The organism is Streptomyces sp. NBC_00057, from assembly GCF_045041165.1.
Taxonomy (GTDB): Bacteria; Actinomycetota; Actinomycetes; order Streptomycetales; family Streptomycetaceae; genus Streptomyces.
Genome location: NZ_CP108256.1, coordinates 4,695,218 through 4,807,254, shown reverse-complemented (window position 1 = coordinate 4,807,254; position 112,037 = coordinate 4,695,218). Strand labels below are relative to the sequence as shown.

The 112,037-nt window shown below is 69.9% G+C and carries 108 protein-coding genes and 5 pseudogenes (2 of these 113 running past the window's edge); 56 read left to right on the top strand and 57 right to left on the bottom strand.

All coding sequences use genetic code 11. The annotated features are described in order from the left end of the window. The 3 genes and pseudogenes from OG953_RS22625 to OG953_RS22615 form a co-directional block, all read left to right on the top strand. Window positions 1–362, top strand: partial view of a hypothetical protein gene (locus OG953_RS22625; protein WP_405691992.1) — the 3' portion only. It extends 100 nt beyond the left edge of the window; only the last 362 of its 462 coding nucleotides appear in the window; the start codon falls outside the window, past its left edge; the stop codon is at window positions 360–362. Window positions 363–368: 6 nt separating this feature from the next. Beyond that, window positions 369–710, top strand: a pseudogene (locus tag OG953_RS22620) (toxin); the annotation flags it as partial. Between the two features lie 11 nt (window positions 711–721). After that, on the top strand, window positions 722–1,327 hold the full coding sequence (locus OG953_RS22615) for a hypothetical protein (protein WP_405686475.1): 606 nt from the start codon (window positions 722–724) through the stop codon (window positions 1,325–1,327). A 51-nt stretch (window positions 1,328–1,378) separates the two neighbouring features. Here the strand turns inward: OG953_RS22615 and OG953_RS22610 are convergent, their stop codons facing one another. Further along, the gene (locus OG953_RS22610) at window positions 1,379–1,915 is read right to left on the bottom strand and encodes a hypothetical protein (protein ID WP_405686474.1); all 537 of its coding nucleotides are present in this window, start codon (window positions 1,913–1,915) and stop codon (window positions 1,379–1,381) included. Next, window positions 1,882–3,201: a molybdopterin-dependent oxidoreductase gene (locus tag OG953_RS22605; RefSeq protein ID WP_405686473.1), complete on the bottom strand. Its 1,320-nt coding sequence runs from the start codon at window positions 3,199–3,201 to the stop codon at window positions 1,882–1,884. The genes OG953_RS22610 and OG953_RS22605 overlap by 34 nt, the downstream gene beginning before the upstream one ends. A gap of 152 nt (window positions 3,202–3,353) precedes the next feature. On the opposite strand from OG953_RS22605, the gene OG953_RS22600 reads away from it, so the two are divergent. Together OG953_RS22600 and OG953_RS22595 are read left to right on the top strand one after the other, a co-directional pair. Further along, window positions 3,354–4,760 (top strand): hypothetical protein, encoded by a 1,407-nt coding sequence (locus OG953_RS22600; RefSeq protein WP_405686472.1) that lies wholly within the window; start codon window positions 3,354–3,356, stop codon window positions 4,758–4,760. A 47-nt stretch (window positions 4,761–4,807) separates the two neighbouring features. Then, window positions 4,808–5,656 carry a GNAT family N-acetyltransferase gene (locus OG953_RS22595; protein ID WP_405686470.1) on the top strand — a complete coding sequence of 283 codons (849 nt, stop codon included), beginning with the start codon at window positions 4,808–4,810 and terminating at the stop codon, window positions 5,654–5,656. A 29-nt stretch (window positions 5,657–5,685) separates the two neighbouring features. Here OG953_RS22595 and OG953_RS22590 read toward each other — a convergent pair whose 3' ends face one another. Together OG953_RS22590 and OG953_RS22585 are read right to left on the bottom strand one after the other, a co-directional pair. Next, window positions 5,686–7,392: a SpoIIE family protein phosphatase gene (locus OG953_RS22590; RefSeq protein WP_405686469.1), complete on the bottom strand. Its 1,707-nt coding sequence runs from the start codon at window positions 7,390–7,392 to the stop codon at window positions 5,686–5,688. Window positions 7,393–7,523: 131 nt separating this feature from the next. After that, window positions 7,524–7,679 (bottom strand): annotated as a pseudogene (locus OG953_RS22585) (MFS transporter); the annotation flags it as partial. A 235-nt stretch (window positions 7,680–7,914) separates the two neighbouring features. Here OG953_RS22585 and OG953_RS22580 point away from each other — a divergent pair. Further along, window positions 7,915–8,148 (top strand): TetR/AcrR family transcriptional regulator C-terminal domain-containing protein, encoded by a 234-nt coding sequence (locus tag OG953_RS22580; RefSeq protein WP_405686468.1) that lies wholly within the window; start codon window positions 7,915–7,917, stop codon window positions 8,146–8,148. Here the strand turns inward: OG953_RS22580 and OG953_RS22575 are convergent. Further along, entirely contained in the window at window positions 8,141–8,413 is a 273-nt protein-coding gene (locus OG953_RS22575; protein ID WP_405686466.1) for a DUF1876 domain-containing protein, read from the bottom strand. The two genes, OG953_RS22580 and OG953_RS22575, sit on opposite strands and share 8 nt — an antisense overlap. Window positions 8,414–8,500: 87 nt before the next feature. On the opposite strand from OG953_RS22575, the gene OG953_RS22570 reads away from it, so the two are divergent. Beyond that, window positions 8,501–8,962 carry a GNAT family N-acetyltransferase gene (locus OG953_RS22570; protein ID WP_405686465.1) on the top strand — a complete coding sequence of 154 codons (462 nt, stop codon included), beginning with the start codon at window positions 8,501–8,503 and terminating at the stop codon, window positions 8,960–8,962. Here the strand turns inward: OG953_RS22570 and OG953_RS22565 are convergent. Next, on the bottom strand, window positions 8,914–9,681 hold the full coding sequence (locus OG953_RS22565) for an alpha/beta fold hydrolase (protein WP_405686464.1): 768 nt from the start codon (window positions 9,679–9,681) through the stop codon (window positions 8,914–8,916). The two genes, OG953_RS22570 and OG953_RS22565, sit on opposite strands and share 49 nt — an antisense overlap. A gap of 97 nt (window positions 9,682–9,778) precedes the next feature. Here OG953_RS22565 and OG953_RS22560 point away from each other — a divergent pair, with 97 nt between their 5' ends. From OG953_RS22560 to OG953_RS22550, 3 genes are all read left to right on the top strand, one after another. Beyond that, window positions 9,779–10,264: a peroxiredoxin gene (locus OG953_RS22560; protein WP_405686463.1), complete on the top strand. Its 486-nt coding sequence runs from the start codon at window positions 9,779–9,781 to the stop codon at window positions 10,262–10,264. A 124-nt stretch (window positions 10,265–10,388) separates the two neighbouring features. Then, the gene (locus OG953_RS22555) at window positions 10,389–10,898 is read left to right on the top strand and encodes a hypothetical protein (RefSeq protein ID WP_405686462.1); all 510 of its coding nucleotides are present in this window, start codon (window positions 10,389–10,391) and stop codon (window positions 10,896–10,898) included. A 71-nt stretch (window positions 10,899–10,969) separates the two neighbouring features. Continuing rightward, on the top strand, window positions 10,970–12,427 hold the full coding sequence (locus OG953_RS22550) for a flotillin family protein (RefSeq protein WP_405686461.1): 1,458 nt from the start codon (window positions 10,970–10,972) through the stop codon (window positions 12,425–12,427). A 78-nt stretch (window positions 12,428–12,505) separates the two neighbouring features. On the opposite strand, the gene OG953_RS22545 is transcribed toward OG953_RS22550, so the two are convergent. Then, on the bottom strand, window positions 12,506–12,901 hold the full coding sequence (locus OG953_RS22545; RefSeq protein WP_405686459.1) for a nitroreductase/quinone reductase family protein: 396 nt from the start codon (window positions 12,899–12,901) through the stop codon (window positions 12,506–12,508). Window positions 12,902–13,122: 221 nt separating this feature from the next. Between OG953_RS22545 and OG953_RS22540 the strand changes: the two genes are divergently transcribed. Both OG953_RS22540 and OG953_RS22535 read left to right on the top strand, forming a co-directional pair. After that, window positions 13,123–13,593: a cation:proton antiporter regulatory subunit gene (locus tag OG953_RS22540; protein WP_405686458.1), complete on the top strand. Its 471-nt coding sequence runs from the start codon at window positions 13,123–13,125 to the stop codon at window positions 13,591–13,593. Between the two features lie 2 nt (window positions 13,594–13,595). Further along, entirely contained in the window at window positions 13,596–14,843 is a 1,248-nt protein-coding gene (locus tag OG953_RS22535) for a cation:proton antiporter (protein WP_405686456.1), read from the top strand. Between the two features lie 2 nt (window positions 14,844–14,845). Here OG953_RS22535 and OG953_RS22530 read toward each other — a convergent pair whose 3' ends face one another. The 3 genes from OG953_RS22530 to OG953_RS22520 form a co-directional block, all read right to left on the bottom strand. After that, complete coding sequence (locus OG953_RS22530; RefSeq protein ID WP_405686454.1) at window positions 14,846–15,400, bottom strand: MarR family winged helix-turn-helix transcriptional regulator; 555 nt, start codon at window positions 15,398–15,400, stop codon at window positions 14,846–14,848. Between the two features lie 105 nt (window positions 15,401–15,505). Further along, complete coding sequence (locus tag OG953_RS22525; RefSeq protein ID WP_405686452.1) at window positions 15,506–15,775, bottom strand: hypothetical protein; 270 nt, start codon at window positions 15,773–15,775, stop codon at window positions 15,506–15,508. 106 nt (window positions 15,776–15,881) lie between these two features. Further along, on the bottom strand, window positions 15,882–16,388 hold the full coding sequence (locus OG953_RS22520; RefSeq protein WP_405686450.1) for a BlaI/MecI/CopY family transcriptional regulator: 507 nt from the start codon (window positions 16,386–16,388) through the stop codon (window positions 15,882–15,884). A gap of 163 nt (window positions 16,389–16,551) precedes the next feature. Here OG953_RS22520 and OG953_RS22515 point away from each other — a divergent pair, with 163 nt between their 5' ends. Together OG953_RS22515 and OG953_RS22510 are read left to right on the top strand one after the other, a co-directional pair. After that, window positions 16,552–17,007: a tellurite resistance TerB family protein gene (locus OG953_RS22515; protein WP_405686449.1), complete on the top strand. Its 456-nt coding sequence runs from the start codon at window positions 16,552–16,554 to the stop codon at window positions 17,005–17,007. 298 nt (window positions 17,008–17,305) lie between these two features. Continuing rightward, window positions 17,306–17,695: an SAV_915 family protein gene (locus tag OG953_RS22510; RefSeq protein WP_405686447.1), complete on the top strand. Its 390-nt coding sequence runs from the start codon at window positions 17,306–17,308 to the stop codon at window positions 17,693–17,695. Window positions 17,696–17,770: 75 nt separating this feature from the next. On the opposite strand, the gene OG953_RS22505 is transcribed toward OG953_RS22510, so the two are convergent. After that, window positions 17,771–18,841 (bottom strand): PucR family transcriptional regulator, encoded by a 1,071-nt coding sequence (locus OG953_RS22505; RefSeq protein ID WP_405686445.1) that lies wholly within the window; start codon window positions 18,839–18,841, stop codon window positions 17,771–17,773. A gap of 260 nt (window positions 18,842–19,101) precedes the next feature. Here OG953_RS22505 and OG953_RS22500 point away from each other — a divergent pair, with 260 nt between their 5' ends. The 5 genes from OG953_RS22500 to OG953_RS22480 all read left to right on the top strand — a co-directional run bounded on the left by OG953_RS22500 (window position 19,102) and on the right by OG953_RS22480 (window position 29,931). Continuing rightward, a complete protein-coding gene (locus OG953_RS22500; RefSeq protein WP_405686443.1) occupies window positions 19,102–19,785 on the top strand; it encodes a hypothetical protein in 684 nt (227 codons plus the stop codon). A gap of 98 nt (window positions 19,786–19,883) precedes the next feature. Beyond that, complete coding sequence (locus tag OG953_RS22495; RefSeq protein WP_405686441.1) at window positions 19,884–22,040, top strand: flotillin family protein; 2,157 nt, start codon at window positions 19,884–19,886, stop codon at window positions 22,038–22,040. A gap of 167 nt (window positions 22,041–22,207) precedes the next feature. Further along, a complete protein-coding gene (locus OG953_RS22490) occupies window positions 22,208–27,181 on the top strand; it encodes a DNA repair ATPase (protein ID WP_405686440.1) in 4,974 nt (1,657 codons plus the stop codon). A gap of 30 nt (window positions 27,182–27,211) precedes the next feature. Continuing rightward, window positions 27,212–29,212, top strand: coding sequence for an NAD-binding protein (locus OG953_RS22485; RefSeq protein ID WP_405686438.1), 2,001 nt, complete (start codon window positions 27,212–27,214; stop codon window positions 29,210–29,212). Between the two features lie 110 nt (window positions 29,213–29,322). Continuing rightward, window positions 29,323–29,931 (top strand): exonuclease domain-containing protein, encoded by a 609-nt coding sequence (locus OG953_RS22480; protein ID WP_405686437.1) that lies wholly within the window; start codon window positions 29,323–29,325, stop codon window positions 29,929–29,931. Window positions 29,932–29,941: 10 nt separating this feature from the next. Here the strand turns inward: OG953_RS22480 and trpS are convergent, their stop codons facing one another. Both trpS and OG953_RS22470 read right to left on the bottom strand, forming a co-directional pair. Continuing rightward, a complete protein-coding gene (gene trpS, locus OG953_RS22475) occupies window positions 29,942–31,000 on the bottom strand; it encodes a tryptophan--tRNA ligase (RefSeq protein ID WP_405686436.1) in 1,059 nt (352 codons plus the stop codon). 189 nt (window positions 31,001–31,189) lie between these two features. Further along, complete coding sequence (locus tag OG953_RS22470; RefSeq protein WP_405686434.1) at window positions 31,190–31,618, bottom strand: ATP-binding protein; 429 nt, start codon at window positions 31,616–31,618, stop codon at window positions 31,190–31,192. Between OG953_RS22470 and OG953_RS22465 the strand changes: the two genes are divergently transcribed. Together OG953_RS22465 and OG953_RS22460 are read left to right on the top strand one after the other, a co-directional pair. Then, on the top strand, window positions 31,601–32,464 hold the full coding sequence (locus OG953_RS22465) for a helix-turn-helix domain-containing protein (protein WP_405686433.1): 864 nt from the start codon (window positions 31,601–31,603) through the stop codon (window positions 32,462–32,464). The genes OG953_RS22470 and OG953_RS22465 overlap by 18 nt on opposite strands. Window positions 32,465–32,470: 6 nt before the next feature. Beyond that, a complete protein-coding gene (locus OG953_RS22460) occupies window positions 32,471–32,689 on the top strand; it encodes a DUF397 domain-containing protein (protein ID WP_405686431.1) in 219 nt (72 codons plus the stop codon). Window positions 32,690–32,740: 51 nt separating this feature from the next. Here OG953_RS22460 and OG953_RS22455 read toward each other — a convergent pair whose 3' ends face one another. The 3 genes from OG953_RS22455 to OG953_RS22445 form a co-directional block, all read right to left on the bottom strand. Next, window positions 32,741–33,151: a VOC family protein gene (locus tag OG953_RS22455; protein ID WP_405686429.1), complete on the bottom strand. Its 411-nt coding sequence runs from the start codon at window positions 33,149–33,151 to the stop codon at window positions 32,741–32,743. Window positions 33,152–33,277: 126 nt separating this feature from the next. Next, window positions 33,278–33,796, bottom strand: coding sequence for a DUF6461 domain-containing protein (locus OG953_RS22450; protein ID WP_405686427.1), 519 nt, complete (start codon window positions 33,794–33,796; stop codon window positions 33,278–33,280). 72 nt (window positions 33,797–33,868) lie between these two features. Continuing rightward, window positions 33,869–34,054: a hypothetical protein gene (locus tag OG953_RS22445; RefSeq protein ID WP_405686425.1), complete on the bottom strand. Its 186-nt coding sequence runs from the start codon at window positions 34,052–34,054 to the stop codon at window positions 33,869–33,871. Between the two features lie 205 nt (window positions 34,055–34,259). On the opposite strand from OG953_RS22445, the gene OG953_RS22440 reads away from it, so the two are divergent. Next, complete coding sequence (locus OG953_RS22440) at window positions 34,260–35,681, top strand: FtsW/RodA/SpoVE family cell cycle protein (protein ID WP_405686423.1); 1,422 nt, start codon at window positions 34,260–34,262, stop codon at window positions 35,679–35,681. A 71-nt stretch (window positions 35,682–35,752) separates the two neighbouring features. On the opposite strand, the gene OG953_RS22435 is transcribed toward OG953_RS22440, so the two are convergent. From OG953_RS22435 to OG953_RS22425, 3 genes and pseudogenes are all read right to left on the bottom strand, one after another. Further along, on the bottom strand, window positions 35,753–36,892 hold the full coding sequence (locus OG953_RS22435; protein WP_405686421.1) for a Fic family protein: 1,140 nt from the start codon (window positions 36,890–36,892) through the stop codon (window positions 35,753–35,755). Between the two features lie 74 nt (window positions 36,893–36,966). Continuing rightward, a pseudogene (locus OG953_RS22430) lies at window positions 36,967–37,173 on the bottom strand (VOC family protein); the annotation flags it as partial. Between the two features lie 201 nt (window positions 37,174–37,374). Beyond that, window positions 37,375–37,512: a DUF6126 family protein gene (locus tag OG953_RS22425; protein WP_164495278.1), complete on the bottom strand. Its 138-nt coding sequence runs from the start codon at window positions 37,510–37,512 to the stop codon at window positions 37,375–37,377. 157 nt (window positions 37,513–37,669) lie between these two features. Here OG953_RS22425 and OG953_RS22420 point away from each other — a divergent pair, with 157 nt between their 5' ends. The 3 genes from OG953_RS22420 (at window position 37,670) to OG953_RS22410 (ending at window position 39,968) form a co-directional block, all read left to right on the top strand. Continuing rightward, window positions 37,670–38,758, top strand: coding sequence for an LLM class flavin-dependent oxidoreductase (locus OG953_RS22420; protein ID WP_405686419.1), 1,089 nt, complete (start codon window positions 37,670–37,672; stop codon window positions 38,756–38,758). Window positions 38,759–38,772: 14 nt separating this feature from the next. After that, window positions 38,773–39,426 (top strand): FMN reductase, encoded by a 654-nt coding sequence (locus tag OG953_RS22415; RefSeq protein ID WP_405691991.1) that lies wholly within the window; start codon window positions 38,773–38,775, stop codon window positions 39,424–39,426. Between the two features lie 119 nt (window positions 39,427–39,545). After that, the gene (locus OG953_RS22410) at window positions 39,546–39,968 is read left to right on the top strand and encodes a universal stress protein (RefSeq protein ID WP_405691989.1); all 423 of its coding nucleotides are present in this window, start codon (window positions 39,546–39,548) and stop codon (window positions 39,966–39,968) included. A gap of 182 nt (window positions 39,969–40,150) precedes the next feature. Here the strand turns inward: OG953_RS22410 and OG953_RS22405 are convergent, their stop codons facing one another. Next, window positions 40,151–40,561, bottom strand: coding sequence for a hypothetical protein (locus tag OG953_RS22405; protein WP_405686417.1), 411 nt, complete (start codon window positions 40,559–40,561; stop codon window positions 40,151–40,153). Window positions 40,562–40,680: 119 nt separating this feature from the next. Here OG953_RS22405 and OG953_RS22400 point away from each other — a divergent pair, with 119 nt between their 5' ends. From OG953_RS22400 to OG953_RS22390, 3 genes are all read left to right on the top strand, one after another. Then, complete coding sequence (locus OG953_RS22400) at window positions 40,681–41,577, top strand: hypothetical protein (protein ID WP_405686415.1); 897 nt, start codon at window positions 40,681–40,683, stop codon at window positions 41,575–41,577. Between the two features lie 89 nt (window positions 41,578–41,666). Next, entirely contained in the window at window positions 41,667–42,614 is a 948-nt protein-coding gene (locus tag OG953_RS22395) for an NADP-dependent oxidoreductase (protein WP_405686413.1), read from the top strand. A gap of 328 nt (window positions 42,615–42,942) precedes the next feature. Then, window positions 42,943–43,185 (top strand): hypothetical protein, encoded by a 243-nt coding sequence (locus OG953_RS22390; RefSeq protein ID WP_405686411.1) that lies wholly within the window; start codon window positions 42,943–42,945, stop codon window positions 43,183–43,185. A 35-nt stretch (window positions 43,186–43,220) separates the two neighbouring features. Here OG953_RS22390 and OG953_RS22385 read toward each other — a convergent pair whose 3' ends face one another. Next, the gene (locus tag OG953_RS22385) at window positions 43,221–43,622 is read right to left on the bottom strand and encodes an RNA-binding S4 domain-containing protein (protein ID WP_405686409.1); all 402 of its coding nucleotides are present in this window, start codon (window positions 43,620–43,622) and stop codon (window positions 43,221–43,223) included. A 531-nt stretch (window positions 43,623–44,153) separates the two neighbouring features. On the opposite strand from OG953_RS22385, the gene OG953_RS22380 reads away from it, so the two are divergent. Next, complete coding sequence (locus tag OG953_RS22380; RefSeq protein WP_405686407.1) at window positions 44,154–45,827, top strand: VWA domain-containing protein; 1,674 nt, start codon at window positions 44,154–44,156, stop codon at window positions 45,825–45,827. On the opposite strand, the gene OG953_RS22375 is transcribed toward OG953_RS22380, so the two are convergent. Both OG953_RS22375 and OG953_RS22370 read right to left on the bottom strand, forming a co-directional pair. Beyond that, window positions 45,761–46,990, bottom strand: a complete 1,230-nt coding sequence (locus OG953_RS22375) for a sensor histidine kinase (protein WP_405686405.1) — start codon at window positions 46,988–46,990, stop codon at window positions 45,761–45,763. The two genes, OG953_RS22380 and OG953_RS22375, sit on opposite strands and share 67 nt — an antisense overlap. After that, complete coding sequence (locus tag OG953_RS22370) at window positions 46,987–47,640, bottom strand: response regulator transcription factor (protein WP_405691987.1); 654 nt, start codon at window positions 47,638–47,640, stop codon at window positions 46,987–46,989. The genes OG953_RS22375 and OG953_RS22370 overlap by 4 nt, the downstream gene beginning before the upstream one ends. Window positions 47,641–47,788: 148 nt before the next feature. Between OG953_RS22370 and metG the strand changes: the two genes are divergently transcribed. Next, the gene (gene metG / locus OG953_RS22365) at window positions 47,789–49,393 is read left to right on the top strand and encodes a methionine--tRNA ligase (RefSeq protein WP_405686403.1); all 1,605 of its coding nucleotides are present in this window, start codon (window positions 47,789–47,791) and stop codon (window positions 49,391–49,393) included. Between the two features lie 84 nt (window positions 49,394–49,477). Here the strand turns inward: metG and OG953_RS22360 are convergent, their stop codons facing one another. From OG953_RS22360 to OG953_RS22340, 5 genes are all read right to left on the bottom strand, one after another. Further along, window positions 49,478–50,059 (bottom strand): Uma2 family endonuclease, encoded by a 582-nt coding sequence (locus OG953_RS22360; protein WP_405686402.1) that lies wholly within the window; start codon window positions 50,057–50,059, stop codon window positions 49,478–49,480. Between the two features lie 67 nt (window positions 50,060–50,126). Beyond that, on the bottom strand, window positions 50,127–50,951 hold the full coding sequence (locus OG953_RS22355) for a L,D-transpeptidase family protein (RefSeq protein ID WP_405686400.1): 825 nt from the start codon (window positions 50,949–50,951) through the stop codon (window positions 50,127–50,129). A 334-nt stretch (window positions 50,952–51,285) separates the two neighbouring features. Beyond that, complete coding sequence (locus tag OG953_RS22350) at window positions 51,286–51,600, bottom strand: hypothetical protein (RefSeq protein WP_405686398.1); 315 nt, start codon at window positions 51,598–51,600, stop codon at window positions 51,286–51,288. Window positions 51,601–51,772: 172 nt separating this feature from the next. After that, window positions 51,773–51,970 carry a DUF397 domain-containing protein gene (locus OG953_RS22345; protein ID WP_405686397.1) on the bottom strand — a complete coding sequence of 66 codons (198 nt, stop codon included), beginning with the start codon at window positions 51,968–51,970 and terminating at the stop codon, window positions 51,773–51,775. Between the two features lie 8 nt (window positions 51,971–51,978). After that, on the bottom strand, window positions 51,979–52,830 hold the full coding sequence (locus tag OG953_RS22340) for a helix-turn-helix domain-containing protein (RefSeq protein WP_405686396.1): 852 nt from the start codon (window positions 52,828–52,830) through the stop codon (window positions 51,979–51,981). Between the two features lie 244 nt (window positions 52,831–53,074). Between OG953_RS22340 and OG953_RS22335 the strand changes: the two genes are divergently transcribed. Both OG953_RS22335 and OG953_RS22330 read left to right on the top strand, forming a co-directional pair. Continuing rightward, window positions 53,075–53,491: an ATP-binding protein gene (locus tag OG953_RS22335; protein WP_405686394.1), complete on the top strand. Its 417-nt coding sequence runs from the start codon at window positions 53,075–53,077 to the stop codon at window positions 53,489–53,491. Window positions 53,492–53,624: 133 nt separating this feature from the next. After that, complete coding sequence (locus OG953_RS22330) at window positions 53,625–54,221, top strand: dihydrofolate reductase family protein (protein WP_405686393.1); 597 nt, start codon at window positions 53,625–53,627, stop codon at window positions 54,219–54,221. 114 nt (window positions 54,222–54,335) lie between these two features. On the opposite strand, the gene aspS is transcribed toward OG953_RS22330, so the two are convergent. Next, a complete protein-coding gene (aspS, locus tag OG953_RS22325; RefSeq protein WP_405686391.1) occupies window positions 54,336–56,120 on the bottom strand; it encodes an aspartate--tRNA ligase in 1,785 nt (594 codons plus the stop codon). A 195-nt stretch (window positions 56,121–56,315) separates the two neighbouring features. Between aspS and OG953_RS22320 the strand changes: the two genes are divergently transcribed. Continuing rightward, window positions 56,316–58,415, top strand: a complete 2,100-nt coding sequence (locus OG953_RS22320; protein WP_405686390.1) for a SpoIIE family protein phosphatase — start codon at window positions 56,316–56,318, stop codon at window positions 58,413–58,415. A gap of 91 nt (window positions 58,416–58,506) precedes the next feature. On the opposite strand, the gene OG953_RS22315 is transcribed toward OG953_RS22320, so the two are convergent. From OG953_RS22315 to OG953_RS22305, 3 genes are all read right to left on the bottom strand, one after another. Beyond that, window positions 58,507–59,586, bottom strand: a complete 1,080-nt coding sequence (locus OG953_RS22315; RefSeq protein WP_405686388.1) for an AI-2E family transporter — start codon at window positions 59,584–59,586, stop codon at window positions 58,507–58,509. Between the two features lie 50 nt (window positions 59,587–59,636). Then, complete coding sequence (locus OG953_RS22310) at window positions 59,637–60,593, bottom strand: pirin family protein (RefSeq protein ID WP_405686387.1); 957 nt, start codon at window positions 60,591–60,593, stop codon at window positions 59,637–59,639. Between the two features lie 143 nt (window positions 60,594–60,736). Continuing rightward, window positions 60,737–61,177 carry an SseB family protein gene (locus OG953_RS22305; RefSeq protein WP_072487501.1) on the bottom strand — a complete coding sequence of 147 codons (441 nt, stop codon included), beginning with the start codon at window positions 61,175–61,177 and terminating at the stop codon, window positions 60,737–60,739. A 172-nt stretch (window positions 61,178–61,349) separates the two neighbouring features. On the opposite strand from OG953_RS22305, the gene OG953_RS22300 reads away from it, so the two are divergent. The 6 genes and pseudogenes from OG953_RS22300 (at window position 61,350) to OG953_RS22275 (ending at window position 69,757) form a co-directional block, all read left to right on the top strand. Beyond that, a complete protein-coding gene (locus OG953_RS22300; RefSeq protein WP_405686386.1) occupies window positions 61,350–63,176 on the top strand; it encodes an acyl-CoA dehydrogenase in 1,827 nt (608 codons plus the stop codon). A gap of 136 nt (window positions 63,177–63,312) precedes the next feature. Next, window positions 63,313–63,936, top strand: coding sequence for a Uma2 family endonuclease (locus OG953_RS22295; RefSeq protein ID WP_405686385.1), 624 nt, complete (start codon window positions 63,313–63,315; stop codon window positions 63,934–63,936). Window positions 63,937–64,051: 115 nt separating this feature from the next. Next, window positions 64,052–65,350: a M18 family aminopeptidase gene (locus OG953_RS22290; RefSeq protein WP_405686383.1), complete on the top strand. Its 1,299-nt coding sequence runs from the start codon at window positions 64,052–64,054 to the stop codon at window positions 65,348–65,350. 104 nt (window positions 65,351–65,454) lie between these two features. Continuing rightward, window positions 65,455–65,676: pseudogene (locus OG953_RS22285) on the top strand (DUF6458 family protein). A gap of 131 nt (window positions 65,677–65,807) precedes the next feature. After that, the gene (locus OG953_RS22280; protein WP_405686382.1) at window positions 65,808–68,870 is read left to right on the top strand and encodes a BTAD domain-containing putative transcriptional regulator; all 3,063 of its coding nucleotides are present in this window, start codon (window positions 65,808–65,810) and stop codon (window positions 68,868–68,870) included. Window positions 68,871–69,040: 170 nt separating this feature from the next. Continuing rightward, window positions 69,041–69,757: a DUF4232 domain-containing protein gene (locus OG953_RS22275; protein WP_405686381.1), complete on the top strand. Its 717-nt coding sequence runs from the start codon at window positions 69,041–69,043 to the stop codon at window positions 69,755–69,757. 34 nt (window positions 69,758–69,791) lie between these two features. Here OG953_RS22275 and OG953_RS22270 read toward each other — a convergent pair whose 3' ends face one another. Beyond that, entirely contained in the window at window positions 69,792–71,651 is a 1,860-nt protein-coding gene (locus tag OG953_RS22270; RefSeq protein WP_405686379.1) for an NHL domain-containing thioredoxin family protein, read from the bottom strand. A gap of 75 nt (window positions 71,652–71,726) precedes the next feature. Between OG953_RS22270 and OG953_RS22265 the strand changes: the two genes are divergently transcribed. Further along, a complete protein-coding gene (locus OG953_RS22265) occupies window positions 71,727–72,443 on the top strand; it encodes a hypothetical protein (RefSeq protein ID WP_405686377.1) in 717 nt (238 codons plus the stop codon). A 57-nt stretch (window positions 72,444–72,500) separates the two neighbouring features. On the opposite strand, the pseudogene OG953_RS22260 reads toward OG953_RS22265, so the two are convergent. From OG953_RS22260 to OG953_RS22250, 3 genes and pseudogenes are all read right to left on the bottom strand, one after another. Beyond that, window positions 72,501–72,650: pseudogene (locus OG953_RS22260) on the bottom strand (helix-turn-helix domain-containing protein); the annotation flags it as partial. Between the two features lie 375 nt (window positions 72,651–73,025). Further along, window positions 73,026–74,576 carry a recombinase family protein gene (locus OG953_RS22255; RefSeq protein WP_405686375.1) on the bottom strand — a complete coding sequence of 517 codons (1,551 nt, stop codon included), beginning with the start codon at window positions 74,574–74,576 and terminating at the stop codon, window positions 73,026–73,028. Window positions 74,577–74,618: 42 nt separating this feature from the next. Beyond that, window positions 74,619–74,741, bottom strand: coding sequence for a hypothetical protein (locus tag OG953_RS22250; RefSeq protein ID WP_405692472.1), 123 nt, complete (start codon window positions 74,739–74,741; stop codon window positions 74,619–74,621). Window positions 74,742–74,805: 64 nt separating this feature from the next. Between OG953_RS22250 and OG953_RS22245 the strand changes: the two genes are divergently transcribed. Then, the gene (locus tag OG953_RS22245; RefSeq protein WP_405686374.1) at window positions 74,806–75,297 is read left to right on the top strand and encodes an LURP-one-related/scramblase family protein; all 492 of its coding nucleotides are present in this window, start codon (window positions 74,806–74,808) and stop codon (window positions 75,295–75,297) included. A gap of 27 nt (window positions 75,298–75,324) precedes the next feature. Here the strand turns inward: OG953_RS22245 and OG953_RS22240 are convergent, their stop codons facing one another. Continuing rightward, a complete protein-coding gene (locus tag OG953_RS22240; RefSeq protein WP_405686372.1) occupies window positions 75,325–76,125 on the bottom strand; it encodes a carbon-nitrogen family hydrolase in 801 nt (266 codons plus the stop codon). A 169-nt stretch (window positions 76,126–76,294) separates the two neighbouring features. Here OG953_RS22240 and OG953_RS22235 point away from each other — a divergent pair, with 169 nt between their 5' ends. Then, window positions 76,295–77,119 carry a maleylpyruvate isomerase family mycothiol-dependent enzyme gene (locus tag OG953_RS22235; protein ID WP_405686370.1) on the top strand — a complete coding sequence of 275 codons (825 nt, stop codon included), beginning with the start codon at window positions 76,295–76,297 and terminating at the stop codon, window positions 77,117–77,119. Between the two features lie 81 nt (window positions 77,120–77,200). Here the strand turns inward: OG953_RS22235 and OG953_RS22230 are convergent, their stop codons facing one another. Next, a complete protein-coding gene (locus tag OG953_RS22230) occupies window positions 77,201–78,511 on the bottom strand; it encodes a nitrate/nitrite transporter (protein WP_405686369.1) in 1,311 nt (436 codons plus the stop codon). After that, entirely contained in the window at window positions 78,508–79,215 is a 708-nt protein-coding gene (locus OG953_RS22225; RefSeq protein ID WP_405686367.1) for a GntR family transcriptional regulator, read from the bottom strand. The genes OG953_RS22230 and OG953_RS22225 overlap by 4 nt, the downstream gene beginning before the upstream one ends. Window positions 79,216–79,436: 221 nt before the next feature. Between OG953_RS22225 and OG953_RS22220 the strand changes: the two genes are divergently transcribed. Then, a complete protein-coding gene (locus OG953_RS22220) occupies window positions 79,437–80,336 on the top strand; it encodes a D-alanyl-D-alanine carboxypeptidase family protein (protein ID WP_405686366.1) in 900 nt (299 codons plus the stop codon). A gap of 66 nt (window positions 80,337–80,402) precedes the next feature. On the opposite strand, the gene OG953_RS22215 is transcribed toward OG953_RS22220, so the two are convergent. Continuing rightward, on the bottom strand, window positions 80,403–80,837 hold the full coding sequence (locus OG953_RS22215; protein ID WP_405686365.1) for a VOC family protein: 435 nt from the start codon (window positions 80,835–80,837) through the stop codon (window positions 80,403–80,405). Window positions 80,838–81,036: 199 nt separating this feature from the next. Next, complete coding sequence (locus OG953_RS22210; protein ID WP_405686364.1) at window positions 81,037–82,869, bottom strand: FG-GAP-like repeat-containing protein; 1,833 nt, start codon at window positions 82,867–82,869, stop codon at window positions 81,037–81,039. 95 nt (window positions 82,870–82,964) lie between these two features. On the opposite strand from OG953_RS22210, the gene OG953_RS22205 reads away from it, so the two are divergent. Both OG953_RS22205 and OG953_RS22200 read left to right on the top strand, forming a co-directional pair. Next, window positions 82,965–83,141 (top strand): hypothetical protein, encoded by a 177-nt coding sequence (locus OG953_RS22205; protein ID WP_405686363.1) that lies wholly within the window; start codon window positions 82,965–82,967, stop codon window positions 83,139–83,141. A gap of 135 nt (window positions 83,142–83,276) precedes the next feature. After that, window positions 83,277–83,441 carry a hypothetical protein gene (locus tag OG953_RS22200; RefSeq protein WP_405686362.1) on the top strand — a complete coding sequence of 55 codons (165 nt, stop codon included), beginning with the start codon at window positions 83,277–83,279 and terminating at the stop codon, window positions 83,439–83,441. Window positions 83,442–83,455: 14 nt separating this feature from the next. On the opposite strand, the gene OG953_RS22195 is transcribed toward OG953_RS22200, so the two are convergent. The 3 genes from OG953_RS22195 to OG953_RS22185 all read right to left on the bottom strand — a co-directional run bounded on the left by OG953_RS22195 (window position 83,456) and on the right by OG953_RS22185 (window position 84,797). Continuing rightward, a complete protein-coding gene (locus tag OG953_RS22195) occupies window positions 83,456–83,641 on the bottom strand; it encodes a DUF397 domain-containing protein (protein ID WP_405686361.1) in 186 nt (61 codons plus the stop codon). A gap of 80 nt (window positions 83,642–83,721) precedes the next feature. Further along, window positions 83,722–83,910 (bottom strand): DUF397 domain-containing protein, encoded by a 189-nt coding sequence (locus OG953_RS22190; protein WP_405686359.1) that lies wholly within the window; start codon window positions 83,908–83,910, stop codon window positions 83,722–83,724. Between the two features lie 5 nt (window positions 83,911–83,915). Continuing rightward, window positions 83,916–84,797 (bottom strand): helix-turn-helix domain-containing protein, encoded by an 882-nt coding sequence (locus OG953_RS22185; RefSeq protein WP_405686357.1) that lies wholly within the window; start codon window positions 84,795–84,797, stop codon window positions 83,916–83,918. A 252-nt stretch (window positions 84,798–85,049) separates the two neighbouring features. Between OG953_RS22185 and OG953_RS22180 the strand changes: the two genes are divergently transcribed. Beyond that, window positions 85,050–85,556, top strand: a complete 507-nt coding sequence (locus OG953_RS22180; RefSeq protein ID WP_405686355.1) for an ATP-binding protein — start codon at window positions 85,050–85,052, stop codon at window positions 85,554–85,556. Here the strand turns inward: OG953_RS22180 and OG953_RS22175 are convergent. Genes OG953_RS22175 through pdhA (OG953_RS22165) form a run of 3 tightly spaced genes read right to left on the bottom strand, consistent with a single transcriptional unit; the run spans window position 85,543 to window position 89,115 of the window. Beyond that, the gene (locus OG953_RS22175; protein ID WP_405686354.1) at window positions 85,543–86,949 is read right to left on the bottom strand and encodes a dihydrolipoamide acetyltransferase family protein; all 1,407 of its coding nucleotides are present in this window, start codon (window positions 86,947–86,949) and stop codon (window positions 85,543–85,545) included. The genes OG953_RS22180 and OG953_RS22175 overlap by 14 nt on opposite strands. A gap of 10 nt (window positions 86,950–86,959) precedes the next feature. Next, window positions 86,960–87,940, bottom strand: a complete 981-nt coding sequence (locus tag OG953_RS22170) for an alpha-ketoacid dehydrogenase subunit beta (RefSeq protein ID WP_383967158.1) — start codon at window positions 87,938–87,940, stop codon at window positions 86,960–86,962. Window positions 87,941–87,942: 2 nt separating this feature from the next. After that, a complete protein-coding gene (gene pdhA / locus OG953_RS22165; protein ID WP_405686352.1) occupies window positions 87,943–89,115 on the bottom strand; it encodes a pyruvate dehydrogenase (acetyl-transferring) E1 component subunit alpha in 1,173 nt (390 codons plus the stop codon). 340 nt (window positions 89,116–89,455) lie between these two features. On the opposite strand from pdhA (OG953_RS22165), the gene OG953_RS22160 reads away from it, so the two are divergent. The 3 genes from OG953_RS22160 (at window position 89,456) to OG953_RS22150 (ending at window position 91,797) form a co-directional block, all read left to right on the top strand. Then, a complete protein-coding gene (locus tag OG953_RS22160) occupies window positions 89,456–90,115 on the top strand; it encodes a response regulator (RefSeq protein ID WP_405691985.1) in 660 nt (219 codons plus the stop codon). A gap of 134 nt (window positions 90,116–90,249) precedes the next feature. Then, window positions 90,250–90,678: a pyridoxamine 5'-phosphate oxidase family protein gene (locus OG953_RS22155; RefSeq protein ID WP_405686350.1), complete on the top strand. Its 429-nt coding sequence runs from the start codon at window positions 90,250–90,252 to the stop codon at window positions 90,676–90,678. A gap of 126 nt (window positions 90,679–90,804) precedes the next feature. Continuing rightward, window positions 90,805–91,797 (top strand): phosphotransferase, encoded by a 993-nt coding sequence (locus OG953_RS22150; RefSeq protein WP_405691983.1) that lies wholly within the window; start codon window positions 90,805–90,807, stop codon window positions 91,795–91,797. Window positions 91,798–91,813: 16 nt separating this feature from the next. On the opposite strand, the gene OG953_RS22145 is transcribed toward OG953_RS22150, so the two are convergent. Continuing rightward, window positions 91,814–93,478 (bottom strand): protein kinase domain-containing protein, encoded by a 1,665-nt coding sequence (locus OG953_RS22145; RefSeq protein WP_405686348.1) that lies wholly within the window; start codon window positions 93,476–93,478, stop codon window positions 91,814–91,816. Window positions 93,479–93,773: 295 nt separating this feature from the next. On the opposite strand from OG953_RS22145, the gene OG953_RS22140 reads away from it, so the two are divergent. The 6 genes from OG953_RS22140 to OG953_RS22115 all read left to right on the top strand — a co-directional run bounded on the left by OG953_RS22140 (window position 93,774) and on the right by OG953_RS22115 (window position 101,401). After that, window positions 93,774–95,411, top strand: a complete 1,638-nt coding sequence (locus OG953_RS22140) for a protein kinase domain-containing protein (protein ID WP_405686347.1) — start codon at window positions 93,774–93,776, stop codon at window positions 95,409–95,411. Window positions 95,412–95,592: 181 nt separating this feature from the next. Beyond that, window positions 95,593–96,255 (top strand): hypothetical protein, encoded by a 663-nt coding sequence (locus tag OG953_RS22135; protein WP_405686346.1) that lies wholly within the window; start codon window positions 95,593–95,595, stop codon window positions 96,253–96,255. A gap of 83 nt (window positions 96,256–96,338) precedes the next feature. Next, entirely contained in the window at window positions 96,339–96,953 is a 615-nt protein-coding gene (locus tag OG953_RS22130; protein ID WP_405686344.1) for a PadR family transcriptional regulator, read from the top strand. A 157-nt stretch (window positions 96,954–97,110) separates the two neighbouring features. Further along, on the top strand, window positions 97,111–97,890 hold the full coding sequence (locus OG953_RS22125; protein WP_405686343.1) for an ABC transporter ATP-binding protein: 780 nt from the start codon (window positions 97,111–97,113) through the stop codon (window positions 97,888–97,890). Then, on the top strand, window positions 97,887–100,733 hold the full coding sequence (locus OG953_RS22120; RefSeq protein WP_405686341.1) for an FtsX-like permease family protein: 2,847 nt from the start codon (window positions 97,887–97,889) through the stop codon (window positions 100,731–100,733). The genes OG953_RS22125 and OG953_RS22120 overlap by 4 nt, the downstream gene beginning before the upstream one ends. A 119-nt stretch (window positions 100,734–100,852) precedes the next feature. Beyond that, entirely contained in the window at window positions 100,853–101,401 is a 549-nt protein-coding gene (locus OG953_RS22115) for a bacterial proteasome activator family protein (RefSeq protein ID WP_093894996.1), read from the top strand. A 118-nt stretch (window positions 101,402–101,519) separates the two neighbouring features. Here the strand turns inward: OG953_RS22115 and OG953_RS22110 are convergent, their stop codons facing one another. The 7 genes from OG953_RS22110 to pdhA (OG953_RS22080) all read right to left on the bottom strand — a co-directional run bounded on the left by OG953_RS22110 (window position 101,520) and on the right by pdhA (OG953_RS22080) (window position 110,280). Next, window positions 101,520–102,506, bottom strand: a complete 987-nt coding sequence (locus OG953_RS22110) for an NAD(P)H-quinone oxidoreductase (RefSeq protein WP_405686340.1) — start codon at window positions 102,504–102,506, stop codon at window positions 101,520–101,522. A 188-nt stretch (window positions 102,507–102,694) separates the two neighbouring features. Then, entirely contained in the window at window positions 102,695–103,831 is a 1,137-nt protein-coding gene (locus OG953_RS22105; protein WP_405686338.1) for a potassium channel family protein, read from the bottom strand. Next, window positions 103,789–105,690, bottom strand: a complete 1,902-nt coding sequence (locus tag OG953_RS22100; protein ID WP_405686336.1) for a molybdopterin molybdotransferase MoeA — start codon at window positions 105,688–105,690, stop codon at window positions 103,789–103,791. Before OG953_RS22100 ends, OG953_RS22105 begins: the two co-directional genes overlap by 43 nt. Continuing rightward, window positions 105,687–106,529, bottom strand: a complete 843-nt coding sequence (locus tag OG953_RS22095) for an NTP transferase domain-containing protein (RefSeq protein WP_405686335.1) — start codon at window positions 106,527–106,529, stop codon at window positions 105,687–105,689. The genes OG953_RS22100 and OG953_RS22095 overlap by 4 nt, the downstream gene beginning before the upstream one ends. Window positions 106,530–106,628: 99 nt before the next feature. After that, a complete protein-coding gene (locus OG953_RS22090) occupies window positions 106,629–108,089 on the bottom strand; it encodes a dihydrolipoamide acetyltransferase family protein (protein ID WP_405686334.1) in 1,461 nt (486 codons plus the stop codon). Further along, window positions 108,089–109,120, bottom strand: a complete 1,032-nt coding sequence (locus tag OG953_RS22085) for an alpha-ketoacid dehydrogenase subunit beta (RefSeq protein WP_405686332.1) — start codon at window positions 109,118–109,120, stop codon at window positions 108,089–108,091. The genes OG953_RS22090 and OG953_RS22085 overlap by 1 nt, the downstream gene beginning before the upstream one ends. Then, on the bottom strand, window positions 109,117–110,280 hold the full coding sequence (gene pdhA / locus OG953_RS22080; protein WP_405686331.1) for a pyruvate dehydrogenase (acetyl-transferring) E1 component subunit alpha: 1,164 nt from the start codon (window positions 110,278–110,280) through the stop codon (window positions 109,117–109,119). Before pdhA (OG953_RS22080) ends, OG953_RS22085 begins: the two co-directional genes overlap by 4 nt. 264 nt (window positions 110,281–110,544) lie before the next feature. Here pdhA (OG953_RS22080) and OG953_RS22075 point away from each other — a divergent pair, with 264 nt between their 5' ends. Continuing rightward, window positions 110,545–111,051: an Lrp/AsnC family transcriptional regulator gene (locus OG953_RS22075; protein ID WP_405691981.1), complete on the top strand. Its 507-nt coding sequence runs from the start codon at window positions 110,545–110,547 to the stop codon at window positions 111,049–111,051. A gap of 50 nt (window positions 111,052–111,101) precedes the next feature. On the opposite strand, the gene OG953_RS22070 is transcribed toward OG953_RS22075, so the two are convergent. Further along, complete coding sequence (locus OG953_RS22070; RefSeq protein WP_405686330.1) at window positions 111,102–111,902, bottom strand: alpha/beta hydrolase family protein; 801 nt, start codon at window positions 111,900–111,902, stop codon at window positions 111,102–111,104. Between the two features lie 41 nt (window positions 111,903–111,943). After that, window positions 111,944–112,037, bottom strand: partial view of a TetR/AcrR family transcriptional regulator gene (locus tag OG953_RS22065; protein WP_405686328.1) — the final stretch only. Its footprint extends 500 nt past the window's final position; only the last 94 of its 594 coding nucleotides appear in the window; its start codon lies off the right edge, out of view; its stop codon occupies window positions 111,944–111,946.

The window sequence follows — 112,037 nt, the reverse complement described above, 5'->3', positions numbered from 1 at the left end:
GTGTCTTCGCCGACCTGGTCAAGGTGCGCGGCGGATCCCTCTCGCACAGCTACTTCTCCAACATCCTTGCCGGAAAGGTCACCCAGCCGTCCGAGGACATCCTCAAGGCGCTCGGTCTGGGCTTCGGCGTGGACTGGCGGTTCTTCAAGGAGGAGTCCGAGGTCGTCGACGATGTCGTCGCCGGTCTGCAGTTCCTCGCGAAGCGGCGTACGGGGGAGATCAGCGGACTGGCCGGACGCAGCCTCGACGAGGACGGGCTCCCGCCGGAGCTGCTGCAGTTCGCGCTCTCCCTGCTGGAGGACGCCAGGGGCCGGCGGAGCACGACCGAAGGCGCCACCGCCCACAGCGAGCCGGAGCAGTAGGCCTCCATCTCCCTGCGCGAACTACGCAAGGAGTGCGAGGCCGGGCCGGCCGACCTGCCCATCCCCGCCCCCTTCTCCGTCGACGCACTGGTGGCGAACATGGAGGCGACCCGTGGCCGCACCATCGTGCTGCACGAGATGCCCGACCGGCTGGCCCGCGTCAACGCCGCCTGCGGTCTGCGGCTGAAGACCGGCGGGACCAGCTTTACGCTCTACCGGCGCCGCCCGACCGCGTACCGGACCCAGCACGTCATCCTTAACGAGCTGTGCCACGAGTGGTTCGACCACGGCACCTCCCTCGACCCGGAGCAGCTCAGGCGGCTGCTGCCGGCCTTCGACACCTCGCTGGAGGAGACCGCATGCCCCCCACGGACACCACCGACGCCCCCGCGTCGCCGAACACCGGCATCGCGCGTACCGTCACCGACGTCTTCCAGCCCCGCAACGTCCTGCTGGTCGGCATGCTCGGCATCGGCCTGGCCGCCGCCGGTCACTGGACCGGTCTGCTCTGGGGGTTCCTCGGCGCCCTGTGTGCCGGGATCGTTCCTGCCGGGTATATCGAATGGGAGCGCGGGCGCGGCACCTGGGGCGACCGTCATGTCGTCGACCGCACCAAGCGGGCCCCGATCTTCTTCGTCATCCTCGGTTCCATAGGCGCCGGTTCGGTGGTGATGGTCCTCGGCCACGCCCCCACCGGCATCCTCGTGGCGATGCTCGCCCTCTGGGCGATGACCGTGATCCTCCTGACCGTCAACACGGTCTGGAAGATCTCGGTGGACGCCGCGGTCGCCTCGGCCGTCGTCGCACTGCTCGCCCCGGTCCACTCGCCGTGGTGGCTGCTCGCGTACGCGATGACGGTCGCCGTGTGCTGGTCGCGTGTCGCGCTCGGGTACCACTCGGTGGCGCAGACCGTCGCCGGGGCGTCGCTGGGGGCCACGACGGCCGGCGCGTTCCTGTTCGTCTGACCCGCGCCGGTCCGCCGGGCAGGCCCCGTCCGGCGCTTGAGGACGAAACCCTCACCCCTGTGGGCGGCCGCCCCGAACCGCCGTCGGCTGCCCACCCCTGCCCTCCCCGCGCCGCGACCGCACGGTCCTGACCACGAGCAGGAGCGCCGAGCCCGCGCACAGCAACCCTGTGATCAGCAGCCAGTTCCCCAGGAACACGTCGAGGGACAGCCCGCTGTAGGGCTCGTACCGCACCGCATGCCGGGTGATCAGCGGCCACCACATCAGCAGGAGCAGGCCGGAGAGAAAGGCCGGTACGCGGATGTAGTTGACCAGCCCGGTACGGGGCCCGAGCGACCGCCGTACGACCAGGTCGGCCGACGCGTACAACGGCAGCAGTACCAGATCGTGCAGGAGGGCGGAGCCGATGAACCACACCGCGACTGCGAACGTGTCACCCGCCAGCAGCCGTACGCCCGCATAGCCTGCGAGGGCGAATGTCGCGGCCAGCAGAAGGAGATGCAGCGGCCCTTCCCCGTACCGACGCCGCAGGAACACCCGAGGACTCACCCTGTTCACAACTCTCCGAACGTCAGCCGGGCCACCCATTTGGTGTTAAGCACACCGGGGGCCGCCGGGACGATGATCCGCGCCGGATACCCGTGATCGAGCGACAGTTCCTCGCCGTTGACCTGCAACGCCAGCAGGGAGCGCGGGTCGCGCACCTGGTTGTCGCGGAGTGCCACCTCGCGGAACGCCCCGCGGCGCTGGACGGACTCCACCAGCACCCCCGGCAGCCGGTCCCGATACCCCGCGAGTGCCGCCAGATCCCTCAGCCGCACTCCGCGCCACCACTGGTCCGACGTCGCCCAGCCCTCCACGCACGCGATCGGCAGTGCCGCGCTGTACTGGTCCATGGCCAGCAGTTGTTCCCGGCTGAGCCGGATCTCCCCGGCGGGCCCGCTGACGGTGAGTCGCCAGCCCTTCCCCGTATCGGCCGCCGTCACTCCGACGGCCGCGGCCGTCTTGTTGATCTGGAAGCCGTTCGGCCCCGGGCCCGGTTCCGCTCCGCCGTGCGGGGTGAGGAGGGAGATCTGTCTTGGCGGCCCGTCGAAACTCCGGCCCGCCGACGTGATCAGCAGCAACAGCGACCCGCCACCCACCATGGCGAGCGCGCCGCGCCGGGAGATGGTCGGCTCGGCGGGGGCGGGCGAGGCCAGTTCATCCGCCTCGCCCGGCGCGGAGCCCTCCAGCCGGCCGCCCCGCAGCACCCGAACGGCCCGCGGCAGTTTCAGCCCGGTGTGGGCGAGGAACGCGGCGAAGAACACCCACGCCCCGTAGAAGTGCAGCGGATAGAACGACCCCGGAAACACATACTCCAGCTGGATGTTGAGCAGTCCGGTGATGAACTCGAACAGTGCCCCGCCGACGAGCAGCAGCAGCGACACCCGCTCCAGCGCATGCCCCACCGACCGGGCCGGCGGCAACGTGAAGAGCTTCGGAATCACCGACCAGAGCTTCGCCAGCAGCACGGGGACCAGGGCGATGCCCACCGTGACATGCAGCCCCTGCGTCAGCCGGTACAGCCAGTGCGGACCGGTCGGCCAGGCGAAGAGAGAGAACCCCAGCAGGCCCTTGCCCGGTGTCTTGTCGTTGACCGGCGCAAGGTCCGGGTTGTACGCGGCGTACGACAGCAGACCTGTCACGAACAGCAGGGTGAGCCCGGCGAGCAGGACCAGCCCGAGCACCGCCGTGAACCTGACGCCGCGCACCGGGCTGCGCCAGAACCCGGGCGAGGAGGGAAGCCGCTCCAGGAACGCCTGGCCGCGGCCGGAGGACGAGCCGGGGCGCCGGAAAGGGAAGGAGATGACTTTTTCCAGACGTTTGTCGCCCATGCCCCGAAGCTATGCCCAGAACACCTGGCCGCGGCGCATACGCAACCATGACGTCACACTCCGGAGCGAGCGAGTGGCGCAAGATCCGACGGTTCGATGACGCGCCCCGGTGGCAGCGCGCACAGCGGCCCTGCTGTGCATAGCGTGCCTGCGTGAAGACCGAGGACCGCACAGCGCGCCCCGTCGGGGACGACACCGGACACCGCACCGGCCGCCGCCGCGACCTGATCGCCGCCGCCGCGGGCGTTCTGCTCGTCACCGCCGCTGTGCTCGTCGGCAGGTCGATCCAGGACGCCGACAAAAGCCTCTACGTCCACTGGCCTCCCCTGCTGGCGTCCTGGTACCCGCACACCGGCCCCGGCACCCCGGCCGCCGTCGTCGTGGCAGCGGCCGTCGTCGCGTACGGGCCGCCGCTGGCCGACCGCATCCGTCGACAAGCGCTGCTGCCGGCCGCCTGGGCGGCGTCGCTCGCCTGGGTCCTCTCGCTTGCGCTGATCGACGGCTGGGGCCGGGGCATCGCCGAACGGCTCACCACCAAGCATGAATATCTGCAGGTCATCGACCGTTTCCAGGACATCGGTGCGGCCCTGCGCGGCTTCGACGACCACATCCTGATCGGCTCCCCGGGCAACTGGCCGGCCCATGTCGCCGGGCACCCGCCGGGCGCCACGCTCACCTTCGTCCTGCTCGACCGCATCGGGCTCGGCGGCGGCGCCTGGGCCGGGGTCTGGTGCATCGTGGTGGGCAGCTCCGCCGCCCCGGCCGCCCTGGTCGCACTCCGTGCCCTGGCCGACGAGCGCCTCGCGCGCCGCGCCGCCCCGTTCCTGGTCCTCGCACCGGTCGCGGTGTGGACCGGCACCTCGGCGGACGCCTACTTCGCCGCCGTCGCCGCCTGGTCCGTGGCCCTCCTCGCGCTGGCCGCGACCCGTTCGGTCCGCCTCCCCCCAGGGCCTGTCCGGGCCGCCGCATTCGCCTCCGGTCTGCTGTACGGACTGACCTGCTACCTCAGTTACGGTCTGACGCTGATCGCGGTCCTGCTCCTCACCGTCCTCGTACTCACCCGCACCGCCCGCCCCCTCCCCCTCGTGCTCCTCGGAGCACTGGTCGTCCCCACCGCCTTCACTCTGGCGGACTACAACTGGTGGGAGGGGTACCGCCTGTTGGTCGAGCGCTACTACCAGGGCGCGGGCGGCCTGCGCCCGTACTCCTACTGGGTCTGGGCGAATCTCGCCTGCACCACGATCGCCGCGGGCCTCGCCACGGTCGCCGGACTCCGCCGCGCCGCGGCCGGCGCCCCCGGTGCCGTACGCGCCCTGCGCACCGGCACCACCTGTGCGTCCCAACGGCTGATTCTGCTCACCCTGATGGCGCTCCTGGCACTCCTGGCCGCCGACCTGTCGGGGATGAGCAAGGCGGAGACCGAACGCATCTGGCAGCCCTTCATCCTCTGGCTGCTGCCCGCCGCCGCCCTTCTGCCCACCGGCACCCGGCGCGGCTGGCTGACCGCGCAGGCCGTCGTCGCCCTGCTCGTCAACCACCTTCTGTGGACCGGGTGGTGACGGAAAAGCCACCGTTGAACCGATCGCCCGCGGGGTACAGCTGCCCCGTGCCGAACTTCGAGATCAACACCGCAAGCGCCGACGACCTCACGATGCTGACCGAATGGACCCACGCGGAGGGCTGGAATCCCGGCCTGACCGACCGCCACGCCTTCTTCGCCGCCGACCCGCGCGGCTTCCTGATCGGCCGACTCGACGGCGAACCGGTCTCCAGCGTCTCCGTGGTCCGCTACGGCTCCGGCTTCGGGTTCCTCGGCTTCTACCTCACCCGTCCCAAGCTGCGCGGCCAGGGCTACGGCAGCCGGCTGTGGCGGGCCGGCATGGCACGGCTGGACGGACGCAACGTCGGGCTGGACGGCGTGGTGGCCCAGCAGCCCAACTACCGTAAATCCGGCTTCCGTTCCGTATGGACGAACATGCGTTACGAGGGCCTGCCACCCACCGCCCCGACCGCCCCGCCCGGCACCGCCCTCGTCGATGCCCGCACCCTCCCCTTCGGTCAACTGGCCTCATACGACCGCCGCTTCTTCCCCGCCGACCGCGACAGCTTCCTCGCACCGTGGATCGCCGGGCCCGCACGCACCTCGCTCGCCGCCGTCCGCGACGGGGAGCTGCGGGGCCTCGCCGTGATGCGCCCCTGCCGCACGTCGTCCCGCATCGGTCCCGTGTACGCGGAGTCGCCCGAGGTGGCGGGCGCCCTGGTCGGCGCACTCGCGGCCACCGACCCCGGCACCCCGGTGGCGATCGACGTACCCGACATCAACCCGGGCGCCGTACGCCTCGCGGAACAGCTGGGTCTCACCCCGTCGTTCGAGACCGCCCGGATGTACACGGGCCCGACACCGGACGTCGACCACACCGGACTGTTCGGCATCACCAGCCTGGAACTGGGCTGACCTGCAGTGCCTTCCGGCGGCTGCCCGGATCAGGAGGTGGCTCGGGGGCGGGTGCGCGAGGCCAGTACCGCTATGTCGTCCTCCGCACCCGGTCCGAACCGTTCGAGGACCTCGTCCAGCAGGTCCTCCAGGCTCCCGCCCGCGGGCAGGGTCAGTTCCCTGAGGCGGCCGACCGAGACGTCTATGTCCTCGCCGCGCCGCTCCACCAGACCGTCGGTGTACATGAACAGCACCGTGCCCGGCCCGATCTCCACCGGCGTCGTCCGGTACCCGCCGAAGCCGGTGCCCAGCGGCGGGCCCACCGATACCTCGTCGCACACCCTGGTTCCCGCTTCCCCCGGGTCGATGAGCACCGCCGGCAGATGGCCGGCGCTCGCCACCTCGCACGCCGTGCCGAACCGGTCGACGACGGCCAGCAGACAGGTCGCCGCCCGGTCCAGTCCGGACCGTTCGACCATCCGGTCCAGCTGTTCCAGGATGCGGTGCGGTGGCAGATCGTCGTCGGCGAACATCCGCAGCAGCGAGCGGTAGTGGCTCATGGCGACCGCCGCCTCCACCCCGTGGCCCATCACATCGCCCATCGCCTTCAGATGCCGCCCGTCCCGCAGCGGGATGACGTCGAACCAGTCGCCGCCGACCATCACGCTCCGGTCGGCCGGCAGATAGCGGGTGGCGACCTCGATGTGCGGGTGCGGCGGGCGCGGCTCGGACAGCAGGGAGCGCTGCAGCTCCAGGGCGATGGTGTGCTCGTGGGCATACCGGCGGGCGTGGTCGAGATCGACGGCGGCCCGGCCGGCGAGCTCCCGGGCGACCACCACGTCCTCGTCCGTGAAGACCGGCGAGTCCCCCGCCCGGATCAGGCCGAGGACCCCGAGCGGACGGCCGCGTAGGGCGAGGGGCACGATGACCGCCGAATGCATCCCCAGGGCACGGTAGGCGGCGACCCGTTCGGGGGCGGGGGCGGAGCGGGCGAGCTGTTCGTCGGTCGTGTGGTTCTCCACGACCGGCTGGTTGGCCGCCAGACAGCGCTGGACGGCCGCGCCCTCCTGGTAGTCGACGTACTCCCCGGTCAGTCCGAATCCCGGCAGCTCGGCGCGCAGCCCGGCCACCGCCGTCAGCGCCGCCCTGCGCAGCCGCAGCACACCGACGGGCGCGGGGCGTACCGGGGCGGCGACGTCGGACGGGAACACCTCGACCGTGGCGAGGTCCGCCAGCCCCGGCACGATGAGGTCGACGAGTTCCGCGCAGGTGGTGTCCATGTCGAGCGTGGTGCCGATCCGGGCGGCCGCGGTGTCGAGCATGGTCAGATGCCGCCGGGCCTGTTCCAGCTCGCGCCGCCCCTTGTCCGAGGCCATGACCTCCAGCACGATCCCCGCCAGGCCCACGATCCGCCCGCCGACCTCCAGCCGGTGGTACGCCCCGTGCCAGTACCGCCGGACCGAGCCCGCCGCGGCGGCGGTGACTCCGCTGGACGTGATCTCGCGGGGCTTCCCGTCGGCGAGCACGGCGCGCATCACGTCCTCGCCCGCGTCGACTCCCGGGAGGACCTCGGAGACGGTGCGTCCGAGGTGTTCGGCGGCCGGAATGCCGTTGAGCCGTTCGAGGGCCGGGTTGACGTACAGATAGCGCAGCCCCGTGTCGAGCACGCCCACACCGGCCATGGTGCCGTCGACCAGGGCCGCCAGGGTCGTGGCGTCGAACGGCACCGCGCTGTCGGCGTACGCATCGGCCTGCACGTCAACCTCCTGGGACGGACACGGACGTCCCGCTGCCCGGCAATCAATCGTCGACCGCCCGCCCCCGCCGCGCATCCGCAGCCGGGCCCCGTCACGTCCTCATTCGCCGGACGGGCCCGGGCTTCCCCCTCCAGCGAGGCGGCGGTGAAGACGACCAGCCCGGCAAGCAGGGTGCGCGGGGCCCCCAGCACGTCCGCGAGCCGCCCGCCGAGCAGCATCAGTCCGGCGAAGCACAGCGTGTACGCGGTGACGACCCAGGTCAGCTCGGTACGACCGAGACCGCCGTCATCACGGGCGCACTCGACGAGCCCCTCGGCGGCCCTTCCACCAAGGCGCTCGCCGATCTCCCCGACGCCGCCGATCTCCGCACGGCCTTCCTCGACACGGCCCGCGCCTGGGTGTCCGCCGTACGCGGCAACGCCGACGTCATCGCCCTGCGCAACCTCGTGGCCGCCGAGCTCCACCGTTTCCCGGAACTCGCCGGGGCATGGCAATGACGGCCCCGCGGGTCACCACCCGGCCGTGGCCGACGCCCTGCGCGGCCTCGCGGAACGGGGCCGGCTGGACATCCCCGACCTCGAAACGGCGATCATTCAGCTGTACGCGCTACTGGTCTTCCCTCACATGGTCTTCAGCTCGTACGGAACAGCCATCGACGACGCCACCACGGACCGTCTGATCACGAGCGGCGTCGACATGTTCCTGGGCCACTACGCCCCCGGGGGGCGGCGGCTCGCAGGCGGGGACCTCAGGTGAGCGGGTACGATGTCCGGCCGGACGCCTCGTCGATCTCGTCGTGCGCCTTCGTCAGCATCTTCATCGCCAGCTCATTGAGTGCTCTGGCTCCCGCGATCTCCTCGCCGACCCTCGGCTGATCCTTGTCGGAGGGGTGACGGCTCGCATATCCATGGGCCCGCACCTCGTTCCCGTCCGGAAGCCGCACCAGGGCGGCCGCACGAGTGCGGTGGGTGTCCTCCTCGAATTCCAGGTCCACATGCCACCCGACAGTTGTGTGCGCCATGACGATCACCTCCCTACCAGGGTGCGCCCGTTCCCCCGACCCTGCACCACGACCCCCTCCCCCACCGCCCGCTATAGGCTCCGCGCCATGAGCGTCGATGTAGAGATCGTCCACGAAGCGACGGGGGAGATCGTGGCTGCCTTCGCCCGGCTGTTGCCCCAACTGTCCTCGACCGCCCGGCCACTGGATCACGAGGCGGTCGACCGGCTGGTGCGGTGCGAGACGAACACGGTGCTCGTCGCTCGTGCCGGGGGCAGCATCGTCGGAACGCTGACGCTGCTTCTGCTTCCCGTGCCGACCGGGCTGCGGGCCCGTATCGAAGACGTCGTGGTCGACACCGAAGCGCGTGGACAGGGGATCGCGGCCCTGCTGACGCAGGAGGCGCTGACGCTGGCCCGGGAGGCGGGTGCGCGGACCGTCGACCTCACCTCCCGGCCGGACCGCGCCGCCGCGAACCGGCTGTACGAGCGTCTGGGCTTCCGGGCAAGGGAGTCGACGGTCTACCGATTCCCGATGGACGGCCCGGAGCTGCGCCCGGTCCAGGCGTAGTCCGGCCGGTCGAGATCCAGCCGGTCGAGATCGAGGGTTCCGTGCCTCGCCGGAGCGTCCGACGGGAGCCGGAATGCGGTCGCGACCGCCTCGGGGAGCGGGGCCAGGCCCAGCAGGCCGGTGGCGATCCGGGTCGTCAGCGCGTGCCAGGTCCGGGCGCGCCGGAGCATCGCGTGGTCGCTGCGCCGGATCGCGACCAGACAGGCGTGGGCACCGGCGCGGCGGGCGCGGCCGGTGAAGGACTGGGATGCCCGGGGGCTCGTGATGCGGTCGCGGGTGCTGTGCAGCAGGACGACATCGCGGTCGCCGAGTTGGGTGACCGGATCGCCGGCCGGACACCACGGGGCGAGGCCGACCACCCCGCGTACCAGCGGATGACCGGCGGCGCGGAGGGCGGCGCGGGCGCCCATCGAGTGGCCGACCAGGACCACCGGGATCTCTCCGGCCTCGCGGCGCAGGGCGTCGAGGGCGCGTACGGCGTCATGGAAGGGGTCCTCGCGGGGGCCGTTCCAGCCGCGGTGGGTGTAGCGGGCGGTGCGTACGAGAACGTCCGTCGCACCGTCGCCCGTCGCCGCGGCGATGGCCCGCGCGAATGGGCGCATCCGCACGGCGGGCAGGTTCAGCGGGCCGGACGGGGGCGGGCCCAGGCCCGTTTCCGCGCCGCCGTGCAACAGGAGCACGGCCGCGGACGGGCGGACGGCGGACGGCGGTTCTGTCATACGTGCCTCCTGGTGCGGGAGCCGGACCCGTAACGAGCATGCTGTACGGAACACGGACGGGAAGACTTCCGCAGCACCGGACCACGGAGGATACGACATGGGCTCGTCACCACAACTGGGCAGTACCGTCCCGGACTTCACGCTCCCGGGCGGTGCGCTCACCGGCGAGACGTATCAGCGCCGCGACTACACCCTCTCCGCGGCACGCGGCCGTGCCGTGGTCCTCGCGTTCTACCCGGGCGACAACACGGCCGTGTGCACCAAGCAGCTCTGCTCGTATTCCTCGGGCATGGAGACCTTCGGCGAGTTCGACGCGGAGGTCTGGGGAATCGGTCCACAGGGTGTGGACAGCCATGAGTCGTTCGCCCGCGCCCACGGGCTGCGGATGCCGCTGCTCGCGGACGCCGGACGGGAGATCGCCCGGGCGTACGGCGTCGCGGCGCCCGGGATCGGGGTGCGCCGAGCGGTCTTCCTCATCGGGCCGGACGGCGTACTGCGCTGGAAGCATGTCGCCCTGCTCGGAGCCACGTTCCAGTCACTGGACACACTGACCGAACGCCTGTCCGGCATCAAAGACGAGTAAAAGATTGCCGGAACCCGGCAATATCCGTTGCCGGGCATGTATGGGATCATCCAGCCAGTTCGACGGAAATGTTCGGGGGGGGGGACATGTTCGGGGGATTTCGTGGACCGGGGAGGGTGATCACGTGACCTTGTTTCTCGGTCTCGGCATTGCGGGAATCGTTCTGCTCGCCTTGTCCCTGATCTTCGACGGCATCCTCGAAGGTCTCTTCGGAGGCGTACTGGACGGCCTCTTCGACGGCCTCCTGTCCCTCCCCGTCATCGCCGGATTCCTCTCGATGCTCGGCTTCGGCGGCGCGATCGTGCTCGGCACCACCGGCGCCGGCACGGTCGTCGCAACCGCCGCCGGAGTGCTGGCCGGGGTCGTCGCGGCCTGGCTGACCTGGAAGTTCAGCCGGGCCCTGATGCGGGACCAGACCAGCGTCACACCGCGCGGCGACGATCTCGTCGGCACGTCCGGGTCGGTCGTCACGGCCATCCCGGCCGATGGTTACGGCGAGGTCCTGCTGCAACTCGCGGGTCAGACAGTGAAGTTGGCGGCGAAGAGCCCGGTGCCGGTCGAACGCGGCACCGAGATCTGGGTGGAGGCCGCACTGTCGACCACCTCGGTCGCGGTCCGCCCCGTCGAGCGCTGACCGCCGCCCGAGCCGATACACCGCCCGAAATCAAGCTGCCGTCCCCGCAGGGAGGCAGGGGGGACACCCTTATGAGCCCAGTCGTGACCGCAGTCATAGGAGTCGTCGTACTCCTGGTACTGCTCGCCCTCGTCGTCATCACCCGCTACAAGGTCGCCGGGCCCAGCGAGGCGTTCATCATCACGGGACGCCGCGGCAAGAAGTCGACCGACCCGGTGACCGGCCGCACCAGCATCGACAACAGCGGCCAGAAGGTCGTCGTCGGCGGCGGAGTCTTCGTCGTCCCGTTCGTCCAGCAGAAGTTCACCCTGGACCTGTCCAGTCGGCACATCCCGGTGGCCGTGCGCGGAGCCGTCACCCTGCGCGGTGTGAAGTCCCACCTCGAAGGCGTCGCGATCGTCAAGGTCGGCGGCAGCGAGGAAGCGATCCGGGCCGCGGCGCAGCGATTCCTGCAGCAGCAGGACGGCATCGTCGGCTTCACCCAGGAGGTGCTCTCCGGCGCACTGCGCGCCATCGTGGGCCGGATGTCGGTCGAGGACATCATCCGCGACCGTGCCGCGTTCGCCGGCCAGGTCGCGGAGGAGGCCGAGGCCAGCCTCTCCGGGCAGGGCCTGATCCTGGACGCCTTCCAGATCCAGGACATCACCACCGAGGGCTCCTACCTCGAAGACCTCGGCCGCCCCGAGGCCGCCCGCGCCAAGCAGGAGGCGGACATTGCGGAGGCGATCGCCAGGCGCGCCTCCGAGCAGGCCCGGCTCAAGGCCGCCGAGGAGATCGCGATCGCCGAGCGGACCTTCTGCCTCAAGCAGGCCGAGATCAAGGCCGAGACGGAAGCCGCCGCGGCCAAGGCCAACGCCGCGGGCCCGCTCGCCGAGGCGGCCCGCCAGCAGGAAGTCCTCGCGGAGCAGGAGAAGGTCGCCCAGCGCCAGGCCGCACTGACCGACCGCGAACTCGACACCAAGGTCCGCAAGCCCGCCGACGCCGCCCGCTACCAGGCCGAGCAGGAGGCCGAGGCCCGCCGGATCGCCCAGGTCAAGGAGGCCGAGGCGGATGCCGAGCGGTCCCGGCTGACCGGTCAGGGCGAGAAGCTGCACCGCTCGGCCCTCGCCGACGCCGTGCGCATCGAGGGCGAGGCGGAAGCCGCGGCCATCGCGGCAAAGGGCGCGGCCGAGGCCGAGGCCATGCAGAAGAAGGCGGACGCCTTCGCCCGGTACGGCGACGCGGCCGTGCTCCAGATGCTGGTCGAGGTGCTGCCGCACGTCGTCGCCAAGGCGTCCGAGCCACTGAGCGCCATCGACAAGATGACCGTGATCTCGACGGACGGCGCGAGCCAACTGTCGCGTACGGTCGCGGACAACGTCGCCCAGGGCATGGAACTCCTCGCCTCCACCACGGGAGTCGACCTGGCGGCCCTGCTGAAGAACCTCAAGGGCGGTGCGGCTGCTGCGACTTCGGCCGATCTGCCCGACCGGGCACCGGATGCGGCCCCCGCCGCATCCGCCAACGGGAAGATCGAGATCACCGACTGATCCGGCCGCACCCCGCCCGTGCCCGGCCGGCACCGCACCGGCCGGGCACGCGCACGTCCAAACCGGTGGAGCCCGGCGTCAGTCCGCCAGATCCACCCGCACCGTCAGCAGGTTCGTGCCCAGGGCCCGCACCACGGCGCTGTTGTAGCGCGGCAGCCTCTTGAGCCGGGCGCGGGCGTCGTCCTCGGGAAGGGGGCGGGCGGTGCCGGTGTGCCACTGGCCCTTGATGCGGACCCGGACCCGGGGGTCGGCCTGGATGTTGCGTACGTACTGCGACTTCTCTCCGTACTCCGAGACCAGCCAGAACTCCTGGCCGACGCGGCTGCCGCCGACCGGGGTGCGGCGCGGGAGGCCGGAGGTGCGGCCCGTCGTCTCCAGGAGGGTCTGCGACCGCGACCGTCTGGCGAGCGGGTTGACGACATGCCGTTGGAACGACGTGACCGCCCGGAACTTGAGCTCTCGGCTGCGCGACATTCTCGGCCCTTCCGCCGGTTGCTGCGGTCGCCCGGAGGCAGCCTCGGCCACACACCGGCCCGGGTGAGTTCAGACCGCCCCCCCCTGCCGGTCGGTCTTGGTCGTGGGCCCCGCCACTCGCCCGTACGCCGGAGGCGGCGGGAGCCTCCGGATAAGGTAATGCGCAGCTAAAGAGATTACCAAGTATGTCAATGCGCCGCCGTACCTCTCGGGAGGAAGCCATGGGAACCCACCGCACCACGCTGCCCGGAGTCGGTGTGCAGTACGACTACACGACCGAGTCGGGACAGCACATTTCCGTCGTCGTCCACCACGACGGACGGCGGTTCATCGGCTTCTACGACCAGGACGATCCTGATTCGTGCCGGCTCTCGGTACCCCTGACACCGCAGGAGGCCACCGGACTTGCGCACCTCATCGACGCCACGCCGATCGACGCGGTACGGACCGAGGGCATCGATCTCGTCACCGAGCACATACCGCTCGGGACGCGCTCTCCGTACGGCGGGCGGCTGCTCGGGGACACCCGGGCGCGGACGCGGACGGGGGCCTCGATCGTGGCCGTGCTGCGGACACACAGTGCGCATCCGTCGCCCGGGCCGGATTTCCGGCTGGCCATCGGGGACACGCTCGTTGTCGTGGGCACGCGTGAGGGCGTCGACGCGCTCTCCGAGATCATTGCGGAGGGCTGACCGTGCACGACACGACCGCGCTGCTGGTGGAGCTCGGCTCCGTCATCCTGGGCCTCGGAATCATCGGGCGGCTCGCCGGGCGAATGGGGCTCTCGCCGATCCCGCTCTATCTGCTGGCGGGGCTCGCCTTCGGGGAGGGCGGGCTGCTGCCACTCGGAGCCAGTGAGGAATTCACCGCCGTCGGCGCCGAGATCGGCGTCATTCTGCTGCTGCTCCTGCTCGGTCTCGAGTACAGCGCCTCGGAGCTGGTGACGAGCCTCAAGACGCAATACCCGTCCGGCGCCGTGGACTTCGCACTCAACGCGACCCCGGGGGCGGTGGCGGCCCTGCTGCTCGGGTGGGGGCCCGAGGGGGCCGTCGCACTGGCCGGGGTCACCTGGGTCTCGTCGTCCGGAGTGATCGCGAAGGTGCTCACCGATCTGGGGCGGCTGGGGAACCGGGAGACGCCCGTCATCCTCGGCGTTCTGGTCATCGAGGACCTGTCGATGGCCGTCTATCTGCCGCTGCTCACCGCGATGCTGGCGGGCGTGGGCTTCGCCGGAGGCAGCATCGCGCTGCTCATCGCGCTCGGCACGGTCGGGTTCGTGCTCTATCTGGCGCTGCGGCACGGGCGGCTGATCAGCCGGGCCGTGTCCTCCGACAATCCGGAGATGCTCCTCCTGGTCGTGCTCGGGCTGACCGTCCTGGTGGCCGGCGTGGCACAGGAGCTGCAGGTCTCCGCGGCCGTCGGGGCGTTCCTGGTCGGTATCGCGCTCTCGGGCGAGGTCGCCGAGGGGGCGCGCAAGCTGCTGACGCCGCTGCGGGATCTGTTCGCCGCCGTCTTCTTCGTGTTCTTCGGACTCTCCACCGATCCGGCCGAGATTCCGCCGGTACTGCTTCCGGCGGCGCTGCTGGCCGTCGTCACCGTCCTCACCAAGATCGGCACCGGGTGGTACGCGGCCCGGCGGGCCGGGATCGGTTCGCCCGGGCGGTGGCGGGCCGGCGGAACGCTCGTCGCACGCGGCGAGTTCTCCATCGTCATCGCAGGCCTGGCCGTGGCGACCGAGCCCCGTATCGGGCCCATCGCCACCGCGTACGTCCTCATCCTCGTCATCGTCGGACCGCTCACCGCCCGCTGGACCCAGCCGGCCGTGGCCCGGATCCAGGCGTGGCGGGACCGGAACGGCAAGGACGGGACAGGGGCCGGTGAAGTTCCCGCGGCCCGTCCGGCGCCCGCCGCGCAGGAGGAACTCGTCTCCTCCGCCGACTGAGGTCAGACGTCGTGGTGGGCGGGAAGGTCGGACGTCCAGCCCAGCGGGTACCCGTCCGAGCCGTCCCCCGGCACGGGCGGTTCGCCGCCCGCCACGGCGAACGCGGTCAGCGCGTCGACCAGGGCGGTGCGCTGCTCCGGAGCGAGGCGCTCGACGATCGCGGCGATCTCCCGACGGCGGCCCGCCGTCACGTCCTCGACCAGCCGGCGGCCCTCGGAGGTCACCCGCAGCACCGTCTCGCGGCGGTTGGCGGGGTTCACCTCCCGCTCCGCGAGACCGGCGGCGATCAACCGGTCCAGCATGCGCATCGCGGTCGACGGGTTCACCCCGAGCCGTTCGGCGAGCGTCACCAGCTTGGCGTTCCTGTTCGTGGACAGCACGACAAGGAGCCGGAACTGGGGCAGCGTCACCCTGTCCTCCACCGCCGCAAGTGAACGTGCGGAGACGGCGACGAGCAGCCTGGAAGCCGTCAGTACGGCGCGCGTCACCTCGTCGACGTCATCGTCCCCGCCCCGGTACGGGGGTCGGTCCTCACGGGTCTGTTCGTGCGCGGCCATGCCTCTTTGTACCGTGCCGGCCGGTGGTACTCGAATCGGTACGCGCTCCGCGCGCCGAACGCCGGCACAAACGTTTGGACTATGCAACGTTTGCATAGTGACCTATCAGCCTTCCGGTCCCTCCGAGCCGCACCGCCCGCCCCCGTCGACCGGACGGTGGCGCAGGATCGAACGGCTGCCGGTCCAGCTCTTCCGGATGGGGCTCGGGCCGCTGTTCCAGGGGCGGGCGCTGCTCCTCGTCCATACGGGGCGGGTGTCCGGCCCGGCCCGGCGCACAGTCGTCGAGGTGGTCGAGACCGCGGTGGTGGACGGGCGGCGTTGCTGGACGGTTCGGGATGCGCCCAGTACACAGCAGTGGGTCCAGGACTCACTCATGCGCACTGGTCAGGAACGGTGCAGATGCTGTTCGGCGAGGCGCGCGATCGGCAGTGAGGTCAGTGGCAGCACGAGCGGCAGGCAGACGAAGACACCCATCGGACCGCTATCGGCCTTCCGTGCCAAGGGGGTCATCCGGGTCGTCCGGGTCGTCCGGGGCAGCCGCGCGGACCAGGAGCGCGCGCAGCCGTTCCTCGTCACCGGGGGACAGGGCCGAGATGAAGTGGGCGAGCACGGCGTCCCGGTCCCGTTCGCCGTCCAGTACGCGGCGCATCCGCAGGGCCGCGAGACCCGCCTCGTCGGAGGCGGACGTCCACGTGTAGGAGCGGCCCTCGCGGGACCTGGTCACGGCGTTCTTCGCGTAGAGGCGGGAGAGGATCGTGATGACGGTGGTGTACGCGAGCTCGCCGTCGAGATGTTTCTGCACCCAGCCGGCCGTCGCGGGGCCGTTCGCCGAGTGCAGTACGGCAAGGACCTGAGCCTCCAGTTCGCCCTGCCCGCGCCTGCGGAGCCGCCGGCTGTCGGGGCGTACGGGACCGGGACTCACGGCGTCGGGCACTTCCTCGTGGGGCGGCTCGTTGTCCGGGTGGTGGCCGGGCCTGGCCGAGTCCATCTGGGGTCCACCCTTCTGCGATACCGCGTCAGCCGCAGCGTCGCAGCATCCTACTTACCGATGTTTCCGGGACACAGCAGGCGCCCGTCCTGCTGGCTTCTACACATCTGTAGAGTTGGAATTCGTTCCGGCAACACAACGCAACGCAACGTATGGAGACGTCATGGCACTGTGGGATCGGATCAAGGAATCCGCTTCGTCGATGCAGTCGCAGCTGGAAGCGAAGAAGAACGACCTGAAGAGCGGCGCGTTCCGTGACGCGAGCATGGCCATGTGCGCCCTGGTCGCGGCGGCCGACGGTTCCATCGACCCGTCCGAACGCCAGCGTGTCGCCTCGCTGATCGCCTCCAACGAAGTTCTGCAGAACTTCCCGGCGGACGATCTGCAGCGCCGCTTCAACGACTATGTGAACAAGCTCACCGCCGACTTCGCCTTCGGCAAGGTCAGCGTGCTCCAGGAGATCGGCAAGGCGAAGAAGAAGCCTGCCGAGGCGCGTGCCGTCATCCAGATCGGCATCGTCATCGGCGGCGCCGACGGCGACTTCGACAAGGCGGAGCAGGCCATCGTCCGGGAGGCGTGCTTCGCGCTCGACCTCCCGCCTCACGAGTTCGACCTCTGAGCCTCCCCCCGCTGGACGGACCGGCTCCGCCCGGTCCCACCCCCCAGAGCGCCGGATCAACCGCGGACCGACCGACCACCGGCCCGCGCCCGGCAGGCCGGAGGTGTGCTACTCCCCCGATGCACACCTCCGGCCACTTTCTTCCGAGACCCCGCTCCCCGCAGCACGCATCAGCATCGCGTCACGGGTGCGGGGTCTCGCGTCAAGTGCGCGTCAGTGCCGTACCGGCTCCCCTCACGTACGGGCATAACGTGAGGGGTGCAGCAGACATGCACCCGGGCCGTCGAGGAGGCACACCATGTCCGACCGCAGCGGAACGGACGACCCCGAACCTCTTGAACCCGGCCCGGCCGGACCGCTCTTCGTCCCCGTCCGGCCGGGACCGGCCGGTTGCCCCACCGGATGGACGGCACGGTTCTTCTGTACGCCGCTGGGCGAGCGCACAGCCGTCGGTTTCACCTCCGTGCACCGGCTCGCCGCCACCCTGGGCGACGGTCAGCCCTGGATCAGGCTCTCCGAACCGGCCCTGCGCGCGCTCGGCATCCCGCTCGGTGTCACCGCACTCACCGTCGATCCCCAACTGACCGCGCAGGCCCCCGGACGGGCCGACACCCCTGCGGCCGGGGCCCGTCGGCGCGGCCCGTATCCGAGGTCCGGGCCCACCGTCGCCACCCGGTGCGGGCGTTGACGACGAGGCGGGAAGGCCACGGACCCCGCGGACGAGGCCACGGACCCCGCAGGTGGGGCATCGGTGCGGGCCGGGTCACACCTCCTTGGCCGGCCAGTCCAGCAGCCGGGCGCCGATCACCGCCGTCTGCAGGGTGTAGCGGTGCACCGGGTCGGACGGATCGGAACCGGTCAGCTGATGGATCCGCTCCAGCCGGTATGTGAGCGCCCGCACGCTCAGCGACAGCCGACGGGCCGTCTCGGCGGACACACAGCCCGCGTCGAAGTAGACGGTGAGCGTCTTCAGGAGGGGTTCGGCGCCGCCGCGCGCCTGCTGAAGGGGGCCCAGCTGACTGCGCACCAGATCGGCCATCGCCTGCCGGTCCCGGGTCAGCACCGGATAGACCAGCAGGTCGGCGGCGTACAGCACCGGATCGTCCAGATCCATCCGTTCCGCGAGATCGAGTGCGTCGAGCGCCTCGTCGTACGACTGGACGACGCCTCCGGGGCCCGGGTGCGGGCGGCCGACGGCGACCCGGCCGCCGCCCGTCGCCGCGTGTGACTGCTTGGCGAAATAACGCAGGACATCGGGCTGGCTACCGGGGGCGATACAGACCAGCCGCCCGTCCTTCGTCGTGATCAGGATCTTCCGGCCGCTGAAACGCGTGAGCAGCGCCGCCTCGACCGTGCGCGGCACGGAGTCGGTCTCCGTGTACGCCTCCGGGCCCGTCGCCACCGCGACCGCGTGGGCGCGCGAGAGGCGCAGCCCGAACCGGGTGGCCCGCTCGGCGAGCCGGCCCAGATCGCTGCGCCCGTACAGCAGATCGTCGATGAACTCGCGGCGCGCCGCCTCCTCGCGCCGAACGGTGAGCCGCTGGGCCCGCTCGAAGCCCGCGGCGAAGGCGTCGACGGCCTGCTCGACCGCGGCCAGCACGGAGTCGGTGGACGCGGCATCGGCCCAGGCGGCCTGCGGCCAGACGGTGCGGGTCGCCGCGAGATGGAGGCCGACCAGGGCGCGGAGCTGGAATCCGGCCTCGGCTGCCTCCCGGCCCAGGAGCCGGCGGGTGTCCAGCTCGTCCCGGGTCATCCGGCGGCCGGTGGCGGCGACATCGGCCAGAATGCGGGCATAGTCCCCCAGATACTCGTCGGGAATCTCCGGCTCCGGCACGCGCACTCCTCAAGTCCTGACGCGATGTTGACACTCACCCAACGCATACCGGCTGGTGCCGGTGCCCGGCATCAAGGACGTACAAAGATTGCCGGACTCCGGCAGTGCGTTGCACGGCCCCCGGTGACACGATCGATCAGCACCAACCGGGGGAACACGGGGGATACGGGGGAAGGCCCGGCTGCTGCGGCACCGCTCTGTGCGGTACCGCAGCACCGGGGTCACCACCGGACCGCCCGCAAGGAACAGGGGGCGGACCGATGCAGGAATTCCTGAGTGCGGCAACCGCCTTTCCCGCCGTGCTGTTCGGCGCCGCGCTGGGCGTCGTCGTCTTCTTCTGGCTCCTCGCGCTGGCCGGTGCGGCCGACCACCATTCCTTCGACGGGGACCTCGACACCGGCATGGCCGGGATCGGCGGGGTGCCGGTCACCGTCTCGGTGTCCGTGATGGTCGTCGTCGGCTGGTTCACGAGCCTGGCCGGTACGGTCCTGCTGCACCGCAGCGGTGTCACCGGCATCACCCGCGCGTGGCTCGCCTGTGCGGTGTTCGCCGGGGCGCTGCTGACCGCCTGGGCCGTGATGCGGGTGCTGGCGCGTCTGGTGCGTCGGCGTTTCCCGGACGAGCCTCCTCCGTCGCTGCAGGACTTCCTCGGCCGGGTCTGCACGATCCGTACCGGTTCCGTCAGCTCCGACTTCGGCCAGGCCGAGGTCGCGGCGGCCGACGGTTCCACCGCGATCGTCCAGGTCAGGCTGCTCGGCCCGGCGGATGACGCGGTTCTCACCTCGGGCAGTGCGGGGCTTCTGTACGCGTACGACGACGAGGGCGAGTTCTTCTGGGTCTCGCCGTACGACAAGGCGCTGGACCCGGGACCACCGAAGCCGCGCACGAACCCGCGCCCGGGTACTCGCCCGGGTGCGCGCCGGACTCCGCGTCGCTCCGGCTGACCGTCCCGCCCGTCGCAGCCGCATCGCCGAGTCCGCCCTGCCGCCCGGGCGGAAACCTCTGACCTCTCCACCTTCCTCACCAGCCGCCAAGGACTGTCATGGATGCCATCACCCTGGGCTTCGGTGTGCTCGTAGCCGTTGTCCTGCTCATCGCCGTCGCCCTGCTTCTCGTCATCAGCCGGCTCTTCCGCAAGGTGGAACAGGGCAAGGCGCTGATCATCTCCAAGACCAAGAAGGTCGATGTCACCTTCACCGGGGCCGTCGTCCTGCCGGTGCTGCACAAGGCCGAGTACATGGACATCTCGGTGAAGACCATCGAGATCCGGCGCACCGGACGCGAGGGCCTGATCTGCCAGGACAACATCCGCGCCGACATCCACATCAACTTCTTCGTACGTGTCAACAAGACCGTCGAGGACGTCATCAAGGTCGCCCAGTCCATCGGTACGGAGCGGGCCAGCGACAAGGTCGCGATCCAGGACTTCTTCGCCGCGAAGTTCGCCGAGGCGCTCAAGACCGTGGGCAAGCAGCTGGACTTCGTCGATCTGTACACCAAGCGCGAGGAGTTCCGGGACCGGATCATCCGGGTCATCGGTACGGACCTGAACGGCTACCACCTCGACGACGCTGCGATCGACTTCCTCGAGCAGACGCCCATGACGCAGCTCGACGGCGCCAACATCCTCGACGCACAGGGCATCAGGAAGATCACCGAGCTGACGGCGATCGAGCACGTACGTACCAACGAGTACCAGCGCACCGAGCAGAAGGAGATCACCCGGCAGAACGTCGACGCCCGCGAGACCATTCTGGAGCTGGAGCGCCGGCAGGCCGAGGCCGAGATCAAGCAGCGCCGCGAGGTCGAGACGCTGCGGGCCCGTGAGGAGGCCGCGACGGCCCGGGTCCAGGAGGAGGAACGGCTCGGCGCCCAGACCGCGTTCATCCGTACCGAGGAGCAGCTCGGCATCCAGCGCGAGAACCAGGCCCGGGAGATCGCCGTCGCGCAGAAGAACCGTGAGCGTGTCATCGCCGTGGAGAACGAGCGCATCGAGAAGGACCGGCTGATCGAGGTCATCGGGCGCGAGCGGCAGACCGAACTCAACCGGATCGCCGCGACGAAGGAGGTGGAGGCCGAGCGCCGCGAGGTAGCCGATGTGATCCGGGAGCGGATCGCGGTGGACCGTACGGTCGCCGAGCAGGAGGAGTCCATCAAGACGCTGCGGGCGGTCGAGGAGTCGGAGCGCACCCGCAGGTCGGTCATCATCGCCGCCGAGGCGGAGGCCCAGGAGAAGCTGGTCAAGGACATCAAGGCCGCGGAGGCCGCGGAAGCGGCGGCCACCCACCTGGCCGCCGAGCAGCTGACGCTCGCCGAGGCCCGGCTGAAGACCGCGGACCTGGACGCCCAGGCGAAGCTGCGGCTGGCCGAGGGCATCCAGGCGGAGTCCGCGGCGCCCGGACTCGCCGAGGTTCAGGTACGTGACGCGGAGGCCGACGTCATCGAGAAGACCGGTCTCGCCGAGGCCGAGGCCGCGTCCGCCCGTCTCAAGGCCGAGGCGGAGGGGTCCAGGCTCAAGGCGCTCGCGGCAGCGGAGGGTACGCAGGCCCAGGCGACAGCCGACGCGGCGATGATCGGCGAGAAGCTGAAGGCGGAGGCGGCGGGGCTCACCGAGAAGGCGGCCGCGATGGCGGCGCTGGACGACGCGTCGCGCGGGCACGAGGAGTACCGGCTGCGGCTCGCCGCGGAGAAGGAGATCCGGCTGGCCGGGCTCGATGTGCAGCGGCAGGTCGCCGAGGCGCAGGCGACGGTACTGGCGACGGGTCTGGAGAACGCCGACATCGACATCGTCGGCGGGGAGTCGGTCTTCTTCGACCGGCTCGTCTCGTCCATCTCGATGGGCAAGAGCTTCGACGGGTTCGTCGAGAACTCGGACACGGCGAAGGCGCTTGCGGGGCCGTGGCTGAACGGCACGTCGTCGTTCACGGACGATCTGACGCGGGTGCTGGGGTCGGTGTCGACGGGGGACGTGCAGAACCTGACGGTGTCGGCGCTCCTGATGCGGATGATGCGGGCGCCGGGGGCGGGGGTTGCGCCGGGGCAGATGCAGAAACTGCTGACCACGGTCCAGGAACTGGGCCTGGCGGACGTACCGGTCTCCGCGGTCACCAGCGCAATCGGGGCGAGGGGGGCCGACGCCGTCACCTCGGCGGGCGCCGCCGACGTACCCGCCTCCCAAAACGGGACACCGGTCGCGTAGAGCGAACCTCGATCGCCGGACGGGCCGGGCACATCAAGCCCGTCGAGGGGGTCCCCCATGCCCTTGAGGCTAGGGGGGAGATCGAGGACACAGCGCGGCCTGGCGGCACGAGCAACCCGCCACCCGGACGCACACCCGCACCACACACCCCGTAGGGAGCCGTACGTATGGACACCGACACCACGACCGCACCGCCCACCGGCGGCCCCGTGGACGCGGGGACGTACGACGTGCTGCGCCGCAGGCTGACCGCCCGGGCCGCCGATCTCGCGAGCCGCGCCGAGGCGCTCAACACGCGGCGCACAGAGGAGTTCGGGTCGACCGAGCTCCGGCTCACCGGCACCGAGCAGATCCGTACCCGTCAGCCATCCGTACCCCGCGACCTGGTCGCCGTGGGCGGCAGGCTGCTGTTCGGGTTCGAACGGGGCCCAGGGGCGGCGGAACAAGCCGAGGTCGGCGACGTACTCGCGCTGTACGGACCCGAGTTGGCGCAGGCACCACACGGCGAAGGCGGTCTGCTGGAAGACGAAGCCTTCGTACGCGAATTCACCGCCCTGCACCGTTACTACCGCGACGCCCGCCTCCTGCGGCTGCGCCGCGTGGACGGCAGGCTGCTCGCCGTCTTCCGTACCGGCGAGAGTGCCGACGGCATCCGCGTGCTGCGCTGGGCGCTCGCCCCGGACGGTTCGCCCGGCGCGTTCCTCGACGCGCGCGGCGACCGCGATCACGTCTTCCCGCCGTCGCACGACTTCACCTGGACCGTCGCGGGCCGCGAGGCCCACGTCCTCGGCCGGCACCCGCACATCGCCGTGGGCAAGGCCGGCGACGGCGACGGCACGGACGCCGTCCTCTTCGTCGACACACTCGGCGGCACCCTCACCGTCAAGACGGTCAACGACACCGACACCCCCGACGGGATCTACGAGGAGCCGGTCACCGAACCCCTCCAGTCACTCGCCGACGCGGATGTCGAGCATGCCGTGATCGGCCCGCTGGTCCTGCTCCGCGTCCGCCCCTACAACGAGGAGTCCTGGCGGTATCTGGTCTTCAACACACTCCTCGGCACGGTCCTGCGTCTGGACCTCATCGGGCCCGCCTGCCACCGGCTCCCGGAGGACCAGGGGATCATCTTCCCCGGCGGCTACTACCTCACCACCGGCACCGCCAAGACCTTCGACATCGCCGAGCCGCTCACCGACCCGGTCTTCGAGGGCGCGGTCCGCTCGCCGAACGGCGAGGACGTCCTGTACGTCTTCCGCTCCCCCGACGACGGCCGCAGCCTGCTCCTGCCCTACAACCTGATCCGGCAGGAGGTCGCCACTCCCCTCCAGGGCCGCGGCCACGCCCTGCTCGACGACGGCACGCTCGTCCTCCTGCGAGGTACCGCCACGGGCGACGAACCGGCCCGGGTCCACCCGTTGCAGCGCTGGCAGACCCCGTACGTCTCCGACACCTACGCCGCCTCCCGGCCCGCCGGGACCGGTCCGCTCGCCCGGATCGGCAACGCCGATCTGGTGCGTGGCATCTCCGACTGCCTCGCGCTCGCGCACAGCGCCGCCGAGACGACACCGACCGCCGCCGTGTACGCGCAGCTGGTCGCGGACTGCACCCGCGCCACCGACCGCTACCACTGGCTGCCCGACTCCGAACTCGGCGCACTGGCGGCCCCGTTGGCGGAGCTGCGGGCCACCGCCCAGCAGGTCCTCACCGAGTTCGACACGGTGCAGGAGCTGACCCGGCAGGCCGCCGAGGCGCTCACCGAGACGGCCGACCGGCTCACCGCACTCGTCCGCCGCATCCGTGGCGAGGCCCCGCGCTCGGCCGCCGCCTGGGTCACCCAGCTCACCGAACTCCGCCGTGCCCAGGGCCATGTGGCGACGCTCGCCGAGATGCGGTACGCGGACACCGAGCGGATCGCCGCGCTGAGTGCCGACACGGCCGCCGACATCGAATCGGCCGACCGGCGCGCCGTCGCGTTCCTCGGCCGGGACGACGCGTTCGCCGGCTACCACGAGGACATCGCGCGCCTGACCGCCGAGGCGTCCGCGCTCACCACCGTCGTGGACGCCTCGGCGCTCGGCGACCGGCTGACGGAGATGACGGACGGCCTGAGCACCGTCACGGATGTCGTCGCCGGGCTCGACATCGGTGACGCGACGGTCCGTACGTCGATCCTGGAGCGGATCGCGGAGGTCCTCGGCGGGGTGAACCGGGCCCGTGCCACCCTCGACGCGCGCCGCCGCGAGCTCCTGGACCACGAGGGCCGCGCCGAGTTCGCCGCCGAGTTCGCACTGCTCGGGCAGGCCGTCACGGGGGCGCTGGCCGCCGCGGACACCCCGGACGCCTGTGACGAGCAACTGGCCAGGCTGCTGCTCCAGCTGGAGAACCTGGAGTCGCGGTTCGCGGAGTTCGACGACTTCCTCACCGAGCTGGCCGGGCGACGGACGGAAGTGTACGAGGCGTTCTCGGCCCGTAAGCAGACGTTGCAGGACGCCCGCGCCCGGCGGGCGGAGCGGCTGGCGGGTTCGGCGGCCCGGGTCCTCGACACGGTGTCACGGCGGCTGGCCGCCCTGCCCGACCTGGACGCCGTCCACACCTACTTCGCCTCCGACCCGATGGTCGCCAAGGTCCGCCGCACCGCGGACGAGCTGCGGGAACTCGGCGACCCGGTGCGCGCCGAGGAGCTGGACGGGCAGCTGCTGGCCGCCCGCCAGGAGGCCGGGCGGGCCCTGCGCGACCGCAGTGAGCTGTACGCGGACGGCGGCGCGACGATCCGTCTCGGCCGGCACCGGTTCGCCGTGAACACCCAGCCCTTCGACCTGACGCTCGTCCCGCACGGGGACCGGCTCGCGTTCGCCCTCACCGGCACGGACTACCGGGCGCCGGTCACCGACCCGGCCTTCGAGGCGACCCGCCCGTACTGGGACCAGACGCTTCCCTCGGAGTCCCCGCACGTCTACCGCGCCGAGCATCTGGCCGCCCGGCTCCTGGACGAGCAGGGCGCCGACACCCTCGCCGCCCTGAACACGGCCGAACTGACGTCGCTCGTAAGGGAGTCGGCGGCGTCCTCGTACGACGAGGGCTACCAGCGCGGTGTCCACGACGAGGACGCCACCGCCATCCTCACCACCCTGCTGAGGCTGCACGCCGGGGCCGGACTGCTGCGCTGCCCGCCCGCCGTTCGAGCGGCGGCGCAGCTGTTCTGGGCGTACGGGACGGACGAGGCCCGGCGCACCTCCTGGACCCGGCGGGCCCTCTCGCTGGCCCGCGCCCGTGAGACGTTCGGCCTCGCCCCGGCCATCACCGGCCTTCAGGAGGAGTGGGCGGACGTCATCCGGGGCGACGATCCCCTGGCCGTCGCCGCGTACCTCTTCGAGGAGCTGACGAGCGGCCCGGGCGGATTCGTCACGAGCGCCACCGCCCGCACGTTCCTGGACAAGTTCCGTCGTACGACGGGATCTTCGGCGTACGACGAGGACCTCGCCGCACTCCACGACGACTTCTCCGCCCGGCGCCAGCTGGTCGAGGGCTGGCTCGCCTCGTACGCCGCCGCGAGCGGTACGGAGATCGACGCGGGCGATCTGGCGGAGGCCGTCGCCGTGGAACTCTGCCCGGAGCCGGTGCTCGCCCGGTACGAGTGCGAGGCTCCGCTCACCGCGACCGTGGACGGCCTGCTCGGCACCCACCCGCGCATCGACCGCGGCCGGCTGACCGTCCGCCTCGATGAACTCCTCGCCCGCACCGACGGGTTCCGCACCACCACCGTCCCCGGGTTCCGCGCCTACCAGCGCCTGCGCACCGAACTCGTGGCCGCCGAGCGTGCCCGGCTGCGGCTGGACGACCACCGGCCGCGCGTCATGTCGGCGTTCGTCCGCAACCGGCTCCTGGACGAGGTGTATCTGCCGTTGATCGGCGACAGCCTCGCCAAGCAGCTCGGCACCGCCGACGCCGACCGGCGCACCGACTCGCAGGGCCTGCTGCTGCTCGTGTCACCGCCCGGCTACGGCAAGACGACGCTCATGGAGTACGTCGCCGACCGGCTCGGCCTGGTCCTCGTCAGGATCAGCGGGCCGAACCTCGGCCACGACGTGACCTCCCTCGACCCGGCGCAGGCGCGCACCGCGACCGCCCGCCAGGAGATCGAGAAGATCAACTTCGCTCTGGAGACGGGCAACAACACGCTCCTCTACCTCGACGACATTCAGCACACCTCGCCCGAACTGCTTCAGAAGTTCATTCCGCTCTGCGACGCCACCCGCCGTATCGAGGGCGTACGGGACGGCGAGCCGCGCAGCTACGACCTGCGGGGCAAGCGGTTCGCGGTGTGCATGGCGGGCAATCCGTACACCGAGTCGGGGGCGCGGTTCCGTATCCCCGACATGCTCGCCAACCGGGCCGACGTGTGGAATCTCGGCGAGGTGCTGAGCGGCCGCGAGGACGTCTTCGCGCTGAGCTTCGTCGAGAACGCGCTGACCGCCAACCCGGTGCTGGCCCCGCTCGCCGGGCGTTCTGGCGAAGATCTCGCCCTGTTCGTGCGGCTCGCCTCCGGCACGGACCGGGCAGTCCGTACGGACCGGCTCGACCACCCGTACACGCCTGCCGAGGTGGACCGGATCGTCTCGGTCCTGCGCCATCTGCTGACCGCCCGGGAAACGGTCCTGGCCGTGAACGCCGCGTACATCGCCTCGGCCGCGCAGACGGACTCGACGCGCACCGAGCCGCCGTTCCGGCTGCAGGGCTCGTACCGCAACATGAACAAGATCGCCGAGCGGATCGTGCCGGTGATGAACGACGCGGAACTCTTCGCCGTCATCGACGACCACTACACGGGCGAGGCCCAGACGCTGACCACGGGCGCGGAGTCCAACCTGCTGAAACTCGCCGCGCTGCGCGGCCGCCTCACCGCCGAGCAGTCCGCGCGCTGGTCCGCGATCACCGCCTCCTACGTCCGTACCCAGGCGCTCGGCGCCCCGGACGGCGACCCCGCCGCCAGAGCGGTCGCCGCACTGGGGCTGCTCGCGGACCGGATCGCGGCGGTCGAGTCGGCGATCGTCCGGGTCGCGGACCCGCGCCATCTGCTCGCAGGCCCGCAGGCCCGGCACGCGGCGCCGCCATCGGCCGTTCCGCAGGAAGATCACTGACCGGGCGGGTAGGACGGAGAGGAGCAAGGCATGCTGGGTCCCGTGTCCACACTTCCTCAGCAGCCCCAACGCTCCCCGCTCGGAGGGCACATGGTCGTCTGCGGTGACGACGCACTGGCCCAGCGGCTCGCCGTGGAGCTGCGCTATGTATACGGGGAGCGGGTCACCCTCGTTCTGCCGCCGGGGCGCGACGCACGCCGGCCGGAGCTGCCGCTGACCGGGCGGGGCCGGGCGGCGGCGCTGTTCGGCCGGATGTCGCAGGCGATGAACCGCAACGGCGGGCACACCGGCAACGGGTCCGCAGGTGCTCCCGGGAACGGCGACACCAACGCCGGGGTCGAGGCGGTACGCATCCTGGAGGCGCCGGAACCGTCCGACGAGGCCTTCGAGGAGGCGGGCGTCGAATCGGCCGCCGCACTGGCCCTGGTCTATGACGACGACGAGCGCAATATCCGCGCCGCGCTGACCGCCCGCCGTCTCAACCCCCGTGTCCGGCTGGTCATCCGGCTCTACAACCGCAAGCTGGGCCAGTACCTGGAGACCCTGCTCGACCAGGCCGCCGCCGTTACCGCCCCCGGCCTGGACCCGAGGGCGCTCGACGCATCGACCACCGTCCTCTCCGACGCCGACACCGCCGCGCCCGCCCTCGCGGCGACCGCCCTCACCGGCTCCAGCAAGGTCATCGAGGCGGAGGGCCTGCTGCTGCGCGCCGCCGAACGCACCCCGCCCGAGGACGGCCGGATCGCCGACCCCGGCCTGTGCACCCTTGCACTGCTCTCCTCCACCACCCATGACCCGGCGGGCGCCGAGGGCTCCGACAGCAGCGGCGAGGAGGGGCCCCAACTCCTGCCCGACGAACGGCAGGTGGCCGCCGCCGCGGGGCGCGGAACGGTCGTCCTGGAGGCGGTCAGCCAGGCGGGACCGGCCGGTCCGCCGCCCCGGATGGGCGGCAGGGGCGCACCGCTCAGCCAGTTCTTCTCCCGGCGGCTGCGCTGGTCGGCACTGGGTGTCGGCCTGGCCGCGCTGGGCCTCGCCGTCGCCTCCACGCTCGCCACCGGCGACGATCCCGTGCACGCCGCGTATCTGACGCTGCTGGACCTGTTCGCGATGGGTGACCCGGCGATCGGTGACTCCATGGCCCGTCAGGTGATCCAACTCCTTTCGGGTATGGCCGGGTTGATGCTGCTGCCGCTGCTCGTGGCGGGTGTACTGGAGGCCTTCGGGTCGCTCCGTACGGCCTCGTCCCTGCGCCGGCCGCCACGGGGCCTGTCCGGCCATGTGGTGCTGCTCGGCCTCGGCAAGATCGGTACGCGGGTCCTCGTCCGGCTGCGTGAGCTCGGCATTCCCGTGGTGTGCGTGGAGGACGACCCGGACGCGCGCGGAATCGCCGTGGCCCGGCGGCTGCACGTACCGGTGGTGCTCGGTGACGTCACGCAGGAGGGGGTGCTGGAGGCGGCGAAGATCCAGCGCTCCCGCGCACTTCTCGCCCTGACCAGCGCAGACACCACCAACCTGGAGGCCGCGCTGTACGCCCGCTCGGTCAAGCCGGACCTGCGTGTCGCCCTGCGCCTGTTCGACGACGAGTTCGCCACCGCCGTCTATCGCACCCTGCGCACCGCCCACCCGCAGGCCCTGACCCGCTCCCGGTCCGTCTCCCACCTGGCCGCTCCGTCCTTCGCGGTCGCCATGATGGGTCGGCAGATTCTGGGCGCCATCCCGGTCGAGCGGAAGGTGATGCTGTTCGCGGCGGTCGAGGTGGCGGGGCACCGGCAGTTGGAGGGCCGCACGGTGGAGCAGGCGTTCCGGGCGGGCGCCTGGCGGGTCCTCGCCCTGGACGCCACCCCGCCGGAGCACCGCCGCCCGAACCTGGCCACACCCGCCCCCGCCTCCCCGGACCGCCCGTCGGGCCTGGTCTGGGACCTGCACCCCGGGTACGTACTGCGCCCCGAGGACCGCGTGGTGATCGCGGCGACGCGGCGGGGCCTGGCCGACCTGCTGGGCAGGCGGCGGAGCGTGGCACCGAGGTCGTAGCGGGGCGGTGGGGCGATGGGCAGTCAGCAATGGGCGGCGGGCCGCACACATGGCCGGTGGAGATCGAAATCCGGATGCCCGGCGCGCCCCTGGCTCCTTACCCTGCCCCCATGGACACCGTCTCCGAACTCCTGAACGTGATCGACATCGAGGCGACGTGCTGGGACGGGCAGCCGCCGCCCGGTGCGGTCAGCGAGATCATCGAGATCGGGCTGACTGTCGTCGACCTGCACGCGGCCAATGGGGTCTCCCCTGCTCGAACGGAGTTGAGAGCTCGGGGAAGGGTCTCCCGGCACCGGATCCTGGTCCGCCCGGCCCGTTCCACCGTCAGCGCGTTCTGCACCGAGCTGACCGGCCTGGCCCAGGCCGAGGTGGACACGGGCGTGTCCTTCGCCGACGCCTGCCGTCTGCTGGCTTCCGAACATCGGGCGGGGATACGTCCCTGGGCAAGCTGGGGCGACTACGACCGCGACCAGTTCACCCGCCAGTGCCGGGCCACCGGAACCCGTTACCCGTTCGGCCGCAGCCACACCAACGCCAAACTTCCCTTCACCGCAAGCTACGGCCTGCGCAAGCGTCCCGGCATGGCCCAGGCCCTGAAGGTGGCGGGCCTCCCCCTGGAAGGCCGCCACCACAGCGGCGCGGACGACGCCTGGAACATCGCGGCACTGATCCTGGAGGTGGCGGCACGGGGCGCCTGGCCGGAAACCACCACCTGACCGCTCGCCGCTACAGCACGCCCCCCATCACCCCCCGTACCTCGTCCAGCGTCGCCTCGGCGATCTCGTTGGCTCGCTCGTTCCCGGCCCGGAGCACCGACCGCACGTACGCCATGTCCTGCGCGTACTCGGCGCGCCGGGCCCGGATCGGCGCCATCCGGCCGTTGACGGCATCGGTCACCGTCCGTTTGAGGGCGGCCGCACCCCCGCCGCCGATCTCCTCGGCCACGGCGTGCGGATCGCGGTCCAGACAGAGCGCCGCCAGCAACACGAGCGAGGACACCCCGGGCCGCGCTTCCGGTTCGTACGTGATGTGCCGCTCGGCATCCGTCTTCGCCCCGCGGATCAGGCGCGCCGTCTCGTCGGCGGTGGCGCCGAGCGCGATGGAATTGCCCCGGCTCTTGCTCATCTTGGTGCCGTCGGTACCGAGCAGGAGCGGCGCGGCGGAGAGCAGCGCGTCCGGCTCCGGGAAGACCACCCCGTACCGCTCGTTGAAGCGGCGGGCGACGGTCCGCGTCACTTCGAGGTGCGGCAGCTGGTCCTGCCCGACCGGCACCAGGTTCCCTTTGCAGAACAGGATGTCGGCGGCCTGGTGCACGGGGTACGTGAACATCAGCCCGCTGACGGCCGACTGCCGGGAGTGCGCGATCTCGTCCTTGACGGTGGGGTTACGGTTCAGCTCGGCGACGGAGACCAGGCTCAGGAACGGCAGCATCAGCTGATTGAGCGCGGGCACGGCGCTGTGGTTGAAGACCGTCGCGCGTGCCGGGTCGATCCCGACGGCCAGATAGTCCAGCAGCATCCCCTCCATGTACTCACCGAGCCGGTCGGCGAGATCCCGGTCGGTGAGCACCTGGTAGTCCGCGATGATCACGAAGACGTCCACACCGAGGTCCTGGAGCCGGACGCGGTTGTGGAGGGTGCCGAAGTAGTGCCCGAGGTGGAGCGGCCCGGTGGGCCGGTCCCCGGTCATCACCCGGAACCGGTCCGGAGCCTGCCGGATCCGCGCCTCCAGCTCGGCGGCGCGCTGCTCGGGCGGTGTGGTGACGGTGACGGTGACGGTGCTCATGGGGTTTCTCTCCTCGCGATGCTGGTTGCGTGGAGGACGGCCCGCCGTGATCACCGGCATCCGTACCCGTACGAGGGCAGAGAAAAGGGCCGTCCGTTTCGAACGGCCCTGATTCCGTGCAGATGGAGGTGGCCGCCCCTAGGAGGAGCGCCACCAGTTCCGGCACGGTACGGAGGTCATGGGCCGAGGTTAACAGAGCCGAACTCCGCCCACACGACCTTTCCGGGTCCGCGCCGCGCCCCGTACCCCCACCGGTCCGCCCACACCCACCAGCACCAGCCCCCGCCCGCCACACGCACCGGGCTCCGGCTCGCGCACCTGCGGTGGTACGTCCGAGGCATCGTGCACCTCGATCCGCACCCCGTCGCCCAGCGACCGGAACCGGGTCTCGCTCTCCCGCCCCGGCGAGACCCGGGCGTGCTGCCCGGCGTTGGTCAGCAACTCGGACAGCACGAGCACCGCGGGCTCCTCCCACTCCGAGAGCCCCCAGCCCGCAAGCGCGGTACGCAGTTCTGCCCTGGCCAGCGAAACACAACGCGGAGCGTCACGCAGTGACCATCCACACTCGCGGGTACCACCCAGGCAGCGAAGGGACGCAGCGTGCCGGAGAAGCGACAACGACCGCCCACCGTGAGGCTCCGCCGTCTGGCCGCCGAACTACGCCGGCTCCGAGCCGCAGCAGACCTGACACGCGAAGACGTGGCCAAGGCGACGGGCATCAACGAGGCGACCCTCTACCGCGTCGAGAAGGCACGCGCCCGGCCGCAGAAGCGGACTCTGATCGCTCTTCTGGATCTCTACGCGGCGAACGAGGCGCAGCGTGCCGATCTCCTGGCGGTCCAGAACGGTTCCAACGACCAGGGCTGGCTACGTCCGTACCACTCGGAGTTGCCCGAGGAGTACACCGCCTACATCGGCTTCGAGAGCGAAGCCCGCACCATCCGCAACTACGAGTCCCTCTTCATCCCAGGACTTGCCCAGACGGAGTCCTACGCCCGTGCGGTGGTCAGAGGCGTGTTGCCGACCGCCAGCAGGAAGGAGGTGGAACAGCGCGTCCAAGCTCGCGTGGAGCGGCAGGCATTGCTCACCAAGAAAGACCCGCTTCAGCTCTGGGCCATCGTGGACGAAGCCGCGGTGCGACGCCTCGTGGGCGGACGCGAAGTGATGCGGACACAGGCCAGGCACCTGCTCCAGCTGACGGAAGAGCCCAACGTCACCATCCAGGTGATCCCGTTCGAAAAAGGCGCTCACGCGGGCATGACGGGCAACTTCGTCCACATGGATTTCCCTGATCCCGCAGACCCGGAACTGGTCTACGTGGACACACCCGCCGGAGATCTATTTCTGGAGTCCGAAGCGGAAATGCGACGCTACAAGTCGATGTTCGAACACCTTCAGGCGGTGGCCCTCGGGCCGAACGACAGTGCCGGTCTGCTGGCTAGAGTGGCAGAAGCGAGTGACTGAGAGCAGGTGTTGAGAGTGCAGCACAAACGCACGCAGCTCACGTGGCGGAAGAGCAGCCACAGCAGCGGCAACGGACAGTGTCTTGAGGTGGGCGATGGCGTGCCGGACGTCATGCCTGTACGAGACAGCAAGAACGCTCAGGGACCCCTGCTCGTCTTCGGTAACCGCGCCTGGTCGGCGTTCCTGGCCGAAGTGAAGGCGGGCACCCTCGCCACCGACGCCTGACGCTCAACGCATAGGCAGAACACGTGCGTACGTGAAGGCAGGGTGTGACGGTCAGGAGTTGGACCAGTCGCGCGTGCAGAGGACGAGCCGGTAGCCGTCCGGGTCCTCGACGGTGACGCCCCATTCGTTCCAGTACGGGTTCGGCGACCGCACACGCCTGCCTCCGTGGTCCCGCAGCCGGTCCACCAGTTCTTGTGGCACGGACTCGTCGAGATAGAGGACGAGCAGGTCCTCGTCGGTGGGACGGGGTTCGACGGGGTGGCCACCGCCGTGGACGAGTTCGAGGTGCCAGGACGCGTCCGGATGCCCCACCATGAGCAGATCGTGCGTCCCGGGTTCCCGGCCCGCCTCGGCGCGGAACAGGACCGTCAGCCCGAGTCCCCCCACCCAGAACCGCTCGGCCGCGGCAAGGTCCCGGGACGGCCGGGCAAGACGGACATGACTGCGGCCGGTGAACGGCACGGGGCTCTCCTCTCCGACCACGGCACGCCCGTCTGCGCACCGGGTCCGCAGCGTAGGCCGCCGGCCCCCTCTCCCACATCGGCACAGCTTCCTGGTTCCTGCGGCCGTTCTCCTGCGGCCGAAGACCTACGCCCCCTCCGGGGCACCGTGGCGGCCGCTTCCGAACAGGCCAGGAGCACGAGCCTCGCGGGTACGCCGCCGCGTGGGCGGCGCCCCCGTGGTGGCCGCCCAGGGCCTCGGCGGCCCGGAAGCGCTCGTGAAGCCGGGCTCGAACCGCTCGGTGCACTGTCCGTCACGCCAGTGAGCGAAGCCGTTCATGCCGTCCCCGCCCAGCAGGACACTGAAGGTCTCCGTGCCGTAGGACAGCGCGGACAGGGGGCCTGGCATCATGCCCATGACCCCGCAGTCCTCAAAGCAGAACGACCAGTCGCCCAGCGCCCCGGCACGCAGAACTGATCCCTCCGGCAGGCTGCTGTCGTACAGATGGGCGGCTTGCTGTCGGGTGAGGAACTGGGCGGTTCGTGCGTCAGCCCCGTACCGGGCGAGTACGTCTTCCGGTGTGATGCCGCGGGCGAAGGTCACGCACCACATCACGGCGTGCGGATCTCTGGCCCATGCCCACGGCCTGGTCGTGGAGTCTTGCACGGGTATCTCCTCCGGCTGCTACGGGTTGGGGCCCGAGGACCCTCCTGGGCCGTGGTGGTGCTGCGATGTGCGTCAGGCGACGATGTCGACGCTGTACTTCTCGGTGTCGAGGACGCGCTCGTTCGTCACGAACGCACCGTACTTGCCGCCGGCGGCCTCGTTGGCGTCCAGGCCCGGTGGCCCACCGGCCGAGCGGTACATCGACGGGCGTGGCCGACCTGTCCCGGAGCTGCTGGCCACCAGCGGTACAACGGCCACAGGAACCACACATGCTTTCTTCACGTCTAGAACGGCATCCAAGGCCACAGCAGTGCCGACTCCGCCGGCTTCGATGTCGCCGTCCGCGTCCAGGACCGCTACCGCACCCACTCCCAACCCCGGTCTCTCGAAGGAAGAGCAGAAGGTCGTCTCGCTGTGCGGTCAGCAGTCAACAGTAGGCAAGCCGTGAGAGGCCCTTCACACGATGAGCAGTCCTACGAGATCGTCGACGCACCGCACGTCGACGATCGGCGCGCCCAACCGGCGCAACACCGAGCTCGCGCTGCTGGTGTTCGCCGTCGCCGTCCCGGTGTTCGCCTACGCCAACGTGGGCCTGGCCATCAACAACCAAGTGCCGTCCGGCCTGTTGAGCCACGGCCTGGGCCTGGGCCTGCTGGCCGGTGTCGCCCATCTCGTCGTACGGAAGTCCGCGCCGTACGCGGACCCGCTGCTGCTGCCGCTGGCCACGCTGCTGAATGGGCTCGGCCTGGTCGTCATCTGGCGGCTGGACCAGTCCGAACTGCTGCAGTCGATCAAGCAGGCGGGAACGGCCACGCCACGGCAGCTGATGTACACGGCGATGGGCATCGCGCTCTTCATCGTGGTGCTGATGTTCCTCAAGGACCACCGCATCCTGCAGCGCTACACCTACATATCCATGGTGGGCGCGCTGTTCCTGCTGCTGCTTCCGCTGGTCCCGGGTTTGGGCGCCGACATATACGGCGCCAAGATCTGGATCCGCGTCGGCAGCTTCAGCATTCAGCCCGGTGAGTTCGCGAAGATCGTGCTCGCGGTCTTCTTCTCCGGCTTTCTGATGGTCAAGCGCGACGCTCTGGCCCTGGCCAGCCGTCGCTTCATGGGCCTGTACCTGCCGCGCGGCCGCGACCTCGGCCCGATCCTGGTCGTCTGGTTCCTCTCGATCCTGATCCTGGTCTTCGAGACGGACCTCGGCACGTCGCTACTGTTCTTCGGAATGTTCGTCATCGTGCTGTACGCCGCCACCGAGCGGACCAGCTGGATCGTCTTCGGTCTGCTGATGTCCGCGGCCGGCGCCGTCGGCGTCGCCTCCTTCGAGCCGCACGTCCAGCAACGTGTCCAGGCCTGGCTCGACCCCATGCGCGAGTACATGCTCAGCCGCCAGGACGTGGCCGGTCACTCCGAGCAGTCGATGCAGGCTCTGTGGGCGTTCGGCTCCGGCGGCACCCTCGGCACCGGCCTCGGCCAGGGCCGCTCCGACCTCATCCGGTTCGCCTCCAACTCCGACTTCATCCTCGCCACCTTCGGCGAGGAACTGGGCCTGACGGGCATCATGGCGATCCTGCTGATCTACGGCCTGCTCGTGGAGCGCGGCGTACGCACCGCCCTCGCGGCCCGCGACCCGTTCGGCAAGCTGCTCGCCATCGGCCTGTCGGGCGCGTTCGCGCTGCAGGTCTTCGTCGTCGCCGGCGGTGTGATGGGCCTGATCCCGCTGACCGGTATGACGATGCCGTTCCTGGCGTACGGCGGTTCCTCCGTCATCGCCAACTGGGCCCTCGTCGGCATCCTGATCCGCATCAGCGACACCGCACGCCGCCCCGCGCCCGCCCCCGACCCCGACCTCGAGATGACGCAGGTGGTGCGCCCGTGAACAAGCCCCTGCGCCGGATCGCGGTGGCTGCGCCGTGACGCCGGTTCGCGCGATGGCGCTGAATGGTGCCGCTACGTGGCGTACGGGTTACTGATGGTGTGGTGTCGCCGGGCGGTGGCCAGCACCCGCTCCGGGAACCGCGGCCCTGCAATGTAATGGCGGCCCTTCGTCCGGCCCACGGCTGTAAGCAGCTGGGCCTTGGTCAGTGCCTGGAGATCGCGGGTCGCCTGCTGGGTGTTGATCGCTTCGGCCTTCTCGTAGCGGGAGCGGCGCACCCGTCCGGCCATCGCCACCTCGTGCAGAGCCGTGACCTGGCGCTCAGCGACCCCGTAGGTACCGGCCTCTTCCATCAGCTGCATCCAGCAGTCGTTGGACCGGTCGACGCGCCGCTGCACACGCTGGGTCTGCTGGTGGTAGGCGAGGAGATTGAACTTGATCCAGGGCGACGTGTCCCGGTGCGGCGACCAGACCGGTCCGCCGACCTCGCGCAGCACCTTGTAGTAGTCCCAGGTGTTGCCCGGCATCCCCAGCCATTCCTCGATCGAGGAGAACTCGGGAGCGAGAACGCCGCCCCGTGCGATCAGAAGCGTCTGAAGTGAGCGGGACATGCGGCCGTTGCCATCGGACCAGGGATGGATCTTCACCAGGTTCAGATGGGCCATCGCTGCGCGGATCAGGACATGACTGTCGAGGTCGCCCTCGTTGAGCCAGTCCACCAGTTCGCCCATAAGAGCGGGGACCAGTTCGCGGTCGGGACCTTCGTAGTCGGTTGCGAGCTCGTCGCCGGGGGCGGTGATTCGGATGGCGGTCCTGCGCCACTGGCCGGCGACTTTCCGGGGGTGGTGATGGCCCTGCAGCATCCAGTGAACGCTGTTGAGGAGTTCTTTGCTGTACCGGAAGTCGGCCACGTCATGGAGTGATTGGATATACGTCATGGCCTGTTGGTAGGCCAGCGTCTCCGCCTTGTTCTCGTCGCTGGCCTCGACCTCGCGCTCACCGTCCATCAGGTCGGCGACATCCACAGCATCGACGCTGTAGCCCTCGATCGTGTTCGACGCCGCGATGGCGCTGGCCGTCAGAGCCTTGCGCAGATCGAGTGTCCACTTCATCGGGGCTTGCTGCACGGCGTGCCGCAGCTGTTCACGCAGGTCATCGACCTGCGTGAGGACTTGAAGGTCGGTCGTGTCCAGGCGGGGCATCTCGTACAGCATGATTCAATGATACCAAGCTCCTATCATTCATCACTCTCTCGCGCGCCGTCGGCGGACCCGTCAGGCGTCGACCCAGGGCGGTCGCCGCCGTGCACGAGTTCGAGGTGCCGGGACGCGTCCGGCAACCCCGCCATGAGCAGATCGTGCGCACCGGGCGCCCGGCCCGCCTCGGCACGGAACAGCACGCCCAGCCCGAGCCCGCCCACCCGGAACCGCTCGGCGGCAGCGAGGTCCCGGGACAGCCGGGCAAGACGGACATGGCTCTGGCCGGTGAACACCACGATGGCGCTCCTTCCTGACAGCGGCACGCCCGTCTGCGCGCCGAGGCCCGCAGCGTAGGCACGCGTCCACCTCGACCGCATCGACACACGGCCCTGGCCCCGGCGACGAACTACTACGACCGAAGACCTACGCCACTCCGCACACCCCAGGGCGCAGCCGCCGTCCGCGAATCCGCTGCCGCTACCCCACTCCCGCCGCGCTCACTTCTTGGCGTGCTCGCCCACGTAGAAGAGGATCCAGATGAAGCCCGCGAAAAGGTGCGTGGCGAAGACGTAGACGAAGACGCGCAGCGCTACGCCGCGCTCCTTCCAGCGCTCGCTCTCGCTGCCCTCGCTCACGGCCCTGCCTCCGTCCGGCAAAGGCGCACCCGGCCTCCACAACCCCTCCAGGGTACGCACGGCCCCAGTCCCTCCCCGGCGGAATAGGTCAGGGGGGCGCCCCGTTGTAGGGTGCGTTCGCATAGTTCAATGTTCAACAACCCTGGAGGCGGGCGCCATGGAGTTCGGGATCTTCACCGTCGGAGACGTGACCACCGACCCGACGACCGGCAGGACACCGAGCGAGCACGAGCGGATCAAGGCCACCATCGCCATCGCCCAGAAGGCGGAGGAGGTCGGACTGGACGTCTTCGCGACCGGTGAGCACCACAACCCGCCGTTCGTCCCGTCCTCGCCGACGACCACGCTCGGCTACATCGCCGCCCGCACCGACCACATCATCCTGTCCACGTCCACGACGCTGATCACCACCAACGACCCGGTGAAGATCGCCGAGGACTACGCGACGCTCCAGCACCTCGCGGACGGCCGCGTCGACCTGATGATGGGCCGCGGCAACACCGGACCGGTCTACCCCTGGTTCGGCAAGGACATCCGCCAGGGCATCCCGCTCGCCATCGAGAACTACGCCCTGCTGCACAAGCTGTGGCGCGAGGACGTCGTCGACTGGGAGGGCAAGTTCCGTACGCCGCTGCAGTCATTCACCGCGACCCCGCGCCCGCTGGACGGCGTCCCGCCGTTCGTCTGGCACGGCTCCATCCGCTCCCCGGAGATCGCCGAGCAGGCCGCGTACTACGGGGACGGGTTCTTCCACAACAACATCTTCTGGCCCATCGAGCACACCAAGAAGATGGTGAACCTCTACCGGCAGCGGTACGCGCACTACGGGCACGGCACCGCCGAGCAGGCCATCGTCGGCCTCGGCGGCCAGGTGTTCATGCGGAAGAACTCGCAGGACGCGGTACGGGAGTTCCGCCCGTACTTCGACAACGCACCGGTCTACGGGCACGGCCCTTCCCTGGAGGACTTCTCCCGGCAGACCCCGCTGACCGTCGGCTCCCCGCAGGAGGTCATCGAGCGGACCCTGTCCTTCCGCGATGCCGTCGGCGACTACCAGCGCCAGCTGTTCCTGATGGACCACGCGGGGCTGCCGCTGAAGACGGTCCTGGAGCAGCTCGACATCCTCGGCGAGGAGGTCGTCCCGGTGCTGCGCAAGGAGTTCGCCAACCTGCGGCCGGCCGGAGTCCCGGACTCCGCCCCCGCACACCCGGCAGTCGCCGCCCGCACGGCCACGAAGGAGGCCTGACCACCGTGTCCACCGTGTTCGCCACCGAGCCCCTGAGGATCGTCGCCGTATCGGCCGGGCTCAGCCGGCCGTCCTCGACCCGGCTGCTGGCCGAGCGGCTGGCCGGCGCCGCCCGCGAGCGCCTGATGGCCGATCAGGACCGCACGGTCGAGGTCCGGGTGATCGACCTGCGCGACCTGGCCGTCGACATCGCCAACCACCTGGTCACCGGGTTCCCGCCCAGCACCCTGGACGAGGCGATCAAGGAGGTGACGGAGGCGGACGGCCTGATCGCCGTCTCGCCCGTCTTCACCGCCTCGTACAGCGGACTGTTCAAGTCGTTCTTCGACCTGATCGACAACACGGCGCTGACCGGCAAGCCCGTCGTCATCGCGGCGACGGGCGGCACCGCCCGCCACTCCCTCGTCCTGGAACACGCGATGCGTCCGCTCTTCGCCTACCTGCGGGCCACCGTCGTACCGACCTCCGTGTACGCGGCATCGGAGGACTGGGGCTCGTCCGGCGACGAGTACACCGACGGCCTGCCGTCCCGCATCCGGCGTGCGGGCGGCGAGCTCGCGACCATGATCACGGGAGGCCGGGCGGCCTCCGGGGCGTCGAGGGCGCTCGGGCTCGACGACGAGGTCGTGCCGTTCGAACAGCAACTCGCCGACCTCCGGCTGGACTGAGGGGACCCGCCACTCGAAGTCCTGCCCGGTTTGATTAGGGTTGGACCGAAAGATGCGTCGTGCGAGATCTTCTCGCAGGACGCCTCTGCGCACTGAGCCGAACCGAGCTGGAGGCAGAGATGGGCAGGATCGTGGTGGGCGTTGACGGCTCCGAGTCGTCGATCAAGGCACTGCACTGGGCCGTACGCCAGGCGGAACTGACCGGTGACACGGTGGAGGCCGTCAACAGCTGGGAGTACCCCGCGACCAGCTGGGCGTCCATGATGCCGGGCATGCCGGAGGACTTCGACCCGCAGGCGGTTGCGACCGTGTCCCTCACCGAGGCACTGGAGGAGGCCCTGGGAGCCGAGGGCGCGGCCGCGGTCAGCAAGGTCGTGGTGATCGGCAACCCGGCCCAGTCCCTGCTGGAACGCGCCAGGGGCGCGAACCTGCTGGTCGTCGGGGCTCGTGGCTACAGCGGCTTCAAGGCGACCCTGCTCGGCTCGGTCAGCCTCCATGTCACCCAGCACGCACCGTGCCCGGTGACGGTCGTGCGCGACTGACCGCAACCGCGTGGCAGATGAGGACGGGCCCGCGCCCTGTGCGGGCCCGTCCTCATGTCGGCGCGGCCCCACCCGTACCTCCTCGCGCCCCCGTATCTGCTCATGCCGAAGGGGAAGCCCCGGCACCGATGATGCCGGGGCTTCTCCTTCGGAGAAGGTCAAGGATGCGACGGGAGACGCGCTCACGTCTTCTCTCGCGTGTAGAAGATGTAGAAGGTGGTGATGAACATCCCGAGGCCGACCGCCAGTCCCAGCGCCGAGGACCGCATCACGCTCGAATCGGTCAGCCCGACCAGCAGGCCGATCGCCGCGGCTGTCAGCGCGCCGTACGCCACCGCCCGCGCCAGGGGAATCATGGTGTGCTGGATCCGGCCCAGCCCGAAGCAGAGAACGGCGAGCACCACCGCACAGATCAGGCCGTACCAGAACTGCCGGCCGCCGCTCGCGCCGTTGTTGCGGAGGATGAACGAGGCGTAGAGACCGTACGCCGCGCCCAGCGTGACGGGTACGGCCCAGGCGAGCGCGCTGTGCCGACGTTCACTCGACCCGGCCCCGGCCCGTCCACGGGTCGGCATCGCTGCATGAGTGGCCATGGCGGAGAACTCCTTCCGTCGCCCCTTTTCCCTCCAGAGCACACCCGGCCGCGCCGCCCGGCAACTCGGATGGCGCAGGGCCCTGGGCGCGCCGCTCCCGTACGGGTTTCCCTGGAGAGGTGCGGACGTATCTCTCGGCGGCTTGGGCGGTGGTGGTGCCGGCGCTGCTCGCCGTGCTCGTCCCGCTGAGCGCACTCTCCGCCTGGGTGGATCTGGAGATCGACAACACGGACCGTTACGTCGCCGCGGTGGCCCCGCTCGCCTCCGACCCCGAGGTGCGGAGCACTGTCGGCAACCTCATCACCGACGCGACGATGATGCAGATCGACGCCGGGCCGCTCCAGAGCACCGTGCGGGACTTCCTGCACGAGGCGGTGATGTCCTTCACCGCCACCGACGCCTTCCAGGCCGCGTGGAACGCCGCCAACCGCACCGCACACAAGGCCGTCACCGCCGCGCTGAACGGCAACACCGGCGAGGCCGTGACCATCGATCTGGCGCCCGTGACCGAGCAGGTCAAAAAGAACCTGGAAGCGAACGGGGTGCCGTTCGCCGACCGGATCCCGGTCCAGCACACCGACATCACGATCGTCTCCGCCGACCGCGCCGACCAGCTGCGCCAGACCTTCCGGTGGCTGCGGGCCGGCAGCATCCTGCCCGCCGTGGGCACGGTCGTGTTCGCCGTCCTGACCGTGGTCGTGGCCTGGGTGCGCGGCGGACCGGGGCGCCGACGCTCCACGCTCGCCGCACTCTCGGCCGTGGCGGTGGCCGGGTTCGGTTTCGCGCTGGGGGCACTCGTGCTGCGCGCGATGATCGCGGTCGCCCGCGACCGGGTGCTGTCCGAGGTGCCGGACGGCGAGACGGGCAGTGTGGCGGCGGTGTACGACGCGCTGACGAGTTCGCTGCGCACGACGGTGTGGATCGTGTTCGCCACGGGGCTGGCGGTGGCGCTGTGCGCGGTGCTCGGGCGGCTGTGGGCGGCGCGCAAAGTGCACGTCGGCGAGCAGCGTCCGTAGCGGACCCGGTTCGACGTGCGGCTGCGAGCGGGCCGGGGAAGAGTGGTTCCCGTGACTGCCGGATCGGGGACGACTGAAAGGTCTTCCATATGCGAGCCATAGCCGTCAGCACGTTCCGGGCCGACCCCGCACTGGTCGAGATACCCAAGCCCGAGCCGGAAGCCGGTGAGGTACGGGTCAGGATCGAGTACGCCGCACTCAACCCGTGCGACTGGCAGGCCGCACAGGGCTCCCTGGACGACGGACTCGCCCCGCGTGTGTTCCCGCTGGTCGTCGGCGTGGACTTCGCGGGCCGGGTGGACATGATCGGCAGCGGCGCGAACCGTTTCCGGGTCGGCGACCAGGTCTTCGGCCGGGTGACCGGGCCCGCGTCCGGAGCCGGCACCTACTGCGACTACGTGTCCGTACCGCAGGACTCCGCCATCACCCTCGTCCCGGACGGCCTCCCCCTCCGGACCGCGGCGGCACTGCCGTCCGCCGGGATGACGGCCGCCGAGATCCTGGAGATCGCCGTGCTCCGCGGCCACGAGAGCCTGCTGGTCATCGGGGCGGCGGGCGGCGTCGGCAGCTATCTGACCCAGCTCGCGTCGGCCCGCGACGTACGTGTGCTCGCGGCCGTGCGCGGCGACGAACGCAAGCGGATGGCGGCCCTGGGCGCCACCGTCACGATCGACACCACGAACCGCCCCCTCGAAGCGGCGGTACGGGAGACCTGCCCGGAGGGCGTCGACGCACTCGTCGACCTGGTCTCCACCACCCCGGACGCCTTCGCCGCCCGTGCCGCGCTGGTACGCGGTGGCGGAATCGCCCTCACCACTCGGGGCGTCGCCGCCGAAGCCGCCCTCCCCGCGGACGTGACCGGCATCGACTTCCGGCTCGAACCCACCCCGGTCCTGCTCGACGTCCTGGCCGAGGGCGCCGCCGAGGGCGTACTGCGCGTGCCCATCGACATCGAACTCCCGCTGGAGAAGGCCCCGCAGGCCCTCGACCGGAACCGGACGGGCGGCGCACGCGGCAAGACGGTCATCGTGCTCTGATCTGGCCGCCGCCGTCGAGGAGAGCCGCACCGGCGGCGCCGAACCCGGCCTGCCCGCCCCGGACTCACCCGCCACCCGGGCGGTGAACAGCGCGCTGCGGCACGCGGCGGCCGTCGTGCACAAGGCCGACCCCGATCCGTACAACGTCGACGACCGGCTCGGACGCCCCGCCGCGCTCGGAGTACGGATCCGGCGGACGACGCGCGGGCCATCACTCCGGTCATCCTGCTCCTGTCCGACCTGCTGAACCACCAGGGCTTCCATCTGGTCTGGCCGCGCTTCCCGGACAGCCTGATCGGCTGCGCCATCAAAACCGCCCGCCGCGGAGGTGGCCGAGATCCAGCGGCAACTTCGGGGACTGGCGGACGGGATACGTACGAGCGAGGCCCTGGTCGGCGTACGCGCCGAACTGCCGGGCGACGAGGAGGGGGTGCTGGCTCCGCTGCGCCAGGAGGTGGCGGCGGCGAGGGCGATCGCCGCAGCCGTAGCCGCGCTCTCCACAGGCCCGTCCGAGGTGCACGATCAAGTCGGGCCCGTCCGGGGCGCACCATCAAGCCCGTCCGGCGCTTGAGGACGAAACGGCCACCGGCGACCCCGGTCACCGCGTCACCCCGTGGGCCCGGCCCCCCGCAACCGCTCCATCTCCCGCCGGTCCCGCTTCGTCGGCCGCCCCGCGCCCCGGTCCCGTACCGGAACCTGGATCGCCACCTCGCGCGGCGGCGGAGGCGGGCTCTTGTCGATGAAGCACTCCGCAGCCACCGGAGGGCCGACCCTCTTCTTCACGATCTTCGACACGACGACGATCCGGTCCCGGCCCGCGTGCCGGAGTCGTACCTCATCGCCGACGTGCAACGCCTGGGCGGGCTTGGCACGCTCGCCGGCCACCTTCACATGTCCCGCGCGGCAGGCGGCAGCGGCCTGCGAGCGGGTCTTCGTCAGCCGGACCGACCAGATCCAGACGTCGACCCGAACGCTTCCCTCCGCCTGCGGCGCCTCACCGGAAACCATGCAACCGACTCTAGTGCGGCACGCGCGTCGGGTCAGGTCATGCGGGTCAGGCCATGCGGATCAGCCGAAGTCACTGATGACTTCGCTCATGTTGTAGCTGTACACCTCACGCTTGCACGCCCCGCACTTGCTCGGAGCTTGCTCGCTCAGCGACCGGAGCTGCGGCGGGAACCCGTCACCGCGCCATCCGGCATGCCCTCGTGGCCCGGTGCGGGATCGTTTTCCCATGTGAGCGCCTTTCTCGACAACGCATGCGGATAAAACAGACAACGGCGCGTCTGACTATGTGTCAGACACGCCGCCCGCTCACGCCAACAAGGCAACTCGGGACCGGATGGGCACATTTGAACGACGCACATCAGGCCCGCACGGCATGCGCACAGGACTCGGTTGCGGCTCAGTTGTCCCACGGGCGGGCCGCACCGCCGAACGGCCGGATCTGGCCGCTAACCTTACGTATCCGCCCTGGCCAGGGATGAATCCCGCAGGTCGGACATTTATCGCACCCAACTCACGCGAAAGGCCTCGCCCATGGGCATTCGGAGCTTGCTGCGCAAGGTGTTCGGCCGCGACCGCGCGGAGCAGGACGCGTCGGCGCCGGCGCCGACGGCCACGGTCCCGCCCCAGACCGAACGCACCGCACCCGCGGAGTCGGAGCCGGTCACGGTAACGGTGGACGAGCCGGCTGCGGAGACCGCCTCGGTGCGCGAAACCGCCTCGGCCACCAAGGCCTCGCTACCGGCCCCCACCTCTCACCGGTCCGCCACCGGCGACAGCGGTCTGGCATCGGACCTGGTGGCGGCGGCCTTCGACAAGGCGTCCATCGCCACGGTCCCGGCACAGGGCTCGGCCCCGAAGCCGAAGCCGAAGCCGGCGGAGCCGGAGGCCGAGGTTGCGGAGCCGGAGGCCGAGGTTGCGGAGCCGGTGGCTGCGAAGCCCGACGAGGTCGAGGTCGAGGTCGAGGTCGAGCCGGTGGCTGCGGAGCCTGAGCCGGAGGCCGCGCCTACTGCCGAGGCCGAGCCGGAGGCCGCACCCGCTGCCGCACCCGCTGCCGCTGCCGCTGCCGAGGCTCCCGCCGAGCCGCAGCCCGTTGAGGTCGTGGCCCCCGCCGAGCCGGTGGTTGCACCCACCGCCGAGGTCGAGGCGGAGCCCGCAGCCGTCGTCGCTGAGGTCGAGCCGGAGCCGGTAGCCACGCCTGCAACCAGGGTCGAGCCGGAGCCCGAGCCCGCCGCAGAGCTGGAGCCCGTCGAGGTCGAGGCCCCCGCCGAGCCCGAGCCGGAGGCCACGTCCGCTCCCGCCGAGCCGGAGCCCGTCGACGCCGAGGCCAAGGCCGTGGCCCCCGCCGAGGCCGAGCCGAAAGCCACGTCCGCTGCCGTCGAGGCCGAGGCCCCCGCCGAGCCCGAGCCCGTCGCCGCCGAGGCCGAGGCTCCCGCCGAGCCCGAGCCCGTCGCCGCCGAGGCCGAGCCGAAGCCCGAAACCGCGGCCGACACGGCCCCCGAAGCAACCCCGACCCCCGAGCCCGCCCTCCCCCTCGCCCAGGTCAAGTCCCACGCGCCCGAGCTCGTCGATTCGTACAAGGCCGCCCACGCCGGGCTGAAGGCGCACGGGCTGACCGGGCTGCGCGCCACCGTCTACCTGGTCCTCGACCGCTCCGGCTCCATGCGGCCGTTCTACAAGGACGGCAGCGCCCAGCACCTGGGCGACCGCACCCTGGCCCTCGCCGCCCATCTGGACGAGAACGCCACCGTCCCCGTCGTCTTCTTCTCGACCGACATCGACGGCACCGGCACGGTCGACCTCACCTCGCACGAGGGCCGGATCAACGAGCTGAACGCGGGCCTGGGCCACCTCGGCCGTACGAACTACCACCGCGCCGTCGAAGAGGTCGTCGCGCACTACGAGAAGTCGGAGGCCACCGGCCCCGCCCTGGTGATCTTCCAGACGGACGGCCCGCCGGACGCCAAGCAGCCCGCCAAGCAGGCGCTGGCCGAGGCGGCGCGGCTGCCGCTGTTCTTCCAGTTCGTCGCGTTCGGCGACGAGGACGCGAAGGGCTTCGACTTCCTGCGGAAGCTGGACGTCCCGAACGCCGGGTTCTTCCACGCGGGCCCCGCCCCCCGCGAGGTCGCGGACACCACGTTCTACCGCGAGGTCCTCGCCGCCCTCCCCGCCTGGATCGCAGCCCGGGAAGCCGCGGCCGAGAACTGATCCACCGGCAGGCGTACGGTCACGGCGAGCCCGCCCTCAGGGCCCGGCACCGCCGTGACCGTGCCGCCGTGCGCCACAGCGATAGAACGAACGATCGAGAGACCGAGCCCCGACCCGCGCCCCATCCGGTCCTTGCCCTCACCCCGCCGGAACGGCTCGAACAGCCCGGGGATGTCCGCCGCGTCCACCACGGGCCCGGTGTTGCGCACCTCCAGCAGCACTCCGTCGCCGGCTGTCACCAGGGACACCTCCACCGTCCCGTCGGGCACGTTGTACGTGACGGCGTTGGCCAGCAGATTCGCCACCAGCTGGGCGAGCAGCAGCCGGTTCCCCCGTACCGCACAGGGCTCCGCGTCGACCTTCACTCCCGGGTGCCGCGCCGCCTCCTCCGCCACCACCTGGGCAAGGTCCACCGCTTCCCGCTCGCCCGCAGCGAGCCCGCGCTCGCTGCGCGCCAGGACCAGCAGCCCCTCGATGAGCCGCTCGCTGCGCCGGTTGTTGTCCAGGAGCGTCTGCCGGGTTCGTACGAGATCCTCCTGGGACGGGTCGTCCAGACCGATCTGGATCGCGGCCCGCTGGGTGGCGAGCGGCGTCCGCAGTTCGTGGGAGGCGTTGGCGATGAACCGGCGCTGACTGTCGAACGCCTTCTCCAGCCGGGCCAGCAGCGCGTCGAACGTGTCGCCGAGTTCCTTCAGTTCGTCGTCGGGGCCGCTGGATGCGATCCGTTCGTGCAGGGTGTGCTCGGAGAGCCGGCGCGCCTTCGCGGTCATGGCGTGGACGGGCCGCAGCACCCGCCCCGCGGTCCACCACCCCACACCGACCGCGCAGGCCGTCATGACGAGCAGCGCGACCACGGACCAGATGAGCAGCTGGTGACTGGCCGCGTCGCTGACATGGTCGGTGAGGTCGTAGACGGTGGGCGGGCCGAGACTCCGCCGGGTGACGAGGGGGCCGTTCACCGCGTATCCGGGCTGGACGACCGCGGCCGCGCGGGCGATGTCGCGCGCCTGGGAGTCCGTACCGGCGCGGAAGACGAGGTTCACAGTGACGAGCAGCGCCGTCCCGAGCACCAGGAACGCCCCGCCGTACACGAGCGCGATCCGCGTCCGGATCGTGGAGTGCTGAACGTGCCGGACAAGCGGAAGGCGCGACGGGCGCTTCACAGGGAGTACCCCACACCCTGCACCGTACGGATCAGGGCCGGTTCCCCGAGCTTCCCCCGCAGCTTGCTCATGCAGACGCGGACGGCGCCGGTGAACGGATCGGCGTTGGCGTCCCAGGCCCGCTCCAGCAGCTCCTCCGCGCTGACGGTCCCGCCGTCGGCCTCCAGCAGCAATTGCAGCACCGAGAACTCCTTCGGCGAGAGGTCCAGCTCCCGCCCCTCCCGGGAAGCGGTGCGCCGTACGGTGTCGAGCCGGATGCCATGCCGCTCCAGCTGCGGCGGTACGGGGCGGGCGCTGCGCCGCCGCAGCGCCCGTACCCGCGACACCAGCTCGGGGAACTCGAACGGCTTGCCCAGGTAGTCGTCGGCGCCGAGGTCGAGGCCGGCGACCCGGTCCTCCATGGAGCCGGCGGCGGTGAGCATCAGAATCCTGGTCCGGGAGCCGGAGGCGACCAGCCTCCGCGCCACGTCGTCGCCGTGCACGCGTGGCATGTCGCGGTCGAGGACGACGACGTCGTAGTCGTGCAGCCCCAGGTAGGCGAGGGCGGCATCGCCGCTGTACACCGTGTCGACGGCGAACCCCGCCCGCCGCAGCCCGGTGGCGACCAGCTCCGCCAGGATCTCCTCGTCCTCGGCGACCAGTACCCGCATCGTGATATCCCCTGCCTCGTGCATGCGTGTCCACTCCCTCCCAGGATGCGTCTTTGTTACGGGAAGGAATGTTTCGCAAAGGTCTCCGCGCACTGGGCCCGGTTTATCGGTGTGAGTTGATCTTCCGCAGGCCGTTAGGATTTCGACCATGGCGGCCACTGGATCCGAGAAGCAGGGGGCGACGGCGTACTACGTCTCGACCCCCATTTACTACGTCAACGACGCTCCTCACCTGGGCCACGCCTACACGACCGTCGCAGGCGACGTGCTCTCGCGCTGGCACCGCCAGCGCGGCGAGAAGGTGTGGTACCTCACCGGCACGGACGAGCACGGTCAGAAGATCATGCGCACTGCCGAGGCGAACAACGTCACACCCCAGGCGTGGTGCGACAAGCTCGTGGAGGAGGCATGGAAGCCTCTCTGGGAGCACCTGAACATCGCGAACGACGACTTCATCCGTACGACGGAGAAGCGGCACACCGACCGGGTGCAGGAGTTCGTGCAGGACCTGTACGACAAGGACGAGATCTACAAGGGCGGGTACGAAGGCCCGTACTGCGTGGGCTGCGAGGAGTACAAGCTCCCCGGCGACCTCATCGAGGCGGAGGACGGCACGAAGCTGTGCCCGGTCCACAAGAAGCCGGTGGAGATCCTCAAGGAGGAGAACTACTTCTTCAAGCTGAGCGAGTACGGTCCGAAGCTGCTGGAGTTCTACGCGAACAACCCCGGCTTCATCCAGCCCGAGTCCGCCCGCAACGAGGTCGTCAACTTCGTCAGGCAGGGCCTGCAGGACCTGTCGATCTCGCGCTCGACGTTCGACTGGGGCATCCCGGTGCCGTGGGACGAGAAGCACGTCATCTACGTGTGGATCGACGCGCTGCTCAACTACGCGACGGCGGTCGGTTACGGCGCCAACCAGGAGAAGTTCGACGGGACGTTCCCGGCCGATGTGCACCTGATCGGCAAGGACATCCTCCGCTTCCACTCGGTCATCTGGCCCGCGATGCTGATGGCGCAGGGTCTGCCGCTGCCCGGCAAGGTCGTGGCCAACGGCTGGCTGATGGTCGGCGGCGAGAAGATGTCGAAGTCGAACCTGACCGGCATCAAACCGCAGGACCTGACCTCGCACTTCGGCGTGGACGCGTACCGCTGGTACTTCCTGCGCGCCATCGCGTACGGCAGCGACGGCTCGTTCTCCTGGGAGGACTTCACCGCCCGCTACACCTCCGAGCTCGCCAACGACTACGGCAACCTCGCCTCGCGCGTCGCCGCCATGGTCGGCAAGTACTTCGGCGGGGCGCTCCCGGAGGCCACGGCCGCCGGTGAGGCCGAGAAGGCGGTCCAGGAGGGTCTCGCGAAGGCCGTCGCCACGGCCGACCGGAAGATCGGCGAGGAGCTGGACTTCCAGGCCGGCATCCTGGCGATCTTCGACTTCGTGAAGCAGGTCAACGGCTACATCACGGAGCAGGAGCCCTGGAAGGTCGCCAAGGACGCCTCCCCCGAGGGTCAGGCCCGCCTCGCGACGATCCTCTACACGGCCGCCGAGTCGCTGCGTGGTGTCGCGGTCCTGCTGAACGCCGTGATGCCGGAGACCTCGCAGCAGCTGTGGGACTCCCTCGGCGCCGAGGCGTCCCTGGGCGCGCTGTCCGACCAGCGCGTACAGGACGCGGGCACCTGGGGCCGGCTCCCGGTGGGCGCAACGGTGACGAAGGGCGCGGTGCTGTTCCCCCGCCTGGAGGAGAAGCCGGCGTAAGCAGGAGCACGCACGTACACCCGGCAAAGGGCCGGGACCGAACACATCGGTCCCGGCCCTTTGCCACGCTCTGCCGCCTCCGGGTCAGCGGGCCCAGTTCTTCAGCGGCTCGGTGTCGAGCCGGATGCCCACCGGGTCGGGCAGCTCGACGGTCTTCCCGTACGGCACCGTCACCACCTGCTCGTACCGCACACCGTCGGGCTGCGAGTGCACCTTGACCTCGCAGGTGTCACGGTCGATCAGCAGGTAGACGGGAATGCCGGTCTCGGCGTACGCGCGCGGCTTCTCGACGCGGTCCCGGCGGTCGGTGTCCTCGTCGTACGAGGTGACCTCGACGACCATCAGGACGCCGTCGGGGCTCGCCCACTCGCCCTGGCCGACGAAGGTGTCGAGCGGGACGAGCACACCGTCCGGGCGTGCGTTGCCCTTCCGGTACGTCTCAATGTGCAGCCCCTGTTCGGCGAAGAGCCAGTTGCCCGGATCCGACTGCATGCAAATCTGCGTCAGCCAGGCGATGATCCGCCCGTGATCCCCGTCCGGCACAGCCTTGACCCCCAGTTTCCCGTTCACGAACTCCAGACGCAGTGCCTCTTCGGCGCGTATGGCGTGGCGGGCAAGGTCCTCGAAGACCTCCTGGGTCAGCACACTCTCCTCGACCACACTCATCACTGCCTCCTGAAGGAAACGGGCTCCCTTCAGCGTACGGGCCCGACGCCGGGCCCGTACCGGGGATTCACCGCTCCAGCCCCTGTGCGTCCCCCATCACGACGACCGGCTTCTTCGCCGGGTCGAGGAGTTGCAGCAGTTCCCTCATCCGGTCCTCGGGGAGCGAGATACAGCCCTGGGTCGGGCCGTCGTGGTCCACATGGATCCAGATGCCGCCACCCCGCTCCTGGCCGAGCGGACGCTTCTGGTCCAGGGGTGAGGCGCCGGGGATCCGGTTGTAGTCGATGGCGATGACATAGTCGAAAGAACCCTCCAGCGACTCCCCGTCGAACCCCTCGCCGCTCACCGCGAACGCCGGGCTCTGGTTGTACGGGAGCATGGTCCCCGGGGGGTCGAGCAGGCCGCCCGCGGACGTCAGTCCGTAGACCCCGGTCGGGGTGCGAAGGTCGTCCTCCCAGTGCTCGTCCGTCCAGCCCTTCAGGGCGTTGCGGGCCGGCCAGCGGTCCGTGGCCGCGCGCCAGCCCAGGGCGGGGTCGTCTCGGGTGTACAGGACCGCGGTGGACAGGCTGGAGTCGTAGGCGTCGCCGGTGACGACGAGCGCCTGCCGCGAATCCGCCGGGATCGCGAACCTGGTCTTCGGCCCCAGCGCGGGGATCCCGCGGGGGCTGATGCGCGGAGCGTACGGACCGGGGGCGGCCCGCCCCCGGTTCCCGTCGGCCTGTGGGCCCGCGACACCGGCGGAAACCGTCGCGCCCACCCGGACATCGCGGGTTCCCGTGGCTGTATCGGAGATGTTGTCGCAGGCGGTGAGCAACAGGATCGCGGCGACACACGTTCCGGCGCAGACGGCGTACGGGGGACGCCGGGCAGCCGACGGGCGGGACACGGACACGGGTACTCCTCAGCGGTCGTGGGTGAACGCGGCACGGGCGAGCTCCCCGTCACGCCTCGTCCCGCTGAACCCAGTTAACGCCGCGACACGCGAGCGCGAATCCGCACGAGGGCCATACGGCTGTACCGCCGGCCCAGCACACCCGCAGAAAGGGACCGGAACCATTTCGTGGATGTAGGGCCCTTCGTCTCCGCGGGGGCGCAGAGGTCTCTGAGAGCAGGTCAGAGATCCGTTCCGTCGCTCCATCAGCCCGCCCGTGACCCCGCTCAGGTCGTAGATGGTGTCCTCGGAGAGGCTGGTGATCGAACGGGCGAGCTCCAACGGGACACCGCCCTCAGGGCGTGCCACTACCCTGCCGATTACCGCCCGTGCGATGGCTCACCGTCATCACGATGAGGCCGGTCAGCAGCAACGCGCTGCCAGCCAGGGTCCCCCACTGGCGTGTGTCGGGGTCGCTGAGCACCAGCAAGAACACCATCTGCCAGCACAGGGCGAAGGCAACCATCAACTGGCCCCAGCCGTAGAGGCGCGGGCGGCAGACCCGTCGCCGGTTCGTGGGGAGCACCCAGCCACGGGAAACCGCCGCTACGCCGGAGGCGGCGATGAGCAACGCCGGCAGAACAAGAGGTACGGCAAGGTAGAGCTTCATAGTCCCTCCCTGCGCGTCGGACCCGCGCCGGACGCCTGCGTGATCAGGACACCACTCGCACCGCGCGTCCACGCGCTCCCCTCGAAACCCTCGTGATCGCCCGGACAGATCCTAGGCAGGGGAGCTGGGAGGGGCGTGGGTGTGGCTGTGTGTTGTTGTGAGGCCGCGGATGTCACGCCCCGCCGAGCTGCCCGCCCTTCACGCTGCCCAGGAGCCGGTCCAGCTGGGCCGAGGTGACCGCCAGCTCCGTACCGGGGTCATCGCTCTCGCGGAGCCGTATCCGGCCGTCGGTGACAGCCAGTTCGACGCAGCTGTTCCCGTCGCCGCCGCCCGAGAACGAGGACTTCTGCCAGTCGATCGAGTTGGACATGCTCTACCTCACAGCTCCTTGGTCATCCGGTGAATGAAGTCGCGCGACTTACGGGGATCGAGCGATGCCGCTTCCAGCTTGCGGAAGAGTGCTCGAAATCGGTCGAGCTGAGACTCGGCGTCAATGAACGCGGTGCCGTGAGGCGCGTCCCGCACCACCGTGTCCAGCCGAGGCACCGGCCCACCGGCGTACACCATCGCGCTCCCGGCACCCGCGAAGCCATCGGTATCGAAGGGGACAACCCTTACCGTTACGCCTTCTCCGTCGGACAGGGCGAGGATCTGGTGGAGTTGGGCACGTGAGGCCCTGCGGTCACCGACCCGGATGCGCAGTGCCGCTTCATGGATCACCGCCTCGTACTCCACGGGGGCAGCCCCTTCGAAGATGGCCCTCCGCCCCATCCTGTGGGCCACCCTGGCTTCGAGCTCACCTTTGGGAAGCTCCGGTGGCATGTACGAGAAGACCGCACGGGCGTAGTCCTCTGTCTGCAGCAACCCCGGTACGTGGAGGATCTCCACATCGCGCCGGAACGAGGCATGGTGCTCCAGCTCCGACAGATCCAGGAACACGGGTGGGAGCACGCCCTGGAACTCCTCCCACCAGCCACGCGTACGGTCGGTCACCATCACCGCGAGCGCGTCGATCAGTTCTTTGTCGGCGCAGGCGCAGTGGGCCGCGAGCCTTCGCAGCCGCTCTTCACTGACGCCAGCGTTCCCAGCCTCTATCTGGCTCATCTGGGCAGAGTTCGTTCCGAGAAGTCCTGCCACCTCCCGAGCCGTCATGCCCGCTGCATCTCGCAGCTTGCGCAACTCCACGCCCAGGCGCACCTGGCGTGCGGTCGGCCGAGCCCTCGCTGGCATACAAACTCCTCCCCAACAGCACTGCCTGTGGGCCTCGTTGGAGCAACCCGTTCGGGTGCCAGATTACGCCAACGGCTTGCGTGGGCGAAAATTTTTGCCCTACCTTCAGTGATGTGCCGCACACGCTGCGAAACGCCGGGACTCCGGAAGCGCACCGCACCGCCATGCCATGGCGGGTGCGACATGCCACCGCCCACAGACCGCCGCACTCCACAACCATTCACGCACCAACCGGAGTTCCCGTATGCCGAACTCGCCTGTGAGCACCAACGCCCCCTGGGAATACACCCTCTACATCCCCCACGACCCCCGCGCGGTCACCGTCTCCCGTCGCACCCTGCGTCTGATCCTCACCCTGCACGGACTGCTCCCCCTCTCCGAAACCGCCGAACTCGTCGCGACAGAACTGGTCGGCAACGCGGTACGCCATACCAAGGGCCCTGCCGCGTTACGCCTGCGCTGGGCAGGCCGCGTACTGCGCATCGGCGTCTGGGACGCGGACCCCACCCCACCGGCGCCACCGCTGCACTCATCCGCAGAAGCCGAGACCGGGCGCGGTCTCGACCTGGTCCGCAACAGCACGGACGGCTGGGGCTGGTATCCGCTCAGCAGTAACGGCGACTCCGGCAAGTTCGTGTGGTGCGAACTCCTGGCCGCCTAGTGGGACATGGCCCCGCCGTTGCGAGCAATCCAATGGCCGTGGGCCAGATCCGCAATCTGCCGCAATCGCCACACAGGCATCACCTATACAACGCATCCTGATCACCCAACCAAAACGAATGAGGGAACACGGCGTGCGCAGACTCGTCCACTACATCGCCACCACTCTCGATGGCTTCATCGCGGGCCCGGATGGCGCGGATCCCACCGGCCCGAACGGCTTCTGGCCTATACCGGAGGACTACATTCAGCACCTCGTGGCCGAGTACCCGGAGACGCTGCCCGTCCAGGCCCGGCAGGCACTGTCCGTTACGGCGGGGGGCACGCACTTCGACACCGTGCTCGAGGGGCGGCGCAGCTACGAGATCGGTCTTGCGGCCGGGATCACCGACGCCTACCCCCACCTGCGGCACCTGGTATTTTCCCGGACCCTGACCGAGAGCCCGGACCCGGCCGTCGAACTGGTCGCCGACGACCCGGTGGCGACCGTGCGGGGGCTCAAGCAGCTGGACGGCAAGGACATCTGGCTGCTCGGTGGCGCCGAGCTGGCGGGCTCCTTGTACTCCGAGATCGACGCACTGATCCTCAAGGTCGGCCCGCTGACCATCGGCGACGGAATCCCTCTGTTCTCCCGCAAGGCCGCCTTCGACCCGCGTACCTGGACGCTCACCGACCACACCGCCCTGAAGAGCGGCGCGGTGTTCCTCACCTACACGCGCGCCACCAGCTGAGCGCTCCGGGCGGGCAGCGCCGCGCGAGGCCGGGCGCGGGCGCGCTCAGCGAACAGCCCCCGGCCGGACGGCCGGGGGCTGTTTCACGTGGAACCAGGAGAAGGAACCGGGTGATTACTTCTCCGTCTTGTCCTTCGCCGTCGCCGCCGGCTTGCGGAGCTGGATGTTCAGCTCGCGCAGGCGGGACTCGTCCAGCTCCGTCGGAGCGCCCATCATCAGGTCCTGGGCGTTGCCGTTGAGCGGGAAGGCGATCGTTTCGCGGATGTTGGGCTCGTCGGCCAGGAGCATCACGATGCGGTCGACGCCCGGGGCGATGCCGCCGTGCGGCGGGGCGCCGAGGCGGAAGGCACGGAGCATGCCCGCGAACTCGTGCTCGACGGTCTCGCGGTCGTAGCCGGCGATCTCGAAGGCCTTGAGCATCAGCTCGGGCTCGTGGTTACGGATGGCGCCGGAGGACAGCTCGATGCCGTTGCAGACGATGTCGTACTGCCAGGCGAGGATGTCCAGCGGGTCCTTCTCCTCCAGGTCCTTCAGGCCGCCCTGGGGCATCGAGAAGGGGTTGTGCGAGAAGTCGATCTTCCCGGTGTCCTCGTCCTTCTCGTACATCGGGAAGTCGACGACCCAGCAGAACCGGAAGACGCCCTCCTCGAAGTGGCCGGCGCGCTTGGCAGCCTCGACGCGGACGGCGGACATGATCTTGGAGACCTCGTCGAACTCGCCCGCGCCGAAGAAGACGGCGTGGCCGGGGACGAGGGAGAGACGCTCGGTGAGGGTCTTGATGTCGGTCTCGGTGAGGAACTTGGCGATCGGGCCGACGAGACCGCCGTCCTCGCCCACGCGGACCCAGGCCAGGCCCTTGGCGCCGTGCTGGACGGCGTAGTCGCCGAGGCCGTCGAAGAACTTCCGGGACTGGCCCGCGGTGTCCGGGACCGGCAGGGCGCGGACGTGCTTGCCGGCGAATGCCTTGAACTCCGAGTCGGCGAAGATGTCGGAGATGTCGACGAGTTCCAGCTGGGCCCGCAGGTCCGGCTTGTCGTTGCCGTACTTCAGCATCGCCTCGCGGAACGGGATGCGCGGGAACGGCGAGGTGACGTGGCGGCCGTTGCCGAACTCCTCGAAGAGCTCGGTCATCAGCGTCTCGATCGGCCGGAAGACGTCCTCCTGCTCGACGAACGACATCTCGACATCGAGCTGGTAGAACTCGCCGGGCGAACGGTCGGCGCGGGCGTCCTCGTCGCGGAAGCACGGCGCGATCTGGAAGTAGCGGTCGAAGCCGGAGATCATCAGCAGCTGCTTGAACTGCTGCGGAGCCTGGGGCAGGGCGTAGAACTTGCCCGGGTTCAGGCGGGACGGGACGACGAAGTCACGGGCGCCCTCGGGAGACGTCGCGGTGAGGATCGGGGTCGCCATCTCGTTGAAGCCGAGGGCCACCATCTTGGAGCGGATGGAGCCGATGACGGCCGAGCGCAGCATGATGTTGCGGTGCATGCGCTCGCGGCGCAGGTCGAGGAAGCGGTACTCCAGGCGCCGCTCCTCGTTGACCCCGTCCTCGGCGTTGATCGTGAAGGGCAGCGGGGCGGCCTCGCCCAGCACCTCGACCTCGGTGACCTCGATCTCGATCTCGCCGGTCGGGAGCTCCGGGTTGACGTTGTCGGCGCCGCGCGCGGAGACCTTGCCGTCGATCCGTACGACGGTCTCCTTGGTGAGCTTCGCCAGGGCCTCGTTGCCGGGGGTGCCGGGACGGGCGACGAGCTGCACCAGACCGTAGTGGTCGCGCAGATCGATGAAGAGGATGCCGCCCAGGTCTCGGCGATTGTGCAGCCAGCCGCTCAGCCGGACGTCGGTGCCGACGTCAGAGGCGCGGAGCTCGCCGCAGGTGTGGGACCTGTACCGATGCATTCTCGTTCATCCAGTCTTCGCGGTTCGGGGTGGATTCAGCCTCACCAGGCTACCGCCCGCACCCGCATCGAATCATTGACATTGACATTTCAAGATCATCCGGACGGGACGGGTGGGCTCCGCCCCGTGACCGGACGGGCCGTGGGTGACCATCCTCACTGGCATTTATGGAGCAGATCTTCTTAAAGTGGGGCAATGCGTACCGAGGACGTCCTGGCCGCGACCGCGACCGGCCTGTGGCACTGGGACAACGGAGCCGGGACCGTCACGCTCGATGCGGAGGCGGCCCGGCTGCTTGAGATGCCCGCCGCTGCCGGCGTCTTCCGTGAGTCCGCGGTGCGATCCCGTTTCCATCCCGTCGACTGGAACGAGATCAACGCAGTGGTGAATCTCGCAGTCGCCGAGGGCACCCTCGCCGAGGCCCGGCTGCGGATCGTGGACGAGAACGGCCGGGTGCTGCGTACCGTACGCAGCCGTTCCAAGCCGCTCCCGCCCGAGGAGCCCGGCAGCAGGGCCTATGTGCTGGTCGGCACCCTTCAGGAGGTCGCCGAGCCGCAGCCCGGCACCGCCGGGGCTCACACCCCCATCACCGGTGACTGGCGCCGCTCCCGCGAGGCGTTCCTGCTGGACGCGGGCCGGGCGCTGGCCGAGGCCCGGTCGACCGAGGAGGTACTGCGGGTCGCCGCCTCGCTCTCCATGCCCGGGTTCTCGCCGGACGGCCTGGCGGTCTTCGGCATCGCGGGCGAGCGGCTGACGATCATCGGGCACCACGGGCACAGCACGGGCGACGAGGGCCCGTTCAACGACATGTCGCTGGAGACCGACTATCCGGCCGCCGAGGTCGTGCGGACGGGGCGGGCGATCTATCTGCCCTCGCCCGAGGAGTACAGCCGCCGCTACCCGGTCACCTGGCCGCTCGCCAGCCATTTCGGGCGCCGTTCCTGGGCCTTTCTGCCGCTGATCGTGGCGGGGCGGACCATGGGCGCCTGGCTGGCGGGGTTCCGGCACCCGGTGTCGTTCTCGCCGGACGAGCGGTCCGTGCTGACGACCGTGGCCCGGATGCTCGCCCAGGCGCTGACCCGTGCCGGGGTCGCCGAGACCGAGCGGGAGCTGTCGCTTGGGCTGCAGCGCTCGATGATGCCCTCCCTCGGCCCCGACATCCCGGGGATGACGGTCGCCGCCCGCTACATACCGACCGGCGGCGGGCTCCAGGTCGGCGGCGACTGGTACGACATGATCCCGCTCCCCAACGGCCGTATCGCCCTCGTCATCGGTGACGTCCAGGGCCACGATGTGCGCGCCGCGGGCCTGATGGGGCAGTTGCGGATCGCCCTGCGCGCTTATGCCGCCGAGGGGCACCGCCCGGATGCGGTGCTCTCCCGTGCGTCGCGGTTCCTCTCCGGGCTCACCGATGCGTACGAGGACGGGGAGGAGACCGGACCGCGCTTCGCGACCTGTCTGTACGTGGAGGCGGACCCGGAGACCGGCGTCCTCGACATCGCGCGGGCCGGCCACCCCGATCCGGTGGTGATGACTGCCGACGGGACCGCGCTGATCCGCCGGACCGAGGGCGGGCTGCCGCTCGGCATCGAGGTGGACGCCGACTATCCGACGACCCGGCTCACCCTGGAGGCCGGAGAAACGATCATGCTCTGCACGGACGGGCTGATCGAGACCGGCGGCCATGACATGGCGACCGGCTGGGTCCGGCTGCGGCCGGTCCTGGAACAGCACACGGCCGACCTGGAGAAGCTCGCCGACGCCCTCGTACAGGCGGTGCACGGGCCGACGTCCCACTACACGACCGGGCCGCTGGCCGACCGCCGGGAGGACGACATCGCGGTGCTGCTGCTGCGGCGCGACGGGGGGACGCCGCCCAGGGAAACGGCACCGCGGCGCACCGCGCTGACCATCGCGCAGGCCGAGCCGGCGCGGATCGCGGCGGCCCGGCAGCAGTTGCGGGAGCTGCTGCACGACTGGGCGGATCCGGAACAGGTCGACGCAGCGGTGCTGATGATCTCCGAGATGGCCACCAACGTCCTCGTCCACACGGACGGGGACGCGCTGATGGTCGCCCAGGCGACGGGGGAGCACGGAGAACGGCGGCTGCGGGTGGAGGTGGCCGACGGCAGCGACGAGCTGCCGCACAAGCGGCAGCCCGGGGAGATGGCTTCCAGCGGGCGGGGGCTGGTGCTGATGGAGATGCTCGCCGATGCGTGGGGGGTGGATCCGCGGGGGGCGGGGAAGTCGATCTGGTTCGAGCTGTACGAGTCGGGGCCGGACGAGGTGGACTGAGAGCCTGTCGGGTGACCTCTGATCGAAGGTCACCCGACAGGCTCTGAGCCGGGTCATCGGGTTCGGGGCGTCCCGGTGGGCCGTTCCGTCCTCACGCGCCGGACGGGCCGGAAGGCTGCACGCCGGACGGGCCGGCACGCTCTGCGCGCAATTCACCGAGGATGCCGAAGGCCGCCGCGCAGGCCGGTACCGCGAGCAGCATGCCCAGCAGGCCCGCCACGCTGGCGCCCGCGGTGATCGCGATCATGATGGTGGCAGGGTGCATCTGGACCGTACGGCTCTGGATCATCGGCTGCAGGACATGGCCCTCCAGCACCTGTACGGCGAGCACGACCCCCAGCGCCCAGAGTGCGATCACGGGCCCCCGGTCGGCGAACGCGACCAGGACCGCGACCGCGCCGGAGAGGAACGCCCCGAGGTAGGGGATGTAGGCGCCGACGAAGACCAGCGCGCCGAGTCCCACCGCGCCGGGGACGCTCAGGATCAGCAGCCCGATGGTGATGCAGGTGGCGTCGATCAGCGCGATGAACGTGGTGCCGCGCATGAAACCCTGGACGGCTTCGAAGGCCCGCCGCCCCATGGCCTCGACCAGTTCCCCGGTACCGCGCGGGGCGACCGCGTGGGCGAGGTTCACGGCCTTGTCGGAGTCGCGCAGGAAGAAGAAGGTCAGCAGGAGGGCGAGGACGCTGGTCGCGAGCAGCGAGCCGATGAGGCTGATCCCGGAGAGGAGTCCGCCCGCGGCGCTCGCGCCGAACCTCTCGACGAGTTTCCGGCCATTGGCCACGAGATCGTTCACATTGGTGTTCTTGCCGATCCCGAAGTGGTCGATGATCCACTGCCCGGCGTCCTTCAGCGACCGGACGATCTGGTCGCCGGTGTCGACGAGCGCGGTGACGACGATGTATCCGGCGCCGCCGACCACCGCGACGAGCAGGACGCAGGTGAGCCCCGCGGCCAGCGAGCGGTTCATTCCGCGGGCGGTCAGCCAGCGGTGGACCGGGCCGAGCAGCGCCGTACCGAGCAGCGCGAGCAGCACGGGGGTGACCGCGGTCTTGAAGGTGATGCACAGCCAGACGGCGACCGCGGCAACCCCGGTGACGAGGAGGACAACGACGCACCAGGCGGCTGTGCGCCGCGCGCCGTCGGGCAGGAGGGGCTTTGGGGTCTGCACCCTCCCACCCGATCACGGCGCGGGTGGGATGTCCACTCCGTCCACCGGTGTCACATTCCGTGGACGGCGGGCACCGTACCGAGGCGCCCGGCCTGGAAGTCCTCGAAGGCCTGCTTCAGTTCGGCCTGACTGTTCATCACGAACGGCCCGTAGTGCGCCATCGGCTCCCGGATCGGACGGCCGCCGAGCAGGACGACCTCCAGGTCCGGGGCGTTGCCGTCCTGCTTCTCGTCCGCACGGACGGTCAGCGAGGAACCGGCGCCGAAGACCGCGGTCTGCCCCATGTGGACGGGGCGGCGCTCCGCACCGACGGTGCCGCGCCCGGCGAGCACGTACGCGAGTCCGTTGAAGTCCTCGCGCCACGGCAGGGTCACCTCGGCGCCGGGGCGGACAGTGGCGTGGATCATCGTGATCGGAGTGTGGGTGATGCCGGGGCCCTCGTGCCCGTCGAGCTCACCGGCGATGACGCGGAGCAGCGCGCCGCCGTCCGGGGAGGCGAGGAGCTGGACCTGGCCGCCGCGGATGTCCTGGTAGCGGGGGGCCATCATCTTGTCGGCCTTGGGCAGGTTCACCCAGAGCTGGAGGCCGTGGAAAAGGCCGCCCGACATGACGAGGGACTCCGGCGGGGCCTCGATGTGGAGGAGGCCGGACCCGGCGGTCATCCACTGGGTGTCGCCGTTGCGGATGGTTCCGCCGCCACCGTTGGAGTCCTGGTGGACGAAGGTTCCGTCGATCAGGTACGTGACGGTCTCGAAGCCGCGGTGCGGGTGCCAGGGGGTGCCCTTCGGCTCTCCGGCCGCGTACTCCACCTCGCCCATCTGGTCCATCATGATGAACGGGTCGAGGTACTTGTAGTTGATCCCGGCGAACGCGCGGCGAACCGGGAAGCCCTCGCCCTCGAATCCGCTCGGCGCCGTGGTGACGGCGAGCACGGGACGGGCCGCGGCGTCGCCCGAGGCGGCAACCTTGGGCAGGGTCAGCGGGTTTTCGACGGTCACTGCGGGCATGGGAGCCACCTCCGGGATTGTCCTGAGCCCAATTTAGTTGAATGGTGAACATCCTGCAAGGCGTCGTTCATTCCCGCACCGCCCACGACAGCGAGAAGGGGCCCGTACCGATCGGTACGGGCCCCTTCCGGAAGACTCGGACGTCAGCCGTACATACGGCGCATCGCGAAGTCGACCATCTGCTCCACGGCCTTGGCGTCGAAGACCATGCGGTGCTCACCCTCCATGTCGAGGACGAAGCCGTAGCCGGTCGGCAGCAGGTCGATCACCTCGGCCCCGGTGATCACGAAGTACTTGGACTCCTTGCCCGCGTACAGCCGCAGCTCCTTGAGCGTGGTGAACATCGGGATCACCGGCTGCTGGGTGTTGTGCAGCGCGAGGAATCCGGGGTTGTCGCCGCGCGGGCAGTAGACCTTCGACGTCGCGAAGATCTGCTGGAAGTCCTCGGCGGACAGCGAGCCGGTGGTGAAGGCCCGTACCGCGTCCCCCAGGGACGGCGGCGAGGGCTCGGGATACAGCGGCTGCTCGCCGTAGCCGCCACCCATCTGCTGCTGTGCGCCCGGGTTCTGGTCGTAGCCGTACATACCGCAAAGAGTAATCGGACACATCAGGCCCTCGAAGGGTTGCGTCTTATTACTGACGGGTAGCATCATCGGAGAGGTCAGCTGATATACGCACCGCCAGCTCGTCGCCCGCCCGGCCCAGGCCCCTTCCCGGGGTGCTGCACGCCACTGCTATTGATTACGGAGCCTTCCCATGGGGCACTACAAGTCGAATCTCCGCGACATCGAGTTCAACCTCTTCGAGGTGCTCGGGCGCGACAAGACGTACGGCACCGGCCCGTTCGCCGAGATGGACGTCGAGACGGCGAAGAGCATCCTCGACGAGGTCGCCCGCCTCGCGGAGAACGAGCTGGCCGAATCCTTCGCCGACGCCGACCGCAACCCGCCGGTCTTCGACCCGGAGACCAACACCGCGCCGGTCCCGGAGACCTTCAAGAAGTCGTACCAGGCGTTCATGGACTCCGAGTACTGGCGTCTGGGCCTGCCCGAGGAGATCGGCGGCACCACCTCCCCGCGCTCCCTGATCTGGTCCTACGCGGAGCTGCTGCTCGGCTCGAACCCGGCCGTCTGGATGTACTCCTCGGGCCCGGCGTTCGCCGGCATCCTCTTCGACGAGGGCAACGAGGCGCAGAAGAAGATCGCCGAGATCGCCGTCGAGAAGCAGTGGGGCTCGACGATGGTGCTGACCGAGCCGGACGCCGGTTCGGACGTCGGCGCGGGCCGCACGAAGGCCGTCGAGCAGGAGGACGGCTCCTGGCACATCGAGGGTGTGAAGCGCTTCATCACCTCGGGCGAGCACGACATGTCCGAGAACATCATCCACTACGTGCTGGCCCGCCCCGAGGGCGCAGGTCCCGGCACGAAGGGCCTCTCGCTCTTCATGGTCCCGAAGTTCCACTTCGACTGGACCACCGGCGAGCTGGGCGAGCGCAACGGCGTGTACGCGACGAACGTCGAGCACAAGATGGGCCTCAAGGCGTCCAACACCTGCGAGATGACGTTCGGCGACCAGCACCCCGCCAAGGGCTGGCTGATCGGTGACCAGCACGACGGCATCCGCCAGATGTTCCGCATCATCGAGTTCGCCCGCATGATGGTCGGCACGAAGGCCATCGCGACCCTGTCGACCGGCTACCTGAACGCGCTGGAGTACGCCAAGGAGCGCGTCCAGGGCACGGACCTGTCGCAGTTCATGGACAAGACCGCTCCCAAGGTGACCATCACGCACCACCCCGACGTGCGCCGCTCGCTCATGACGCAGAAGGCGTACGCGGAGGGCATGCGCTCCCTCGTGCTGTACACCGCCTCCGTCCAGGACGCCATCCAGGAGAAGGAGGCCACGGGCGAGGACGCCAAGGCGCTGCACGGCCTCAACGACCTGCTGCTCCCGATCGTGAAGGGCTACGGCTCCGAGAAGTCCTACGAGCAGCTGGCGCAGTCGCTCCAGACGTTCGGCGGCTCCGGGTACCTCCAGGAGTACCCGATCGAGCAGTACATCCGTGACGCCAAGATCGACACGCTGTACGAGGGCACGACGGCGATCCAGGGCCAGGACTTCTTCTTCCGGAAGATCGTCCGCGACCAGGGTGCCTCGCTGAACACCCTCTCCGAGGAGATCAAGAAGTTCCTCGCGGGCGCCCAGGGCAACGAGGAACTGTCCGGTGCGCTGGACTCGCTCGCCAAGGCGGCCGTGGACCTGGAGGCGATCGTCGGCACGATGATCACCGACCTCACGGCGACCGGCGAGGACGTCAAGAACATCTACAAGGTGGGCCTCAACACCACCCGCCTGCTGATGGCCTCCGGCGATGTCGTCGTCGGCTACCTGCTGCTCAAGGGCGCGGCCGTGGCCGCCGAGAAGCTGCCGGCCGCCTCCGCGAAGGATGTCGCCTTCTACCAGGGCAAGATCGCCGCCGCGAAGTTCTTCGCCGCGAACGTCCTGCCGGGCGTCTCCACCGAGCGCGCGCTCGCCGAGTCCGTCGACAACTCTCTGATGGAGCTGGACGAGGCCGCGTTCTAGTACGTACTGGTACTGCGCCCGTTCAGGCCTTCTCCACCCGAGATCGTCAACACGCACCGCCACCCGGACACGCTTTCGGGTGGCGGTGCTGTCGTATCAGCTGGGTACGCTGAGTGCACGGCCGAGAATCCCGCCCATGGGAGGAACCATGACCGCCGAGGCACTGCCCGAAGCGTCGCAGCTGCGGCGCGACGATTCCAAGTGGCCGGTCCCGCCGCCGGACGGCTACACCGTGGACGACCTGTTCACGCTGCACGACCTCCCGCCGCACACGGAGCTGATCGACGGGAGCCTTGTTTTCGTGAGTCCGCAGCGGAAATTCCACACGCTGGCGATGTATCTGTTGGAACAGGGGCTGCGCAGCCACGTTCCGGAAGATCTGCGCGTTCGCCGCGAAATGGCCGTCGTGCTCGGCAAACGCAACGCCCCGGAACCCGACCTCGTCGTGGTGACGGCCGAAGCGGACGGGGACCAGCGCCAGACCCGCTACCAGGCCGCCGATGTCCTGCTCGCCGTGGAGGTCGTCTCGCCCGATTCCGAGGCCAGGGACCGCGACACCAAGCCGCACAAGTACGCGGGGGCGGGAATCCCGAACTTCTGGCTCGTCGAGATGGCCGAGAACGACCGGCCCGTGGTCTGGACGTATCAGCTGGACCCGGTCAACAAGAAATACGTCCCCACCGGCGTCCACCACGACCGGCTGAAGCTCTCCGCCCCGTACGACATCGACATCGACCTGACCGCCATCGACAAGCTGTAGTCCTGGTAGCCCGGAACGGCGAGAAGCCCGCCGCGACGCTCACCGGAGACTGAGCGGGCGCCGACCGCAGGGCGACGGTGAATCCGGCCGGTCGGGCCTCGTTACAGTGAAGAACATGAGTTCCTCCCTCCGCTTCGACCGCGGTCACACCGACGATCTGATGGCCTTCTTGATGGCCTCCCCCTCCCCGTACCACGCCGTGGCCACCGCGGCCAAGCGGCTGGAGAAGGCCGGATTCCGGCAGGTCGAGGAGACCGCGGCCTGGGACGGCACCAGCGGGGGGAAGTACGTCCTGCGCGGCGGTGCGATCGTGGCCTGGTACGTGCCGGAGGGCACCGCGGCGCACACCCCGTACCGGATCGTCGGGGCGCACACCGACTCGCCGAATCTGCGGGTCAAGCCGCTGCCCGACACCGGGGCGTACGGCTGGCGGCAGGTCGCCGTGGAGATCTACGGCGGGACGCTCCTCAACACCTGGCTCGACCGGGACCTCGGTCTCGCCGGCCGGATCTCGCTGCGCGACGGCACGCACCGGCTGGTGAACATCGACCGGCCGCTCCTGCGTGTACCCCAACTGGCCGTGCATCTGGACCGTTCCGCCAACCCCGACGGCCTGAAGCTCGACCGGCAGAAGCACATACAGCCGATCTGGGGGCTCGGGGACGTCGAGGAGGGCGACCTGATCCGCTTCGTCGCCGAGGAGGCGGGCGTCGACGCCGAGGACGTGACCGGCTGGGACCTGATGCCGCACGCCGTCGAGCCGCCCGCCTACCTGGGCCGGGACCATGAGCTGCTGGCCGGGCCCAGGATGGACAACCTGCTCTCCGTGCACTCGGCGACCGCCGCGCTCGCCGCCGTCGCCGGGCAGCCGGACGCCGAACTTCCGTACATCCCGGTCATGGCCGCCTTCGACCACGAGGAGAACGGCTCGCAGTCCGACACCGGCGCCGACGGACCGCTGCTCGGCACGGTCCTGGAACGCTCGGTGTTCGCCCGCGGCGGTACGTACGAGGACCGCGCCCGTGCCTTCGCAGGGACCATCTGTCTCTCCTCGGACACCGGTCACGCGGTCCACCCCAACTACGCCGAGCGCCACGACCCGACCCACCACCCGGTGGTCAACGGCGGACCGATCCTCAAGGTCAACGTCAATATGCGGTACGCGACCGACGGCAGCGGCCGGGCCGTGTTCGCTGCGGCGTGCAAGAAGGCGGACGTGCCGTGGCAGACGTTCGTCTCCAACAACTCGATGCCGTGCGGCACCACGATCGGCCCGATCACCGCCGCCCGGCACGGCATTCAGACCGTGGACATCGGCGTCGCGATCCTGTCGATGCACAGCGCCCGTGAACTGTGCGGCGCGGACGACCCGTATCTGCTGGCCAACGCGATGACGGCGTTCCTGGCGGGCTGAGTCTCCCCCGCCCCGACCGCAGCCCCGGGCATGGTCGTTGCCGGGCCGGGTACGCGATCCGTACACCGGCCCGGAACCGCCGGGCCGTCGAGGAGGCGGGATTCATGGGACTCGGAGGATGCGTCGTCCTCATCGGCGCCGGGGCGATACCGGCCTTCGCCACCGACTGGAAGATGGACACCGTCGACGTCGACCTGGTCGGCTGAATCATGATGATCGTCGGCATCATCGGGGTCTTCGTCCACGCGAGCATCGCGCGGCGTAGACGGATGGTCGTGCCGCCCGGCACCACTGTCGTGTCCGAGGACGAGCGCCGCTCCCCCTGACGCACGACGCCGGTCAGGTCGCGCCCCGCCGACCTGGCGTGACCCGTCGTCGGCCCCTCGGAACCCCCGATATTCTGGGACTTGTCCCGAGCCCCACCTCGGGCGTATCCCGCCCAAAAGGGGAGACACTCGTGGAGTTCCGGTTGCTCGGCACCGTCTCCGTCGACACGCTCACCGGGCCGCTTCCACTCGGCCCCGCCAAACGCCGCAGCCTGCTCGCCGCGCTTCTGCTGTCCGCCAACACACCCGTCTCCGTAGCCCGGTTGACGGACTGCCTGTGGGACGACACACCCCCGCTGCACGCCCGTGGCGTCATCCAGGGGCATGTGTCCCGGCTGCGCGCCCTCCTGGTGGGCGCGGACGCGGAGGCGTACGGGGTGGAGCTGGTCACCCTGGGCGACGCGTATCTGCTGCGGGTACCGGAAACCCTGCTGGACTCCCAGCGGTTCGAGGAACTGCTGATGCTGGCGCGGGAGCAGCGCAGCCCCGCCGACTCCGTACTGATGCTCAAGGATGCCCTGTCGCTGTGGCAGGGACCGGCACTCAACGGCGCGTTCGCCGGTCCGCCGCTCCAGGCGGCCGCGCACTCCCTGGAGGAGTCACGACTGGCGACGGTCGAGCAACTGGCCTTCGCCTATGCGACGTTGGGGGAGCACAACCGGGCGGCGTCGGTGCTACGGGCGGAAGCGGTTGCACATCCGATGCGGGAGTCGCTGGCGGCTGCCTTGATGACGGCGCTGTACCGGGCGGGTCGTCAGTCGGAGGCACTGGACTGGTTCCACCGCACGAGGCGACTGCTCGCCGATGAGCTGGGGGTCGACCCGGGGCACGAGCTCGCCGATGCGTACGCGCTGATCCTGCGCGGCGACCCGGACACCGGATGGGACACCGCACCGGACGCCCGACGGAACACGGCCGACGGCCCGGCAGCACCGATGCGCGGTCCGGGCCGGCCACTCAACGGCTCCGGCAGAGGCAGTGGCAGCGGCAGCGACTCCGGCTCCGGCTCCGGCTCCGGCTCCGGCAGTGACACGGGCCGCGGCGGCGGCAGCAACGGCACGGGGCACGGCACAGGCGGCGGGAGCGGTCACGGCACGGGCATCGGCAACAGCAACGAGGTTGTGTCCGTGGCCCGTCCGGTGGCCGAGCGTCCGGCCGGGCCGGATGCGGGGGCCGAACCGGCCGACCGCCCGCGCGACTCGATCGGCGGGATGGACAGCACCCCCGGCCCGCCGTCTCCTCGTCCCCTCCCCCCACCGCCCCTCGCCGGCGAGCCGCGCCCCACCGATCTGCTGCCCCGCGCACCACGCGGCTTCCACGGGCGGGGCGCCGAACTGGCCGCGCTCACCCGGGCCGCGGCCGGCGAGGCGCCCGTCTGTCTGGTCACCGGACCGGCCGGCGTGGGAAAGACCGCGCTGGCCCTCCAGTGGGCGCACCGCAACCCCGCCGTCTTCCCGGACGGACGGCTCTTCGCCGATCTGCGCGGATTCAGTGACACCGGTGAGCCCGCGCTCATCGAAGTGCTGCGTGAGTTCCTGCTGGCGCTCGGCGTCGCGCCGCGCCGCGTCCCCGAGTCCGTCCCCGCCGCAGCGGCGCTCTTCCGTTCCCTGACCGACCGGCGCCGGCTGCTCGTCGTCCTCGACAACGCCCGCGACTCCGCCACGGTCAGGCCACTGCTGCCGGGCGGTACCGACTGCGTCACGCTGGTCACCAGCCGGCACCGGCTGGAAGGCCTCATCGCCTCGGACGCGGCCCGTCCCGTCCCGCTCGACATACTCGAACCGCAGGACAGCACGGCCCTGCTGGCCGGTGTCCTCGGCGAGGAACGGGTCCTCGCCGAACCCGTGGCGGCCCGCCGGCTCGCCGGGCTCTGCGGAGGCCTGCCCCTCGCCCTGCGTGTCACCGCGGCCCGGCTGGCGGGGCGTCCGCAGTGGACGCTGGCAGGACTGGCCGACGAACTGGCCGACGAGCGCAGCCGACTGACGTACCTCGACGTGGACGACACCGGTGTCTCGGCCGCGCTGCGGCTGACCGTGCAGCAGCTGCCCTCGGACGCCGTCCACCAGTTCGCCCGGCTCGGCCACCACCCCGGCAGCCACTTCGACCCGTACACCGCCGCCGCACTCGCCGGCACGGACCCGGTCGTCGCGGCAGCGGCGCTGAATCGGCTCGCCACCGCCCACCTCGTCACCGAGACGGCGCCCGGGCGCTGGGTGCTGCACGATCTGGTACGCCTCTATGCCCGCGGTCTGGACCCCGCGTCCGGGTCCGAGGCCCTCGTCGGTGTCCTCGACCACTACATAGCCACCGCGCTCGCCGCCGCCGACACGGCCGAACCCGGTGGTGAGCCCTGCTTCGTCCTGCCGGACGACTACCACCGCCCCGCCGCGACAAGGGACTTCACCGACCGGGCGGCGGCGATGCGCTGGCTGGCCACCGAACGCGACGACCTGGCCCTGGCCGCCGTCGCGGCCCGGGCCGCCGGGCTCGACGACCGGGCCTGGCGGATCATCCTGCTCCAGTGGCCGCAGGTGGTGTGGCGGGTACGGGACAGTTGGGCCCCGCTGCTGGAACTGGCGCTGGACTCCGCCCGCACCGAGAACGATCCGTACGCCGAGTCGCGGGTGATCAATCTGCTGGGCTGGGTGCTGACCGAGGAGGGCAGGACCGCCGAGGCCGTCACCCTGCTGGAGCGCTCGCCCGGCCTCGCCCGGCAGGCCGGTGACCGGCTCGGCGAGGCGACCGCGCTGATCAACCTGGCCGTAGTGCAGGCCGAAGAGGGCGCGCTCGACATGGCGCTGGAGGGCTGCGGACGGGCCGTGGGCCTGGCCCGCGAAGAACGCGACGCACACACCGAGATGCTCGCGCTGCAGCACCTCGCCCGGATGCAACTCGCCGCGAACCGGCCGCAGGACGCCCTCGACTCCGCCCGGACGGCGCTCGACCTCGGGCCCGAGCACGAGGAGGCCGCACGCCGGGTGCTGCTGCTGACCACCAGCGGCGAGGCCCGCCTGGCGCTCGGCGAGGAGAGCGAAGGCATTCGGCTGCTGGACCGGGCGGCCGGGGAGGCGGAGCGCGCCGGATACGACGCGGGAGCGGTACAAGCCCTCGAAGCGTTGCTGCGGGTGACGGCGCAGTCGGAGTACCGCAAACGGTACGAACAGGCGGTCCGGCGGCTCGCCGACGACGAGTGAGCGCGCCCCCGCACAGTGACGCGAGAGCGGGGGCGGGGGCGTCAGCGGGACGTTAGCGGGACGGCAGCAGAACATGAGCGGCGGACCCCAGACTCATGAATGTCAGCAGGTCGGAGGCGCTCGCCACATGACCCGGCGTTCGCCTCACCGTCACACTCGGGGGAATTTCCATGAGTACGTTCCGCAACCGCAGCACCGTCCTTGCCGCCGCGACCACCGCCGTGCTCGCCCTGGCCCTCACCGCCTGTGGCGGCGACGATTCCGGCACGAAGTCCGCCGGCCCGGCGAAGCGCAACTCCGCAGCGGCCGGCTCTACGTCCGAGTCCGCGAAGGACACCGACACCACGACGGGCGGCGACACCACAGCGGGTGGCGACACCACGTCGGGTGGCAGCACCGCGAAGAACACCAGCGCCTCGAAGGGCAGCGGCACCGCGAAGGGCTCCACCGGATCCGCGTCCGCGGCCGCCCCGGTCTGCACCACCAAGGACGTCGAGATCACCGCCGCCTACCAGGGCGGCCCGCCCTACACCCACATCGTCCTGACGGCGAAGAACACCTCGGGCCACAAGTGCGAGATGAAGGGCTTCCCCGAGATCCAGTTCCTGGAAAGCCACAAGGAGAACGTGCCGGCGGTCGCCAAGAGCAAGCCGGCGGCCCCCATCGTGCTCGCCTCCGGCGCACCGGCCTACGCGCTGGTGAAGGTGTCGGACGGTGGCAAGGACGAGGACGGCGAGCCGGTGTCGGCCTTCTCCGTCGTGCTCCAGGGCGGCGGCGGCCAGGCCGCCGTGAAGGCACCCGGTGCCTCCGGCATCTTCGCCGACCCGGCGAACGCGAAGACCGGCTACTGGACGTACGAGCTGCGCAACGGCGCGGACGACTTCTGAGCCGTCGGGTCCTGAACCATCAGGACCCGAACCGTCATGCCTGCTCGTCCATTCCTGCCAGCACCAGCGGCAGCCGGGGCGTTCCTTCCGCACTCACGCGGAAGGGGACGCCCCAGTCCTGCTGGTGGACATGGCAGGCCGGGTACTCGTTCTCCGGGTCGTCGTCGCAGGACGCCGCCATCGCGGACACATGCAGGACGCCCTCGGTGACGCCGTCGGCCAGGACCAGGTCGCGGAAGAGATCGGTACCGGGACCGGAGCCCTCCGCCAGCAGCTCGGGCGGGGTCGCCGAGACCAGCAGCCGCGTCGAGGGACCGTACCGGGTGTCCAGCTTCTGCCCGGCGGGCGCCTGGAAGACCACATCGAGTCGGAGCGTGCCCGGGGCGATCTCGGTGGCCGCGCGCTGCGTGTGGTGTGCCTGGCCGGCGACGCGTACGGCCTCCTCCGGGAGCCGCAACCGGGTCAGCCGGTGCCGGGCGGACTCGACGACGACGAGGTCGCCTTCGACCAGCACGGCGTCGCTGGGCTCGCGCAGATCCGTGGCCAGGGTGGTGACCTCACCGCTCGCGGGGTCGTAGCGCCGCAGCGCGTGGTTGTACGTGTCGCACACGGCGACGGACCCGTCGGGCAGCGCGGTCACGCCCAGCGGATGCTGGAACAGGGCCTGATCCGCGGCACCGTCGCGGTGTCCGAAGTCGAAGAGGCCGGTGCCGACGGCCGTACGGACGGCAAAGCCGGTGCCGTCGCGCTCGACGTACCGCAGGGCGGACGTCTCCGAGTCGGCGACCCACAGCCGCTCCCCGTCGGCCGACGTGGCGAGCCCCGAAGGCTGGGCGAACCAGGCCTCGTCGACCGGCCCGTCGACCAGGCCCTCGTTGGTCGTGCCCGCCGCGACCCGCACGGTCTCCGTCGCGGGGTCGTACGTCCACAGCTGGTGCACGCCCGCCATGGCGATCCACAGCCGGTCCGCGAACCAGGCGACGTCCCAGGGTGAGGAGAGGTCGACCTCGCGGGCCGGGCCGGTCGTCGGCGAACCCTGCCACCACTGACGGCCGGTGCCGACGAGGGTCGTCGTCATCCCGGTGGTGAGGTCGAGGGCGCGGATGGCGTGGTTGACGGTGTCGGCGACCGCGATCCGGCCGTCGGGCAGCGCAGCCAGCCCCTGCGGCTCGGAGAACCGGACCTCCTCGGGCCCGCCGTCGGCGAACCCCCTGTCCCCCGTACCGACGTGACGGCGAACCGTTTCACTGTCACGTTCGATCTCGACCAGGCGGTGGCGGGTGGTGTCGGAGACGAGGAACCCTCCGTCGGGCAGGAGCAGGGCCTTGCCCGGGAAACGCAGATGCGTGGCCACCGGCTCGGGCGCGACGTAGGGGCCGTCGCCGCGGCGCAGCGTGCCCTTCGCGCCGTGCTCGGCCTCCAGCTCCTCGACCAGCTTCGCGATGGCGTGCGCATGGCCCTCGCCCGCGTGCTGGGCGACGACATAGCCCTCGGGGTCGATGACGACGAGCGTGGGCCAGGCCCGTACGGCGTACTGCTTCCATGTCGCCAGTTCCGGGTCGTCGAGGACCGGGTGGTGCACCTCGTACCGCTCGACGGCGTCGACGACGGCCTGGTGCTCGGCCTCGTGGACGAACTTCGGCGAGTGCACACCGATGATCACGACGGTGTCGCGGTGCTTCTCCTCCAGCTCGCGCAGCTCATCGAGAACATGCAGACAATTCACACAGCAGAACGTCCAGAAATCAACAACAACACACTTACCTCGCAGGTCGGCGAGGGTCAGCTCTTTGCCTCCGGTGTTCAGCCAGCCGCCCATGCCGATCAGCTCGGGGGCACGGACACGGGCACGTCGGCGGGGCGCGGGGGTATACGCCGGGGCGGCATCGTTCATGCTTCAAGCTTGCCATCCCTGGTATGAACGTCGGATCACACGCGTACGGCACCGCCCACGACAGGGGAGCGACGGATGGCTGCGGACGGGAACGAGACGACTGCCGGTGGGGCGGCACCGAAGGCACACGTGTTCATGGCGCTGCCGGAGCGCACGGAGGACCGGAGGGAGGCGTTCGAGGCGTGCCTGGGGGAGGTCACCCGGAGCCTCGGGCTCGATATCGCCCCCGAATCGGAGCACGGCGATCTCTGGACTTGGGAGCATCGCGCTCGGGCGGCCCTGCGCGACGCCTGCCGCCGGGGCGTGACCCTCTCCGAGGAGTCCTTCGACGTGCTACTCAAGGCAGCCGTCCACGATCCCAACCCGAGCTTCAACCGCCAGTTCGTCGAGCCGTCCCTGAACGCGTTCGGACACAGGCGCGTCCAGTTCGCACTGCTCAAGTACCTGCGAACAGGAACGGACCTTGAGCGGGCGGGCGCCGCTCGGGCCTGGTACTGGTCAGCCCTGCCGCTGCGGATGCCCCTCGTACGGGCCGAGGGTCTCGGAGCCACCGGCCAGGCGGAGCGCGACGACGGCTCGGCCGTGGTGGTCGTGTGGAACGAGGCTGCCCTGCGCGAGTTCGTGAGCAATGAGCACCTGGATGTCCGGCGCTGCATCCTGCCGGGCCTGTCGCTCCGAAAGTCGGCGTACTCGCCGGAGCTGCACGACCTGGTGGACACGGCGGTAGCAATAGCCCGGTCCCATCCGGACGAGTACATCCGCCACCGTGTGGAACACCAGGTCGGCGACTGACACCCTCACTGGGCACGCTCGACCACGGCGACCTCCGAGAACTCCCGGCGTCCGGGCGTTCATGATCCGGGATGACTTCGATGGGTGCCAGCCGCAGAGACGGGCGATGTCGCGCCCGGTCAGGCCAGCATCCCGGCACAGCTCAGCGAGTCGGTTCGCCAGAGACTGCCGGGCTTGCTGGGCACTCGAAGATGGAGAGACAGCCATAGTGGTGACCGGTCAGCGCGGCTTGTACTCCCCGTGCGGAATGGGCTCGCTGCCACACCGCCTCAAAGGCGGCGCTGCACAGGCGCACCCTGACGGGAAGGTTCTCACCCTCTGCGAGGTGGATTATCCGAGGTCAGAGCGGTATGGCTAGCCAAAAACGAGGCTGTACCAAGGACGTGTTTTCCGAGCTGGGGCCGGGGCCGCTGGGAGGGCTGCGCCTGAACTTTGCACATCCCGAGTGACGAAGTGACGGCATGACGATTACTTCTGATCCACTCATGGAAACAACAACACTTCTACAAGAGGTAACCGGGCGAGAGCGCCATTCCGTCACTTCGTCACGGCGGTCGGATGCCAGCGGGTGCTCAGTGACACTCACATAGTGGTGTCAGTAGTCACCAGCTTCGCCCGATGGATCTGAATGCGCTGCTCGGGGATGATCCTCTGCCCGCGTAACCCCTTGCTCACCTCAACGCGGTCTATGGCGAGCGACAGCCGTTCACGCCGGTCTTCGTTCGTCGCGTCCGTCCACACCTCGCGCAGCGTGACGCCATCAAGCATCGGAGACACGTCCACGGACGGCATGGGGAGCCTGTGGAGATCGTCGCGGAGGCCGTCGATACGTCCCCTCAGACGCTCTGAAAGCCGGTTGTAGCGCTCCACGGCTGCGGCGCCGCTGAACTCACCACGCACGTAGCGTGCATCCTCCAGATCAGCCAGGCGGGCTTCCTCGTCCTGGATCTCCGCAGTGAGCGCATCACGTTTCGCAAAGGTCTCCGGGTCCACACGGTGCACCCAGCGATCTGCGATCGCGACAAGCAGCGGATCGTCCGGTTCGAGCGCCGGGAGCTTGGTGAGGAACTGTTCGGTCACGTACTGGTCAACCGCCTCAGCCAGCGCTGACGCTCCGATGCACTGGTTGCCCGCGCGACGCGCCATGCACTGATAGCTGCCGCCCACACGGTGCATCCGGCGACCGCAGCCAGGAACCGCGCAGTAGACGAGTCCGGTGAGCAGTGCTGTTCCCTCGGGTTTCGGTCGCCGCTTTCCCGCGTGTACGAACGTTCTGGATTCCAGCGTGCGGATGATCTGTTCGCGCTCTCCGACAGTGATGATCCCCTCACCGATCTCGACCGTGTCGAGCGTCTCGGGATCGCGGTACGGAAAGACCCTGCCCGTGTACTTCCGCTCGCCGTCGTCCGTCTCAACGGTCTCGGTCTCCGGCATTAGGCCGGCGAGCGCCGGGGAACGCAGGAGCTGCATGATGCTGGCCGCATTCCACTGCCCGCCTCTGGGCGACAGGATCTCGTACTCGTTGAGGAGTCGGGCGATCTTGACCAGCGATGTCCCGGCTAGCGCTTCATCCGCGATCAGGCGGGCGTAGACGGCGTGCTCCGGGTCGTGGACGAGCTTCTTGGTCTTCGGGTCGATGAGCAGCCCGTACGGAGGCTGTCCGCCGATCCACTGACCCTTGCTGCGGAGGTAGCGCTTCGCGTGCCCGACACGCGTGCCGAGATTCTTCGACTCGGACCGGGCAAGCTCAGCGAGCATGGCCACGACCATGCGCGCCGAGTCGTTCGAAGTGTCGAGACCGTCCACGACTGAGACGAGACGGCCGCCGGCCTTCTCGATGTCGTCCAGCACCTTGCCCACCTGGCCGATCCCTTTGCGGGACAGACGGTCCAGTTTCCAGACGATCAGCGTGCCGACGACGCCCGCCGTGACAGCCGCCAACGCGGCGTCGAAGCCCTTGCGCTCAACGGTCTTGTAGCCGGAGCGCCCTCTGTCTATGTGGACCTTGCGGACCGTCAGTCCGTTGCGTTCGGCCCAGGCACGGCAGTCGGCTTCCTGCCGTTCGATTGCGGTCTTGCCGTCCCGGTCGAGGGACAGTCGGAGGTACAGATCACAGATCGCGTCTTGGTGCACACAGTCAGTGTGACGAAGAGTTCGGTGCTCTGTTGTCTATTTTCAGAAATCCAGAATGACGATGCGCCCTCGCAGGTCAGCGAGGGTGTACTGCTGGTCGCCTGTATTGAGCCAGCCGCCCTTGCCGATCAGCTCGGGGGCCCTGACGCGCGCACGTGTTGCCATATCGACAGTCAACATCACCGTGGCCCGCACGCATTCCGGAGGGTCTTGGGGGAGCCTGTGAGCCATGAGATTCCTGGTGCGTGAACGGCTCTTCGCTGTCGGTGACGACTACTGGATCGAGGACGCGGACGGCCGCAAGGTCTTCCTCGTCGACGGCAAGGCCATGCGGGTGCGTGACACCTTCGAGCTGAAGGACACGCAGGGCCGGGTCCTGGTCGAGATCCGGCAGAAGCTGCTCAGCCTGCGCGACACCATGCTCATCGAGCGCGACGGCGAACAGCTCGCCAAGATCAAGCGCAAGCGGCTGTCGCTGCTGCGCAACCACTACCGGGTCACGCTGATCGACGGCACCGAGCTCGATGTCAGCGGCAAGATCCTGGACCGCGAGTTCGCCATCGACTACGACGGGGAACTGCTGGCCCAGATCTCACGGCGTTGGCTGACCGTCCGGGACACGTACGGGATCGATGTCGTTCGGGAGGATGCCGACGCGGCACTGCTCATCGCCGTATCGGTGTGCGTCATCGTGCTCGCGGACAAGGAGCACGAGGACTGACCTCGGCGCGTTTCACGTGAAACGTGACTACTTGCCCGTCTCCGGCCTGGTCAGCCCCAGGCGGCGGTCCTTGAGCGCCGGGAACTGCTCGCGCGTGGCGGCGACCTTCGACGGGTCGAACTCCACAGTGAGCACCTCCTCGTCCGCGCCCGCCTCCGCAAGCACCTCGCCCCAGGGGTCGACGACGATGCTGTGTCCGGCCTGCTGGATTCCGGCGTGGGTGCCCGCGGTGCCGACAGCCAGGACGTACGACTGGTTCTCGACGGCACGGGCCTGGGCCAGCAGCGTCCAGTGGGCGCGACGGCGCTCCGGCCAGCCCGCCGCGACGATCAGCGTCTCGGCGCCCGCGTCGACCAGGCCGCGGAACATTTCCGGGAAGCGCAGGTCGTAGCAGGTGGCGAGGCCCAGGGTGGTCTGCGGCAGGGCGACCGTGACCAGCTCCTCGCCCGCACCCATCATGACCGCCTCGCCCTTGTCGAAGCCGAAGCGGTGGATCTTGCGGTACGCGGCGGCCCGCTCGCCCTCGGGTGTGAAGACGAGCGCGGTGTTGTAGAGGGTGCCGTCGGCCGCGCGCTCGACGAAGGAGCCCGCGTGCAGCCAGACCCCGGCGTCGGCCGCGGCCTTCGCCATGATGTCGTGGGTGGGCCCCTGGAGTGGCTCGGCCTCGTCCGCGAAGGCGGTGTACGCGAACGCGCCGACCGGCCACAGTTCGGGAAGAACCACCAGATCCGCACCGCGCTGGGCCGCGATCAGCGAAGCCGCGCGTTGCCTACGGGAATTGACGGATTCGTCCGGGTCTACTGCGATCTGGATGAGGGAGGCGCGCACACTACCACCGTCCTGGCATTCGAGCCGTCAACACAGGCCTACGATCGTCACACGAAAGCACTGCCGGGGTGCCTGCTCGCAGCGTAACTTAGCGATCGAACCTCCCACGCAGCCGCCGCCCGCGCCCAGCACTCCAGCCCATGCACCGCAGAACCGCACGAGGGGTCCCGTGACCGTCCATCCCAGCCTTCAGACCTACGCCGATGCCTGGACCCACTCCATCGAGTCGATAGCCGAGCTGGTGAAGCCGCTCGCCGAGGGAGAGTGGAACCGCCGTACGCCGTGCCCCGCCTGGTCGGTGCGTGACATCGTCTCGCACGTCATCGGCATGGAGTGCGAGCAGCTCGGCGACCCGCGTCCGATCCACACGCTGCCGCGCGATCTCTACCATGTACAGAACGACTTCGCTCGCTACATGGAGATGCAGGTCGATGTGCGGCGCCACCACACCGCGCCGGAGATGACCTCCGAGCTGGAGTACACGATCATTCGCCGCGCACGTCAGCTGCGCAACGAGTCACGTGCCCCCGAGACCATGGTCCGGGCGCCGCTCGGCGCCGAGCAGACCCTCGAACTGGCACTGCGGATGCGGGCCTTCGACGTCTGGGTGCATGAGCAGGATCTGCGGGCGACGCTGGGTCAGCCCGGCAATCTGGACTCCCCCGGCGCTTCTGTCGTCCGGGACACCCTGCTCGCCGCGCTGCCGAAGGTGGTCGCCAAGGACGCGGGTGCGCCGGCCAGTTCGGCGGTCGTGCTCGATGTGCACGGGCCGATGGAGTTCCTGCGCACGGTCAGGGTCGATGCGGAGGGCCGCGGTTCGGTGGACGGTTCGCCGTCGCTCGGGCCCGCGGTGACGCTGGCTATGGACTGGGAGACGTACTTCCGTCTCGCCTGCGGGCGGGTGCGAGCGGGTGCGGTCATGGACCGGATCAAGGTCGAGGGAGACCAGGATCTGGCGGAGGCGATCCTGCAGAACTTCGCCGTGACGCCGTAGCGTCACAGCGCCGCGCCACCGTGGTCGGCGGCGCCCGTCGTGCGAGGACGGGCGCGCCGCCGATCAGGCGCGACAGGCGCGTCACGCGGGTACGTGCACGGCTTCCACGCGGCTGATCACATGGTGGTCCCGCTCGCGGTGCGTGGCCCGGGAGTGCAGCCGCAGAATCTGTACGACGCCGAGCGCCTCCAGTACGAAGACCGAGGCGAACGCGATCCGGTAGTTGCCACCGGTCGCGTCCAGCAGCACGCCGACGGCGAACAGCGTGGTCATCGAGGCGGTGAAGCCGCCCATGTTGACGATGCCCGACGCGGTTCCCTGGCGCTCCGGCGGGTTGGCAGGCCGGGCGAAGTCGAAGCCGATCATCGAGGCGGGGCCGCACGCGCCGAGCACCACGCACAGGACGATCAGCAGCCACATCGGCGCACGGTCGCCCGGGTAGAAGATGGTCGACGCCCAGAGCAGGGCCGTCACGGCGACCGTCCCGAGGGCCAGCGGGGCGCGGGCCTCGTGGTGGCGGGCGATGATCTGCCCGTAGACCAGCCCGAACGCCATGTTGGAGAGCACCACCAGGGTGAGCAGCTCACCGGCGGTGGACCGGCTCAGCCCCTGCGCCTCCACCAGGAACGGCAGCCCCCACAGCAGCAGGAACACCATGGCCGGGAACTGCGTGGTGAAGTGCACCCACATACCGAGCCGGGTGCCGGGCTCCCGCCAGGAGGCGGCGATCTGCTTGCGTACGTAGGCGGCGCCCGCGTGCTCGACGGGCGGTGGCTCGTGGCCCTCGGGGTGGTCCTTCAGGAACAGCAGAAGAAGGACAAGGACAAGCACCCCGGCGACGGAGCTGCCGACGAAGGTGGCGGTCCAGCCGAATTCGTGCAGGGCCCGCGCGATGAAGAGCGTCGAGACGAGGTTGCCCGCCATCCCGAAGAGCGCGGCGACCTGCCCGATCAGCGGACCGCGCCGGGCCGGGAACCAGCGGGCGCCGAGCCGGAGCACGCTGATGAACGTCATCGCGTCGCCGCAGCCGAGCAGCGCCCTGGACGCCAGCGCCATGCCGTACGAGGGGGAGAGCGCGAAGCCGAGCTGCCCCAGGGTGAACAGAACGGCCCCGAGGGCGAGGACCTTCTTGGTGCCGATCCGGTCGACCATCAGGCCGACGGGTATCTGCATGCCCGCGTAGACGAGCAGCTGAAGGATGGAGAACGTGGAGAGCGCGGAGGCGTTGATGTGGAACCGGTCGGCGGCGTCGAGTCCGGCGACGCCCAGGCTGGTGCGGAAGATGATGGCGACGAAGTAGACGGCGACACCGATGCCCCAGACCCACGCGGCACGCCGGCCGCCGGGTGGATCTCCGGGCAGGGACAGGGTGGGAGCGGCGGCAGAACTCACCGGTCCTCACCCCTGACCAGCACCTTGACCCGGCTGACATGACGTCGCACGACCTGTGCGGCACCGTCCGCGTCACCGGACCTGATCGCCTCCAGCAGCTCACCGTGCTCGGTGATGTTGGCGGCGATCCTGCCCGGGTGCGCCTCCATCACAGCGACGCCCATCCGCAACTGCCGGTCGCGCAGCTGGTCGTAGAGGCGCGAGAGAATGTCGTTGCCCGCGTTGCGCACGATCTCGGCGTGGAAGCAGCGGTCCTTCACGGACACGGCGGCCAGGTCCCCGGCCTCGGCCAACTGCCTCTGCTCCTCAAGAAGTTCTTCGAGGCGTCCGATCAACTGCGCGGAGGCGGGGACGGCCTTGCGGACCGCGAACTCCTCGACAAGCAGCCGGGTCTCCACCACATCCGCGATCTCCTGCGCGGAGACGGCGAGAACGAGAGCGCCCTTCTTCGGATACAGCTTGATCAGCCCCTCGACCTCCAGACGCAGCAGCGCTTCACGCACGGGCGTACGGGAGACACCGACGGCCTCAGCGAGATCACCTTCGGTGAGGAGCGTGCCGCCTTCGTAGCGGCGGTCCAGGACCGCCTCCTTGATATGGACGTAGACGCGCTCGGCGGCGGGGGGCTGCTTGACGGAAGACTTCACGGCCGACTTCGCAGCGGACTTCACAGGGGGCTTCACAGCTGGGGGCGCGGCAGGCATGCGCACAGCATAGATACAACATGCGTACATGAGGGAACCTGTCCGGGATCCGGACGAGTTCCGGACCGGTTCCGGACGGGCGCCGCCGCCCTATGGCCTGAACCGCCCCCAGCCCCGAAATTGCCCCAGGAATCAGCACATCCTTATCCCGGCCTTATGAGTCTCACCACCGAGCGGCACCCTCATGTGGCCGCATTCCAGGGGCATTTGGAGCGTTCAAGTTGAAAATCGGCATTAAGGGCATAAACCGCGTTTCCGCCGCTGCCACCGTGGCCCTCACCGCGGGCGCCGTCATCGCGGGCAGCGTGTTCGCCTCCACGGCGCAGGCCGCCACGCCGCCCACTCCCACGATCACCGCCAAGGGCGGTTACGTGATGAACAACGGCACCGCGAAGACCCTGTTCTCCAAGGCCGCGGACACCCGTCGCTCCACCGGATCCACCACCAAGATCATGACCGCCAAGGTCGTCCTGTCACAGAAGAATCTCAACCTGGATTCCAAGGTCACGATCCAGAAGGCGTACAGCGACTACATCGTCTCCAAGGGTGCCTCGTCGGCCCGCCTGATCGTGGGCGACAAGGTCACCGTCCGCCAGCTGCTGTACGGCCTGATGCTGCCGTCCGGCTGCGACGCCGCGTACGCGCTGGCCGACAAGTTCGGCTCCGGCACCACCCGTGCGGCCCGCGTGAAGTCGTTCATCGGCAAGATGAACGCCCAGGCCAAGTCCCTCGGGCTGAACAACACCCACTTCGACTCGTTCGACGGCATAAGCAACGGCTCGAACTACTCGACGCCGCGCGACCTGACGAAGATCGCCAGCAGCGCGATGAAGAGCTCCACGTTCCGCACGGTCGTGAAGACCAAGTCGACCAAGCAGAAGGTCACCACGAAGTCCGGCGGCTACCGCTACATGTCGTGGTCCAACACCAACGCGATGCTCAGCAGCTACAGCGGCGCCATCGGAGTGAAGACCGGCTCCGGCCCGACCGCCAAGTACTGCCTGGTCTTCGCCGCGACCCGCAACGGCAAGACGGTCATCGGCACGGTGCTCGCCTCCACGAGCGCGGCCAACCGTTCTGCGGACATGAAGAAGATCATGGACTACTCCTTCAAGAAGTAGCCCGGCAACGCACGCACAGAGGGGGCTCGCACCACGCGGGCCCCCTCTCGCCGTACCGGAGGATGCTCAGTCGAGACAGAACTCGTTGCCCTCGACGTCCTGCATATTGATGCACGACTCGTTGTTCTCGTCGGCATACAGCACCTTCACGCACACCGCGCCGAGCGCCACCAGCCGATCGCGTTCGGCCTCGAGCACGGCCAGCCGCTCCGCACCCACGAGCCCGGTGCCGGCCCGCACATCGACGTGCACCCGGTTCTTGGCGACCTTGCCTTCGGGAACGCGCTGGAAGTACATACGCGGGCCCTCGCCCGTGGGATCGGAGCACGCGAACCACGCCCCCCGCTCCTCGGCCGGCAGCGAACTGTTGTAGTCGTCCCAGGCGTCGAAGCCCTCCGGCGGCGGCGGTGCGACGTACCCCAACACCTCGCACCAGAAACGGGCGACACGCTCGGGGTCCGCGCAATCGAAGGTGACCTGGATCTTCTTGACCGATGCCATCCGGCCACCCTAACAGCGGGCTTTTGCGACCCAATTCACTGAGCCTACGCGGATGTTGCCGGGACCCCACCACCCTCCACGGCGCGGTCACCGATCCAGACGCCGATCGCGACGTGGCCCCCTGGAGGCCAACCGGCCCCGCATCGACCGGAGCCCGAGGAACCCGGCCGGCATCGACGCCTCCCGCGAAGTTTTCTCATCACAGCTTGGGGTGCCAGACACGGACAGCGCCCGTCTTGTCGATGTGCAGGAATTCAGCCTTCTTGTCTCCGTCGACGTCGGCGAACTGAATTTCCTGCGGAGGGGCCCCGGTGTCACTCACGATCTCCCCGATGTCTCTGAGCTTTACACGCGAATCCTCGACCCCTTCGTTGATCCAGGCCTGTGCGCCACCTTTGGAGGTAATGAGGATCTGGTCGGCATAACCGTCTCCATTGATGTCAGCGAACATAGTTTCACGGGGCTCGCCAGAGGCTGCGCTGATCTCCACGCCAGGGGACCAGCCCAGCTGCTCTACGCCATCCTTGATACTGAAGCCCTCGTTGTACCAGACGGTCGCCGTGCGGTCCGGCTCAATCCGCAGGTAGTCGACGCGCCCGTCTCCGTTGATGTCGGCGAACTGGATCTGCTTGATATCCGGAATGTCGACAGGGGAACCGTTAAAGGAAACTCTCTCTACGTTGTCATGCCTCTTTTTGCACATTTTTTTACCCTTCTCTCCGCCCTTCACCCAGGTATAGGCGGTCACCCCGCCAGTCCGGTCGACCACCATGCAATCGGGTGCCTCGTCACCGTCGATGTCGCCAAAGCGCAACGCAGCACCGTCCGCCCCCTCGTCAGGGGTGTACGAGTTGATCCCCGCACCATCGGTCATCAAGCGATCGCCTTCGACGCCGCCGTTCCACCAGAACCGGAAGTGCTGGCTCTTGTCGACCGTCAAATATTCGGCTCCGCCATTTTCTCCGTCGATTTCGACCAACCAGAACATGTTCGTGGCCGGAAACTTCTCGGGCGGAGTGACGTCAGATTTCTTCCCCGCCGGGCTCGGAGTGCTCGAACCGGTTCCTACAACAGATGATTCGGTATCCGCAGCAGACGGTTTGGTGTCTGCATCAGATGAGTTGGCGTCCGAATCCCAAGGCATCGGGGCAAAATGCAGGACCAAGGCGGCGGCCGCCAGGACGGCGACCGCGCCGAACGCGATCGCCGCGCGCCCCTGCTTCCCGGCGGGTTCTTTCTTGGCCGGAAAGGGCGCGACGGGCCCCGTTGCCGGTTCGGGGGCCGGTGGTTCGGGCGGAGACGAGAGAGGTCCCGGCCACGGAGGGCCGGTCGTGTGCGACCCGGTATGCGTGACGAGGATGAGGCGGCGCAGAGCGGTGAAAGTCCGATGCCGGGGCGAATCGGCCTTGAGGATACTGGAGTGGTCGCCCGGCAGAGCGGAACTGTCCGGGAAGACGGACTGCGCCGAGGAGCGAGGTACCACGCCATCGCTCTCACCCGCGTACACCGACACCGGAATGGGACAGGTCCGATCGGTGACTGCAGTGGCATGCACGACATCACGCAGGACCGTGCGCAGTGTCGAGCTGACCTGATCATTCAAGGGGCGCAGATCCTTCTCCTGCGGATGACGCAGGCCCAAGGCACGCCGACGCAAGGAAAGTAACAGCTCAGAGCCGTTACTCGGGCAGGCGATCATCACCAGCCGATGGATCCGCGCCAGCTCAGCGCCTCTGCCATCGTGGAGCATGCGAGCCAGGTAACGTTGGGCGACCAGCCCTCCTTGGCTATGAGTGACCAGCAACAGCTGATCGAATGCACCAGCTTCCGTGGCCAAATACTCCTTCAGACTGTCGGCAACCGTGTCGATCGACGGGAAGACCCGCAGCGGATTGACCGACAACAGCCCGGTTGCATATTCGAACGCGAGTGGCTCGACGAACTCAAGGTCCCTGTCCGCCGCAATCAACTTGCGTAGCGGCTCCCACACCTCCGGCCCGGACATGATCCCGTGGACCATCACCAGCCCCATTCGACTTTCCCCCATGACACCAACCTCTTCCCCACGCAGACGGAACACTCACCGTAAGCACCTCCCCCACGTGCAGGACCGGGAGTCTCTGAACATTGGCCGATCTGATCACCAAGAAGACGCCAGAGTTGACCGAGTCCGTCGTCAAGCAGAAGTCCGCTGAGGAGTTGGTCCAGGCATCGCCGGGAAGCGCGACGGACGGCCGACTGGTGCTCGCCGCCGGCATCGCCTGTCGACGGCGGGCCCAGCTGTTCTGTTCCAGGAAGCTGTGACCGCGAAGGCCCGCCAGGTTGGCCAGGAAACTCAAGGGAGTTGACGGCGTTCGTACAATGGAGAGGAAACGCATCGATGCCCGCCCTTGGCTGTGAGCCGGGTGGGCCGAGCGGGGGAAGAAAGGTGCGTGCCCGATGCCGATCGGGCTCCTCTCCACGATTGCCGCCGTGTTCTACGGGGGCACGGTCTCGATTCTCGCTCTCACCGCGACCTTCGCCCGGCGTCGCGCGCTGCGGCGTGAAGCGCGCAGCACCCTCGCCCTACTGGTACCGGGGAGGGCGGTGGAGTCAGAGCGCTAGCCGGCCCGGCCGGGTCAGTCCGACGATCGGACCAGCCCGGCCCGGAAGGCGTCCCAGGCCGCGGGGCCGAGGAGGACGACGGGACCGTCGGGCCGCTTGGAGTCGCGGACGGCGACGGTGCGGGGTACATTGCGGGCCACTTCGACGCACTCGCCGTTCGGCTCGCTGTAACTGGCTTTGTTGAAGCGGAACTCGCTCACTCGTTCATCTCCTTTCTGCTCGCGATGAGTTGCATCGAGTCGGACAGCGACAGCTTGTCCGCGACAGCCCGTTGCCATTCCTACGGCTGCCGGCGCAGGCCCGCCGTGAAGCTGTCCCACGCGGCGGGAGCGAGGACGAGAAGCGGGCCGTCGGGCCGCTTGGAGTCGCGGACGGCGACGGTGCGGGGGATGTTGCGGGCCACTTCGACGCACTCCTGGCCCGCGTTGCCACCGCTGTAGCTGGACTTGACGAACTTGTACCCGAGCACGCGGTTTACAGCTCCCTGTGGATTTCATTGATAAGTCTGACCGAGGTGTGTTGCGCAAGCCCCAGGCGCGAGATGCGGTCGAAAAGGCTGCTGTGACGCTCGGCATCAGTATCGCTCTCCAGCCAGAGAGTGGTCGAGGTCGTATCCATGTGGACCACGTCGAGCGCTCCCGGCTCAGCGAAGGAAACGATAGTGAAGGCGCTTGTCATGCCGGGGTGAGCGCCCGCGATATACGGCATCACCTGAAGCTTCACGTTCGGCTGCCGAGCCACGTCCAACAGCCTGCCGAGCTGGTCCCTCATCACCTCGCGTCCGCCCACCAACTGACGCAGTGCACCTTCGTGCACCACCGCCCGCAGCTCAAGCGGTCGGTCGCCACTCAACCGCGCCTGCCGCGTCATCCTGGACTCGACGAAGGGCTCGATCTCATCGGGGTCATCCCATGATCCGTTTCCCACGGCGAGCGCTCTGGCGTAGTCCGGGGTCTGCAGCAGTCCGGGCACGATGGCGACTTGCCAGGTGCGGAGGCTGGTGGCGATGTCCTCCAGAGCCACGTACTCGGCCATGGACTGAAGTCCCGGGTACTGATTCCACCAACCACTTGCCTTGCGACGTTCGCGGTCGGTCTTGGCGAGTGCCAGCAACCTGTCGACGACTTCGGCGTCAGCCTCGCCATACAAGTGACACAGGGCCCTGATGTCGGGGTCCCGTATCGGTACGAGGCCCCGCTCGATCTTCGCGACCTTGGCAACCGACGCCGTCAGCGCCTCCGCAGCGTGCGATTGCCGCAGAGAGCGCCCCTCGCGCATGCGCAGCAACTCGCCGCCGAGACGGCGCCCGAGCACAGTCGAAACCGTCCGGCCCCGATCAGGGCTGTTACCTGCCACGTCGCATCCCTCCGTCGAGTGGCCCAAGTCTGGGACTCATTCGGCTCGAACACCAACTAGGGCAGAGAAATTTCTGCCCGAACTTATTGCTGCACACGCAATCACACCGCTACCGTCAGTGTTCCGCCGCTCGCACAGCGGAGCCGAAACCGGCGGAAGTGCACCGCCCTGCCCTGCACCGGAACCGAATCAGGCCCCGGCGCCCCGCAGGCGCGGCATCGCCACCGCCCCCTCACCGAGAGGTACGCGCCCATGACCTCAGCCAGGGACAAACTCCCCGAGCCCGTCCTCCATGAGGACCGGCTCGACTACACCCCCACCGCCCGCAGCGTCTCCTTCTCCCGGCGCCGCACCGCGCGGCTCGTTCGGGAGTGGGGGCATCCGGGCCTGGCCGGCGACGCGGCGTTGCTGGTCAGCGAGTTGGCGACCAACGCGTTACTGCACGGCGCCATCCGGGGGCGGCTCTTCCGCGTACACCTCATCCTCACCGCGACCACGCTCCGTATCGCGGTGAGCGACGCACGTGGCGAGCGGCTGCCCGGACTGCGCGAGGCCGGGGACGACGAGTGTTACGGGCGGGGCCTCGTGATCGTCGCGCGGATCGCGGACCGCTGGGGCGTCGAGCCGCGCCCCGTCGGCAAGACCGTCTTCGCCGAAATCGCCGTGCGACGACCGGCGCAGGACATGCGAGTGGGCCCGCGCGAACATCGCGCGGGCCCACCTCACACACGTACCACCGGGGCGATCACGCCCAGGTGATCAGCCGCTTCGGCTGTTCCAGGATCGCTGCGACGTCCGCCAGGACCTTGGATCCGAGCTCGCCGTCGACCAGGCGGTGGTCGAACGACAGGGCCAGCGTGGTGACCTGGCGGGGCTTCACCTTGCCCTTGTGGACCCACGGCTGGAGCTTGATCGCTCCGACCGCGAGGATCGCGGACTCGCCCGGGTTCAGGATCGGCGTGCCCGTGTCGACGCCGAAGACACCGACGTTGGTGATGGTCACCGTGCCGCCCGCCATGGCCGCGGGGGACGTCTTGCCCTCACGTGCCGTGGAGACCAGTTCGCCCAGCGCCGCGGCGAGTTCCGGCAGGGTCTTGTCGTGCGCGTCCTTGATGTTCGGCACGATCAGACCGCGCGGCGTGGCGGCGGCGATGCCCAGGTTGACGTAGTGCTTGCGCACGATCTCCTGGTTCGCCTCGTCCCAGGCGGAGTTGACGTCCGGATTGCGCCTGATCGCGACCAGGAGCGCCTTGGCGATGATCAGGAGCGGGTTGACCCGCACCCCCGCCATGTCCTTGTCCTCCTTGAGCTCCGCCACCAGCTTCATCGTGCGCGTCACATCGACGGTGACGAACTCCGTGACATGCGGCGCCGTGAAGGCGCTGCCGACCATCGCCTGGGCGATGGCCTTCCGTACGCCCTTGACGGGGATACGGGTCTCCCGCGCGCCCGCGACGACGGCGGCCGGCGCCTCGGGGGTGGGGACCGGCGTGGCCTCCACCGCGACGGGGGCCTGTGCCGGTACGGGCGTGGCCGCCGCGTGCACGTCCTCGCGGGTGATGATCCCGCCCTCGCCGGTCGGGACGACCGTCGCCAGGTCGATGCCCAGGTCCTTGGCCAGCTTGCGGACCGGCGGCTTGGCCAGCGGCCGGCTCTCCGGGACCACCGCGCCGTGGCCGTTCATCTCGCCCTGGATCGCCGCCGAGGCAGCGGGCACCGCCGTCGTGACGCCCTTGCGGGCCCGCCGCTTGGTCGAGCTCTCGGCCACGCCGTACCCGACCAGGACCGGCTGACGGCCCTTGGGAGCCTCGGGCTCCGGTTCGGCCGCGGCAACCGGCTCCGCGACCGGCGCGGGAACCGCGGTCGCGTCACCGCTGCCCGGTGCCACGTCCACCGCGATGATCACCTGGCCGACGTCGACGGTCGTGCCCTCGGGGAAGCGCAGCTCGTGCACCACCCCGTCGAACGGAATCGGCAGCTCCACGGCCGCCTTCGCGGTCTCGACCTCGCACACGACCTGGCCGTCGGTGACGGTGTCACCGGGCTGTACGTACCACTTGAGGATCTCGGCCTCGGTCAGTCCCTCGCCCACGTCGGGCATCTTGAACTCACGGAAGCGAGCAGCGTTGGAAGTGTCGTTCATCGTTGTCACGCCCCAGTCCTCAGTACGCCAGCGAGCGGTCGACGGCGTCGAGCACACGGTCGAGACCCGGCAGGTACTCGTCCTCCAGCCGCGCCGGCGGGTACGGGACGTGATAGCCGCCGACCCTCAGCACCGGTGCTTCCAGGTGGTAGAAGCAGCGCTCGGTGATCCGGGCGGCGATCTCGGCCCCGGAGCCGTAGAACACCGGCGCCTCATGGACCACGACGAGCCGGCCGGTCTTCTCGACCGAGGTCTGGATGGTGTCGAAGTCGATCGGGGACATCGAGCGCAGGTCCAGGACCTCGATCGACTTGCCCTCCTCCTGGGCGGCCGCGGCCGCTTCCAGGCAGACCTTCACCATCGGTCCGTACGCGACGAGCGTGAGGTCGGAGCCCGTACGCGCCACCGCGGCCCGGTGCAGCGGGCCGGGGATGGAGTCGGTCTCGACCTCGCCCTTGTCCCAGTAGCGGCGCTTCGGCTCGAAGAAGATGATCGGGTCGTCGCTCTGGACGGCCTGCTGCATCATCCAGTAGGCGTCGCTCGCGTTCGAGGGCGAGACCACCTTCAGGCCCGCGACGTGCGCGAACAGGGCCTCGGGGGACTCGCTGTGGTGCTCGACGGCGCCGATGCCGCCGCCGTACGGGATCCGCACGACGACCGGCAGCTTGATCTTGCCGAGCGCCCGGGCGTGCATCTTCGCAAGTTGCGTGACGATCTGGTCGTACGCGGGAAAGACGAAGCCGTCGAACTGGATCTCCACGATGGGCCGGTAGCCGCGCAGGGCCAGGCCGATCGCCGTACCGACGATGCCGGACTCGGCAAGCGGGGTGTCGATCACCCGGTCCTCGCCGAAGTCCTTCTGGAGTCCGTCGGTGATCCGGAAGACCCCGCCCAGCTTGCCGACGTCCTCACCCATGATGAGGACCTTGGGGTCGGTGTCGAGGGCCTTGCGCAGCGACTCGTTGAGAGCCTTCGCAATGGACATCTTTTCCATGGCCATGGCTAGTTGCTCTCCTCGGCGAACGATGCCTGGTAGGCGGCGAACTGGGCACGTTCCTCGTCGACGAGCGGGTTCCCGTCGGCGTAGGCGTGGTCGAAGATCGCCATCGGGTCCGGATCGGGCATCGCCCGTACCGCTTCACGCACCCGCTTGCCGAGGGCTTCGCTCTCCTCCTCCAGCGCGGCGAAGAACGCCTCGTCGGCGGCGCCCTCCTTCTCCAGGTAGGTGCGCAGCCGCAGGATCGGGTCCTTGGCCTCCCAGGCGGCCCGCTCCTCGTCCGCCCGGTACTTCGTCGGGTCGTCGGAGGTGGTGTGTGCGCCCATGCGGTAGGTGAACGCCTCGACGAGCGTGGGCCCCTCCCCCCGGCGGGCCCGCTCCAGCGCCGACCTGGTGACGGCCAGACAGGCGAGTACGTCGTTGCCGTCGACCCGGACGCCGGGGAAGCCGAAGCCCTGCGCGCGCTGGTAGAGCGGGACGCGGGTCTGCTTCTCGGTCGGCTCGGAGATCGCCCACTGGTTGTTCTGGCAGAAGAAGACAACCGGGGCGTTGTAGACCGCGGAGAAGGTGAACGCCTCGGCGACGTCGCCCTGGCTGGAGGCGCCGTCCCCGAAGTACGCGATCACGGCCGAGTCCGCGCCGTCCTTGGCGACGCCCATGGCGTAGCCGGTGGCGTGCAGGGTCTGCGAGCCGATGACGATCGTGTACAGGTGGAAGTTGTTGCTGTTCGGGTCCCAGCCGCCGTGGTTCACACCGCGGAACATCCCGAGCAGATTGGTCGGGTCGACGCCCCGGCACCAGGCGACGCCGTGCTCGCGATAGGTCGGGAAGACGTAATCGTCGTCGCGCAGAGCCCGGCCGGAGCCGATCTGGGCGGCCTCCTGGCCGAGCAACGAGGCCCACAGGCCCAGCTCGCCCTGGCGCTGCAGGGCGGTGGCCTCGGCGTCGAAGCGGCGGGTCAGGACCATGTCCCGGTACAGACCGCGCAACTCTTCGGCGGTCAGGTCGATCTGGTAGTCCGGATGCTCCACCCGCTCGCCCTCGGGCGTCAGCAGTTGTACGAGCTCGGGCTCGGAACTCTGTGGCGTCTTGGCGGACGTCTTAGCGGGCGTTTTCACGGCGCTGGTCCGCTTGCTGCTGCGTCGCGGTTTGCGCGCGGCAGTGCTCTCCACGGTCACGTACGTGCTCCTCCGTCGGTCCGGCCCCCGGGGTCTGCCGGGAAGCCAGTGCGGCTCGCCTGTGTCCGTACCCGTGCACGGGGTGGGTGCCGCTCGGTCCGGGAACAGGCGTGACAGGTGCCCCGGCGAGCGTCCTGCCAAAAGCACGTTACCCAGTACGCCGCATAACTGCGAAACCCTATCTGACCTGCGATTTTGCTTGGATTTCCAAGTAAATCGAAAAAGTCGGGAACTCTCGCTGGTCACAGCACTGGGAACAGCCTTGCAGGCCGCCGGAACAACGGCACGTTATCCCGCCGTTCGGCGGCAGGGAAGAGGCGAGTGTGTGAGACTGCGTTTTGTGCGCGAACAAGGAAAAATCACTGTTTTTCTGCTGGACGACCACGAAGTCGTCCGGCGCGGAGTCCATGAATTGCTCTCGGTCGAGGACGACATCGAGGTCGTCGGCGAGGCCGGCACGGCGGCGGACGCACTGGTCCGCATCCCCGCGACCCGGCCCGATGTGGCGGTGCTCGATGTGCGGCTGCCGGACGGGAGCGGGGTGGAGGTCTGCCGGGAGATCCGTTCCCAGGACGAGAACATCAAATGCCTGATGCTGACCTCGTACGCCGATGACGAGGCGCTCTTCGACGCGATCATGGCGGGCGCGTCGGGATATGTACTGAAGGCGATCCGCGGCAACGAACTACTGAGCGCGGTACGGGACGTGGCGGCCGGGAAGTCGCTGCTGGACCCGGTGGCTACCGCCCGGGTGCTGGAGCGGCTGCGCGACGGCAAGAAGGGCCGGGATGACGACAAGCTCGCCGGTCTCACCGTTCAGGAGCGCAAGATCCTCGATCTGATCGGGGAGGGACTGACGAACCGGGTGATCGGCGAGCGGCTGCACCTCGCCGAGAAGACGATCAAGAATTATGTCTCCAGTCTGCTCTCCAAGCTGGGCATGGAACGGCGCTCGCAGGCCGCCGCGTACGTGGCCAGGCTGCAGGCGGAGAAGGGCTGAGCGCCGCGTGGTGACAGGGCCGGGACGTGCACGGAGCGGCCGCGGTCCTCGGTGATCTTTCGGGACTTTGGTCCCGGACCGCCTGGGGCCGCGGCCTCTTTTTACGGCCTCCCCGGTGGCGGAGAGTGGAGAGCATGCCCTCTGAGGAACTCCACGCGATCGAACTGCTCGGCCGCGTCCTGTACGGCCGGCTGGCGACGAGCATGCGGGCCCTCCCGATACTGGCGGTGGCCCGACACATCGTGGTCGACGGCCGCGTCGTCCTGCGGATGCACAGCGGCCTCGGCTACCACGAGGCCTGCGACGGCACGGTCGTGGCGTACGGGGCGGACAACTTCAACGCCGCGCGCTCGGGGAACGACAGCGAGCTGTGGTCCGTGCAGTTCACCGGCCCCGCCGAGATCGTGCACCCGACCCCCGAACAGCGGGAGCGCTTCGGCGCCGCCCCCGTCCAGGTGAACGGGGAGCCCTTCGCCCCGGCCTACCTCGGGATCGACCCGCACTTCGTCTCTCTGCACACTCTGGACTTCCACGCAAGTCAACTGGTCCGCAACGCAGCGTGATCTAACATCTGGCGAGTGCCGCGCTCATCTGTAACCCTTCCGTCTGCTCCGCCGGCCGGCGAGGCGCTGTACTCACCCGTGCCGCGTTCGGCCGTGCCCCGTCCACCCGTTCCTCCGGTGGACGAGGTGCTGCGCCACTATCCGGATGCCGGTGAGCCCCTCACCTGCAAGCCTGTCACCCAGGGCCTGCTCAACCACGGCTACCGCGTCTCCACCACCCGCGGCTCCTACTTCCTCAAGCATCACCTCGACGACTCCACCGGCGACCGCGCCACGATCGTCCGCCAGCACCGCGCCACCCAGCGGTTGCAGTCACTCGGCGTGCCCGTCGCCCCGCCCGTGGAGGACACCGAGGGCGGCACGGTCACGGAGATCGGCGGCCGGTGCTACGCCCTGCACCCCTGGGTCGACGGACTGCACCGGGCCGGCGCCCAGCTCACCGCCGCCCAGTCGCAGCGGCTCGGAGCGCTGCTCGGGGCCGTGCACACCGGGCTCGAACAGGTCATGGAGGCGGGCACGGGACTCGCGGGGCGGTCCGGCGGCTACCGGAGCTCCGACCCCGCCGACACCTTCGCGCTGATCGACGACCTGCTGGCGGCCGCGCGCGGGCGCCGCCCCCGGGACTCCTTCGACGAGCTGGCCGAGCACCGCCTCCTGGAGCGGCGCACCCTGCTGGAACAGCACGCCGACCGCAGGCCGCCCACCCCCGACGTCCCGGCCACCGGCTGGGTGCACGGCGACTTCCACCCGCTGAACGTCCTCTACCGGGGCACGGACCCGGTCGCGATCCTCGACTGGGACCGGCTGGGGGTCCAGCCGCGCGCGGAGGAGGCGGTACGGGCTGCGGCGATCTTCTTCGTACAGCCGGCCGGGAAGCTGGAGCTGGAGAAGGTACGGGCGTACGCGGGGGCCTACCGGCGGGCGGCCGGGACAGGGGCGGCGGAACTGGCCGCGGCGGTGCACCGGGTGTGGTGGGAGCGACTCAACGACTTCTGGATACTGCGCTGGCGGTACTGCCTGCACGACCGAAGGGCCGACCCGCAGTTCCCTGCGGTGTCGGCCCTGGCGGTCTGGTGGACGCGTGAGTACGAGGCGGTGTGCGAGGCGTTCACGGGGTGAAGCCGCCCCGTGCGGGTTAAGAGGTGGTGCCCGCCCCCGCCGTGGTGCCGGCCGCCGCGGACGTGCCAGTGGTGGTACCGCCGTCGGCCGCACCGGTACCGCCGTCGCTGCTGCCGCCCGTACTGCCGTCGCCGCTGCCGCCCGTACTGCCGTCGCCGCTGCCGCCCGTACCGCCGTCGCCGCTGCCGCCCGTACCGCCGTCGCCGCTGCCGCCCGTACCGCCGTCGCCGCTGCCGCCCGTACCGCCGTCGCCGCTGCCGCCCGTACCGCCGTCGCTGCTGCCACCCGTTGCCGGTCCGGACGGTTTGGTCGACGGCAGCTCGGGCGACTTGCTCGGGCTGACCGGTGGGGTGTAGGGGTACGAGGGCGGCGCGTCCTGCTGATTGCCGGTGGAGTTCTCCGGCTGCCGGCTCTGCTCGTCGCTCGGCGAGGACGAAGGCTCCGGCGAGGACGGCGAGCTGGAGGTCGTCGTGGGTCTCTTCTGCTGGCTGCCCTTGTCGTTCGCCGCGCTGACGGCGATGGCGACACCGGCCCCGATCGCGATCAGCGCGAGCACGACGAACAGCAACAGCTTGCCGCGACCGCCACCACCCTGGTGTCCGCCCTCGTAGCCACCGTCGTCGGGGTTCATCGGAGGCAGGATCGGGCCCTGCGAGGTGTCTCCGTGCTGCGGGTGACTCATCGCCATCGTGCCCCCGGCGATGCCCATGGCCGGGGTGTGTCCGCCTTCGTGCATCGCGACCGGGCCGGTGTTCCACGTATTTGTGTGGCCGCCCTGCACCTGAAGCATCTGCAGGCTGTACTGGACGAGGCCGCGCATCTCCTCGGCGCTCTGGAACCGGTCGTCCGGGTCCTTCGCGAGCGAGCGCATGACCAGCCCGTCCAGCTCCGGCGGCACCGCGTCCAGAACCTCGGACGGCGGGACCGGGATGTCCTGGACATGCTGATACACGACGGAGAGCGGCGTCTCACCCGTGAACGGGGGCCGCAGCGCCAGGAGTTCGTACAGCAGGCAGCCGGTGGCGTAGAGGTCGGAGCGGTGGTCGACGGCCTTGCCCAGCGCCTGCTCGGGAGAGAGGTACTGCGGCGTGCCCATGACCATGCCGGTCTGCGTCATCGTCGACTGCGCGCCGTGCAGCGCACGGGCGATGCCGAAGTCCATCACCTTGACCGCACCCGAGTTCGTGATGATCACGTTGGCGGGCTTGATGTCACGGTGCACGATGCCGTGCTGGTGCGAGTACGCGAGGGCTTCCAGCACCCCCGAGACGATGATCAGCGCCTGCTCGGGCGGCGGGGCCTCCGCATTGAGCAGCAGATCGCGGATGGTGCGGCCCTCGACGAGCTCCATCACGATGTAGGGGACGGTCTGGCCGCCCACGACGTCCTCGCCCGAGTCGTACACGGCGACGATCGCATGGTGGTTGAGGCCCGCGACCGACTGTGCCTCGCGCGTGAACCGGGCCTTGGAGACCGGGTCCTCGGCGAGATCGGAACGCAGGAGTTTCACTGCGACCGTACGTCCCAGCCTGACGTCCTCGGCCGCGAAGACCTCTGCCATGCCGCCCCGGCCGAGCCGGTGGGTCATTCGGTAGCGCCCGTCACCGACGACGCCGTCGATGCCCCAGGAGTCGGTGCCATCCGAAACTCCGCCGCCGTTTGCTTCGGAATCGGGTGCCATCAGTCCTCGCCGTCGTATCTGTCCGCGCGTCCGCGGGTTCTCACGGTGTCTAGCTGCATTGCCACGTCACGCTACAGCCTCCGCCGGACACACCGTTTCCGAGAGGGACGGGTCATCCAACCGGCCGGCGTGCCGCGCGCGCAAATTCCATGCGGTTCCTGTAACGCTTCCGAGACGCTTCTTGTGCGTAGGGTCACGGAACGGGCACCTGGCTTGACGTGTCGTACCCCTCGGGCAGACTTGGCGCGTAAATAGGGATCATCGCGTCAGTCGCGCGCCGAGGGGGAAGCAAGTCATGAGCCAGGACGGCGCTCAGGGGCGCTATGCGGGCGGTTCGGTCGCCGGCGGCCGGTACCAGCTTCGCGACCTGCTCGGCGAGGGCGGGATGGCGTCCGTATATCTGGCGTACGACTCCGCACTGGACCGCCAGGTCGCGATCAAGACGCTGCACACGGAGCTGGGCCGCGAACAGTCCTTCCGTGAGCGGTTCCGGCGCGAGGCGCAGGCCGTTGCCAAACTGCAGCACACCAACATCGTCTCGGTCTTCGACACCGGCGAGGACGAGCTCGGCGGCGCGCTGATGCCGTACATCGTCATGGAGTACGTGGAGGGGCAGCCGCTCGGCTCCGTGCTCCAGGCGGACATCCGGAATTACGGTGCGATGCCGGCCGACAGGGCGCTCAAGGTGACGGCCGACGTCCTGGCCGCGCTGGACACCAGCCACGAGATGGGCCTGGTCCACCGCGACATCAAGCCCGGCAACGTGATGGTGACCAAGCGCGGTGTCGTGAAGGTCATGGACTTCGGCATCGCCCGCGCCATGCAGTCGGGCGTCACATCGATGACGCAGACCGGCATGGTCGTCGGCACCCCGCAGTACCTCTCCCCCGAGCAGGCCCTGGGCCGCGGGGTGGACGCGCGCTCCGACCTGTACTCGGTCGGCATCATGCTGTTCCAGCTGCTGACCGGACGCATCCCGTTCGACGCGGACTCGCCGCTCGCCATCGCATACGCGCACGTCCAGGAGGAGCCTGTCGCGCCCTCCACCATCAACCGGTCGATCACCCCGGCGATGGACGCGCTCGTCGCCCGCGCGCTGAAGAAGAACCCGAACGAGCGCTTCCCGAGCGCCGCGGCGATGCAGGACGAGATCGCACGCGTGCTGAACGCGAGCGGGCAGACGGGCGCCCCGGTGATCGTCGCGGGCGGCGGCGCGCCGTCGAACAGCGGATCGGGCGTCGGCTCGGCGGTCTTCCCGCCGGTCGACCAGTCCACCCCGGTGCCGCAGAACGTCCAGACGCCGTACCAGCCGGGCCCGTACCAGTCGGGTGCCCAGTCAGGGCCGTACGGTCCGCCGACCCCGGCGCCCGCTCCGTCGTACGGCTATCCGCAGTCGGCTCCGGCGTACCAGAGCCAGGCGCCGATGTCCCCGATGCAGCAGCAGACCCCACCGCCCTACACGATCGCGCCGCAGACCTACTCCGGCTCCGGCGCGGGTGGCTCCAAGCGGAACACGCCGGTGATCGTGGGCTCGATCGTGGTCGCGCTGATTGCGATCGGCGGGCTGATCACGGTGCTCTCGCTGAAGGGCGACCCGGGTACGGACGGCAACAACTCCGCGAGTGAATCGCCGGCCACGAGCGAGCACAAGGATCCGGAGCGGAACCGGACGATGAAGACCGAGGACTGCATGAACGCGTTGGAGGACAGCGACGACCCGAGCAAGGTCAACGCACCGAGCTTCCTCTACAAGGACATCCTCTCGGCGAAGGCGTGCGCGGACGCGGCGGGCTGGACCATCAAGCCGATCAAGGTGCCGGGGAACACGTACGCGGAGGATCAGGTCATCGACCAGTTCCCCACCCCCGGAACGGCCGTGCCCCAGTCGGGCGCCCACTTCGAGCTGCGCATCGCGACGGGCGACCCGGCCTGACCGGAGGCGTACGCGGGTACACGGAAGCGACGGCCCGGTACATGTGAGGGCGGGCTCCCGGGCCGCATACGCGTGACGGCACCTCCTGGGGTCGCCACATATCCGAGATGCCGGACATATCGTCACATGTGACGCTGACCTCATGGCTCAAGGACTTCTCCCCCCACGGTCCACAAGGTGTGTGGCCTGCCTCATATTGACGGCGGGCGCGGCGCTGGGGGGCGCAACCGGCGTGGCGCACGCCGACCGGCGCACCCCCGGCGGGACGCCGGGGACGGCCAGCACTCCGGTGACGCCGCCCACAACCGCGTCGGCCGGGCCTTCCACCCCGCCTTCCGCCTCCCTCGGTGTCGAATCGTCAGGCAAGGGTTCGGCCACTCCTTCGGCCGTACCGACGACCACCGCCTCGGGGGGCGCCTCGGCCGCCCCCGCACCCCCGGCATCCCCACGGCCCTCCTCCCCGGCCTCCGGCTCCCCCTCGACCTCGCCTTCATCCGCCGCCGCGAACGCAGGGTCGCCACCTCCCGCAGCGCAGCCCCCACTCGCCGGGCGTGAGGCCGGGGAGGGGCGGCTGCGGCCCGGGCGGCAGCTCCCGCCGTGGGAGCTCACCCCCGCGGACAGTTCGTTCGACGAGCCCGACGCGCGGCCCGCAGCGACCGACCCGGCACCGGTGAACGCCGTGACACCGGCGGCGAGCACGTCCCCCGAGGCCGGCCGACCCGCTCCACAGGCCCTCGACGGGCCGTCCGTGGAGCGGGTGCAGCGGGTGTCGCTGGGCGCGGGAATCACACTGATAGGAGTGGGGCTGGGCTTCCTGGCATTCCGTTTGCGCCGCCCGAACTGAGACGACCCACCGGCCTCCCACCAGCTCCCACGCACTCCGGTCGGGGCTTGCGTCGAGCAGCATACTCGGTATACATACTCAGTATGTCGATCCGTCACGGGCTACTGGCCCTGCTGGAGCGGGGGCCCCGATACGGCTCCCAGCTCCGCACCGAATTCGAGTCGCGCACCGGCTCCACCTGGCCGCTCAACGTCGGCCAGGTGTACACGACGCTGAGCCGACTGGAGCGCGACGGCCTGGTCGCCCAGGACGACGAGGACGACCAGGGACACGCCCTCTACGCGATCACCGACGACGGCCGCACCGAGCTGCGGAGCTGGTTCGAGACGCCCGTCGACCGCAGCACCCCGCCCCGCGACGAGCTGGCCATCAAGCTCGCCATGGCGGTCGGCGCGCCCGGTGTCGACATCCGGGCCGTCATCCAGTCCCAGCGCCACCACACCGTGAAGGCGATGCAGGACTACACCCGCCTCAAGGCACAGGCCCTCGCCGATGTCCCGGCCAACCGCGACGAGGTCGCCTGGCTGCTCGTGCTCGAGCAGCTGATCTTCCAGGCGGAGGCCGAGGCACGCTGGCTGGATCACTGCGAGTCCCGGCTGGTCCGCCTCGCCGAAGCCGCCGCCACGGAGCCGGAGCCCGAGGTACGTACGGCCAACCGCGCCCCGACCCGTACCGCCCGTCCACGCACCCGGCGCTGACCACCGGCCACCCGGAAACCGGCACTGCCCTCAGACCATCCACGTGCGCACCGGGCGCCGACGACGGACTGCCACGTACGCACCCGGCACCGGCCACGAACCGCTTCCGTGTCCGGCGCCGGCCACACAGACCCGTTCCAAGGGGGAACCACCCACCATGTCCTCACGCGCCCCGTCCCGATCCGCGTCCTCGTCCGGCTCGCCGCTGCCGGTCGATACGCCGGTGCTCGAACTCCGAGCACTCACCCGCACCCACGGCACCGGCATCGCCGAGGTGCACGCCCTGCGTGGCATCGACCTCTCCGTGCACGCCGGTGAACTCGTCGCCGTGATGGGCCCCTCCGGCTCCGGCAAGTCGACCCTGCTGACCATCGCGGGCGGTCTCGACACCGCGACCAGCGGCCAGGTCATCATCGAGGGCCAGGACATCTCCGGCCTCGGCCGCAAGGGCGTCGCAGCCCTGCGCCGCCGCAGCGTCGGCTATGTCTTCCAGGACTACAACCTGATCCCGGCGCTCACCGCCGCCGAGAACATCGCCCTGCCGCGCGAGCTCGACGGGGTCTCCGTACGCAAGGCCCGCAAGGAGGCGCGCGCGGCGCTGGAGGAGTTGAAGCTCCTGGAGATCGCCGACCGGTTCCCGGACGAGATGTCCGGCGGTCAGCAGCAGCGCGTCGCGATCGCCCGCGCGCTGGTGGGGGACCGGCGCCTCGTGCTCGCCGACGAACCGACCGGGGCGCTCGACTCCGAGACCGGCGAGGCCGTGCTCGCGCTGCTGCGCAACCGCTGTGACCAAGGTGCGGCCGGCGTCATGGTGACGCACGAACCGCGGTACGCCGCCTGGGCGGACCGGGTCGTGTTCCTCCGGGACGGTTCGATCGTCGACCAGACACTCACCGCCGACGCCGACTCGCTGCTGGCCGCCGAGGGCGCCGAATGAGCGTCTTCACGGGCTGGCGCGCCTCCCTCCGCATAGCCAGGCGCGACGCGATGCGTGCCAAGGGCCGCAGCGCACTGGTGGTCGCGATGATCGCGATACCGGTGCTCGGCGTCACGGCCCTCGATGTGACGTACCGCAGCGTCACACCGACCACCGCCGAGCAGCTGACGGGCGAGATGGGCTCCGCCGACGCCCTCTTCAGCGACCAGCGGATCGGCCCCATCGAGCAGATGCCCGACGGGGCCATGTACCAGCAGGCCGACGAGAGCGCGCCGTGGGACGACACCGGCCCCTCGATCGACGTCAGGACCACATTCCCCAAGGGCTCACGGGCGATCAGCATCCAGTCCGTCCCGGCGAGCATCACCACCGGGTACGGCATCGCCAACACCGACATCTACGAGTTCCGCACGTCGGACAAGCTGGCCCGCGGGAAGATCGACCTGGTGCGCGGTGCCTACCCGCACGGTAAGGGCGAGGTGGCCGCCACCGAGCCGTTCCTGAAGTCGACCGGACTGCACGTCGGTTCGACCACCACCGTGCGCAACTCCGGTCAGAAGTACAGGATCACCGGTGTGCTCGAGATGCCGGACAACCTGAAGGCCAAGGCGCTGTACGCCGACCCGGGAGCGGTCATCGCCCCGTGGAAGGCCAGGGCCGCCCACGACAAGAAGGTGCTGCCGCCGAACACCGGCTCCAAGAACTGGCTGGTCAAGGGCCCCGAAGGGGCGGGCGTGACCTGGCCGCACGTCATGGAGGCAAATAAGTCGGGCGTTCTCGTCACGTCCCGTCAGGTCGTCCTCGACCCGCCGCCGGACTCCGAGGTCCCGCTGGCCAAGAAGAACCCCGACACGTACTCGGACAGTTCCGGCGAGCTGAGTGCGGCCCTCGTCACCGTGATCGCCATGGCGGTCCTGGAGATCGTGCTGCTCGCCGGACCGGCCTTCGCGGTCGGTGCGCGCCGCTCCCGCCGCCAGCTCGGCCTTCTCGGCACCTGCGGCGGGGACCGGCGCCATGTCCGGGCCGTGGTGCTCGGCGGCGGTCTCGTGCTCGGCGGCGTCGGAGCCGTGGCCGGTGTGGTGGCCGGACTCGGGCTCACTGCGGCGTTCCGCCCCATGATCGAGGGGTGGTCCGGACAGCGTTTCGGTTCCCTCTCCCTGAAGCCGACGGAGCTGCTGGTCATCGCTGTGATCGGCCTGGTCACCGGTCTCCTGGCGGCGTTCGCCCCGGCGATCGTGGCGAGCCGGCAGTCCGTACTGGAGTCGCTCACCGGCCGCCGCGGCGTCCGCCGCTCCTCCCGGGTGCTGCCCGTCGTGGGCGCCTGCGTACTGGCCATCGGTTGCGCCGCCGCCGTCTATGGCGGCACCAGCGGGGACAAGACGCTGGTCGCCGGCGGATCGGTCGTCGCCGAGCTCGGGCTGCTCGCCTGCATCCCGGTGATCGTCGGCTTCCTCGGACGGCTCGGCCGCAGGCTGCCGCTCTCGCCGCGGATGGCACTGCGCGACGCGGCCCGCAACCGCGGCCGTACCGCTCCCGCGGTCGCCGCGGTGATGGCGGCCGTCGCGGGTTCGGTGGCCATCGCCACGTACATGGCCAGCGACCTGGCCGGGGCCGAGGCCGACTACACCCCCATACTCACGAAGGGGACCGTCGTCATCACGTCCTCCGACGCCAAGGCGGTCGAGCGGCTCCCGCTGGCCCGGGCCGCCGTCGAGCAGAACATGGCCGTCACCGGCGGGCACGCCGACTACGGACGGGCCTGGGCAGGCAGCGACTGCATCGTCTACTCCTCGGAGGAGAACGGCTGCGGCACCCTGGAGATGATCAAGCCCACCGGCAAGGGCCGCAGCTGCCCGCTCAAGGGCAAGGGCGCCAAGGAACTCGCCGCGCGGCTCTCCTCCGACGAGCACAAGAAGCTGAGGCTCTCCCCCGCCTGTCTGGACGAGTACATAAACTTCACCTCCTTCGGTACGGATGAGAACAAGATCATCGTGGCGGACGCGGCCATGCTCAGCACGTACGTGAAGCTCGACGACCCGGCAGCCGCCAAGGCCCTGGCCGCGGGCACACCGGTGCTGCTCAACCCGGCGTACGCGAAGAACGGTGAGGTCACCCTCAAGGCCTTCCACAAGTACAACGACCGCGACAAGAAGAACCGGAAGCTCCACCCGGGCAAGGCACGGACCACCACGGACCGGCTGAAGGTGTACGTGGCCCCCACGAAGTACGCGACCACCCCAGGGATTCGCATGATCCTTCCGCAGCGGACCGCGGAGCGGCTCGGCCTGCACACCGAGCCGTCCGGCAGCGTGTACGCCGTCTCCCACCCGCCGACGGAGGCCGAGGACCAGCGGGTCTCCGGCGCGATCGAGCAGGCCGGCGGCGGCCTCTGGGTCAAGTCCGATCACGGCCCCGGCTCGCGCGACGACACCATCCTGCTGATCCTGACCCTGTTCGCCGGAGTGGTGACCCTGGGCGCGGCGGCGATCACGACCGGTCTCGCCAAGGCCGACGCGGAGGCCGACCTCAACACGCTCAGCGCGGTGGGCGCGCCCCCGCGGGTGCGGCGTTCACTGTCCGGCTTCCAGTGCGTGGTGGTGGCCCTCACGGGTGTGGTGCTGGGCACACTGGCGGGTCTGGTGCCTGCGGTGGCGCTGCGGCTCGTCGACCTTCGCGACGCGTTGCAGCTGATGCGGCTCGAGCCCATGCAGTCGGCGTACACGCCGATCGTGCTGCCCTGGGCGACCATCGGTCTGCTCGTCGTGTGCATTCCGCTGCTGGCCGGGGTGCTCGCGGCGGCGTTCACGCGGTCGCGCCTGGCGCTGGCACGGCGGGCCGGATGATGACACGGGCGGTGCGGTCAGTGGCCTGACCGGCTGATTCGGTGCCCTCGAAAACGGTGGATCTACCGTTCGCGGGGGCACCACCGTGTTGTACGGCAGGTGTGCGAGACAATGGCGCCATGGAGATGCCGAGGAATGAACGGTCGCAGGAGCACCCCCAAGTCCTCGTGGTGGGGCAGGACGGCATGGCGATCGGCGGCGGTGGCACTGACGACGAATCGCGTGAGGTCCCGGTGACGGAGATGGTCGAACAGCCCGCGAAGGTCATGCGCATCGGCAGCATGATCAAGCAGCTCCTGGAGGAGGTCAGGGCGGCTCCTCTCGACGAGGCGAGCCGGGTCAGGCTCAAGGAGATCCACGCAAGCTCCGTGAAGGAGCTTGAGGACGGCCTCGCGCCGGAGCTGGTGGAGGAGCTGGAGCGGCTCTCCCTGCCGTTCACCGACGAGTCGGTGCCCTCCGAGGCGGAACTCCGGATTGCGCAGGCCCAGTTGGTGGGCTGGCTGGAGGGCCTCTTCCACGGCATCCAGACGGCGCTGTTCGCCCAGCAGATGGCGGCGCGGGCCCAGCTGGAACAGATGCGCCGCGCCCTTCCGCCGGGGAGCGGGCACGAGGACGAGGACGGCAGCGGGGACCACCACGGGGCCATCCGGTCGGGCCCGTATCTCTAGTCCGTACATCGCAATTGGTTCGTACACCTCGATCACGTAGCAACACCGAGGCCCGGCGCACATGGTCGACGACCTGTGTGCCGGGCCCCGTTGCGTGTGCTCGGTGGCGGGGTGCGCGTCAGCCCACGGGGGTCTGCAGAAGCACCTTTCCGATGTGTGCGCTGGACTCCAGCACCCGGTGAGCCTCGGCGGCATCGGGCATCGGCAGCGTGCGGTCCACGATCGGCCGGATGACACCGTCGGCGATCAGCGGCCAGACGTGCTCACGTACGGCAGCGACGATGGCGGCCTTCTCGGCGAGCGGACGGCCACGCAGCGAGGTCGCGGTGATGGCGGCCCGCTTGTTCAGGAGGGCGCTCAGATTCAGCTCGCCCTTGACGCCGCCCTGGAGGCCGATGATGGCAAGCCGGCCGTTGACGGCGAGTGCCTTCACGTTCCGGTCCAGGTACTTCGCACCGACGATGTCGAGGATGACATCCGCCCCGGCCCCGTCCGTCGCCTTGCGCAGCTCCTCGACGAAGTCCTGTTCCCGGTAGTCGATCAGGATGTCGGCCCCGAGCTCCGCACAGCGCGCGAGCTTCTCCGGTCCGCCCGCGGTCACCGCAACCGTTGCGCCCACGGCCTTGGCGAGCTGGATCGCCATCGTGCCGATGCCGCTGGACCCGCCGTGCACCAACAGCGTCTCGCCGGGGCGCAGATGGGCCACCATGAACACGTTCGACCAGACCGTGGCCGTCACCTCGGGCAGCGCCGCAGCAAGAGTCAGGTCTACCCCGTCCGGTACGGGCAGCAGCTGCCCGGCGGGTACGGCGACCTTCTCCGCGTAACCGCCGCCTGCGAGCAGCGCACAGACCTCGTCGCCGACCGACCAGCCGGTGACACCGGGCCCGATCGCCGAGATGCGGCCCGCGCACTCCAGGCCCGGGTACGGGGAGGCGCCGGGCGGCGGGTTGTAGAACCCCTGCCGCTGCAGCACGTCGGCGCGATTGACCGCGCTGGACACGACATCGACGAGAACCTCGCCCTCGCCGGCTACCGGATCTGGCACCTCGGCCCATACCAGCGCTTCGGGGCCACCGGGTTCGGGGATCGTGATCGCATACATGGCGGCGAGGCTACTCCGTGGCGCGGGGCGGGCGACGCCATGGCGCCGGGAGGCCGGGCGACACCATGTGGACTGGCGGGGCGACACCTTGGGCGGCGGGCCGGGCGACACCGCGGCCGGTGGGCCGGGCCGACGGAAGCGAACCGTGCCGCGCGATGCCTGGGCTACGGGCGCGGCGCGAGACCCGGCTACGGGCGCGGCGTGCCCGTAGCGGGGTTGCTCTGCGGTGGTTCGTTCGAGGCACGCACGATGGTGATCAAACGGTCCGTCAACTGAAGTGGACTGGCAGCCGGATCGTCGTATCCGATCAGCCGATGCCCCCGCAACACGCTGACCACGAGATCGTCGGTCTCCCGGACGCTCTTGCCCACCTCGGCCTTTATCACCGGCCGTTCGACGAGATCGAGACCGCTGCCCTGCTGGATCAGGTCCTCCATCACCGTGCCCGCACTGGGGCTGAGGACGGAGAGGCCGAGCAGCCGGCCCGCCGCGCTGGCGCTGGTGATCACAGCATCGGCGCCGGACTGCCGGAGCAGTGGGGCGTTCTCCTCCTCGCGCACCGCGGCCACGATCTTCGCGCCGCGGTTGAGCTGCCGCGCCGTCAACGCCACCAGCACCGCCGTGTCGTCGCGCTGGGTGGCGATGATGATCTGACGCGCCTTCTGGAGCTCGGCCCGCAACAGCACCTCGCTGCGCGTCGCGTCGCCGACCACGCCCACGAACCCTTCGGCGTTGGCGATCTCGATCACCTTGGTCGCGGGGTCGACGATGACGATCTGTTCCTTCTTCAGGCCGGTGGCCCGCAGGGTCTGGATGGCCGAACGGCCCTTCGTGCCGAAGCCGACGACAACGGTGTGGTCACGCAAGTTGGTTCTCCAACGCTTCAGCCGAAAGTCCTCCCGGGTCCGTTCCGTAAGGACCTCGAGAGTGGTGCCGACCAGGATGATCAGGAAGAGCACCCGCAGCGGTGTCACGAGCACCACATTGGTGAGCCGGGCGACGTCCCCGTACGGGGTGATGTCGCCGTAGCCGGTGGTGGAGAGGGTGACCGTCGCGTAGTACACCGCGTCCAGCAGGTCGACGTTGCCATCGGCGGCGTCGTGATATCCACTGCGGTCGAGCCAGACGATCAGCACGGTGGCGGCAAGCACTATCAACGCCATCATCAGCCGCTTGGCGACCTGCCGCGCCGGTCCTTGGACGACCCTGCGCGGGAGCTGCACCCGCGTGGGTGCGACATGCTCGTCGGCGCGCCTGGCCATCGCATCGTGGCCGGGAAGTTTCACGTGAAACACCCTTCCGTCCACGGCGTCGCCGAGGCCCACGGCAAGTCGAGGATCTCCACCTCGGTGCCGGACCGTACCCCGCCTGGTGGTACGACGGCCAGCCCGTCCGCCGCGGCAATTCCTCGGAGCATCGCCGGACCGTTGTAGTGCAGCGGTATGACGTGCTCGGCACTGCTGCCGGTTCCCGCGTCGCCGAGGTAGCCGGCGCTGTCGCCGGTACTGCCTGTGCGGTGGACGACAGGCACCAGACGGGTGTCGTGCGGGTGCCCGTGCACCTCGTCGCGTACGACGACCCGGTACGCCGTCTCCGGCACAAGGCCGGCCAGCCCGCGGAGCAGCGGTTCAGCGAGCGTGAGGAGCCCGGAGACGGCGGCCAGGGGATTGCCGGGCAGTCCGACGAGATACGGGCCCACGTCTGAACCCTCTGTCTTGAGCCTGGCCAGCAGCATCGGGTGACCGGGGCGGACCGCGACGCCGTCGACCAGCAACTCGGCCCCGATCTCGGCAAGGACCGGGTGGACGTGGTCGACAGGGCCCGAGGCGGTACCGCCGGTGGTGATGACCAGATCGGCGTCCGAGGTGGTGAGGGCGCGCCGGAGGGCCGCCACGTCGTCGCCGAGGCGCTGCGGGGCGGAGACCTCGGCGCCCAGCGCTCGCACCCAGGGGCCGATCATCGGGCCCAGCGCGTCGCGGATCAACCCGTCGTGCGGCAGACCGCTGGTCAGCAGTTCGTCACCGAGGACGAGGACATCGACGCGAGGACGGGGGACAGTGACGAGCTCGTCGTAGCCGGCAGCGGCGGCCAGACCGAGGACAGCGGGCGTCACCAGGGCCCCGGCGGGCAGGAGCTGATCGCCGGAACGACATTCCTGACCACGGGGCCTGATGTCCTGTCCGGGGAGCACCCGCTGCTTCGCGTGGAGCAGCCCCTTGGCCTCGTCCACGTGAGCGTGCTCGCTGCGGATCACGGCGTTGGCATCCGCCGGGATGCGGGCGCCGGTGGCGATCCGTACGGCATCGCCGTCGGGGAGCGTGATGGGGGTGCTGTGCCCGGCAAGGATGCCCAGAACCTGGCCTGGGCGCGGACCCACACCCGTGTCCCCGGAACCCTTCTCCTTTCCTGCTCCTTCGACCTCGCGGATGGTCCATGGACCCGGTCCGGTGACGACCCAGCCATCCATGGCAGAGGTGTCGAAGGACGGCAGATCGGTGAGCGCGACGAGCGGCTCGGCGAGTACGTGTCCGAGCGCCTGGTCGAGGGGGAGTCGCCGGACGCGGGCGGGAGCGTTCCGGCCCGACCGTGCGGCGAGGGCACGCGCCTCCCGCCAAGGTGCAGCCTGCCTGCGCCGGTCACGCCTGTGGGGCCGGCCGGCGCTCTGGTCCGGGGGCGAGGGCGGGAACTGGAATGCGGACGCAGATCTTTCCGTGGGGTGGGGCCGGCCCGTGGCGTTCGGCTGCCCCGAGGAGCCGAAGTCCATGAAGTGGGGCTGATCCGCGAAATGGAGCTGATCCGCGGACTGAGGTCGACGTGCGGGGTGGGGCTCACCTGACGACTGGCGCCCGACCAGAGCGAGGGCCTGTTCAACAGCCCAATCCTCCTCGGCAGCCCGCAGCTCCTCCGGAGTCAGGCCTCGCACCGCCGTCGCAGGACGGTCGCTCGCCGAGGACAAGTTGACCCCTGACGACGGGTTGGCCGCCGAAGACGAACCGGCTGTCGAGGATGAATGGGTGGCCGACGACCGATCGCCCGCATCCAGCCCTCGTTCGGCCGACGGCGGACGGTCACGGGCCGAAGGCCCGACACCTGCCGAGGGTCCCACGCCCGCCGAGGGCCCGACGTCCATCGACGCGACGTCGGCCGCCGGAGGTGGGTCGGACCTGCCGTTATGGGCTGTCATTGCGTCTCGTTCTCGTCCGCCCACCGAAGTGCGAGCGCGGCAGCCTTGCGGGCGGCCTCGGCCACCGCCGCCGGTCCGTCGCTGCTCGCCTTCGCCGCCGCGTACCCGACCAGGAAGGTCGTCAGGGGCGCGGCGGGCCGGGCGACGCCGTGGGCGGCGTCACGGGCGAGATCGAGCAGGACGTCGGTGTCGACGTCGAGTTCGATGCCCAGTTCGTTCTTGACTGCGTTGATCCACTCGTCCAGCACGGTCCCATGCTCTCTGATACGGGCCCGGGCCGACGCGATGTCCTCCCAGGTGTCGCAGTCGAAGGAGGCGAGGGGGCCGGCCTCCACCCGGGCAAGGTCGAGTTCATTCGTCAGCAACCGCAAGGGAAGTCCGGACAGACTGCCGTGCTCGGTGGCGAGCAGGGCGAGCTCGCGGCGCAGCGGTTCGGCACGGTACACGGCGACGAGGGGCTGGTCACGACCGCCCTGATCGGTGCACAGGGCTCCCTCCGGCTGCCCCTCACCGGCGGCGGCCAGCAGCGCTCCGATCGTGCTCTCCCCGAGGAACGGCAGATCGGCGGATAGTACGAGAACCCAGTCCGCGGCCGTGCGCCGGACCCCGGCATCGAGTGCGGCCAACGGGCCGCCGCCCTGTGGTTCTTCCCGCGTCCAGGTCACTGCGCGCACGGTGGGCCGCCGCCCGCCCACCACCACGGTGGTCGAGGCATCGGCGCAGGCCGCCAGCACCCGGTCGAGCAGCGCACGGCCACCGACCCGGATTCCGGGCTTGTCGGCGCCGCCGAGCCGCTGGGCGGCCCCTCCTGCAAGGACGATGGCGTCATACGCGGTCATGTATCCGAGTATGCGGGCCGCAGCCTCCCGTTGATCCTCCCCGTCCGCAATCCAGTGGATCAGTGAGGGGAGGAAACGGGAGCCCGCGCCCTTTTGCGCCTACAACGTGCGCAGCAGCACCGCTGGTTGCTCCACACAGTCGGCCACGTAGCGCAGGAAGCCACCCGCCGTACCGCCGTCGCAGACCCGGTGGTCGAAGGTCAGCGAGAGCTGGACGACCTGGCGTACGGCCAGCTCGCCCTCGTGCACCCACGGCTTGGGCACGATCCGGCCGACACCCAGCATCGCCGCCTCCGGGTGGTTGATGATCGGGGTCGAACCGTCGACTCCGAACACCCCGTAGTTGTTCAGCGTGAACGTGCCGCCGGTCAGCTCCGCCGGGGTCAGCCTCCCGGTCCGGGCCGCCTCGGTCAGCCGGGCGATCTCGGCCCCGATCGACTCCGCGTTCCGGGCCTGCGCGTCCCGTACGACGGGGACAACCAGGCCCCGCTCGGTCTGGGCGGCGAACCCGAGATGGACCTCCGGAAGCCGCACGATCTCCCGTGCCTCCAGGTCCACCGTGGAGTTGAGCTCGGGGAACCGGGCCAGCGCAGCGGTGCAGATACGCGCCAGCAGGGCGAGCACCGACATCTTGGGCCCGGCGGCCGGGCCACCGGCACTGTTCATCGCGGATCTGGCCTTCATCAGCTCGGTGGCGTCGGCGTCGACCCAGCACGTGGCATCGGGGATCTCCCGTCGGCTGCGCGCCAACTTGTCGGCGACCGCGCCGCGTACACCGCGCAACGGAATCCGCTCCACGGCCGGACTCGCAGCCGGCCGCGCCACCGACGGCCGTACCGGAGGCAGCGACTCCGGCACCGAGACCGCGGCCGAGGCCGGCGTGGGAGCGGCCGCCCCGTCTGTGAGTGCCCTGATGGCGGATTCGACATCGGCCCGCAGGATCAGCCCGTCGGGCCCGGAACCCGCCAGCTGCCGCAGATCAAGATCATGCTGCCGCGCCAGCTTCCGCACCAGCGGGGAGACGACGGCCACCGGCCCCTGCACCGCGTCCGGAGCAGCCGCAGCCGTCACATGTGCGGCAACAGGCGCCGCCATCGCCTCGGGACGGACCCGTCGACGGCGCGCCACCGGTGCGCCCGTCCCGTACCCGACCAGCACATTGCCGGACGCCTCCGCCTCACCGGCCCCAGAACCGGACCCGGAACCCGCCCCGTCTGAACCGGCCCCCGACCCCACAGCCGATACCACCGCTCCAGCCCCCGCGTCCGAGCCCGACCCAGAGTCCGCCGGCCCCACTGCCCCCAAGGCTCCCTCGGACCCCACCGCCACTGTCAACAGCGGTGCCCCGACGGGAAGTTCCGTTCCCTCCTCGCCGAACCGCGCGGTCACCACGCCCCCGTAAGGGCATGGCACCTCCACCATCGCCTTGGCCGTCTCGACCTCGACCACCGGCTGGTCGATGGCGACGACATCGCCGACCTCCACCAGCCAGCGCACGATCTCCGCCTCGGTGAGCCCCTCGCCGAGGTCCGGCAGCTTGAATTCGAATACCTGGGGCATCAGCTCTCCGCCTCCCACTGCAGGCGGGCGACCGCGTCGAGCACCCGGTCCACACCCGGCAGATGGTGCCGCTCCTGCATCGGCGGCGGATACGGAATGTCGAACCCGGTGACCCGCAGCACCGGCGCCTCCAGATGGTGGAAACAGCGCTCGGTGACCCGGGCCGCGATCTCGCCGCCCGGACCGCCGAAACCGGAGGACTCATGGACGACGACGGCGCGCCCCGTACGCCGCACGGAAGCAGCAACGGTCTCGTCGTCGAACGGCACCAATGAGCGCAGGTCGACGACTTCGAGATCCCAGCCCTCTTCGACGGCCGCTTCCGCAGCCTCCATACAGACCGGCAGCGACGGCCCATACGTGATCAGCGTCGCGCTGCGCCCGGGCTGGCGGACGACAGCCCGTCCGATCGGTTCCACGGCCACCGGCGCCTCGGGCGACCAGTCCGCCTTCGACCAGTAGAGCCGCTTCGGCTCCAGGAAGACCACAGGATCGTCGGAGGCGATCGAGGCCCTCAGCAGCCCGTACGCGTCCTCGACCGTGGCGGGCGTGACGACATGGAGGCCGGGCGTCGCCATGTAGTACGCCTCCGAGGAGTCGCTGTGATGCTCGACCCCGCCGATCCCGCCGCCGTACGGCACCCGGACCGTGATCGGCAACGGCATGGCACCGGCCGTCCGGTTCCGCATCTTTGCGACATGGCTGATGAGCTGCTCGAACGCCGGATAGGCAAAGGCGTCGAACTGCATTTCCACCACGGGCCGCAGCCCGTACATAGCCATGCCGACGGCCGTGCCGAGGATGCCCGCCTCGGCCAGCGGGGTGTCCGTGCAACGGTCCTCGCCGAACTCCTTCGCCAAACCGTCGGTGATCCGGAAGACCCCACCGAGCGTGCCGACGTCCTCGCCGAGAACATGCACCGTCGGGTCCTCGGCCATCGAGTCGCGCAGCGCTCGCCCGAGCGCCTGCGCCATGGTGGCGGGTTTGGCCTTCGCCGTCCGCTCTCCGGCCGGCGCCGCTGCGGTGGTCATCGCCCTTCCTCCAGGTCGTCGTGGCCGTGCCGGTCCTGCTCGGCCTCCAGCTCGACACGCAACCGGGCGGCCTGTTCCCGTAGCTGCGTGGTCTGCTCCGCGTAGACATGGGCGAAGAGATCCATCGGGTCGAGCACCGGATCGGCGTTCATCCGCTCGCGCAGAGCGGCAGCCATCCGCTCCGCGGCCGCGCGCGCCTCCTCGATCCCGTCGTCGCCGAGCAACCCCCGTCCGGTCAGCTCCCGTTCCAGGAGCTGGATGGGATCGTGTGCACGCCACGCCTCCACTTCGCTGTCGACGCGGTAGCGCGTGGCGTCGTCTGCGTTCGTATGGGCATCCATGCGGTACGTCACCGCCTCGACGAGCGTAGGACCGCCACCACTCCGGGCCCGCGCGACCGCCTCACCGAGGACTTGGTGCACGGCCGCCGCGTCATTGCCGTCCACCAGCCGGCCCGGCATCCCGTATCCCACGGCCTTGTGCGCCAGGGACGGGGCCGCGGTCTGCTTGGCCAGCGGTACGGAGATCGCGAAGCCGTTGTTCTGTACGAGGAAGACCACCGGGGCCCGCCAGACGGCCGCGAAATTCAGCGCCTCGTGGAAATCACCCTCGCTGGTCCCGCCGTCCCCGACCATGGCCAGCGCCACCACGTCGTCGCCCTTGAGGCGCGCCGCGTGTGCCAGGCCCACCGCGTGCGGCAGCTGGGTGGCGAGGGGCGTGCAGAGCGGGGCGATGCGGTGCTCGCGCGGGTCGTAACCGGTGTGCCGGTCGCCGCGCAGCAGCGTCAGTGCCTCGACCGGGTCCAGGCCGCGCGCCACGGCCGCCAGCGTGTCGCGATAGCTGGGAAAGAGCCAGTCCCGCTCCTCCAGCACCAGCGCGGCCGCTATCTCGCAGGCCTCCTGCCCCGTGCTCGACGGGTAGACGGCGAGCCGGCCCTGCTTGGTGAGAGCGGTGGCCTGCGCGTTGTATCGCCGTCCGCGCACCAGCTCCGTGTAGAGCCGCAGCAGCAGTTCGGGGTCGGCATCGGCCACGGCGTCCGTACCGAGCACGCGGTACGGCTCGGGGTCCGGGAGCAGCGGCGCGGGATCGGTGAGCGGCTTCCAGGCCGGGGGCGGCGTGGGCCGGTAAGCGGCCGCGCCGGGCAGCTCTTGGACCGTCATGACAAGCACCTCCTGGCATCGAGGGGTTTTCGAGCGGCGTCTGGCGACATCGGGGGATCGTCCGATTCGAGGGGTGTCGAAATACATCGAAATGTCGAACGCTGTCCGAGGCACGGATGTGGTGCGCCTCACCTACCGATTGTTCGGTCGCGAGCGCATTTTGGCTACAGGCACCTTCAGCCTGTGGACAAACGGTTCTCCACAGCCTGGGATAGGGGCAGGTCGTCCAGGACAGGGAGGCGGGGGCACATGTCAGCTGAACAAATGGCCGACGGGGGCGAGGACCCCGGCCAGGTTCCGCCCGCGCGCCCGCTCGACGCCATCGACCGCTACATCCTGCGACTGCTCCAGACGGACGGACGTGCCTCGATACGGTCGGTGGCCGATCGCGTCCATGTGTCCCGGGCCAACGCCTATGCCCGGATCAATAGGCTCATCGACGACGGCGTGATCCGCGGTTTCAGCGCGCGTGTGAACCATGAGCGGGCGGGGCAGGGCGCCTCCGCGTACATCACTCTCAAGATCGTCCAGAATTCATGGCGCACCGTGCGCGAGCAGCTCCAGGCGCTGCCGGGGGCCACGCACATCGCACTGGTCAGCGGCGACTTCGATGTCCTGTTGCTGGTGCACACCCCGGACAACCGGTCGCTGCGCGAGCTGGTCCTGACCAGGATCCAGGCCATCCCGGAGGTGCTCTCCACCCGCACACTTCTGGTGTTCGAGGAGACGGACCTGACCCCGGGCCCGGCCAGACCCACCGAGCTGACCTGACGGGAACCGGCGAACAGAAACCAGCAATCCGAATCGGGACCGGAACTTCTTCAGGAACCGTACTTCTTGAGGAATGCCTGGACCGTGGCCCAGTTCTTCACGCTGTCGAGCAGCGCCACCCCGTGCTCGCCCGCACCCCTGACGTAGATCAGCTTGTGCTCCGACGCCTTGGTGCTGGCCTTGTTCAGCGCCTTCGCATCCTCCCCGAAGGACTCGTCGTACTCGGCGGCCATGTAGAGCACCGGCGCGGTCAGCCTCGGGACGGCGTCCAGAGCGTTCATTGCGGAGTACACCGTCGGCGCGGAGAGCGCGATCACCGCGTCCGGCTGCGGCCGTATGGCAGGCGCAGCGGTGAGCACAGCGGTACCTCCCTTGGACGCCCCCATCAGCAGCAGCTTCTTCGCGCCCTTGTCGCGCAGGTACCCGGCCGCCCCGACGATCTCGGAGACCTCCTGGCCCGCCGAATTGACCGCGAGCACCCGATAGCCGACCCGGTGCAGTTCGTCGGCCTTGTCCTTCCACTGGCAGGCGGTGCCGTCGGACTGGTGCGCGAGCACGAACCCCGCGCCGGTCCCGCCGCCGCTCGCACCGCCCGGTGCATAGGCGCCAGTCTCGGTTCCGTCCGCGGACTTGAAGGTGAGGGAAGCAGCCTTCGCCTCCTCCGACGTCAGACAGCCGAAATCGTCCGGCGCCGCGGCCTCGGTCGCACTCCGGGCGCCGCGCCCGTCCGCGCCGGCCCCTCCGTCACCGTCGCCTCCACCGCATCCGGTCAGCGACACGGCCGCAAGCAGCACGGCAGCGGACAGGATCCCGGGAACACGCAGAACAGGAGCACGCAAGACAGCGGCCATGCCGAAGGATGGTGGTCTGGGCCTGTCCGGCCGTCAACGGCTCAGTGGCTGGACCGCATCCCCTCGAAGGCCACCCGGACGAGCGTGTCCGCCAGCCGCTCCCCGTCGACGCCGCCGTCCGGTTGCGGCCGATAC

What these genes read in the sequence shown, in the direction of transcription:
- OG953_RS22485 (WP_405686438.1), top strand. Translation starts at nt 27,212, where the DNA reads ATGCTGGGTCCCGTGTCCACACTTCCTCAGCAGCCCCAACGCTCCCCG.
- OG953_RS22115 (WP_093894996.1), top strand. Translation starts at nt 100,853, where the DNA reads ATGGAGATGCCGAGGAATGAACGGTCGCAGGAGCACCCCCAAGTCCTC.
- OG953_RS22335 (WP_405686394.1), top strand. Translation starts at nt 53,075, where the DNA reads ATGCCGAACTCGCCTGTGAGCACCAACGCCCCCTGGGAATACACCCTC.
- OG953_RS22560 (WP_405686463.1), top strand. Translation starts at nt 9,779, where the DNA reads ATGGGCTCGTCACCACAACTGGGCAGTACCGTCCCGGACTTCACGCTC.
- OG953_RS22385 (WP_405686409.1), bottom strand. Translation starts at nt 43,622, where the DNA reads ATGGTTTCCGGTGAGGCGCCGCAGGCGGAGGGAAGCGTTCGGGTCGAC.
- OG953_RS22295 (WP_405686385.1), top strand. Translation starts at nt 63,313, where the DNA reads ATGGGAGGAACCATGACCGCCGAGGCACTGCCCGAAGCGTCGCAGCTG.
- OG953_RS22525 (WP_405686452.1), bottom strand. Translation starts at nt 15,775, where the DNA reads ATGAGTGAGTCCTGGACCCACTGCTGTGTACTGGGCGCATCCCGAACC.
- OG953_RS22440 (WP_405686423.1), top strand. Translation starts at nt 34,260, where the DNA reads ATGAGCAGTCCTACGAGATCGTCGACGCACCGCACGTCGACGATCGGC.
- OG953_RS22170 (WP_383967158.1), bottom strand. Translation starts at nt 87,940, where the DNA reads ATGGCCATGGAAAAGATGTCCATTGCGAAGGCTCTCAACGAGTCGCTG.
- OG953_RS22605 (WP_405686473.1), bottom strand. Translation starts at nt 3,201, where the DNA reads ATGGGCGACAAACGTCTGGAAAAAGTCATCTCCTTCCCTTTCCGGCGC.
- OG953_RS22545 (WP_405686459.1), bottom strand. Translation starts at nt 12,901, where the DNA reads ATGTCGCGCAGCCGAGAGCTCAAGTTCCGGGCGGTCACGTCGTTCCAA.
- OG953_RS22070 (WP_405686330.1), bottom strand. Translation starts at nt 111,902, where the DNA reads ATGGCCGCTGTCTTGCGTGCTCCTGTTCTGCGTGTTCCCGGGATCCTG.
- OG953_RS22410 (WP_405691989.1), top strand. Translation starts at nt 39,546, where the DNA reads ATGGGCAGGATCGTGGTGGGCGTTGACGGCTCCGAGTCGTCGATCAAG.
- OG953_RS22245 (WP_405686374.1), top strand. Translation starts at nt 74,806, where the DNA reads ATGAGATTCCTGGTGCGTGAACGGCTCTTCGCTGTCGGTGACGACTAC.
- OG953_RS22290 (WP_405686383.1), top strand. Translation starts at nt 64,052, where the DNA reads ATGAGTTCCTCCCTCCGCTTCGACCGCGGTCACACCGACGATCTGATG.
- OG953_RS22300 (WP_405686386.1), top strand. Translation starts at nt 61,350, where the DNA reads ATGGGGCACTACAAGTCGAATCTCCGCGACATCGAGTTCAACCTCTTC.
- aspS (WP_405686391.1), bottom strand. Translation starts at nt 56,120, where the DNA reads ATGCATCGGTACAGGTCCCACACCTGCGGCGAGCTCCGCGCCTCTGAC.
- OG953_RS22360 (WP_405686402.1), bottom strand. Translation starts at nt 50,059, where the DNA reads ATGAGTGTGGTCGAGGAGAGTGTGCTGACCCAGGAGGTCTTCGAGGAC.
- OG953_RS22090 (WP_405686334.1), bottom strand. Translation starts at nt 108,089, where the DNA reads ATGCCCCAGGTATTCGAATTCAAGCTGCCGGACCTCGGCGAGGGGCTC.
- OG953_RS22155 (WP_405686350.1), top strand. Translation starts at nt 90,250, where the DNA reads ATGCCCTCTGAGGAACTCCACGCGATCGAACTGCTCGGCCGCGTCCTG.
- OG953_RS22140 (WP_405686347.1), top strand. Translation starts at nt 93,774, where the DNA reads ATGAGCCAGGACGGCGCTCAGGGGCGCTATGCGGGCGGTTCGGTCGCC.
- OG953_RS22145 (WP_405686348.1), bottom strand. Translation starts at nt 93,478, where the DNA reads ATGGCACCCGATTCCGAAGCAAACGGCGGCGGAGTTTCGGATGGCACC.
- OG953_RS22345 (WP_405686397.1), bottom strand. Translation starts at nt 51,970, where the DNA reads ATGTCCAACTCGATCGACTGGCAGAAGTCCTCGTTCTCGGGCGGCGGC.
- OG953_RS22125 (WP_405686343.1), top strand. Translation starts at nt 97,111, where the DNA reads ATGTCCTCACGCGCCCCGTCCCGATCCGCGTCCTCGTCCGGCTCGCCG.
- metG (WP_405686403.1), top strand. Translation starts at nt 47,789, where the DNA reads ATGGCGGCCACTGGATCCGAGAAGCAGGGGGCGACGGCGTACTACGTC.
- OG953_RS22395 (WP_405686413.1), top strand. Translation starts at nt 41,667, where the DNA reads ATGCGAGCCATAGCCGTCAGCACGTTCCGGGCCGACCCCGCACTGGTC.
- OG953_RS22370 (WP_405691987.1), bottom strand. Translation starts at nt 47,640, where the DNA reads ATGCGGGTACTGGTCGCCGAGGACGAGGAGATCCTGGCGGAGCTGGTC.
- OG953_RS22570 (WP_405686465.1), top strand. Translation starts at nt 8,501, where the DNA reads ATGAGCGTCGATGTAGAGATCGTCCACGAAGCGACGGGGGAGATCGTG.
- OG953_RS22095 (WP_405686335.1), bottom strand. Translation starts at nt 106,529, where the DNA reads ATGACCGCGTATGACGCCATCGTCCTTGCAGGAGGGGCCGCCCAGCGG.
- OG953_RS22520 (WP_405686450.1), bottom strand. Translation starts at nt 16,388, where the DNA reads ATGGACTCGGCCAGGCCCGGCCACCACCCGGACAACGAGCCGCCCCAC.
- OG953_RS22405 (WP_405686417.1), bottom strand. Translation starts at nt 40,561, where the DNA reads ATGGCCACTCATGCAGCGATGCCGACCCGTGGACGGGCCGGGGCCGGG.
- OG953_RS22120 (WP_405686341.1), top strand. Translation starts at nt 97,887, where the DNA reads ATGAGCGTCTTCACGGGCTGGCGCGCCTCCCTCCGCATAGCCAGGCGC.
- OG953_RS22530 (WP_405686454.1), bottom strand. Translation starts at nt 15,400, where the DNA reads ATGGCCGCGCACGAACAGACCCGTGAGGACCGACCCCCGTACCGGGGC.
- OG953_RS22075 (WP_405691981.1), top strand. Translation starts at nt 110,545, where the DNA reads ATGGCCGACGGGGGCGAGGACCCCGGCCAGGTTCCGCCCGCGCGCCCG.
- OG953_RS22615 (WP_405686475.1), top strand. Translation starts at nt 722, where the DNA reads ATGCCCCCCACGGACACCACCGACGCCCCCGCGTCGCCGAACACCGGC.
- OG953_RS22320 (WP_405686390.1), top strand. Translation starts at nt 56,316, where the DNA reads ATGCGTACCGAGGACGTCCTGGCCGCGACCGCGACCGGCCTGTGGCAC.
- OG953_RS22610 (WP_405686474.1), bottom strand. Translation starts at nt 1,915, where the DNA reads ATGGGTGGCCCGGCTGACGTTCGGAGAGTTGTGAACAGGGTGAGTCCT.
- OG953_RS22265 (WP_405686377.1), top strand. Translation starts at nt 71,727, where the DNA reads ATGGCTGCGGACGGGAACGAGACGACTGCCGGTGGGGCGGCACCGAAG.
- OG953_RS22275 (WP_405686381.1), top strand. Translation starts at nt 69,041, where the DNA reads ATGAGTACGTTCCGCAACCGCAGCACCGTCCTTGCCGCCGCGACCACC.
- OG953_RS22495 (WP_405686441.1), top strand. Translation starts at nt 19,884, where the DNA reads ATGGATGCCATCACCCTGGGCTTCGGTGTGCTCGTAGCCGTTGTCCTG.
- OG953_RS22310 (WP_405686387.1), bottom strand. Translation starts at nt 60,593, where the DNA reads ATGCCCGCAGTGACCGTCGAAAACCCGCTGACCCTGCCCAAGGTTGCC.
- OG953_RS22110 (WP_405686340.1), bottom strand. Translation starts at nt 102,506, where the DNA reads ATGTATGCGATCACGATCCCCGAACCCGGTGGCCCCGAAGCGCTGGTA.
- OG953_RS22180 (WP_405686355.1), top strand. Translation starts at nt 85,050, where the DNA reads ATGACCTCAGCCAGGGACAAACTCCCCGAGCCCGTCCTCCATGAGGAC.
- OG953_RS22420 (WP_405686419.1), top strand. Translation starts at nt 37,670, where the DNA reads ATGGAGTTCGGGATCTTCACCGTCGGAGACGTGACCACCGACCCGACG.
- OG953_RS22575 (WP_405686466.1), bottom strand. Translation starts at nt 8,413, where the DNA reads ATGGCGCACACAACTGTCGGGTGGCATGTGGACCTGGAATTCGAGGAG.
- OG953_RS22210 (WP_405686364.1), bottom strand. Translation starts at nt 82,869, where the DNA reads ATGGGGCTGGTGATGGTCCACGGGATCATGTCCGGGCCGGAGGTGTGG.
- OG953_RS22500 (WP_405686443.1), top strand. Translation starts at nt 19,102, where the DNA reads ATGCAGGAATTCCTGAGTGCGGCAACCGCCTTTCCCGCCGTGCTGTTC.
- OG953_RS22565 (WP_405686464.1), bottom strand. Translation starts at nt 9,681, where the DNA reads ATGACAGAACCGCCGTCCGCCGTCCGCCCGTCCGCGGCCGTGCTCCTG.
- trpS (WP_405686436.1), bottom strand. Translation starts at nt 31,000, where the DNA reads ATGAGCACCGTCACCGTCACCGTCACCACACCGCCCGAGCAGCGCGCC.
- OG953_RS22200 (WP_405686362.1), top strand. Translation starts at nt 83,277, where the DNA reads ATGCCGATCGGGCTCCTCTCCACGATTGCCGCCGTGTTCTACGGGGGC.
- OG953_RS22215 (WP_405686365.1), bottom strand. Translation starts at nt 80,837, where the DNA reads ATGGCATCGGTCAAGAAGATCCAGGTCACCTTCGATTGCGCGGACCCC.
- OG953_RS22540 (WP_405686458.1), top strand. Translation starts at nt 13,123, where the DNA reads ATGGGAACCCACCGCACCACGCTGCCCGGAGTCGGTGTGCAGTACGAC.
- OG953_RS22100 (WP_405686336.1), bottom strand. Translation starts at nt 105,690, where the DNA reads ATGACAGCCCATAACGGCAGGTCCGACCCACCTCCGGCGGCCGACGTC.
- OG953_RS22305 (WP_072487501.1), bottom strand. Translation starts at nt 61,177, where the DNA reads ATGTACGGCTACGACCAGAACCCGGGCGCACAGCAGCAGATGGGTGGC.
- pdhA (WP_405686331.1), bottom strand. Translation starts at nt 110,280, where the DNA reads ATGACGGTCCAAGAGCTGCCCGGCGCGGCCGCTTACCGGCCCACGCCG.
- OG953_RS22085 (WP_405686332.1), bottom strand. Translation starts at nt 109,120, where the DNA reads ATGACCACCGCAGCGGCGCCGGCCGGAGAGCGGACGGCGAAGGCCAAA.
- OG953_RS22340 (WP_405686396.1), bottom strand. Translation starts at nt 52,830, where the DNA reads ATGCCAGCGAGGGCTCGGCCGACCGCACGCCAGGTGCGCCTGGGCGTG.
- OG953_RS22510 (WP_405686447.1), top strand. Translation starts at nt 17,306, where the DNA reads ATGTCCGACCGCAGCGGAACGGACGACCCCGAACCTCTTGAACCCGGC.
- OG953_RS22490 (WP_405686440.1), top strand. Translation starts at nt 22,208, where the DNA reads ATGGACACCGACACCACGACCGCACCGCCCACCGGCGGCCCCGTGGAC.
- OG953_RS22350 (WP_405686398.1), bottom strand. Translation starts at nt 51,600, where the DNA reads ATGAAGCTCTACCTTGCCGTACCTCTTGTTCTGCCGGCGTTGCTCATC.
- OG953_RS22380 (WP_405686407.1), top strand. Translation starts at nt 44,154, where the DNA reads ATGGGCATTCGGAGCTTGCTGCGCAAGGTGTTCGGCCGCGACCGCGCG.
- OG953_RS22550 (WP_405686461.1), top strand. Translation starts at nt 10,970, where the DNA reads ATGAGCCCAGTCGTGACCGCAGTCATAGGAGTCGTCGTACTCCTGGTA.
- OG953_RS22270 (WP_405686379.1), bottom strand. Translation starts at nt 71,651, where the DNA reads ATGAACGATGCCGCCCCGGCGTATACCCCCGCGCCCCGCCGACGTGCC.
- OG953_RS22435 (WP_405686421.1), bottom strand. Translation starts at nt 36,892, where the DNA reads ATGCTGTACGAGATGCCCCGCCTGGACACGACCGACCTTCAAGTCCTC.
- OG953_RS22515 (WP_405686449.1), top strand. Translation starts at nt 16,552, where the DNA reads ATGGCACTGTGGGATCGGATCAAGGAATCCGCTTCGTCGATGCAGTCG.
- OG953_RS22225 (WP_405686367.1), bottom strand. Translation starts at nt 79,215, where the DNA reads ATGCCTGCCGCGCCCCCAGCTGTGAAGCCCCCTGTGAAGTCCGCTGCG.
- OG953_RS22130 (WP_405686344.1), top strand. Translation starts at nt 96,339, where the DNA reads ATGTCGATCCGTCACGGGCTACTGGCCCTGCTGGAGCGGGGGCCCCGA.
- OG953_RS22480 (WP_405686437.1), top strand. Translation starts at nt 29,323, where the DNA reads ATGGACACCGTCTCCGAACTCCTGAACGTGATCGACATCGAGGCGACG.
- OG953_RS22250 (WP_405692472.1), bottom strand. Translation starts at nt 74,741, where the DNA reads ATGGCAACACGTGCGCGCGTCAGGGCCCCCGAGCTGATCGGCAAGGGC.